51 protein-coding genes are annotated in these 84,773 nt (G+C 45.3%); 16 read left to right on the forward strand and 35 right to left on the reverse strand.

The window, feature by feature from the left end:
- Positions 1–160: 160 nt before the first annotated feature.
- The 3 genes from AAE02nite_RS20710 to AAE02nite_RS20720 all read left to right on the forward strand — a co-directional run bounded on the left by AAE02nite_RS20710 (position 161) and on the right by AAE02nite_RS20720 (position 1,354).
- On the forward strand, positions 161–433 hold the full coding sequence (locus tag AAE02nite_RS20710; RefSeq protein WP_146902501.1) for a hypothetical protein: 273 nt from the start codon (positions 161–163) through the stop codon (positions 431–433).
- Between the two features lie 71 nt (positions 434–504).
- A complete protein-coding gene (locus tag AAE02nite_RS20715) occupies positions 505–783 on the forward strand; it encodes a hypothetical protein (protein WP_170252657.1) in 279 nt (92 codons plus the stop codon).
- A 19-nt stretch (positions 784–802) separates the two neighbouring features.
- Entirely contained in the window at positions 803–1,354 is a 552-nt protein-coding gene (locus tag AAE02nite_RS20720) for a transposase (protein WP_146902507.1), read from the forward strand.
- Between the two features lie 172 nt (positions 1,355–1,526).
- On the opposite strand, the gene AAE02nite_RS20725 is transcribed toward AAE02nite_RS20720, so the two are convergent.
- From AAE02nite_RS20725 to agaR, 21 genes are all read right to left on the reverse strand, one after another.
- Complete coding sequence (locus AAE02nite_RS20725; protein ID WP_146902510.1) at positions 1,527–2,984, reverse strand: sulfatase family protein; 1,458 nt, start codon at positions 2,982–2,984, stop codon at positions 1,527–1,529.
- Positions 2,985–3,069: 85 nt separating this feature from the next.
- Entirely contained in the window at positions 3,070–4,938 is a 1,869-nt protein-coding gene (locus tag AAE02nite_RS20730; RefSeq protein ID WP_146902657.1) for a sulfatase-like hydrolase/transferase, read from the reverse strand.
- 11 nt (positions 4,939–4,949) lie between these two features.
- Positions 4,950–6,410: a sulfatase family protein gene (locus tag AAE02nite_RS20735; protein ID WP_146902513.1), complete on the reverse strand. Its 1,461-nt coding sequence runs from the start codon at positions 6,408–6,410 to the stop codon at positions 4,950–4,952.
- A gap of 139 nt (positions 6,411–6,549) precedes the next feature.
- Complete coding sequence (locus AAE02nite_RS20740) at positions 6,550–8,007, reverse strand: RagB/SusD family nutrient uptake outer membrane protein (RefSeq protein WP_146902516.1); 1,458 nt, start codon at positions 8,005–8,007, stop codon at positions 6,550–6,552.
- Positions 8,008–8,026: 19 nt separating this feature from the next.
- Positions 8,027–11,245 (reverse strand): SusC/RagA family TonB-linked outer membrane protein, encoded by a 3,219-nt coding sequence (locus AAE02nite_RS20745; RefSeq protein ID WP_146902519.1) that lies wholly within the window; start codon positions 11,243–11,245, stop codon positions 8,027–8,029.
- A 725-nt stretch (positions 11,246–11,970) separates the two neighbouring features.
- Entirely contained in the window at positions 11,971–13,455 is a 1,485-nt protein-coding gene (locus tag AAE02nite_RS20750) for an arylsulfatase (protein WP_146902522.1), read from the reverse strand.
- A 72-nt stretch (positions 13,456–13,527) separates the two neighbouring features.
- Positions 13,528–15,024: a sulfatase gene (locus tag AAE02nite_RS20755; protein WP_146902525.1), complete on the reverse strand. Its 1,497-nt coding sequence runs from the start codon at positions 15,022–15,024 to the stop codon at positions 13,528–13,530.
- 88 nt (positions 15,025–15,112) lie between these two features.
- On the reverse strand, positions 15,113–16,759 hold the full coding sequence (locus AAE02nite_RS20760; RefSeq protein WP_146902529.1) for a RagB/SusD family nutrient uptake outer membrane protein: 1,647 nt from the start codon (positions 16,757–16,759) through the stop codon (positions 15,113–15,115).
- 12 nt (positions 16,760–16,771) lie between these two features.
- Positions 16,772–19,912 (reverse strand): SusC/RagA family TonB-linked outer membrane protein, encoded by a 3,141-nt coding sequence (locus AAE02nite_RS20765; protein WP_146902532.1) that lies wholly within the window; start codon positions 19,910–19,912, stop codon positions 16,772–16,774.
- Positions 19,913–20,172: 260 nt separating this feature from the next.
- Entirely contained in the window at positions 20,173–21,777 is a 1,605-nt protein-coding gene (locus tag AAE02nite_RS20770; RefSeq protein ID WP_146902535.1) for a sulfatase family protein, read from the reverse strand.
- A gap of 306 nt (positions 21,778–22,083) precedes the next feature.
- The gene (locus AAE02nite_RS20775; RefSeq protein WP_246151207.1) at positions 22,084–23,547 is read right to left on the reverse strand and encodes a sulfatase; all 1,464 of its coding nucleotides are present in this window, start codon (positions 23,545–23,547) and stop codon (positions 22,084–22,086) included.
- A gap of 21 nt (positions 23,548–23,568) precedes the next feature.
- Positions 23,569–25,125 carry a sulfatase family protein gene (locus AAE02nite_RS20780; protein ID WP_146902538.1) on the reverse strand — a complete coding sequence of 519 codons (1,557 nt, stop codon included), beginning with the start codon at positions 25,123–25,125 and terminating at the stop codon, positions 23,569–23,571.
- Positions 25,126–25,289: 164 nt separating this feature from the next.
- The gene (locus tag AAE02nite_RS20785; protein WP_146902541.1) at positions 25,290–26,729 is read right to left on the reverse strand and encodes a RagB/SusD family nutrient uptake outer membrane protein; all 1,440 of its coding nucleotides are present in this window, start codon (positions 26,727–26,729) and stop codon (positions 25,290–25,292) included.
- A gap of 69 nt (positions 26,730–26,798) precedes the next feature.
- Positions 26,799–29,996, reverse strand: a complete 3,198-nt coding sequence (locus AAE02nite_RS20790; RefSeq protein WP_146902544.1) for a SusC/RagA family TonB-linked outer membrane protein — start codon at positions 29,994–29,996, stop codon at positions 26,799–26,801.
- Positions 29,997–30,186: 190 nt separating this feature from the next.
- The gene (locus AAE02nite_RS20795; protein ID WP_146902547.1) at positions 30,187–31,560 is read right to left on the reverse strand and encodes an arylsulfatase; all 1,374 of its coding nucleotides are present in this window, start codon (positions 31,558–31,560) and stop codon (positions 30,187–30,189) included.
- 217 nt (positions 31,561–31,777) lie between these two features.
- Positions 31,778–33,433, reverse strand: coding sequence for a RagB/SusD family nutrient uptake outer membrane protein (locus tag AAE02nite_RS20800; RefSeq protein ID WP_146902550.1), 1,656 nt, complete (start codon positions 33,431–33,433; stop codon positions 31,778–31,780).
- Between the two features lie 12 nt (positions 33,434–33,445).
- Positions 33,446–36,910 (reverse strand): SusC/RagA family TonB-linked outer membrane protein, encoded by a 3,465-nt coding sequence (locus tag AAE02nite_RS20805; protein ID WP_218033533.1) that lies wholly within the window; start codon positions 36,908–36,910, stop codon positions 33,446–33,448.
- 1,302 nt (positions 36,911–38,212) lie between these two features.
- Entirely contained in the window at positions 38,213–39,460 is a 1,248-nt protein-coding gene (locus tag AAE02nite_RS20810; RefSeq protein ID WP_307725561.1) for an acyltransferase family protein, read from the reverse strand.
- A 202-nt stretch (positions 39,461–39,662) separates the two neighbouring features.
- Positions 39,663–42,365: an alkaline phosphatase D family protein gene (locus AAE02nite_RS20815; RefSeq protein ID WP_146902554.1), complete on the reverse strand. Its 2,703-nt coding sequence runs from the start codon at positions 42,363–42,365 to the stop codon at positions 39,663–39,665.
- 186 nt (positions 42,366–42,551) lie between these two features.
- Complete coding sequence (locus tag AAE02nite_RS20820) at positions 42,552–43,412, reverse strand: EamA family transporter (protein ID WP_146902557.1); 861 nt, start codon at positions 43,410–43,412, stop codon at positions 42,552–42,554.
- Between the two features lie 30 nt (positions 43,413–43,442).
- Positions 43,443–44,222: a transcriptional repressor AgaR gene (gene agaR, locus AAE02nite_RS20825; protein WP_246151208.1), complete on the reverse strand. Its 780-nt coding sequence runs from the start codon at positions 44,220–44,222 to the stop codon at positions 43,443–43,445.
- 275 nt (positions 44,223–44,497) lie between these two features.
- Between agaR and AAE02nite_RS20830 the strand changes: the two genes are divergently transcribed.
- The 10 genes from AAE02nite_RS20830 (at position 44,498) to AAE02nite_RS20875 (ending at position 56,551) form a co-directional block, all read left to right on the forward strand.
- Entirely contained in the window at positions 44,498–45,760 is a 1,263-nt protein-coding gene (locus tag AAE02nite_RS20830; protein WP_146902560.1) for an SIS domain-containing protein, read from the forward strand.
- A 1-nt stretch (position 45,761) separates the two neighbouring features.
- A complete protein-coding gene (locus AAE02nite_RS20835) occupies positions 45,762–46,709 on the forward strand; it encodes a 1-phosphofructokinase family hexose kinase (RefSeq protein ID WP_146902563.1) in 948 nt (315 codons plus the stop codon).
- Between the two features lie 5 nt (positions 46,710–46,714).
- Complete coding sequence (locus AAE02nite_RS20840) at positions 46,715–47,659, forward strand: carbohydrate kinase family protein (protein WP_146902566.1); 945 nt, start codon at positions 46,715–46,717, stop codon at positions 47,657–47,659.
- A gap of 1 nt (position 47,660) precedes the next feature.
- Positions 47,661–48,494 carry a class II fructose-bisphosphate aldolase gene (locus AAE02nite_RS20845; protein WP_146902569.1) on the forward strand — a complete coding sequence of 278 codons (834 nt, stop codon included), beginning with the start codon at positions 47,661–47,663 and terminating at the stop codon, positions 48,492–48,494.
- Entirely contained in the window at positions 48,491–49,642 is a 1,152-nt protein-coding gene (locus AAE02nite_RS20850) for an amidohydrolase family protein (protein WP_146902572.1), read from the forward strand. Before AAE02nite_RS20845 ends, AAE02nite_RS20850 begins: the two co-directional genes overlap by 4 nt.
- Positions 49,643–49,717: 75 nt before the next feature.
- Positions 49,718–50,875 carry an amidohydrolase family protein gene (locus tag AAE02nite_RS20855; protein WP_146902575.1) on the forward strand — a complete coding sequence of 386 codons (1,158 nt, stop codon included), beginning with the start codon at positions 49,718–49,720 and terminating at the stop codon, positions 50,873–50,875.
- A 17-nt stretch (positions 50,876–50,892) separates the two neighbouring features.
- Positions 50,893–51,996 (forward strand): amidohydrolase family protein, encoded by a 1,104-nt coding sequence (locus AAE02nite_RS20860; RefSeq protein WP_146902578.1) that lies wholly within the window; start codon positions 50,893–50,895, stop codon positions 51,994–51,996.
- A 27-nt stretch (positions 51,997–52,023) separates the two neighbouring features.
- Complete coding sequence (locus AAE02nite_RS20865) at positions 52,024–53,355, forward strand: Gfo/Idh/MocA family protein (RefSeq protein ID WP_146902672.1); 1,332 nt, start codon at positions 52,024–52,026, stop codon at positions 53,353–53,355.
- Between the two features lie 57 nt (positions 53,356–53,412).
- The gene (locus AAE02nite_RS20870; protein WP_146902581.1) at positions 53,413–54,765 is read left to right on the forward strand and encodes a Gfo/Idh/MocA family protein; all 1,353 of its coding nucleotides are present in this window, start codon (positions 53,413–53,415) and stop codon (positions 54,763–54,765) included.
- A gap of 373 nt (positions 54,766–55,138) precedes the next feature.
- Complete coding sequence (locus tag AAE02nite_RS20875; RefSeq protein WP_146902584.1) at positions 55,139–56,551, forward strand: Gfo/Idh/MocA family protein; 1,413 nt, start codon at positions 55,139–55,141, stop codon at positions 56,549–56,551.
- Between the two features lie 232 nt (positions 56,552–56,783).
- On the opposite strand, the gene AAE02nite_RS20880 is transcribed toward AAE02nite_RS20875, so the two are convergent.
- From AAE02nite_RS20880 to AAE02nite_RS20900, 5 genes are all read right to left on the reverse strand, one after another.
- On the reverse strand, positions 56,784–58,862 hold the full coding sequence (locus AAE02nite_RS20880; RefSeq protein ID WP_146902587.1) for a CehA/McbA family metallohydrolase: 2,079 nt from the start codon (positions 58,860–58,862) through the stop codon (positions 56,784–56,786).
- A gap of 82 nt (positions 58,863–58,944) precedes the next feature.
- A complete protein-coding gene (locus tag AAE02nite_RS20885; RefSeq protein ID WP_146902591.1) occupies positions 58,945–60,276 on the reverse strand; it encodes a Gfo/Idh/MocA family protein in 1,332 nt (443 codons plus the stop codon).
- Between the two features lie 378 nt (positions 60,277–60,654).
- Positions 60,655–62,142, reverse strand: coding sequence for a RagB/SusD family nutrient uptake outer membrane protein (locus AAE02nite_RS20890; RefSeq protein WP_146902594.1), 1,488 nt, complete (start codon positions 62,140–62,142; stop codon positions 60,655–60,657).
- Between the two features lie 29 nt (positions 62,143–62,171).
- Positions 62,172–65,348 carry a SusC/RagA family TonB-linked outer membrane protein gene (locus AAE02nite_RS20895; RefSeq protein WP_146902597.1) on the reverse strand — a complete coding sequence of 1,059 codons (3,177 nt, stop codon included), beginning with the start codon at positions 65,346–65,348 and terminating at the stop codon, positions 62,172–62,174.
- 1,099 nt (positions 65,349–66,447) lie between these two features.
- Positions 66,448–68,904, reverse strand: coding sequence for a TonB-dependent receptor (locus AAE02nite_RS20900; RefSeq protein WP_146902600.1), 2,457 nt, complete (start codon positions 68,902–68,904; stop codon positions 66,448–66,450).
- A gap of 279 nt (positions 68,905–69,183) precedes the next feature.
- Here AAE02nite_RS20900 and AAE02nite_RS20905 point away from each other — a divergent pair, with 279 nt between their 5' ends.
- The gene (locus AAE02nite_RS20905) at positions 69,184–70,326 is read left to right on the forward strand and encodes an amidohydrolase family protein (protein WP_146902603.1); all 1,143 of its coding nucleotides are present in this window, start codon (positions 69,184–69,186) and stop codon (positions 70,324–70,326) included.
- A 262-nt stretch (positions 70,327–70,588) separates the two neighbouring features.
- Here the strand turns inward: AAE02nite_RS20905 and AAE02nite_RS20910 are convergent, their stop codons facing one another.
- From AAE02nite_RS20910 to AAE02nite_RS20945, 9 genes are all read right to left on the reverse strand, one after another.
- On the reverse strand, positions 70,589–71,491 hold the full coding sequence (locus AAE02nite_RS20910) for a metallophosphoesterase (protein ID WP_146902629.1): 903 nt from the start codon (positions 71,489–71,491) through the stop codon (positions 70,589–70,591).
- A 155-nt stretch (positions 71,492–71,646) separates the two neighbouring features.
- Positions 71,647–73,542, reverse strand: coding sequence for a sulfatase family protein (locus tag AAE02nite_RS20915; protein WP_146902632.1), 1,896 nt, complete (start codon positions 73,540–73,542; stop codon positions 71,647–71,649).
- A 53-nt stretch (positions 73,543–73,595) separates the two neighbouring features.
- Positions 73,596–74,474, reverse strand: coding sequence for an alkaline phosphatase D family protein (locus tag AAE02nite_RS20920; RefSeq protein WP_170252658.1), 879 nt, complete (start codon positions 74,472–74,474; stop codon positions 73,596–73,598).
- 215 nt (positions 74,475–74,689) lie between these two features.
- The gene (locus AAE02nite_RS26890) at positions 74,690–75,076 is read right to left on the reverse strand and encodes a metallophosphoesterase family protein (RefSeq protein WP_218033535.1); all 387 of its coding nucleotides are present in this window, start codon (positions 75,074–75,076) and stop codon (positions 74,690–74,692) included.
- Complete coding sequence (locus AAE02nite_RS20925) at positions 75,049–75,897, reverse strand: purple acid phosphatase family protein (RefSeq protein WP_218033534.1); 849 nt, start codon at positions 75,895–75,897, stop codon at positions 75,049–75,051. Before AAE02nite_RS20925 ends, AAE02nite_RS26890 begins: the two co-directional genes overlap by 28 nt.
- A gap of 248 nt (positions 75,898–76,145) precedes the next feature.
- The gene (locus AAE02nite_RS20930; RefSeq protein ID WP_146902639.1) at positions 76,146–77,771 is read right to left on the reverse strand and encodes a RagB/SusD family nutrient uptake outer membrane protein; all 1,626 of its coding nucleotides are present in this window, start codon (positions 77,769–77,771) and stop codon (positions 76,146–76,148) included.
- A 110-nt stretch (positions 77,772–77,881) separates the two neighbouring features.
- Positions 77,882–81,100 (reverse strand): SusC/RagA family TonB-linked outer membrane protein, encoded by a 3,219-nt coding sequence (locus AAE02nite_RS20935; RefSeq protein ID WP_146902642.1) that lies wholly within the window; start codon positions 81,098–81,100, stop codon positions 77,882–77,884.
- A gap of 296 nt (positions 81,101–81,396) precedes the next feature.
- Positions 81,397–82,878: a sulfatase family protein gene (locus tag AAE02nite_RS20940; protein ID WP_146902645.1), complete on the reverse strand. Its 1,482-nt coding sequence runs from the start codon at positions 82,876–82,878 to the stop codon at positions 81,397–81,399.
- A 504-nt stretch (positions 82,879–83,382) separates the two neighbouring features.
- Positions 83,383–83,658, reverse strand: a complete 276-nt coding sequence (locus AAE02nite_RS20945; RefSeq protein ID WP_146902648.1) for a hypothetical protein — start codon at positions 83,656–83,658, stop codon at positions 83,383–83,385.
- A 271-nt stretch (positions 83,659–83,929) separates the two neighbouring features.
- Here AAE02nite_RS20945 and AAE02nite_RS20950 point away from each other — a divergent pair, with 271 nt between their 5' ends.
- Both AAE02nite_RS20950 and AAE02nite_RS20955 read left to right on the forward strand, forming a co-directional pair.
- Positions 83,930–84,178: a hypothetical protein gene (locus AAE02nite_RS20950; protein ID WP_146902651.1), complete on the forward strand. Its 249-nt coding sequence runs from the start codon at positions 83,930–83,932 to the stop codon at positions 84,176–84,178.
- Between the two features lie 264 nt (positions 84,179–84,442).
- A complete protein-coding gene (locus tag AAE02nite_RS20955) occupies positions 84,443–84,664 on the forward strand; it encodes a hypothetical protein (protein ID WP_146902654.1) in 222 nt (73 codons plus the stop codon).
- Positions 84,665–84,773 lie beyond the last annotated feature (109 nt).

Here is an 84,773-nt window from a genome sequence, read left to right on the forward strand (position 1 = left end):
CCAGTTAGCTGATGTGTTTACCAGATAAAAGATTGACCAGCGTTTTAGATAAACTTACTGCCGCATCAGCCAGCGGCAACATTTAACCCTGCGTAAGTTATCTCAGGACCCTAAGGAGGAGATACAGTTTGGCCGTTTTATTAGGAATAAACGCGTAACCATGCTTGGTTTAGAATCATTAATTTATGAGCAGTTTCGTTTTGCTTGTCCTGCCAGCGGACATTTGCTGCTGATAGAGGACACTTCCCAACTGACTTTTAACCTGGAACGCAAAATCACCGGCCTTGGCAAGATAGATAAAGGGCAGGTGCAGGGCTTTTATTTGCATCCGGTCCTTGGCCTGAATGCTGGTGACGGTGCCTGTTGTGGCTTGGCTTCAGTAACCACTTATCAGCGGGAATATAACCAACCAGCACTACGCGGCAACAGGTAAAGCGCCTGAACTACCAAGTTTTTTTTGAGGATAAAGAGAGTTACCGCTGGTACCAGGCTATTGCAACAGCCTTGCAGAACTGTCCAGTCACCGTAGCCAAAACAGTGATAGCTGACCGGGATGCTGATATTTTCCCGCTGCTAACGAGTCTGCAGGATTTAGGGGTAGATTATATCCTCCGTTCTAGGCATAACCGTCCTGTGGCACCCGCAGGTAAACTTTACCAACTGGTAAACACGCTTTCCCAGCAGTACCGGTTTTCGGTGCCCTTACCAGCCACCGACAAAAGAAGTGCTCACACAGCTGTGCTGCAGGTAAGTTTTGGCCAGGTGGTGCTAGTCAGCTACTAAAAGCCGCCAGCCGCAACCAATGGCTCACCCCTGCTGGGTAGTAAAGGTACAAGAAGATGCTTGCAGTGTCGTCAAGCAGGAAGAACCCATAAGTTGGCTGCTGCTTACTTCTCATTTGGTTGAGAAGCCGCAACAGGCTTTGCAAATAATAGCATATTACCAACAGCGCTGGCACATTGAGCAGGTTTTCCGCACGCTGAAAACAAAGGGTTTACGCTTGGAGGGAAGTCAGGTGCACACGGAGGCAGCGCTTAAAAAGTTGCTGCTGCTGGCGCTCATCGCAGCTGTCAAGGTAGTACAACTGATACGAGCCCGCGATGGTACTACCACCCAAACGATGGCCGATGTCTTCACGCCAGCCGAGCAGCAAGTACTCGGCCAGCTTAATGTCACGCTGCAGGGTAAAACTGACAAGTTGAAGAACCCTTTCCAACCAGACTCGCTGGCTTTTGCCGCCTGGATTATTGCTAGACTAAGCGGGTGGAGCGGTTATCAAAGGCAAAGACCTCCTGGTCCCATTGATTTTCTCATCGGTTTGCAGCGCTTTCAGGAGAGGTGTCAAGGCTACTGACTCGCTCATTCCGCTTGATTTGTGTATATACTCTAGGTCAGGGGACAAACCGAAAAGGAGAATCATATGGCTTCTAAACTATTATTGTTAAAAAAGCCAACAGTGCATACATTCATTAAATTTCATTCAATGAGCATCTGCTAAGTGCAGTACTGATCCCTGTTCCTTCTTTCTATAACTTACCGGGTTCTCTCACATTTTCTCCTGTTATTTTCAGAATTTCATCGCCCAGATCCTTGCGGGCCACATCGGCGAGTGCTTTCAACTCTGTTACAATGTCGGGGTACATTTCTTTTACATCGTAGCGTTCGCCGGGATCTCGCCGGAGATCGTAAAGGGCAAAATCTGTTTTTTGCTCACCGGTTTTCCCGGGTACGCCATTATGGCCAGGCATAAAACCTTCATACGTCCGGTAGGTATGGGGCAGCATTAATTTCCACTGCTCCTGCCGCACCCCTTCCAAACCATTGCCATAATAATAGAAAGCTTTGCGGGGATTGGCCTGGGGCTGACCGGTCAGCAGGGAAACAATATTTACGCCATCAATCTTCTTTTGGGGCAAGGCAGCGCCCGAAATAGCAGCCAGGGTTGGCAGAATATCGATGGTAGCGGCCAATTCATTACAAACCGTGCCGGGCGGAATATGCCCCGGCCACTTCATAATGGCAGGCACCCGGTGTCCGCCTTCCCAGGTGGTGGCTTTTCCTTCGCGCAAGCCCCCCGTAGAACCGGCATGGTTACCAAAATTAAACCAAGGCCCATTATCTGAAGTAAAAATTACCAGCGTGTTTTTGGTTAAACCATTTTGCTCCAAAGCCTGCAACACCTGACCCACCGACCAATCTATTTCCATCAGGACATCGCCGTACAAGCCTTGCTTACTTTTGCCCTTAAATTTGCTTGAAACTGCCAGCGGCACGTGCGGCATAGAATGCGGCATATATAAAAAGAAAGGTTTGCTTTTATTCTTTTGAATAAACCCTACGGCCTGTTCGGTATAAATAGTCGTCAGTTCGGCCTGATCTTCCAAAGTATTAATTTCCCGGAACTTTTCATTACCTCTAATTAAAGGCAGCGGCGGAAAACTGGCTTTCCGGGCGTTAGTTTCCGGGGTAGCTTTCGTGCCATCATAGTTTAAATGCCACATATCGTTGGAGTAAGGCAAGCCCACGTACTCATCGAAACCCTGCTGCAGGGGCAGAAACTTTTGATGGTGACCCAAATGCCATTTACCAAAAATAGCCGTGGCATAACCCCGCTTTTTTAATATTTCGGCAATGGTTTCTTCTTCGGGGTTTAAACCTACGGTAGCCAACGGACTTAAAGCCCCCTCTATACTTACCCGGTTGGCATAACAGCCGGTTAATAAGGCCGCCCGGGATGCGCTGCAAATAGCATGCGCCACATTAAAATTAGTAAAACGGCGGCCCTCCGCAGCCAGCTTATCCAGATTCGGGGTGCTATACGCCAGGGTACCATAACTGCCCAAATCGCCATAGCCCATGTCATCGGCAAATATTAGCACTACGTTGGGCCGTTCTGCCTTATTATTTAAAGGCGCTTTTTGGGCAGACGCGTAACTAACCATTAAACTGCCGGTAAGGGCCAGCCAAATTAGTTTTACTTTCATGTTGAATCAGCTATTCGGGACTGGTACTTCTTAAAATTCTATTAAAGCAGGGGCTAGCAGAAAGAGCGGGTACCTTTCTGCCAATTTATTTTTGCGCCGTTGCTTCCAGTTTAGAGATTAGGGCTTGTGCTGCCCGGATATCATAGTCGAACCTTTTATCTAAGATGGAATTTTTATCATTTTTGGCAAGAGAAGCAAACTGGCGGATGGCCGGTAAGGCCGGGCGGGCCTTCGCTCCCATGTTTTCCAGAATATTTAAAGCCTGCACCCGGGCGTGCAGGTTATTACTGGCCAAGGCTTGCGACAGTACGGGCAACGCTTTCGTCTCATCTCCCAACCCACTTATTGCTTCGGCCGCTGCAATGCGCACCGCCGGTTCCGGGTCTTGTAACAAAGCATTAAGTTTGGCTTTTGCGGCGGCGGCTTTTGGCCCCAGAATAATACAGCCGGTAACGGCCCAATAACGCACCACCGGATTCTGGTGATTCAACCTTTCTGTTAGCTTATTTAAAACGCTTGCATCGCGGGTTGTAGCCATTTCAGCGGTTTCCAGGATGTTAGCTAAGGGGTATTTTTCGGTGCGGGCATATTCATAAATACTGCCGGTTTTCGCAATCTCGTATAGCATGGCTTCCGGAATAAACCCCGCATCTTTTGTTTGGAGCAAATAATTACGGTTATCAGTCCGCATTTTTTCCAGGACCTGCTTATATTCCGGCTTTCCGGCCAGGTTATTAATATTATGCGGGTCGGTGGTTACATCGTAGAGTTCTTCGGTTGGCTTGGGTTCCCAAAACCGGGATTGATCTTGGTTTAACTGTCCGGCCTGGTAGGCTTTTTGCCACGAAACCATAGACGGGGCCTGCCACAAATAAGAAATATATTGGCCGTATATTTTATGGGGCATATAATTGCGGACATACCGGTATTTTTTATCCCGGATAGAGCGTACCAAATCAATGCGTTCATCCATCCGGCCCCGAAAACCAAAGGCATATTCTTCGGGTGCTGCCTGTTGTTTTCCCAAAAAAGGCTTACCCTGCATATAAGCAGGAACCTTCACATTAACTAAACTTAAAACGGTCGGACCAAAATCCTTAAAAGAGACCAACCGGTCAATTCGGGAGCCAGGTTTTCCAGGAGCCAAAGCGCTATATTTTTCGGGTACCCGGATAATTAAAGGAACGTTTAAGCCCGATTCGTAGATAAAACGCTTGCTCCGTCCCAATACCCCGCCATTATCGCTATAATAAAAAACGATGGTGTTATCGGCCAGGCCAGCTTCCTCTAATTCCTGCAGCAATTGGCCTACTTGTTCATCCATGGTTTGCAGTTTGTCATAATATTGCGCCCAATCGTGTTTCATCTCGGCCGTGCGCGGATGATACGGCGGAATGGTCACTTTTTCAGGGTCGTGTTTTAAGGAAGGCAGCGGCTTGTGAATATTGCTTTCGTGAGATACCTGCAAGTTAAATACGGCAAAAAAAGGCTGTCCGGGCTTACGGTTTTTATAGGTAGCTTTTCCGCTCGATTCGTCCCATGCTTCCGGCTGATCGATGGTGTTATAGTCTTTTTTGGCATTATTGCTCGTGTAATAACCAGCTTCTCTTAAATAACGCGGAAAAAACTTAACAAAGCCTGGTACCGGATATTCGCTCCGCATGTTTTCGGTACCCAAAGAAGAGGCCAGCATGCCGGTAATAAGCGTAGAGCGCGATGGAGCACAAACCGGGGCCGCACAAAAAGCATTTTCGTATAAAACACCTTGCGTGGCCAATTTATCAATATTGGGGGTAGTCGCAAATTTATCGCCGTAGCAACCCAGCAAAGGACTGTTGTCTTCGCTTACAATCCAGAGAATGTTAGGTCGCTCTTGCGTTTGTTGCGCTTTAATCTTAATAGAGCCCAATAAGAGGAGCGTAATAGCAATAATGTATTTTGACATATTTTTCATACTGACTTTATTCATTTAGGCTTATTTTCGTTTGTTGCCCCGGCTTTTACTCCGGGCATTTCCCCGCGTATTTGTCTATCTTTTCCTAAGGTTTTGCCGGTTTCCCGGTCAAACCAATCTTTGGTCAGGTTTTCCGGCGTATTGTCTTTGGTTTCGTTTCGCCAGTTCGCCAAAGTGGTTCTGAGGGTTTTTAACTCCTGCTGGTATTCGGGCAGGGAGGCTACATTAAGGAGCTGCATCGGATCTTTTTGGCAATTATATAATTCCTCGTATGGGCGCGGCACCATAAAAACATCAGCCTGAGCTGGGGTAAGTTTACCTTGGTTGCGTAGTTCCTTTAAATCTGTAAAAGCAGGGCTGTTGTTAGAATCTGCCGGGCCGTGGTTACTTAAATTAGGGCGGGAATTCAGCACATACATAAAATTTTTGCTCTGCACCATCCGCTCGTGGGCTTCGTAGTCGTGCCAGTTGTGTTCCGAAAATACATACTGCCGAAATTCGAGTGCCGGATCTTTGAATAATTTGGTAAAGCTTTTTCCTTGAAATTCAGATGGAGATTTAAGTCCGCCAAGCTCCAGTAAGGTTGGGGCTATGTCAATTACACTTAGCAGGCTTTTACTAACACTACCCGGTTGCGGGATGCCCGCATCCCACTTAATAATGAAAGGCGTTTTCATGCCGCTATCGTACACCCGGCTTTTGCTGCGCGGAAAAGGCCGCCCGTTATCGGCCATAATCATAATTAAAGTATTTTTTTCAATTCCCTGCCTCTTTAACTCCTGCATTACTTCTCCTATATAAAAATCGAACCGGGCAATTTCGTTATAGTAAGAAGCTATATCTTTCCGGGTAGCTTCGGTATCGGCCAGGTAAGGTGGCACAATTACTTTAGCCGGGTCGTGCGGCGTACCAAAATTATCGGCTTGCCACGGCCGGTGCGCATCAATAGCAGCTAACCAGGCAAATATTGGTTTGTCTTTGGGCCTTTCCTGCAAGCATTTCACCCATCTCTCTTCTGCCCCGGTGCCGCCTTCCTGCATCTCGTACGCCTTATCAAAAGCCCGCAAGGCCGGTGCTCCAAAATGAGATTTGCCGGCCTGAACCGTATAATAACCAGCTTCTTTGAGCAGCAGCGGAAAGGGGATTTGCTCGGCCGGCAGCGGGGTATGTAATTCGGCCGCCCCGGTATTATGCGGATAGCGGCCGGAAATAATACTATTGCGGCTGGGGCTACAGGAACTCGTGGTTAAGTAAGCGTTATCGAATCGAATACCCTGTTTCGCAATTTTATCAATATTAGGTGTTCGTACGGCCGGATTTCCATAACACCCAATATCATCCCAGCTCACATCATCGGCAATTATAAATATTATATTGGGTCTTTTATCACTCTTTACCTGCCCCAGGATCAGATTTGGAAAACAAAAAAAGGATAGGCTCAGAAAGATAAAAAAAGGTATATTTTTATTCATACTGATCGAAACTAAAAGGGAATAGTTAAAATATCCAAAGGGAAACCTATTTATAGCACTTAACTTAAAAGCTACTTAGGTTCCGGTTAAGAAATATTCTCCTGCGGGCGGCTCTACCCTCAGGAGAATATTTTTTATGTTAGTTATAACCCGGATTTTGCGTTATTTTCGGATTTACATCGATGGTACTAAGGGGTATCGGGAATAATATATTATCCTGGTTAATATTATAACCTTTGGCTTTCATCACCTCAATTGCCCGCCCGGTGCGCACCAAATCGAAAAACCGGTGAAATTCGAAAGCCAGTTCTACCCGACGCTCGTGTTCTAAGGCTTTGGCCAGGGTATTATATTGGGCGGGATAACCCGGCTGCCCAAATCCGGGCAATACTACCCGGGCCCGCACCATATTTAAATAAGTTGGGTCTTCCGTAACTTCCGAAAGCATCAGCAGGATATCAGCATACCTTATAATCTCAAAATTCTGGCCGGGATTTCTCCAGGTAGGGTCAAAAAATTTAGGCGTCCAGGGGTAATCTACCGATTGGTTATTGGTTAAGTTAACAAAGCCCGGATTAACAGAGGCCACTTTTCTGGGATCTTTCGATTCAAATTCGTTCGTAATATCTTCCGTTGGCGTGTTAAAACCTTGGCCCAATAAGTTTTCGGTAGAACCAGGTAAATGAAAAGCGAAATGCCAGGGGGCATATAGTTCCTGGTGATTACTATTAGCCGCATTTACGCCGGCTAAATATTGCACCTCCAAAACCGATTCTTTGCTGTTTTTTGTATTGGGCTGAAAATTGAAATTGTAATCATCGGTGTTAATGGTTCCGTTCCCATTGGCATCCAGAGAATATAAGTTACTATTTACGATTTCCCGTAATTCTTTTTCTGCATTCGCTTTATCGCCAATAGTTAGGTAAATTTTGGCTAATACGGCGGTTGCCCCGAATTTAGTAGTTCTGCCAATATTGGTTCCCGTATATTTCTCGGGCAAGGTATTTTTACAATATATCAGGTCGCCGATAATTTGTTTGTAAACAGCATCTTTGCTCTCGCGGAGGTAGCTATAACTTTGTTCGGCCGTTACCACTGATAGTACCAAGGGAACCTCTCCCCAGGCTCGTACCATATTAAAATAAATTAAGGACCTGACAAAAATAGCTTCTGCCTTTAGCCGCTCTTTTAGTTCAGGTTGCTGAAAAACGACGGTTGTTTTATCTAATTGCTCAATGGCATTGTTGCAAATAAAGATGGCATTGTAACAGTTTGCCCAGGCGGTTGCTACCAACGGATTGTCGGTTCTTAGTTTAAACTCACTAATATCAATGGAATTGGTTCCTCCTCCGGCCGCAATTTTTATAAATGTATTATCGGACCTTAACTCGCCAAATAAATCGGCTATGCCCTGGGCATTATAAATAACCCGCATTTGCCGGTAAACATCATTCACGGCCTGTATAAACTGGCTTTCGGTCTTATAAAAATTGCCTTCGGTCAGGCTGATTTTCGGATAAAGGTCCAGCTGTTCTTCTTTACAAGCTAATAAAGATAACAGCAGTACTATTGGGGTTATATATTTTATACTTTTCATACGCTTAATTCTGATATTTTTAAAGTCCAATATTGATACCGAATGAATATGTTTTAGCGGTCGGGTACGGCGAATGGCTCACGCCTCGTTGTAAAGTCTGATCTGCCCCGCCGCTAAAGTTTTCCGGATCAAAAAGATTGGCATTCTTGGCGGTAAATAAATTTTGGCCATTTAAGTAGACCCGAAGGGAGGCTAATTTAATTTTACTTAAAAGTTGAGGAGAAATATTATAACCCAGGGTTAAACTTTTTAGTCTAAGATAGGAGCCTTCTACCACCCAGAAACTAGAGGGAATATGCTCAAAGCCATGCAAATCAACCGTCACTTTCGGATGATAACCATCGCCGGGCTCTGCTTCAGACCGCCATCTATTAACTACTGATTTAGCATAATTCCGGCCTTCGTGATAAAATAAAGAACGACGTAGGTTGTTGTCGAAAACTTCGCTTCCCTGAACGCCCTGGAACAGAATACTGAGGTCAAAATTTTTGAATTTAAAGTTGTTGGTTATGCCATAAGTAAAGTCAGGGGCCGGGTTTCCGATAATAGTACGATCCTCCGAATTTAGCTTACCATCTTTGTTCAGATCTTCATAGCGGCCATCGCCGGGTTTAAAGGTTGGCAAACGAGCGGGATCTGCATCCAGTTCGGCCTGATTTTTATAAACGCCCAAATATTTATAGCCATAGAAGTTAAAAATAGGCTGGCCTACTTCGTTCCGTACGGGTAAGCTATTATTGGCATTGAGGTTCATCGGTGCATCATTGGGGCCCAGGGCTAATAATTTATTCCGGTTTCGGGAAAAATTAATCTGGGTAGACCATTCAAATGGCCCCGTCAGGTTTTGCGTCGTTAAGGCTAACTCCACGCCTTTGTTTTCCAATTTTCCAATATTCTGAAAAACACTGCCAAACCCCGATACTACCGGAATAGGTACATCAAGTAATAAGCCGTCTGATTTAGAGATATAATAATCTCCTTCCAGGATTACCCGGTTATTAAACATCCCGTAATCCAAGCCAAAGTTAAGTTGTTGGGTGCGCTCCCATCCTAAATCCGGATTGGTAATGCTGGATGGGTAATAAGATATGGTGTTAGTAGTGCCAAATGCTACCCGCCCTTGCTGCATAGAACCAATCCAACGGTAATCGCCAATTCTGTCGTTGCCGGTAAAGCCGTAGCTGGCTCTTAATTTTAAATTATTAATCTTGGCAATATTGCGCATAAACGGCTCATCCGATACAATCCAACCTACAGAAACAGAAGGAAAATATCCCCATTTCTTGTTTGGCCCGAATCGGGAAGATCCATCCCGCCGGAAAGAGATAGAAGTAAGATATTTGCTTTTGAAGTTATAGGAAACCCTAGCGAAACTTGAAATTAAAACTGTTTCAGTGGCGTTATCAGCCGCTGCCGCCACTACCTGGCCGGCACTCAGGTAGTGAATCTGGTCGTTGTCGAATTTATTCCGGGCCTGACTGGCATTATAAAAATCGTTTTTAAGGTATTCATAACCCAATAAGCCGGAGAAGTTATGTTGCCCGATTGCTTTATCATAGGTTAACAGGTTTTGCAGATTGTAATTAATCGTTCTTTCCTGGTTTGCATTTAAAACGCCTTCGGTATAATAACTAGGTCCCATGTTATGGTCCACGGCGGCATAATTAGCATTATCCAACCGGTTAAAGAAAAAATTAAGGGCCGATTTAAAGCGTAAACCAGGAATAAAATCGAACTGGGTATAAACATTTCCCAGGCTATTAAAGCCCTGTGTTTTTCTATCGTCGTTAATCTGGTACAAGGGATGGCCGTTTCTGGCCCGGAAAAGAATATTATCGTAATTTCCCAAACCCGGTGTATTCGTGGCATCGCCCAAATAGCCATTACTGCCGTATACCGGATAAATAGCCGGATATTGGACTGCCCACTCTACAATCCGGTCGAAAGGATTATTGGTCTGGTCGTACACGGCACTTAGTTTTCCGCCGATTTCTACCCAATCCATTATTTTGGTAGATGCTTTTAAACTTAAGGCATATTTGTTATAGTCTGAGTTAATGACAATTCCTTCCTGGGAAATATAACCGCCCGAAATAAGGTAGTTTGATTTTTCGTTGCCACCCGACACACTCAAATCAACTTTGTGCATGGGAGCCAAACGAAAAACCACATCTTGAAAATCGGTATTCACCAGGCTTTCCGGATTATTAAAGGCTTCGGGCCAGGTATATTTATAAGCGCCTCTGGCGGCCAAAGTATTAGGTGCATTCGGGTCGCCCCCCTTATTAATCCAGGCATTTTGCGCTGCATCAATAGAAGCCTGGGCATACTCCCGGGCATTCATCATCTCCACCCGGTCAATCGGTGCCTGTAATGTGGCCGTATAACTTAAATCCAGTTTGGCTTTCCCCGATTTACCGCTTTTGGTAGTGATGAGAATAACGCCGTTACCACCGCGCGAGCCGTAAATAGCGGCAGAAGAAGCATCTTTCAAAATCTCAATGGATTCGATATCGGCACTGTTAATCAGGTTTAAATCATAGCTCGGGAGCGGGTTGCCATCTACCACAATCAACGGAGAACTGTTTGCCGAAATGGAAGCAATACCTCGGATTTGCACCGTAGAAGATGCGCCCGGCTTGCCGCTGGCACTTAGTACCTGTACTCCGGCTACTTTACCGGACAAAGCCTGCCCAAATTCTACCATAGGCCGGCTGCTTACTTCCTGGTCAAATTTTACCGAGCCAACGGCTCCGGTTACACTACTTTTTTTCTGGGTACCATAACCCACTACTACCACTTCCTCCAGGGCTTTGGCATCCGGAGCCATAGTTACATTAAGCGTAGTAGCGTTCCCAACAACTACCTCTTTGGCTATAAAACCAATATAAGAGAAAACTAAAGTGCCGCCATTGTCGGGTACTTCTATGGAATAATTGCCCCCTGCATCTGTACTGGTACCTGCTGTAGTACCTTTTACCACCACGGTTACCCCAATTAAAGGTTCGCCGGCTTCCGAAGTTACTTTACCCCTTACCGGTTTGGCTGCTATGTTGCCCTCTCCTAATAATCTCTTATCAGGCTCTAAATGAACTGCTACTCCCTTGTTAGAAAAGGATAAACCAGGATAGTTTGGTTTTACCCAGGTGAGGGCATGTGCCTGGCAAAATGGCTGGCTAACTAAGGTTAATACAAATGATAACCTCCAGGCATTTAGATGACGTAATTTTCTCTTCATTGTGTGGTGGATTAGATGAAAACAAGAATTGTTTTACCAAAACTTTACAGAAAACAAAACCAGCACTAGCAGTGGAAATAAAACCGCAACAAAAGGTAAGCTGAAGCGGCAATTGATTTACCCGAAAAAAGCTGGTTTCTTAATAAAAGGGGGAAAGCTTCATTATCTCATCTAAAAAAATGATATTTTTAGACTAAAATCAGTTGGCTGGCTTTGATGAAAGTCTTTTGTTTAAAAGCAAATCATTTATTGAACAAATCTTACCTACATTAATACAAAATGGCCAATACTAATTATTCAAATGCTAATTCAGCATTGAAATATTGAAAGATTCCTGTTCGCTAAAAAATTCCTGTTAAATTTTACCTAATCTTAAATATGATATTCCATAGCAGCCCAGCAATTGGCTTTCATTACCAGTCATTATATTAAGGATCTTCAGCATGAGTTGGTTAAACAGGTAATAAACAAAGTTTGGAATGTACCTGTAGGGCCTTCTATGCAGAAGAATCCTCCGGAATGACACGCATATATTGCATCTTCTAAGTTATCATTTATAGAAGCGCTTTTATACTACTTGGAATTAACTGTTAGCCTAAATTTTTTTAGTTAGTTTTTCTGGAATTTTGCCCTAAAGCCTATAATTAAATACCAGCATTCTTGGTTTGATTAAACTCTACTTTTTTTCCGATATAATCCGAAGTATAATTTGTTTGCAAATTTCTTTATTGTTTTGCCTGCACCAAGAAGGGCCAATTAGGATCTTCAGAATGGCTTTGCTGCATAATTTGTTGCATTTCCTTAACTACTTCCGGGTGCTGATCAGCCACGTTGCGCTCCTCTCCTATATCCTCTTTCAAATTATAGAGTTCCAGGGGAGAAACCGGATTTTTTGCTAAGCCCAGCCGTATACCTTTCCAATCGCCAAGGCGTACGGCCTGCTTTTTGCCTTGCTCGTGAAACTCCCAATATAGATAATTATGCTGCTGTTGCCCTGCCTGCCCCAGTAGCGTTGGCAGAAATGAAATACCATCTGTATTTTCCGGCTTTTTAATATTTACTACTTCGGCCAATGTAGGCATCACATCCCAAAAAGCCGAAATATGGTCAGAGGTGGAATTAGCCTGGATCTTTCCTGGCCAACAGGCAATCATGGGAACCCGGATTCCCCCTTCGTATAAGTCTCTTTTATAACCACGCAAAGGGCCGTTGCTGTTAAAAAAATCCGGGTCGGCGCCGCCTTCCTGGTGCGGGCCGTTATCAGAAGTAAAGATTATGATGGTATTTTTTTCCAGACCCAGCGTTTTTACTTTTTCCATAATTTGCCCAACCTGGTCATCCAGTACTTTCATCATAGCGGCAAAAGCCGCCCGCGGGTAAGGCTGGGAGCCATACCCCCCTACTTTAAACCGGGGAGCATTCAGATCATCCACTCCCTGGTAAGCCGTTTCCGGGGCAAATTTACTTTTAGCAGGCTGCCCAGGGGCAGCTTTTTCTAAAAACTGATCCATATAGGCAGACGGAGCGATAAGTTCGGCATGTGGAATAATGGAAGGCACATACAAAAAGAAAGAAGTGTCTTTATGTTGCTCTATAAAAGCCAGCGTTTTTTCCTGGATAAGCGCCGGTGCATACGTACCCTGTTTTACCCCGGCATTTTCGGGTAATGTTATTTTCTCTCGGTTGTGCCATAAATCCCAGGGATAGTAGTTGTGGGCGATGGTTTGGCTGTTGTAGCCAAAAAATTCGTCGAAACCCTGCTTTAAAGGTTCTCCTACGGAGCCTGGAAAACCAAGCCCCCATTTACCAAAGGCACCGGTAACGTAGCCTGCCTGTTTTAACAATTCTGGTAAGGTATAAGCCGAATCGGGTAAAGGATATTGTCCGTCATTGATTCCTTTATTGCCCCGCACAAAGGTATGCCCGGTATGCTGACCCGTCATCAAAGCCGAACGGGAAGGTGCGCAAACAGCCGTGCCGGCATAATGCTGCCTAAAGAGCATGCCCTCGGCGGCCAGCCGATCGATATTGGGGGTGCTAAATTTCTGCTGGCCGTAGCAACTTAAATCGCCGTAGCCCAGGTCGTCGGCCAGTATATAAATAATGTTGGGCTTTTGCTCTTTAGTAGCAGTTTCGTTCTGTTGTTTGGCCGGACTACAGGCAAAAAGAAAAAAAAGCAAGCCGATGAGTTTTGATGCTACTTTGGTCATGTAAAAAATAATGTCAGGATTCTTACTTCATTCAAGCCATTTACCCCGAAGGTTATTGGCGCTATTATAAATTTATTCTTTATTACCGGTGAATTTGAAAATACCAGTATCCCCTTTTTCCAGCAGCGGCATTAACCTTTGCACAACTTCCGGTTTATCCTGGGCAATATTCTTATTTTCGTGTGGGTCTTGCAGATGATCGTACAGTTCTATGGTTGGCTCCGCTGGCCGGTAATAGCGGGTTAACCGGTACTGTTGGGTGCGCAATGACACGCCGTTGTTATAATAACTATAGCTTTTATCTTCCCATTTTTTATTAGCCGGTTGTTTTAACAAGGCTACCAGACTTTTCCCGTCGGTTTGGTGCGGCATTTTTACACCACATAACTCCATGATGGTCGGATACAGATCAATGGTGCTGACGATATGATTGCTGGCGGCGCCCGGCTGTTTAACCTGGGGCGCTTTAATAATTAAAGGGCTCCGCAGCGCCGCTTCAAAAATGGTATGTTTACCCCAAACCCGGTGATCGCCTAAGTGCCAGCCATGATCGCCCCATACAACCACAATTGTATTTTCGGCTAAACCCAACCGCTCCAGTTCCGCCATGACTTTGCCAATCTGGGCATCGGCATAACTAACCGAGGCATAATACGCTTGCTTTAATGTGCGGGCATAAGCATCCGACACCGGATCGGTTAAGGATGGTTTCTCGTCGCCGGCCAGGTAAGAATTAAATTCACTGCTCTGGTGCAAGCTAGCCGGGTTTACCTTTTCCGGAATACCGGGTGACGGCGTAAGGGGAATCTGGGCGGCCGCGTACATATCCCAGTACTGCTTGGGGGCATTAAAAGGTAAATGGGGCTTGAAAAAACCAACACCTAAAAAGAATGGCTTTTCTTGGCCGGCTAATTCTTTTAATTTTTTTACGGCCAGATTTGCCGTCAGCCCGTCGGGGTAGCCTTCGTCGTTTACCGGCCTGTTTTCGTAGGGTTTAACCTTACCCTGCCTGCTTTGGCGGTTTGTACCGTCGGCGTACCCGAAAAAGGCGTTCCAGCCCGTACCCCATTTCCCCGGATCGAACAACATTTCGTCCCAGCTATAAGGCAGTTCTCTTTTTGCCCCATGCGGGTCTTCGGTATAACCATAAATTAATCCGTCCGGATAATGGCTTATCTTGCCGATGCCTACGGTATAATACCCATTGCGCTTTAACTGGTGAATAAATGTTTCGGGGCTCTCCCGCTCAGGCTCGCCGGAAATCTGTAAACGGATGACTTCGTTGCTTAAATGGGTTTTATTGCGTGGGAGCATGCCGGTAAGCAGGCTTCGGCGGGAGGCGCCACAGGTCGGAACCTGTACATAATGATTCCGAAAAGTAATTCCTTGGGCCGCTATTTTATCTATATTGGGCGTTTTAATGATTTTATTCCCATAAATGCCCAGTTCCGGCCGCAGGTCATCCACCGCGATAAATAGTACGTTAGGCCGAAGTTGCCGGTTCTGCGATACACCGGTAAAAACCTGTAAGAGCAGAATGGTTAACGCTGCTATTGATTTTATAATCATTTTTCTACGGTCTTATACATAAACACGCTATAACTCAAAACATAATTAAAAAATTAGCAAAGCATTAATCTTCATTTATGAAGATTATTTAATATCCTTGGTTCTGATAAAATTCACCCGGATTGGTAACGCGGTCTATTTGGGTTTGGGGAATTGGCCTTACCAGGTGCATTTCTTTTATGTTGGGGGCAGCATCCCGGTTATATTTTTTTACCAGTTCCAGCAGTTTTCCCGTCCGTTTCAGATCATACCACCGGTGCATTTCGCCGGCAAGTTCGCGGGCCCGTTCCTCCAGTATAAAGTCCAGGGTGATATCGGCGGCGCTTACCCGCATTTGCTGCTCTTTGCCCGGAATAGCCGCCCGGTTCCGGATAACATTAATGTAATTAGCTGCCACCTCATTTTTGCCTTGCTTCATGGCTGCTTCTGCCGCTACCAGGTACATTTCGGCCAAACGGATTACCGGAAAATCGCGCCGGCCAGCCGTTTCGTTTACGCTGGGCCGCAGCGGATCCAGGAACTTGAGCAAAGCCGGATGGTTGCGCCGGTTATTAGTCCCGACTTCCTGAAAAGCAGTAACACTGCCGATCCAGTTATCTTTAAAATCTATTAACCAGTAAGGCTTCGACCGTTTTACATTATCGGGTACGGGGTAACGCACAATTTTAATGGACGTGTCGCCGGGATTAACGGTAAACCCGTTGATGGTGGCGGTTCTGTTAGCCCGCCACACTGTTTTAAAAGAGCCGTTCCAACGGGAATCGATGGCCGGATCAAATAATTTAATTAAGTGATTGGTGGGTAAAAACCGCTGGTATGGCCGGCCGTCATCAATATTTCGGACCATAGCCGGATTAAAGGTATAATCAAATATAAAGTATAAATGCCCGGAATTGCCGGGGCCATTGGTAAGCGGATCGCCCGTAAACTGCACCGCCCAGATTATTTCGCTGTTAACGTCGTTGTTGATATTCCATAAAGCAGCATAAGGCGTTACCAGTTTAAAAGCAGGATTATCAATCACACTTTTGGCTAAAGTTTCGGCCTGGGCCCAGTTGCCAATGGTTAATTGCACCCGAGCTAAAAGGGCTTCGGCGGCCGGCTTGGTGGCCTGACCATATTTACCCGGGGTAAGAGGCAAATTGGCAACGGCATACGCTAAATCCGGCACAATTCCTTTGGCATAGATTTCGGCTAACGGGGTACGATTGGCGGTAGTTTGTACCCCAATGGTTTCTTCGAGGGTAAAATGCACATCGCCGAATTGCTGCACCAGATGAAAATAATATAAAGCCCGCAGAAAACGCGCCTCCCCTATTATCCGGGCTTTTTGTTGTTCATTCAGGCCGGTTACCGATGGTGCCCGGCCAATAATGGTATTGCTTTGGTTGATGCCTTTGTAAAAGCTATCCCACACTGTGGTAATCATAGCATTGGTACCCAGCAAATTGGGCGAGTAATTATTAATATCCGGCGAATTGGCAATACCGCCAAAGCCATTCGTAAAAATATCGGTGCCGGTTACAGTCAGAAAAAAGCCTTGCTCCTGGCCGTAAAAGCTTCTTAAATGGGAGTAAGCGGCACTTAAACCATCTTCAATACCCTTTGGTGTGGTATAATATCTATCGGCGGTAGCCAGGCTCTTGGGTTCTTCTTTTAAAATATCTTCGCAGGAAATGTTTAAAAAGAGTAGCGCAGCCAGGCCGATGGCATTTAATAATTTATTCGTTTTCATATTTTTTGCGCTTTAAAGCTGAAAATTTATTCCAAAAATGTACGTAGCCGTAGTTAGCGGCGTACCGCCCCCTACCACGCCGTTAGAGGTTTCCGGATCAGCCCAGTCGTATTTAGAAAAAGTAAATGCGTTATTTACCGTGGCGTATAACCTTAAAGAAGAAAAACCAACTTTGCTGACCAGTTTATTCTGGAAATTATAGCCCAGGGAAATATTCTTTATTTTTACAAAGGAGCCGTCAAAATAGGAAACGGCATCGGCATAGAGCGGCGCAGAGCCAGCTTTAGGTATGGGGAAAGCATTGGTTGGATTATTAAGTGTCCAGTAATCCAGGTTTAGGCCATTGTATCTGCCCTGCCAATTGTTTGCGCCTAAATTATGGTAAGTGCTCCGGAGCAACTGCCCCTGGCGGGCATATACCAGCACCGATAAATCAAAGCCTTTGTAGCTAAAGCGGTTAGTTAAACCCCCGCTCCAATCAGGAACTGTTGAACCCAATACCATCCGGTCGTCGGCGTTAATAGAACCGTCAGGCTGGTTGGTTAACTGCCCTTCGTCACCGCGGCCGTTTACGTCGGCAATTTTAATATCGCCTGGCTTCTGACCGGTTTTACCGGCTTCCACAGCCTCGCCGGTTTGCCAGATGCCCAAATACTTAAAACTATAAAACACATTAATGGGCTGACCGATAAACCAGTTGTTGCCTACATCGTCGTCCTGGCCGTTGAACAGCTCCACAATTTCTTCTTTGTTCGAAAAGATATTCAGATCTACATTCCAGTTAAACCCGGCACTGCTGGTAAGCACGTTGGAGGTAGCCGTAAACTCCCAGCCTTTGTTGCGGGTAGAGCCAATATTCTGAAGAACCGACGAGTAGCCGGAGGTACTCGGAATTAAGCGGTTCAATAACAGGTCATCGGTATTGGTTACATAATATTCTATTGAGCCGGAAATCCGGTCGTTAAACAAGCCAAAGTCCAGGCCCAAGTTAACCGTTTTGGATATTTCCCATTTTAAATCCGGGTTCGAAATCAGATTCTGGCCTAATCCAAATCCCTGGGTATTGCCATAGGCATAGGTGGTCCGGCTTAACCCACCCAGCGTTTGATAAGGACTAATGGAGGTATTGCCCACCTGGCCGTAGCCGCCCCGGACTTTTAAAAAAGTAAGAACCGGCAGTTTAAAAAATTCTTCTTCCGAAATGATCCAACCGGTAGATATCGCCGGGAAAAATGCCCATTTACTGCCTTCGGCCAAACGGGAGGATCCGTCGGCGCGGCCAGTTAATGTAAACAGGTACCGGTCTTTTAATCGATAATTCACCCGGCCCATATACGATAACAATCCCCAGTCGCCCAACGAACTGTTAATGCCGGTAACGGTAGCGGCACTGCCCAAATCATAAAATCCCGATTGCTCAATTGGAATATCCTGGCCACTTGCCCCGGAGGTTTCGAACCGGCTTTTCTGCGTGCTAAAAAGACCCACTACATTAAAAGCATGTTCGCCCACTTTTTTGTCATAAGTCAGGATATTTTCGAGGGTATAGGCAAAATCGATCTGATTATTAACGGTGGCAGTGTTGATACTGCCGGCCAAAGAACCGGTATAAATGCCTTGGCGGGCTGAGTTGTAATCGGGGCCAAAATTCAGGCGGTAAGTAAGGTTTGGCGTAAAGGCATACTGAGCAAAAATATTGGCAAATATGCGGGTGCCCCGGCTTTCGTTGGCGTATTGCAAGGGCTGGTAGTTTAGCAGCGGGTTCGGAATAAGCCCTTCGCGCGGATTGGGAAAGGCTACAAAAACGCCGTTTTCATCGTAAGGCGCTACCAAAGGCGAAAACTGGATGGCATTGTTATAGGGCGCATCGGTCATTTGGTTATTCAGGGTATTGGTGGTGGTAGCGCTAATGCCCACCAATAGTTTTTTGGTTAATTCGGCTTCTATATTGGCCCGGAAAGCATAGCGGCTGAAATCACTCTGGGGTATGATGCCTTTTTCTTTAAAATAAGAACCCGATAAATAATATTTCACGTTATCGGATCCGCCCCGCACCGAGAGGTGATGGTCTTGCTGGGCGCCTCGCTGTAAAGCCAAATCCAGCCAATCGGTGTAGCTGCCATTTTGCAGGTTCTCCACCTCTACCCCGCTCAAAAACTTTGCATCCTGACTGTTATCGTCCGGAGCCAGGCCCTGCGAAACCCTGACGTAGCGCGCAAATTCACTGCCATCCATCAGGTTCAGGTTTTCGATGGGTTGTTTTACCCCGTAGTAACCGTCGTAGCTAATAACGGCTTTGCCCTCTTTTCCTTTCTTGGTGGTAATCAGCACTACGCCATTGGCACCCCTGGAACCATAAATGGCTACCGCGCTGGCATCTTTCAGCACTTCCACCGATTCGATGTCGTTGGGATTAAAATTGTTTATATTGGCGGTGGTAGGGATGCCATCCACCACAAATAAGGGTTCGTTGCTGGCATTAATCGAGCGGTTACCGCGTATCCTGATTTGTACCGGTGAACCGGGCGCCCCATCCGATTTTACAATATCCACGCCGGCCAATCGGCCCTGCGACTGCTCCAGCACGTTAGCCGCCGGTATTTCCTGTAAGTCCTTACCCGATACAGAAGATATGGCGCCGGTTAAATCACTTTTCTTCTGCGTACCATAACCCACCACCACTACTTCCTCCAGGGCTTTGGCATCCAGTGCCAGGGTTACATTAAGGGTGGTTGCATTGCCGATAGGTACTTCTTTGGTTAAAAAACCAATATAGGAGAAGACCAAGGTGCCGCCATTATCCGGTACTTCTATGGTATAATTGCCCGCTGCATCCGTACTGGTACCGGTTGTGGTTCCTTTTACTACCACCGTTACGCCAATTAAAGGTTCGCCCGCTGCCGAAGTTACTTTACCGCTTACCAGTCTGGCTGCTAAAATATCTGCTTCTTTCAATTTACTTGGGGTAACTGAATTGGTCGCTTCTATTTTGTTCTGGGATTTGGTTGCGGGTACACGCCGATTTATCAAATAAATGCCATCCTGGTTCTGTTTACCCATGGCTACGGTTTGTGCCTGGCACAATGAATGGCCGGTTAACATTAATACAATTGCCAAATTCCAGGCATTTAAATGACGTATTCTTCTCTTCATGGTGTGATAGTTAAATAAACCATAGTGGTTAATTCAAAAGGATATTAACCAAACTATAAAGTCATACAAGGACACTACATAAATATAAGAATTTTTAAGCCCGGATGCCGAAGCTTTCTTTTATTTTATGGGCGTGATTCCTGTACTTTTCCGGCATTGGAGTTGCTAAATTTGATTTCGGTCCTTTCTGCCTGCACATCATAAAAACTCAAGTATCATCTTTGACCGGAACCAATTTCCGTTTCCCGTACCGTATTGCTTTACTGTCCTTCTTTCCCGGCTGGGGCCGGAAATTTGCGAATAGGCGAATAGCGCACATAACTTTCATAGATGTCACCTTTACCGGTAACCCGGGGGTCTTCGGTTTGCATCAGGTAACCACCTAACTGGGTGCGGTGTTGCAATAAAACTTTCCGATAGGAAGGGTCATTGGCTAAATTATGCAGGCAGTCCTGGTCTTTTTGAATATCAAATAATTCTTCAGCGGGTCTTTTATCTACTGCCAGATGTAAATATTTTCCGATTGCCGGCTTGTTCCAGTTCTGAACCAGTAAATCCAGGGTAGGGCAAGCGTCAATATCCAGGTAAGCATGGTGCATCGGGGCCAGTGTTCCGTCTTCTTTGTATTGCTGCGGGTCTCCGGCGGGCCAGCGCTCCGGCTTAAAGTTGCGGGTGTACAAATATTGATTGCTGCGCAGGCTCCGCTGCGGGTAGGTTAAATTATTCCACCGGGCGCTGGAGTGCCTCTCGCGGGCGGCATATACGGCAGTGCGCGTAGGATCTACTAATCCTTCTTTATGGCTCATTAAAATATTCATCAAGCTGCGGCCCTCCATCGGGTACTGCTTACTTCCGGCTGTTGCTAGGTTAATATTTAAAGCCTCCAGATAGGTGGGAGCCAAATCAATCAGGCTTACCACGTCTTTTACCACCCGGCCTCCTTTTACTTTATCTCCCCACCTAATGGCTAGCGGCACATGAAAGCCATACTCGTATAAGTTAGCTTTCGCCCTTGGGAAGGCCATGCCATTATCCGACGTTACGACTATGATGGTATTATCCAGTTCCCCGGCTTCTTCCAGCAACTTTAGCATTTGCCCCAGATGTTGGTCGAACCATTCTATTTCCAGCGCATAATCCAGTATATCACTGCGTACTTCTTCGGTGTCGGGTAAAAAGGAAGGGACTATCACCTCTTCCAGTTTCTTGCCCGCTTTTAAGCCGGAGCCTTTTTCGAATGTCCGGTGGGGCTCCTGGCCACCGTACCAGAAACAAAAAGGCTGGCCTTTAGACCGTTTCGCCAGGAATTCGGCAAAATTACCGGCATAATCAACTTTACTAATACCGGTGGTGGGTGGCGTTAGGGTTTTGGTGCTAAAGGCCGGTCCGGCGGGGTTCCGGGTTCTGCCACTTACTTTCCAATTACCGGGCCCCCAGCCTTTACCGGTAAACCCAACAAAATACCCAGCCTGCTCCAGCATATCCGGATAAACTACGAATTTAGTCGGGAAAGCACTCGCGTGGGTACCGGCGTCTTCGAGTTGCCAGCAATTTCTGCCCGTTAAAAGCGCAGCGCGGCTGGGGCTACAACCCGGCGAAGCACTAAAGGCATTGGTAAAAAGCACCCCTTCCCGGGCAATCCGGTCAAAGGCCGGGGTCCGGACTACTTTATCACCGTATATGGAGGCTGAAGGAAATGATTGGTCGTCGGAAATGGCGAAAAGAATATTCGGCCTTTTGAAATTGCTTTCGGTAGTTTTTGTTGCGACCGGCTTTTGGACACCGGCGTTTTTGCACCCGTAAAAAAGAAAAAGCAGGATTATAAGCTGAAATATTTTTAGACTATTATTATTTAAATATTTCATCCGATTATAATATTTGGAAGCTTAAAATATTAAAGAAATTTACCCTGTTTCAGGACCAATGATGCTATCATTTTGCCTAATCCAGGTTTATTCTTTTTACCAATAACCTGGGTTTTGCACCGGCACAGCTTCTATGTTTTTTTCAATTTTACTGAAGAAAAAAGAAAAACAGTTACTACCAGATGCTATGCCAACATCGTATTTTATAGCTATCAGGTATGCTGTACAAAACCTGGTAGTTCGGTAAATATTAATTTTTGATATTTAAAACTGTTTCTTCTATAAAGGCCTATTTAAATCGAAATCTTACTTTTTACTTTGCACAGTGCTCACCGCTGGTTTATTGCCGGCCCGCAGCAAACCAGATAATTCTTTTACCTGTTTGGCATACTGATTATTCTTGGCCAGATTGGTAAATTCTCCCGGATCAGCTTCGTGGTTGTATAATTCCGTGCCGGCCCTGCCTTCGTCCCATTCGGTGTAGCGCCATTTTTCCGTGCGGATGCTGCGACCCATTAGCTGGCCCCGTTTTACCTGGGTGTAGGCATGACGGTTCCAGGTAGCATTGGGTTTCTCTAACAGCGGCTTTAAACTGGCTCCCGATAAATGGCTTGGTACCGGTAACTTACACAAATCAACCAAGGTCGGATATATATCCAACAATTCTACCGTGCGCGGGCTTTTCTTTCCTTTCTCTTTTGAACCAGGTACCGAGATAATAAACGGCACCCGCGCCGAACGCTCGAATAAACTTTGTTTCATCCATTGCCCGTGGTTGGCCAGGTTATAACCGTGGTCGCTCCACAAGACTATGATTGTTTTTTCGGCTAAGTTCAACCGGTCTACTGCATCTATTAATTTACCTACCTGGGCATCCATAAAAGAGATAGTCGCATAATAGCCCCGGATACCTTCCCGCTGCTGCAACTCGTTTAAACCATAATTGGCAGGCTTGGTAGACAGGGCTGCTTCCGGAATATCCTGCATATCATCGGCTGGTTCCTGGGGTAAGGTAATTTTATCCAGCGGGTACATCTCAAAATATTTTTTGGGCGCCACGTACGGCGAATGGGGACGGAAAAACCCCACGGCTAAAAAGAAAGGTTTGTCTTTATGCTGCTCCATTAACTTAATAGCTTCCAGCGCAACCTTACCGTCGGTCTGTTCTTCGTCGGTTCCTTCGGCTTCCAGAACGGCTAACGTGGAGCCCAAAGGCCGTTTGGGCAGCAGGTTACGAATCATGGCTTCTTCGGTTTTATCGCGGCCAATGGGGTTTACTACTTGTTGCCACGAAGCCGGGTCATCCATGCCGTTGGTGCCTATTTGCCCCGGTACCCCGTAATGGAATATTTTACCTACCCGGGCGGTGTAATAGCCATTCTGCTTGAAATGTTGCGGTAAGGTAACTACCTCCGGATGAATGGTACGGAAATTGGTTACCAAATCATAGACCTGGGTTTCGTCGGGTTTCAGGCCGGTAAGCAAAGACGCCCGGCTGGGGCTGCACCAGGGCAACTGACAATAAGCTTTATCGAATTGCACCCCTCTTCTGGCTAACCTGTCAATATTCGGGCTTTTCACCAACGGATGTCCGTAGGTGCCCAAATCATTGTTCAGGTCGTCTACCGCAATAAAAAGCACGTTGTACTTCTCTGCAGCAGGTACCGGCGTTTTGGCCGGCACAAAAGAAATAAAGCCCCCTAAGATTATTCCTCCAGTCAGGAACAAGTATGCTTTTTTATTGAGCCAATTGAGCAGGTGCATATTCATGTTAAATATTTTATCTCTTTACTACCAGGTGCCTTTATACAAGTGGTCGTTCTTTTTGCCGTTAATGGGCTTGAGCGGTATTTGCAGGCCTTTGGTTTGCTCCAGCCAGTCCCACAGTTCTTTGTTTAGCTTCTGGGCAATGGGTTGGTGCTCGGTACTGCGGATTAAATTATTCACCTCGTAAGGGTCCTTCTGTAAATCGTATAACTCATCAATATCCCATACCCCTTGCGAGCGGGTAAACTTATACTGGTCAGTGCGGATGCTGAACATGGTTGGGGTTTGCGGAAATGCATTCTCCCAGTAGTACTCGTAGAATATTTTGTCACGCCAGTTACTAACCGGTTGGCCTTTCATGAGGGGGAGAAAGGAGACGCCCTGCATTTGGGTTGGTTTCTTCACTCCCGCCATTTCCAGAATAGTGGGCGCTATATCCAGGTTCAGGACCATCTGCTTAATCTTGGTATTAGGCTTAATCAAAGCCGGGCAACGCGCCAGCAACGGTACTTTCATAGATTCTTCGTAGGCGTGACGCTTATCGATTAAACCGTGCTCACCAAAGGAAAAGCCGTTATCGCCCATATAAAACACAATGGTTTCTTTATCTAAACCAGCTTCCTGTAAGTAAGCCAGCACCTGGCCTACGCTGCGATCGATGCCCAGCAACGTTTCTAAATAATCCTGGTAGAACCGGTCGAAATCGGTTTGCCCGTGGTACATGTAATCGACGCCGTGCCAACTGTGCCGCTGGGCTCTTACCCAATTGGGAATATCCTTGGTATTAAAAGTATACTGGCTGCCATCAGCCCGTTTGCCTTTGGTAAACTTCGGACTGGTAGCCGTCTCGGTCATAAACATGGAAGCGGGGTATTGTATCTGGATGTTCTTGTATCGGCCTTTATCCTGCCGGGCGGGCATAAATTCCGAGTGCACCGCTTTGTGCGACAGGTACACAAAGAAAGGTTTATCTTTCTTTTGACCTTTCAGCCAGTCGATCGCATGCTGCGTGAGTAGTTCGGTAACGTAGGTGCTGTCTTTGTAGGCTACGGTTTTACCATTTATGTTCAAGGTAGGATTGTAGTAAACACCTTGCCCGCGGAAACTCTCCCAGTGGTTAAAGCCGGGACGTGGATCAGGGTTATCGCCGCCCATGTGCCATTTGCCGAAGAACGCCGTTTGGTAGCCGGCTTTCTGTAAATATTGCGGAAAAAACAATAAACTGGCCGGGGCCGGCGCGGCATTGTCTACCACCGTGTGGGTATGGGCGTACTGGCCGGTTAAGATAGAAGCCCGGCTGGGCGAACACAAAGCCGTCGTTACAAAAGCATTCTCGAAATGAGCGCCTTCTTTGGCTAAGCGGTCGAGGTTAGGTGTTTGCAGACCCGGTACTTTGCCGGTAAAACCCATAAAATCGTAGCGATGGTCGTCGGATAGAATATAGATAACATTGCGTGGTTTTACTCCGGGTAAAGGGGCGTGCACGATAACCGGTTTGGCTCCCTGCGCCGCTAAAAACAAGGGTAAATAAAGAAAAACTACTAAGGCTAGTAAAATTCGTTTTAATTGTAAAACAGGCATAAGTAAATATTAAGTTGGTTAAGCTTGTTTGAAGTATAGGTTACTTTTGCAAAAAGGAGTGCTAGCTACTTTCTCATCTCTTTGCCCCTGAAATAATATTGACCAATTTTGCAAAAATGCTTTTAATTGTGATTATAGGTTTACTACAATATAACTTATATAAATTAATACCCATCGTTCTGGTCAAGCTTTGCGTTGATATCCCGTTCCCGTTGGGGTACCGGATAAAGTACATGGTGGGGTTTAATATTTATGGTGCCGTTCTCTTTATGATTTTGCATCACGGTTAATAAGCGGCCCGTCCGGACCAAATCAAACCAGCGTTGGCCTTCTTTGGCAAACTCCAATCTGCGTTCGGCATAAACGGCTTCTCTGAAACTAGTTTGATTCAGAGCGGCCAGATCATGTAAGTTATCTTTAAAAGCTCTCCGGCGCACCCGGTTGATAGCTGTGTAAGCCTCCGGCGTCGGGCCGCTTAGTTCGTTCAGTGCTTCAGCGTACATTATCAAAGCATCGGCATAGCGCAATATGGGCACATTCACATTAGACTGGGCCGTTTTGCTGAAAGCCCCCGCATCGTAATATTTGTAATAAAGCGGGAAAGGAAAGGTATATACCTTATTGTTTACGGTTAATGAAGTAAATAAAGTAGCGTCGCGCCGGGTATCTTCCGGTTTATAGGCATTATAAAGATCTAACGTTGGAATATCGGCTTCCTGGCCGGTAAGGCCGGGTACCCGGGTGCGCGGCGCATCCAAAATCATCATGCCATTGGGTTGGCCGGGGTTTTCCATAAACTGCACCGAAAAAACCATTTCTTTGCCATTCTCGGTAGCCGGCACAAAGTTATCCCGGTAATTGGCGTGCAAATCATACTTATAAGTAGCTTCGTTTTTAATTACCTCTTCCAGCTTTTGTACAGCATTGCTCCACTCCTTCCGGGTTAAGTAAACTTTGCCTAATAATATTTTAGCAGCGCCTTTAGTAGCTCTACCCAAATCGGCCCCGGTATAGGTAACCGGCAAATTATTTTCCGCAAACTTGAGATCTTCTACAATTAAGGCGTATACCTCATCTACGGAGGCGCGCTCCAGGTTTAGATTATTTAAATCACGGGTATCAGAAGTAACAATAGGGACTTTGCCGTAAAAGCGTACCAGGTTAAAATAGAAAAGCGCTCTTAGAAAATGGGCTTCTCCTAAAATGCGTTGCTTCAAGGTCTCATCCATGGTAACCGTCGGTACCCGGCTTAGGACCACGTTCGCCCGGTTAATGCCATCGTAATGTTCCATCCAGGTTTGGCCGGCAAAGGTGTTTTCCGAAGTAAAATTATAGTACTCCAAATCAATCAGAAAAGCGTTGTTCATGCCCTGCCCGTTTTTTAAATCATCGGTGGGTAAATCGGCCATTACATTAATTATGCGGTTATACATACCAGGAGCAAACCGTTGGTAAACCGCATTTATACTGGCCAGTGCTTCTTCGGGTGTTTTATAAAAATTTTCCGAAACCAGAATATGCTCCGGTTCTTCTTTCAATAATTCGCAACTGTTATTTAACAGGCCGAGGCTGATAATAAAGAGCAGTTTTTTATATATTTTCATTTGAATTTTATTCGTAAGCGTTATACAAAAAGGGCCATTAACCGAAACTTATGCTTAGCATGGACCAGGTTATCTTAAATTGAAACTAAGGCCTAAGATGTAAGCCTTGGCGGAAGGATAAACGCCATAATCTTGCCCCATATCGAGGTTAGAAGCACCAAACCGGCTCACTTCCGGATCGAAACCGCTGTATTTGGTTAGGGTTAACAAGTTTTGGGCAGTAGCGTACACCTTAAAGCCTTCTATCTTTTTAGCAATAATACCCGGCACGTTATAGGCCAGTGTTAAGGTTTTAATGCGCAGAAAAGAGCCGTCTTCTACCTGGCGGTCCGAGAACAGGAAAGTTCTGGTGCGGGTAGCCCGCGGGTATACATTGCTGGGGTTCGTGGGCGTCCAGCGGTTTATAAAATCGGCCGAGATGTTCTGGTCGCCGGTGGGCAGTTCTAACTCAAACCGGTTGTAATTGAGGATATCGTTACCCGACACCCACTGGGCGAAAATATTCAGTTCCAAACCTTTCCAACTAAAATTATTCGTAATGCCTCCGAAAAACTTCGGTAGAGCACTGCCAATAACAGTTCGGTCGCCATCGGGGGTTATTTTGCCATCGCCGTTTAAATCTTTGTATTTACGGTCTCCGGGTTTGGCGGCCGGCTGCGCACTACCGGCAATATCTTCGTTTAACTGAAAAATACCATCCGATACGTAGCCGTAAAAGTTACCAATGGGCTTGCCTACTTCTACCCGCGTTACCTGGGTTATTTTTAAGTGGCTGCTGGACCCTTCCGAATAGAAGAAATCTACATCGCCCAAATCCAGTACCTTGTTGGTGTTGGTGGCAATATTAAAATTAGTCGTCCATTTAAAAGCGCCAGTCAGGTTATCAGAGTTAATGCCTAGCTCCAGGCCTTTGTTTTCGATGCTGCCAATATTTTGTAAGGCCGTGGCGTAGCCGCTGGTCCAGGGGATAGCCGCGCTGTAAAGCAGGTCAGTCGTTTTTTTATGATAGGCATCGAGGGTAAAGCGCAAACGGTTATTTAAGATACCCAAATCCAAACCCACATCGAACTGACCGGTTTTTTCCCATCTTAAATCCGGATTGGGCACCCGGTTAGGCCGGAAGCCGGTTACCAGAGCGCCGCCAAAATTGTAGTTGTTCGAAACTAAAGTAGCTAACGCATTATATTGCCCTATCTCCTGGTTACCCGTAATGCCATAACTTACCCGCAGTTTTAAATCGTCGAAAAAATTCAGGTCTTTAATAAATTGTTCTTCGGCCAGGCGGTAACCCAGGGCAGCGGAAGGGAAAAAGCCGTATTTATTGCCCTCGCCAAAACGGGATGAACCATCTACCCGGCCGGTTAAGGTTAATAAATATTTTTCTTTGAAGTTATAATTGGCCCGGCCAATGTATGAAATCAAACCCCATTCGGGCGATGCGGTGGTGGGTTCGTTAAAAGTAGACCCGCTTTGCAGGCTATTCTCCTGGAGGGCATTCGTTACAAAACCCTGCGACGAAGCCGCAACGGTCTCGGACCGGTTGCCTTGGAATGTAACCCCCGCTAATAAACTAAGCGCATTATTATCATTTATTTTTTTATCGAAGGTCAGGATGTTTTCGTTCAGCCAGGTGGTGCTGGTGGTATTCGAAACCAGGCCGTAGCCTTTGGTGGCCTGGCCAAAAGCAAGGGTACTCGGAATAAAATAATTGCCTTTGTTGTTTAACAAATCGGTACCCAGCGAAACCCGTAGGCGCAGACCTTTTATAATTTCGTATTGGCCGTAAATATCACCTAATAAACGGAGCACCGTATTTTCATTGATGAGTTCCCGGGCCATGGCTACCGGGTTGGGCACTTCCCCGCCGCGGTCGCTGCGCACAGTGTAAAGGCCTAAAGCTTCGTCTTCGTAAACCGGCAGAATAGGGTTCATCAGCAGCGAAGCTAAAATGGCTCCCTGGTTCTGGCCGCCATCGTTGCCGGTTCGGGGGGTGTTGCCGGTGGTGCGGTTAAAAGTTAAGTGGGTACCAATATTAAATTTCTGGTTTACTTTCCGTTCCAGGTTAACCCGGGTATTTATACGGTCGAAATACGAGTTAATCAGGGTGCCATCCTGCTTAAAATATCCTCCCGAAAGCGCGTAAGTTGTTTTTTCATCGCCACCCGAAAAACTTAACTGGTAGTTCTGAATCGGGGCCGGGGTAAATATTTCTTCCTGCCAATCGGTACCTTCGCCGAAACCGGCAATTTGGGCCGGGGTATAAATGGGCGCCAACCCATCGTTGGTGTAAGCATCGTTTACCAGATTGGCAAATTCGGTGGCGTTTAATAAATCAATTTTTTTGCGGTTCTGCTGCATGCCATAATAGCTTTCGAAACTGACTACATCGCGCCCCCGTTTGCCGTTTTTGGTAGTTACCAGCACCACGCCATTAGCTCCGCGGGAGCCGTAAATAGCGGTAGCGGATGCATCCTTCAATATTTCGATCGATTCAATATCACCGGGATTTAAGGAAGCCATCGGGTTTAAATTGGGACCCGTGCCGGGCGTACTTAAGCCGCCGCCGCTATAAACCGGAAAGCCATCAATTACATAAAGCGGTTCATTGCCGCCTTGCAAAGAGTTTCCGCCTCTAATCCGGATAGACGCTACCGCGCCGGGCTGTCCCGACGATTGCGTCACCTGCACCCCGGAAGCCCTGCCTTGTAAACCCTGATCAATAGAAGTTAAAGGCTGGGTTTTCAGGTCTTCGGCCTTTACGGAAGTAATCGCGCCGGTTAAGTCGCTTTTCTTTTGCGTACCATAACCCACTACCACCACTTCTTCAAGAGCTTTGGCATCATCGGCTAATACCACGTTTAACTTACCCGAACCGGGCACCGCCACTTCCTGGGTGGTATAACCAATAAAAGAAATGACCAGAACGCCGCTGGCATCCGGCAACTTCAGGGAAAAGGTACCATCAGCGCCCGTAGTAGTACCAATGGCAGTTCCTTTCAGAAGAATGGTTACTCCGGGTAAACCTTCGTTATTTTTAGAAGTAACCCGCCCGGTTACAATTATTTCTGCCGCTTTATGTTCGTTTACAGATTTATTTGTTTTATCTGAAGCTGCTGAGGGCTTTAAAAGAAGCGCGGCAATGGAAGGGGTGCTTGCCCCATGGCTGTAATTATATGCCAAAAGCAATTGTGCATTTACAGCCGGGGCACTACAGGTAAATATTAGAGCAAATAAATGCCATTTAAGGGGAGGTAAACCTTTAAGCATAATTCTTAAATTTAAGAATAGATGATTTAAATAAAATTATTTCGGGATCGGGTTGAACCAGAAACTGGTTCCGTAGTCCGCTTATGGGTTAAGTAGCAGAGAAGGCGCGTTAAAAAAGGAGTCGCCTTCGCCGCTACTTAAAGCCATATAAGTGGTAGAAGATGAAAATCAGCAAGTAAAAATCCGGGTCTTACTTTTTGCTGAAGTACACACCATCCTGGCGCGTGGTGGCAATGTAATCCTGAATCTTTTTTAATATTTCCGGGTTTTGGGCAGCTACATTATTTTTCTCACCCACATCGGTTTTTAAGTTATAAAGCTCCAGCGGGGCATTCGGGTTCTTATTTATATCTACCCGCACAGCTTTCCAATCGCCCATGCGCACTGCTTGCTGCGTCATAAAAACCTGGTTCTTCTGATTAGGCACTACCTTGGTGTTAAAGAACTCCCAATAAAGAAAATCGTGTGCTTTTTGCGATTTACCCAATAGGGTTGGGAGAAAAGAAATACCGTCGACCTTAGCCGGATTAGAGGCGCCAATCAACTCACTCATGGTCGGCAGAAAATCGGAAAACATGGAAACGTGCGGGCTTACTTTACCCGGCGCAATTTTTCCCGGCCACCGCGCTATCAGCGGCACCCGGATACCGCCTTCGTACAAGTCGCCTTTAGAACTCCGGAAAGGGCCGGCACTGCCGAAAGTTTTTAACATTTGTTCTACCGGGCCATTATCGCTGGCGAAAAAAACGATGGTGTTCTCATCTAGTTTTAATTCTTTTAACAGCGCCATCATTTTACCGATGTCGCCGTCCATTTTGGTAATCATGGCCGCATAGTTCTTCTGGTTGTCGCCCCACTTTTGGTTGGCGTAAGCCGCGTTGGAAGGTACTTCGTATTTATTATGCGGAATGGTAAAGGGCAGGTAGAGAAAAAAAGGCTTGCTTTTATTATCCTTTATAAACTGCACCGCGTGCGAAAAGAATAAATCGTGGCTGTAAACATTTCGGCCGCCGTTCGCATTTTCCGGAATCATCAGTTTCTCTTCATTCTTCCACAAATAGGGCACGTAATAATCATGGGCCACGCGCTGATCTAAATAGCAAAGCGAATAATCAAAACCTTGCTTGGTGGGGCCACCCGTAGAACCCGGTCCACCCAAACCCCATTTTCCCATCATCCCGGTGGTGTAACCTTTGCTTTTAAATATTTCGGCTACCGTTACCGATTTATCCGGAATAGGCAAATTCCCTTCGGTTTCGAACGGATAATTACCCCGGATGGTAGAATGGCCGGTGTGCATGCCAGTCATGAGCACATCGCGCGAGGGAGCACATACGGCACTGCCGGCATAATGCTGGGTAAAGCGTATGCCCTCTTTGGCTAATCGGTCAATATTGGGCGTTTTGATTAACTTCTGTCCATACGCCCCCACATCAAAGGTGCCCATATCATCGGCCAGAATAAAGATAACATTTGGCTTTTTATCGTCGGCGTGCGCGGTAATAGTGAAAAGGCAGAGCAGACCAACCAATATTAATAGGGGAGCTTTCGGGTTTAGCTTCATCTTGATTATGAAATTAAGGCTGATAAAAAGAAGGTGCGGCTAGCTTGTACTATAAGCTAATTCCAATATTTCCTAAACAGCGTTTCCTTTCGATTCTCACCAATTTAAATAAAGAAACAAAAGGTTTTATAAAATTTAGAGCAGGAGAAAAAAGTGCAGCCGCTATTATTTAATTAATCGCGGCTGCGACTTATAATTTTTACCTGGTACTAGTTCTTTATTTCGCCAGTTCTGGATTAATATTGATTTCTGCTAACGGAATAGGCCATTGGTAATCCTGGGGCGCCCGGAAATTGCGGGTAGTCACAAACCATCTTTTCCGGCCCAGCGGGTCGGGGGTGCTGGCATTTTTTTGCCGGATAGCTTTTTTAGAAACCGGGAAAGGCGCACCGTAAAAATCGGCTTTCAGTACTGTTTCGGCTATGCGCCACCGCAGCAAATCCCAATAACGAATGCCTTCGAACGGGAACTCAATACGGCGCTCTTTGCGCAAAATATTTCTTAATTGAGCGGGGTCCGTAACGGTAATGGCCGGCATGGCCACCGAGGCCCGGCCTCTTACTTTATTAATGGTAGCGTCTAAATCAGCCTGGGTAATGGCTTGCCCCGCTTCTAATTTAGCTTCGAGGTAGCTTAATAGCACTTCGGCGTACCGGATAATGGGCAGGTTACCGCCGTAATTGGTTAAGTTACCCGAAAAACTCGGGTCCATAAACTTCCGGATGCCGTAACCGGTTTGGGTCGTTTGCTTGCCGGCCCCCAACTGGTCGGGTGCGGAAGCAGAATCCGGGTGGGTAACGTACCGGCCTTTAAATACATCGTGGTTAAACAGGATATTGTACCTTAACCGGGGATCCCGGTCCTGCCAAACCTTATCCCAATCATAACGCGGATCAGTATAAGTAAAAGGCGTACCGTCTTTGTAATCGTAGGCTTCTACCAAACTGCCCAACGGGCAGATAATGTGCCAGCCGGCGGCTACAGCCGGCCACGCGTGCTGCGACAAGCCCTGGGCCGATAGGTTCTCGATGTGCTGGACACTGAAAATATTCTCGGTGCTGTTTTCTTTGGCGGTAATAAATAACTCTAAATAATTAGGATCTATCTGATTATCGCCAAAATCCATAATGGATTTGTACGTGGTGGCGGCTTCTGCATATTTTTTTTCCGCTAACTGGGTTCTTCCCAGAAAAGCCAAGGCAGCTTGTTTACTCGCTCTACCAATTTCCGAAGTGGGCATATCTTTATAACGGGGTAAATCGGCGGCGGCTTCGGTAAATTCTTTTGTGATAAAGCTTATGATTTCGGCTTTGGGGGTGTTGGTTAAGGTATTGGCTTCTTGTATGGTTAATAATTTGGTAACCAAAGGCACCGAACCCCAATACTGTGACATATAAAAATACTGGCAGGCGCGGATAAACCGGACTTCGGCTATCATTCTTTTCTTTTTAGTCTCATCCATGGCCACCTGGCCAATATTTTCCAGAAAATCGTTGCAACGGGCAATGCGGGCATAACTCTGGCTCCAGTAATTCTGCAGAATACCAATGCTATTGGTTAAGGTGCCATTGCTTAATTTATGAAACGCCGAGTTATCGCCCCGGCGGTCGTAAGCATTGTCGGTGGCAAAATCCAGGAATACCAAACCCGCATAGGACCACCAGTCGGTCGGGTTGGCGTTGGTATTATTAACGGCAATATTTCCTTTATAAATAGCTATTAAGGCCAGTTGGGCGTGATTCTCCGTTTTCCAGAAAGAGGTGCTGCTAAACTGATCCAGGGGAGCTTTTTCCAGCTTGTCATCGCAGGAAATGGTAAAGGCAAATATTAGCGAAACAGCCAGCCAGCTTTTTATTTTATGTAAATTTTTCATGTTATTCATTCTTTAAAATCTGACATTAACGCCTAAAGTATAATTGCGCAGAATTGGGTAATAAGACCCATTAGAAATGATGGAATTGGCATCATTGCCGGCATCGCTATCGGTACCGTTTTCGGGATCCCAGCCTTGCCGGTAGTTGCTGATGGTAAACAGGTTTTCGCCGCTAAAATAAAGGCGAATGCTGCCTATCTTAACTTTTTCGGTAATGGTTTTGGGTATGGTGTAGCCTAACTGCACATTTTTCCCGCGCAGGTAAGAGCCATTCAGCACCCAGAAAGAAGACAATAGAGTATTGGGGGTACCGGAGTTTGATACTAACTCCAGGCGCGGATAACCGGCATCGGCTCTTGGATTCTCGGGGGTCCACCTTTCTTCCATTTGCCATCGTTGGATAGAACCAAAATTAAAGAAGGCAATACCGGCGTAGTTATTCATATAACCTTTTACTCCGGCTATACCCTGCAAAAGGGCACTAAAATCGAACCCTTTATAGCTGGCGCCAATATTCAGACCAAAGTTGTATTTTGGAATATTGCTACCCAACACTACCCGGTCGTAGGTTGCATCTACTTTGCCATCCGGAACACCGTCCGGCCCGCTAATATCTTTGTAGCGAACGTCGCCGGGACGGGCACCTGGATTGATGGCGGTTTGGTTCGTATAAGTTTTTACATCTTCTTCATTTACAAAAATACCATCGGCTATATAACCGTAATAGAGCTGCATGGGGTGGCCAATAAACAAGGTACTGCCGTTACCCACCATTCCATTCGGCTGGCTTATGTTACCTACGCCTAAATCCAAAACTTCATTCTTAATAATAGATAAATTACCATTAATATTATAAGAGAAATCCCCTACCTGATTGTTATGGCCCAGGATAAATTCGAAGCCGGAGTTGCTTAATTCGCCGGTATTTTGTTCTGACACCGCAAATCCTAAAGTTGATGATACGCTGCCGCCGGGGGCATAAAGAATATCGTAAGTATAGCGGTCGAAGTAAGTGGCAGAACCGGTTATTTTGTTATTAAAGAAGCCGAATTCCATTCCCACATCGGTGGTTTTAGTAGATTCCCAGTGCAAATTTGGGTCGGTTATGGTGGTGCGGGCTACACCGGCATTAATGGCGCCACCCAATGAATAATTATAAGCTGTACCAATGCGGTATAAGTTCTGGTAAGGATAATTACCAATATTCTGGTTACCCAGTACGCCGGTAGAAGCCTTTAATTTTAACTCACTAATCCAGGACGCATTGCTTTTAATAAATTCCTCCTGCCCTATTCGCCAGCCAATGGCCGCGGAAGGGAAATAAGCATATTTTCGGTTGCCCGGGAAACGGGAAGAACCGTCCCTTCTTAATACCCCTTCCACTAAATACCGGTTGGCGAAGCTATAATTTACCCGGCCAAACTGCGATTCCAGCGCCCATTGATTGGCCGTACCACTGGCCTGCTGGTTGCTCGGAGAACCGGCATTCAGTTCCGTTAAATCGTTGCCCGGAAAATCGTTTCGGTAAGCAGTGGTGGTTTCAAAATGATTCTCTTCGAAAGAATAGCCTAACAAAACCCCAATCTGATGTTCATTTATTCGCTTGGAATATTCGGCCAGCCCCTGCAGCGTGTAATAATTGGTAGAATTATTAATCTTGGTTAACTCATTTGGTCCTAAGGTTATTTCGGGATTAATAATTTGGGAGGCCAGGAAAACAACATTTTTGTTATTAATCTGATTATAGGCTGATATGAAAGAAAGCTTTAAATCGGTTAGAATTCGGTAGTCTAATCTTAAATTGGCATTCAGGTTTAAGCCATCCTGATCCCGGAAAGACTCATCTTCCAGAAACGAAATAGGTGTTCCTTTTTGCACCACCCCGGGGCCATAGTAGCCATTTGATAATTTACCGACGTAGGTTGCCGGATAACGAACGGCCGTGTTGATAATACCCAAAACCCCTTCCTGATCTAAAGTAGCCGGGCCATCCGGTTCGGTAGAGCTGGTTTTTATGCCGGATAAGCGGGTAGTTAAATCCATTTTGGAGCTGAGGGCAGTGGTTAAATTAAGCCGGATGTTATACCGATCGTAATTATTCCGAACTACCAATCCATCCTGGAATAAATAACCCAGCGAAAGATTGTATTTAGTTGCGGGGGTACCTCCGCTTAAGGTAAGGTTATGACCAGTTTGTAAACCATTTTTAGAAAATACAGCGCCTAAAAAATCAGTATTCGGGTGGGTATCCGGCGAAGAGCCATCTTTGTACTTCTGTATATCGGCATCGGTATAAGAATTAGAGGCCGACGCTTCATTAAACATCGCGGCATAATCCCAGGAATCCACGAAATCTGGGAAAGCGGTAGGTTTCTGAAAACCAGTATAGCCGTTGTAGTTAATCTTTAATTTGCCTTCTTTACCCGTTTTGGTGGTTACCAGAATTACCCCATTGGCGGCGCGCGAACCATAAATAGCTGCGGAAGAAGCATCTTTTAAAACCGAAACACTTTCTACATCGTTGGGGTCAATGTCGTTAAAATTGCCTGGTATGCCGTCAATAATTACCAGCGCGCCGGAACTGGCCCCAAAAGAACCCACGCCCCGCACGTTAATGGTACTGGCGCTTAAGCCGGGCTGGCCGGTTCGCTGAATGGCGGTTACACCCGCCATTTGCCCGGTTAAAGCGTTCGATAGTTGGGTTACCGGGCGACTTTCCAGTTGCTCCGACGATACCTGGGCAATGGAACCAATTACATTTTCCCGCTTCTGGGTGCCATAACCAATAACTACTACTTCTTCCAAGGCTTTGGCATCGGGTTTTAAAGAAATATTTATTTGCGTTTGGGTACCGATTGCTACCTCTTGTGACGTAAAACCAATAAACGAAAATACCAATATCCCTTTGGAATCCGGTACAGTAATCCGGTAGCTGCCATCAGCATTTGAGGTTGTACCAATTTGGGTTCCTTTCAGCACCACACTCACGCCCGGTAGTGGACCGCCCTCTGTATCAGAAACTTTTCCGGTAATAACCGATTCAATTATTGAGAAATTCCGTGATTTAGCTTCTGTTTTAAGTTCCTGTCCTTTTGCCTTTTCCGGATAAATCAGGTAAACGCGCTGCGAAATTTTCTCAAACTCCAGACCCGCTGGAACTAGTAATGCTTGCAGTGTTTTTTCTAAGTCGACAGCCTTGTTTCTAGTGGTATTTACAGCTAAATCTTTAACCAACTTACCGTCCAGAATATCGCTTTTATAATTAAAATTCACCCGAAACTGTGTTTCCAGTTTCGCTAAAACATTGGTTATTTTTTCTGACTCAACTGATGTTTTTAGCTTTTCACCAGCATTAAACTCTTTTTCCGGCTCCTTGTAAGCCAGGCTTTGTGCGACAGCCCCCGTCGTTTGACCTCCCATGAGCAGAAGAGCCAAAAAAAGTATTGGGCCTTTTTTTAAAGTAATTCTTTGCTTCATAATAATTGTTTTAAGGAATAGGTGTTTAGGTTAAGCGTATGCTGGAAAGCAGTTAATATTGGCTTTGCTATAGCCGGTATTTTATTGCTTAAAGCACTTTAAATTATTTTGGGCACCAAACCCGGTGGGTTTGTTCCAGAATAGTTTAACAGATTTAAATAGTTTAAAAGCAGGCAGAAAAGAGCTTCAAAAATCTCTTAACAGTTTCGGTATAAAAAATTAACTATTTACTAAATGCTGCTAATCCGATATAATAACGCCGGGATAAAGGAATAAGGAAGTAGGTATTAAGTATAACGCCAAACAAGAATTATGCGATAACCGATCAAAGTTAAAAAAGCACAATACTTATCTTTCTTTTCCTTTCAATAAGAAAAATTAAAGTAACTTTAATAAGCAATTATAATAATAAATATTTACAAATCCTTTTATATGGGCTATTAAATTTAGATGTAAAGTAACAGATTTTTTAGTCTCCTGAATTTAATCTGGTACAGTACTGTTGTTTTAAACATTATTAAAGCAACTTTCTCTACTATAATCTTAATCAGAATATTTATAAATCTAACTAGTGATATAATAGCTTCATCTATAAAATATTCTCTTATGCCCCTTTATTTCACCATTCGAGTCATTTTGCTGGTGTTGGGTACCGACCAAGAAAAATAAGGTAGACGAATTGCTTTAACCAGTTTTAGAAATGCGCTTCCGTTCCAGAGGGCTCTTATGGTTAACCTATTTCTATAGAATTACCGTCCGTGCCCTTGAGTGTTCTGCCTATTTAGCCTAACAATATTGCTGCACCGGAAACAACATATATATTCCTGTAAGAATAAATAATTTCCCTTTTAAAGATTAAATTAAACAAATACAGCCTTTACTAAAAACCTAAACTGCAACAACAGCAATGCTGCATGATGCGGGCGGGTTGATAAAGCGGACGAATGTTTAAACTAAGCTTTTTCATGAGAAAATTAAATGAGGATGATTAGTTTGAATAACTAATTACTTATTTCCTATAGAATAAGTAGACAAATAAAAATAGATTTTATGGAACCACCAAAGCTTTAGCGCATAAATTTTTAATTTAAATAAAAATTAATATATAAACAATTAAAAATCAGATGGTTTTAATTAATCACTTTCATGCTTTATAACTTCACTGAAAAGATGATGGTGAAATTGCAGAGAAAATAAACAGATAAGCACTCAATTTTCAATCAGTAGCTACGCTTACCGGCTTAAGAATTTCTGAATAACAGGCGGACCAGCATGTACGATGATTATGCTATTTAAACCTGTTTAGATTTTTATAAATATTTTTTTCCGGTACAACCAGTAAAGAATAAGCCACTCGGTTAACAACACCAAACCTCCTTTTACCAACGTAGCATAAGGCACGCCAAAGATTTGAGCGTAATTTTTACCCAGGTGAATGGAAAGAGAATCGGCAATAAAGGCATCGACACCGTGGGCTATCAGGTAGGCTGCAATAGAATTCATACCAATTACCATTAAGAAAAAGGCCCACTTTCGTTTATTCCCCACATCGATAAGGCCGTAGAAAAAAGATAAAAGTAAAAAACATAAACCACCGCTAAACAAAACCCAGGCCGGTGTCCAGATGCGCTTCACTATTGGGTTTATGCCGGCAACATGCAGCAGAAGGCCGGCAAGTACTAAAGCCAGACCAGATATAATAAACATCCTTATTTTTCCTTTGGGTGCGATTGGTGCGGAACGGAGTATGTTTCCGGCCAGTAAGCCTAAAATCATGGTGCCCAAAGTGGGAATAAAATTTAGTGTAGCGTAGCCGCCTTTGTTGAATTCAAAGACAGTTTCGCGCGGGAATAAATTAAGAAACCACCGGTCAAAAGCCCATGCGATGTTAACATTGTTGTTCCAATGCGCGGCAAAGCCTTGCAGATTATGTTCCCAATCGGGCGTTATACCAGTTATGGTGTAATCAAAGCCAGCACCAGGCAACGGGGAAAGCGCGAAAAGGGCCCAATACCCCAATAAAATTACAGAAAGGGCTATTATTTGGATACGAGGGGTATAAAACCCAAGCGTAAACAGAAAAGTATAGCCTAAGCCAATTTGGGCAAGCGTATCGGTGAAGATAAAATTTGTTCTGTCGGCGTGCATCGAGCGCAGGAATATGCCCAGGGCAATCAGTATAAGCGACCGGGTAAGGGCATGCCGGAACAAGGGTCCGAAGGTGGCCCCCCGGGCTAAGCGGCTGCCCAGGGAAAAAGGGAGCGCCACTCCTACTAAAAAGGAGAAAGAGGGCTGAATAAGATCGTGCAGCGAGCAGCCCACCCAAGGTACGTGACTCTGGTGAAAACTCAGAAACTGCCAGAACTTACTATCGGGCAAAGCTTCGGAAACCTTCCGGAAAGACAACACTTCAGCCATCATGAGCAGCATGACAAATCCCCGGTAAACATCTACAGAACCCAGCCGCTGATTTACCAGGGGCGGAATAACAGGCATAGCTTCTGCCGCGGCGCTATTTGCTTTTGTGGTGGGGCTGGCTACAAGTTGCATAAGGTTTACAAGCTAAATTTTAAAACTGGATCAGTTACACTGCTTCATTATTATAATTCCGGGTTTCTTAAAACAGATTTATGTCCTTGTTTAGCAAGGATTTAAACCAAGACAATCCAAATCGCTAACCTATACCGCAAGGCTTTTATTTAACTTGAATAGCAGCTTTGGTTAAATTTTTCCTGCCCGGAAGGCTATAAATTTAACTCAGGCGAATCGAACGTTTATTTTTAACCGCTGCTTTTACGCCTTTCCATTCTTTTACAAGAGCAGTTTCGGGTTCGCGCACCCGCACCGAATAAGTGCCTTTGGCAAATACTTTGGGTTTAAAGCGGTTGCCTTTGATACGCAGCGCATAAACCAGCTCGTTGGTGTTTTCATCTACTATTTCTACCACCGGATTTTTCAGGTTGCCTATTTTAATTTCGGGTAGCCACGCTACGGCCGGGCGGCTGTAATTATCTTCCTGGTTAATGGTAATAGGCCAGCCGGCGTATTGCCCATCGGGTTTCTGGCTGGGATTGATGAAACGGGGCCAACACTCAGTTTTAATGGTGCGCTGGGCTTTGTTAAAGGTTACAATGCCGTAGCCAGTAGCCCGGTCGTAAACGTTCGCGGGCTTTAAGTCCGTTTTTTGCGGGTTCGCCACGGCGTGTACCGTCACCCGGTTGCCAAAGCCATCGCGGAAATTACCGGTATACACCGGTTGCCCCGGCAACGGCTGGTTATTGGGGGCCGGCCACCATCGGCGCGCATGTAGGTTATTCAGGGCTGGTCCGGCAAAAACGAATCCCGAGTCGCCAAAAGCATCCACGCCGTAGTGTACCATGCTGGCCAGGTGCTGGTCGCCGGCAATATGAAAGGCAAAACATTTCCGAATCGCTTTCAAGGCTTCGTCCCGGCCTTTCTGCGGCCAGCCATTCGAATCCATATTGCCGGTGGGGGCATCGCCTTGCACGTATTCGCCGGGTTGCGGAATAGCCAGTTTACCGGTAATACTATCGGTGGTGCTGCCGGCCGGCAAAGTATCGATGGTACAGAAATTGGTCTGTGATAAAACCGCTTTCATTTGGGTGCCGTCCTGCCAATCAGTAGCCCAATGTTGCAGGAATGCCAATTGTCGCTCCCCTAACAAATCTGCTTGTATGTCGCGGTGTTGCTTAATGTCAAATTCGGTTGGGTTCTGGATAAAACCATTCACCACCTTTGCTGCCGGGGGCAATACATTTTTGGGAGCCGATTTAAACTTGCGGTCTTCCAGAATGGCAAAACTAATACCGCCGTAATTCCAGTTGGTATAGTATACCCGGATTCCTTGTTTTACCGGGGTGGGATCGTAGGCGTCGGGTAAATGGCCGGTTTGGGTACGGTGCACCATATTAACCCATTCTGCGGGCATTTTGTAGCCGCCCTGGTCCTGCGCCGGCGAACCCCAATCTTCTGCAGTGGAGGCGTGTTTGCCTGCCTCGCCCCATAAATTGCCGTGGTACACATCGTGGTCGTCGGGGATAATGGCACAGGGAATGTGGCGGAAAATATCGCGGTACGACCACCCAAACATATACCATTTGCGCAGGTAATCTAAACAGGCCTCCGGCAGCGGATGCGTCTGAATGCGAAAGCCTCCGCTCGATTCGTAAAACTGATCGCCTAAAAATACCGCCAAATCGGGTTGGTGTACAGCCACATGCGGCGCAATTTCGGCGTCCGGAAAACCAAAATCGGCGTTGCAGCTAAACACCGCTACTTTTAGCGCTTCCTGGTTAACCGGTTCGGCGGCAATGGTGCCTTCGTAAAAATATTCCCGGCGCTGTCCGCTCTTTAAAGGTAAATCTACTTTCAGGCGGTAAGGCACGGCTTCAGCAGCCGTCCAATTGTTTACCCGGAAAGGCACCGAACGCCCCATGGGATCGATGGTGCCCTTAATATTTTCCCAGGTATTATTCCGTTTTAACTGCAAGGCTACCGTATGCCCGGGAATGTTTTCGATGGGAGCTAGTTGGGCGGTAAGCTTTAATGTTTTCTGGTGTAAGGTATATTGGGCAAAACAAATGGGCCCAAATACCTGACCTGGATTATGCGAAATTTTAGGACCGCTTATTTGCCAATCGCTGAATAAGACTGTTGCTTTACTGCCGCTCTCCTCGGTTTCGCCGCCTGTAGAATTTAAAGGTTGGCCGGCAGCATTAATTCCCAGGTCGGTGTTCTCGGGCCGGTCATAATGCTGCACCAGCGCCATATTACCAATTAAACTTTTTGCTGCTACGGTGGCGGAAAGTTCGTCTATAGGTTTATTTGAACGGGGGTTAATGGCAATTAAAGTAAGCTGAAAATCATCCATTATCGGCTTAGCCCGGATAATCAGGCGTACTTCTTCTTTAGAGGCGATTTGTTTTTTACTGCGGTTTTCCCCGATAAATAAAGTACCAGCAGTGGTAAGACCGGCATCGAGTCCCTGGCCAAACACCGCAGCGCACCGGTAATCGTCGAATCGGTTCAAATCCCGGGCTCCTAACCGAAAACCGGCATAATTACTAGCGGCTTCATCGGCTTTATTATTTTGGCTGAATTGTAAGGTTACGCTGGTTTCAAAGGCTTCGGGTTTAGCGCTTAACTGGGTGGTTAAACAATGGAGCGTTCGGTTACTATTCCGCACCAGGCATGCCAGTTTGCCATCCTGAATGCGCCAGTCCTGCAAACGGTTTCCCCAGTATTCCGGTCCTACCCAAGGCATATCCGGCCATTCGTGCCACGCCGACGCAAACCCCGCGGCAACGGTGGCTTCCGCGGTGCGTTTACTTCCAGATTTTTTTTCGGCTGCGCTAGCGATGCCGTTTTGGTCTAGTAAAACGCCCGGCACTACCACACTCATGGCCAAAGCTTTCAACGACTTTCTTCTGTCCATTTCTAGTAAATTATTTTATTCTTCAGGCGTGCCTAAGTAAATGCAAAATGGCTACTCTATTATATAAAGGCGCTGTTTGACTACCCCATGTTGTACAGGGAAGCCATCAAAAGCAAATCGCTTATAAAACAGCATGCTTTATAAAATCTAACCGCTAGGCAGCCAATATTTTTACTTTATTATTGTTTATTCGGCCAGAATATAGATGGCAATAACGGCTAGTACCATTCCGGTTAAGACTACAAAATGCGGCATAACCATATACAATAGCAGCGAAATAATGATGGTAATTACCGGAGCTAGCGCCGTGATGGGTACCACAATAATGGCTTTGCCGTAGCGTAAGGCATAAACCAGCGTTAAAGCCCCGATTGAATTCAGCACCTGGATTAGGGCGGCCAGGTAAGGTCCTTTAAAGTCCCAATTAATATCTTGTGAAAAATCCGTCATCCATAAGGCAACCGGAATCAGTAATATGGCCGTTAGCATCATGTAGAAAAAAATGCTTTCGGCTTTCATGGAGTCGTTGGAGAACTTCATGGCAAACGCCTGAATGCCCCACATAAAAAACACCACTATCGACAGTAGCAGCCACAGGTAACCGCTTACATTTTTATCGTTTGGTTCCTGGTAAGAAAGGGAGAGAATAGCCACCAGCGCCAGTATAATACCCAGCCAATGCCGGCGCGTGGTGGTTTCTTTTAAAAATAAGGTGGACATAAAAATGGTTACCACCGGGAAAAGCGAAATAATGGGGAATACCACGTAGGCCGGGCCAGTCCGTAAGGCCTGGAATAGGATGAGCTGGCCCGCCGCTCCCAGTATTCCTACCAAACAACCCCAGAATATGGATTTGGCATCGTACTCCAGTTTAAAATTAATATTTATTAAGGCTACAATGGCACAGGGAATCATGGTTAGCGCCCACACCGTATAACCCAAAGTAGCCGGAAAGCCGGCTTTTTCCGGAATTTCTATAAAAGCGCCCCAAATACCCCAAAGCAGCGTCGTAATAAATGTGTAGAGTACCCAAGGTCTTTTTCCCATAGTTTATTTGCAGGTTGTTAATAATTATTCTTAAACAACAATTACCTGAATGCCCATATTTTCCAGTTTTTTCTGGTCTTCCAGGGGAATTCCGGCATCGGTTACTACCACATCTACTTCCGAGATGGGCGCAATAAAAGCAAAACTCCTTTTCAGGAATTTACTCGAATCGGTAACCACAATTACCTTTTTCGAAATGTCGATCATAATCCGGTTCAGGTGCGCCTCTTCTACATTCGGCGTCGAGAGGCCGTGCGTAGTACTAAAGCCATCTACCGCCAGAAATAACTTATCGCAGAAATAATTTCTAAAACTTTCTTCGGCGGTAGCACCTACCAGCGACAAGGAATTTTTGCGCAAGAACCCGCCCGGTACAATTACATTGGCATTCTGGTGTTCGGCTAACTGGTTAGCCACGTTCAGGGCATTGGTTATAACCGTTAATTCCGTTAAGTTAGTTAAGTTCTTTGCTATTTCGAGCGTAGTAGTACCGGAATCCAGAATAATGGTATCCCCTTCTTCTACCAACTGGGCCGCCGCAAAACCAATGTTCTTTTTTTCTTCTAAATGCTTCTTGTTTTTATCTGAAAGTGCAAAGTCAACGCCTACCCTATCGAGCTTAATGGCACCGCCCCGGGCCCGGATAAGCATATTTTTTTGCTCTAAGCGGCGCAGGTCGTTCCGGATAGTTACTTCGCTAACTTTTAATTCTTCACTTAAAGCACCAACATCTACTTGTCCATCAGCCTCCAGTTTATTTAATATAATTACCCGGCGTTCAACGGTCGATTTTTTATCTACTTCTATCATAAGGCAGTCTTGTTAATATCTTTCGAAATATAATATATATTTTCTATATTAATATTTAGAATTAAAAAATTTAAAGTACTTCCTTTCGATTAAAGTTTTCTCAAATTCTCTGCTGTAAGCTTAATAAAACCCCTGTAACGGCTAATATTGCTAATAAATTAATAATTTAAAAAATTTATTTAGCTTTATGAAAGCAAATAAAAATAATTATTTGCATATTGACAAGGAAAATAATAAGCTTTAAGTTTACATCGTAACGAAACGAAAACTTTAGTATGTTAAAAATCGATAAAAATAAGAAGGTAAATGGTTCAACTGATTATTTAGGCTATAATCAATCGGAACTGCAAGAGCGCGGGGCTATTCATACTGCCAAAGAAATATCTGGTCAGCCAAAACTTTGGTTAGATACCTGGAGCCTGGTGGCACAGGATCGTTTTCGTTTGGATTCGTTCCTGGAAGAAGCCTATGCCCATCCGGACCTGAATGTTTTATTGACCGGCGCCGGCACATCGGCCTTCATCGGCGATATTTTAGAGGGACCGTTTCAGCGGAATTCCGGAAAATCTACCCGCGCCGTGGCCACCACCAATTTAGTGTCGCACCCGGGGAATTACTTTCATGCGCAGGTACCTACTTTGTTAATCTCATTTGCCCGTTCCGGCAATAGTCCCGAAAGTGTGGCAGCCGTCAATCTGGCCGATAAGCTTTGCCAGAAAATATATCATTTAATTATTACCTGTAATCCGGCCGGAGAACTGGCAACGCTTAAATCCCAGAATACCTCGCTGGTGTTTCATTTACCACCCGAAGCCGACGACCAGAGCTTGGCCATGACCGGCAGTTTTTCTTCAATGCTGCTGGCCGGTCTGCTTATTTCCCGGCTGGCTATAATAGATGAGCTGGAAATCCAGGTAAAACAGTTGGCCGCTTACGGCGAAGGCATCTTAAGTAACTTTACCGCTAAACTAAAAGAAATAGCCGCCCTAAACTTTAACCGGGCTATTTTTCTGGGTTCCGGCCCGCTCCACGGCACCGCCCGCGAGTCGGATTTAAAATTACAGGAACTGACAGATGGAAAAATTATTTGCAAACATGATTCCTTTTTAGGTTTCCGGCACGGCCCTAAAGCAGTAATAGATGCCACTACCCTGCTGGTTTACCTGTTTTCGAACCAAGCCTATGTGCACCAATACGAATTGGATTTGGCACAGGCTATTAGCCAGGGCGATAAAGGTATATTCCGGTTAGGGGTAATTGAATCTACGCAAAAAGCAGAAGCGGTAGAAGTGGATTGGCTGCTGCAGCTTTCGGATGGTAACCCACCCATTGACGAAGAACTTTTAGCTGTTTGCAGTGTAATGCCCGCTCAGATTCTCGGATTCTTTAAATCTCTGGATTTAAAACTAAAACCTGATGCCCCTTCGGTTAATGATTCCATTACCCGGGTAGTACAAGGTGTTAATATTTATCCTTTTGAGGTGGCTTTGCCCACCAACGGCCAGCATAAACTTAAAAAGGTAAAGTTAAATTCCTGATATGATTCTTTGCTTATGCCCGAATCCGGCAATTGATATGTACATCTGGCTGAACACGTTTGCAGCCGGCCAGGTGAATATTCCTCAAAAAGAAGAACGGTTTCCGGGCGGCAAAGGTGTGCACGTAGCTTTGGCAGTAGCAGAACTGGGCGAACCGGTTATGCTGCTCGGCTTCTGGGGCGGACCAACTGGCCAGTGGGTCCGGGAAAAATGCGAGGCCCTGGGAATTGCCTGTTATGGTCCGGATGTAAGCGGCTGGACCCGGACTTGCCTGAGTTTTAAAGGCGAAAATAACCTGGATGATACAGAGCTGCTGGGCATTGGTCCCTCCATTTCGGAGGCAGATTTCGAAAATTTTTTAAAAATATTCGTGAGATTAGTAACATCTGCCGATTTAGTAACCATGAGCGGTTCCTGGCCCCAAGGTGCGCCACCCGATGCTTATGCCCAGATCCTGGCGCTCGCCCACACCGCCCGCAAGCATACTGTTCTGGATTGTGCCGGCGAGCAGTTGCAGCAGGCCTTAAAGCAAAAGCCCTTAGCGGTTCATGTAAACCGCCGCGAAGGGGAAAGCCTTTTCCGGGAAGCGGATCCGGTCCATCTAGCAGCGCTGCTGGCGGAAAGATGTACCTACGCCGCTGTAACCGCCGGAGCAGACGGTTTGTATCTGGCTGCTCCAAACGAATTTATCCAGGCCAGTTGCACCTTAGATAATATTTTTAGTGCGGTAGGTAGCGGCGATTGTTTGGTAGCTGGTTTGGCCGTGGCTTTTATAAGAGGCATGGCTTTAACCGAAGTAGCCCGGCTGGGAGTGGCTTGCGGCAGCGCTAATTGCCTACGGCCCGAGTTGGGTATGCTTCACCGCTCCGATGTAGAAAGGCTGCAACCGCAGGTAAAAATAAAACAACAGGAAAAAATAATGAAACCACTAAACTATTCGCAATCCTGATTACCATGAAAGCTATTGATGTAATTGTAGTGGGCGAACTAAACGTTGATTTAATTCTGAATCAAATTGGTACTTTCCCCGAAGTAGGCAAAGAAATATTGGCGCAGCAAATGACCTTAACGCTGGGTAGCTCCTCGGCCATTTTTGCCAGTAACCTCAGCAGTTTAGGCGCTAAGGTGGCTTTTATTGGTAAAATAGGCCAGGATCCTTTTGGTGAAGTGGTATTACAAAGCTTGCAAGCCAAGGGGGTAGATACCAGCCTGATTATTCAGAGTGCTGATTTACATACCGGGGCTACCGTAGTCCTCAATTTCGACGAGGACCGGGCCATGGTTACCCACCCGGGGGCCATGAATGCATTGTGCCTGGCCGATATATCGCCGGAACATTTATCGCGGGCCAAACACCTGCATTTTTCTTCTTATTTTTTACAGCCCGGTTTACAGAAGGAAATAACTGATCTGTTCCGGTTAGCCAAAGCGTTGGGCCTGACCACCTCTTTTGATACCCAATGGGACCCGCAGGAAAAATGGGACCTGGATTTAGCGCAGATTCTGCCTTATGTAGATGTTTTTCTGCCCAATGAAAAAGAACTTTTTAAACTTACCCGTACAAATTCGCTAACCGAAGCGATTGCGGTTCTACCGGAAAACACCCGTACGGTGCTGGTAAAAATGGGTAACAAAGGTTCGGTATCCTGGTGCGATGGCAAATTATTACCCATGGAACCCTTTTTGAATGAAGATGTAGTAGATGCCATCGGCGCCGGCGACAGCTTCAACGCTGGTTTTATTTATAAATATATTCAGGGAGCCTCCGTGGAAGAATGCCAGCGCTTCGGCAACCTGACGGGCGCCGTTTCTACCACCGCTGCGGGTGGTACCACCGCCTTTACCGACTACAATAAAGTAAAAAAAATTGCTCAGGAAAAATTTGGATACGCCTTATAACATGACCTTACAGGAAAAATTTAAAGAAATGCAAGCCAAAGGGGCGGCTTTACTAGCCACTAACTTTTACAATTACGAAACTTTGCGGGGCGTGCTGGAAGCAGCTTCTGCCCTGCAGCAACCCATTATTTTACAACTTACCCGCAGTTCTATTGATTACATGACCTTACCCGTGGCCGTTAAAATGGCCCGCGCTGCCTTACAGGAACACCGGGTAGAAGGCTGGCTGCACCTGGACCATGGAGATTCTTATGAACTAGCTGCGCAATGCTTAGATGCCGGATTCGATTCAGTAATGATTGATGCCAGCGAAAAACCCATCAACGAAAATATAGCGGTAACCCAACGGGTAGTAGCTTTAGCTAAACAATATAATGCCAATGTTGAAGCCGAACTCGGTTACGTAGCCAAACTGGGGCAATCGAAAGATAAATTAGGTTTTACCGAACCCGACGAAGCCCGCTACTTTGTGCAGGAAACCGGCATTGATGCCTTGGCGGTGGCCATTGGCTCGGCGCATGGCTTTTACACCGAAGAACCCAAATTAGATTTAGAAAGACTAAGCCAGATTCAGGCGGTTACCGATGTGGCCCTGGTCCTGCACGGCGGCTCGGGCATTGCCGGCACCATGTTACAGGAAGCCATTCAGCGCGGTATCTGCAAAATTAATCTGGCAACTGAAATCAAAAATATATTCATGTACCAGCTAAAGGCCGATCTTTTAAAAAGCGATGAAATTGACTTACGCAAAGTTTTCCCGCCGGCCATCAAAGCGGTTACCAACCTGGTTAAGGAGAAGTTAGAAATCGTTAAAAATGAATTAATCAGCAAATGACAGGCGCTTTAAACAATTTCCGTTCCCTCCTGCTAACTTCCTTGCTGGCACTTGCCCTGCAAAACTGCTCGCAGCCGCATTCCGAGAAAGCAACCGCCGGAAACAAAAACGCAACAACCGCTTCGGCTGAATATTACGGGCCCGACGATTTCCGAAAGGTGGAGAAGTTTGACACGCACGTGCATTTTAACAAGGTAGATTCTACTTTTATCAACAAAGCCCGGGAAGAAAACTTCCGGTTGATTACGGTTAATGTCAATCCGGCTTATTACCCCGCCATTGAAAAACAACGGGAAATAGCCATGCAATTAGTAAAAACTTACCCCGAACGCATAGCCTACGCCACTACTATTTCGATGGACGGCTTTAATGAGCCGGGCTGGCAGGAAAAGACCTTAGTCTACTTAAAAGACTCTTTCGATAAAGGCGCTATTGGCGTGAAAGTTTGGAAAAATATTGGCATGGAGTTTAAAGACAAGGATGGCAAATTCGTCATGATTGATAATCCTAAATTTGATCCCATTTTTGATTTTATCCAGCAGCAAAATAGAACTCTGATTGGCCATATTGGGGAACCGAAAAATTGCTGGCTGCCGGTAGAGCAAATGACCGTGGCCGGCGATAAGAAATATTTTAGCGAGCACCCGCAGTACCACATGTACCTGCACCCGGAATATCCATCTTACGAAGAAGTCATTCAATCACGGGATAATGCGCTGGCCAAGCACCCCAACCTGCGTTTTGTAGGTGCCCATTTAGGTAGTCTGGAGTGGAGTGTAGATGAGTTGGCCAAGCGCCTGGACAAATACCCCAACATGGCCGTGGACATGGCCGAACGTATTTCGCACTTCCAGTACCAGGCGGTAACCGATTGGCAGAAAGTACACGACTTCTTTATTAAATACCAGGACCGCCTCCTGTACGCCACCGACCAGGAAATAGATGATAATAAACAACCTGCCGAAAGGAATAAGAATGCTGAAGAGGTCTGGAAAAGACACTGGTTGTTCTTTACCTCGGGCGAAAAGATGAAGGTACCGAAAGTAGAGAAAGAATTTAACGGCTTAAAACTGCCGCGCGAAGTAGTAGATAAACTCTACTACAAAAATGCCCAGAAGTGGTTTCCAGGGGTGAATAAAGCCGCCTAAAACTGCGGCATTACACCACTTACCACGAACCCAAAAGCTATTTATTTAGATACAGAACTTCGAAAATAATCCACCATGATAAAAACCTGCCAACTTAATTACCTGCCACTTCTCTTCCTGGGGCTGTTTGGTCTTTTACAGAGCTGCTCGCAGCAGAAAAATGCCGAAAACAGTTCTGCGGGCGATAACAGTACCGCAACAGCCAAAACCGAATATTATGGTCCGGACGATTTTGAAAAGGTAAAAAAATTCAACTCCCATATCCACATCAAGGTGGAGGATACGGCCTTTGCGCAACAGAATATCCGGGATAATTTTGATTTTTTAGTCGTTAACGTCGCCTCGCCTTCTTCGCCGCCGCCGCCCAAACAACAGGAAATAGCCTTGCAAGTGGTAAAAGCTTACCCCGAACATGCCTCCTATGCCACCACCTTTTCCCTGGAGGGCTTTAACGAGCCGGGCTGGCAGGAAAAAACGCTGACCTACTTACAAGATTCTTTTGACAAAGGCGCCCTTGGCGTGAAAATCTGGAAAAATGTAGGCCTGGTGCTAAAAGACAAAGAAGGCAAGTTCGTCATGATTGACGATCCCAGATTTGATCCTATTCTGGATTTAATCGAGAAGAATAATAAAACTTTGATTGGGCATATTGGGGAGCCGAAAAATTGCTGGTTGCCGGTGGAGCAAATGACCGTGGCCGGCGATAAAAAATATTTTAGCGAGCACCCGGAATACCACATGTATCTGCATCCGGAGTACCCTTCTTATGAAACCATCATTAACGCCCGGGATCACATGCTGGAAAAGCATCCCAACCTGCGTTTTGTGGGTGCTCATTTGGGCAGCCTGGAGTGGAGCGTGGATGAGCTGGCCAAGCGCCTGGACAAATACCCCAACATGGCCGTGGACATGGCCGAACGTATTTCGCACTTCCAGTACCAGGCGGTAACCGATTGGCAGAAAGTACACGACTTCTTTATTAAATACCAGGACCGCCTCATCTATGCCACCGACGAAACGGTTAACGGCACAAAAACGCCGGCAGAAGTAAACCGGCTGGCCCACGAAAACTGGCTCCGGCACTGGCAATTTTTTACCTCGGGCGAAAAGATGAAGGTGCCAAAAGTAGAAAAAGAATTTAACGGCTTAAAACTGCCGCGCGAAGTAGTAGATAAACTCTACTACAAAAATGCCCAGAAGTGGTTTCCGGGTATCGCCAAAACGAAGGTGTAATAATTTATACAGGCAACATGCATAACCATCCGGGCAAAGCTTTTCTTCTACTCTTTTTGCTGAGCTGCCTCTGCCATCAGGCAGTTAACGGGCAAGGTGCTGATTTGAGGCTTTTAGACTGGCAGCCCCGGAGCCAAATGGTAGTTAAAGTAACGAATATTCAGAAGCCTAAATTTCCGGTTATAGATATTCATAATCATTTACGGGACTTAAAAAACGCCGAAAAATATCTGGCCGAAATGGAAAAAGCCGGCGTCTGGAAATGTGTAAGCCTGGATGGCCGCTCCGCCGATAACTTTTACAAAGAGCATTTAAAAGCTTCGCAGGCGGTTTCCCCAGATCGGTTCCTGGTTTTCTTTACGCCGGATTTTAGTAAAATAGATGCGCCCGACTTTGGCCGCCAGGAAGCCCGCAAACTGGAAGATGCCGTAAAACTGGGTGCCCGGGGCATGAAAATATTTAAAACACTGGGCTTAACCATAAAAGATAAAAGCGGCCGCCTTGTGCCGGTAGATGATCCCCGTATCGATCCTATCTGGGCGAAATGCGGCGAACTGGGTATTCCGGTTGTAATGCACGTTTCTGATCCCAAAGCATTTTTTACGCCGGTAGATAAACACAACGAGCGGTACGACGAACTGGCCGGCCACCCGAACTGGGCTTACGGCAAGGAGTACCCGGCCAAAGAAGAAATTCTGGCGCAACGTAACCGGGTGCTGGCGCGGCATCCCAAAACCATTTTCATCGGGGCCCACGTCGGCAATTTACCCGAAGAACTAAGCCGGGTTTCGGAATGGCTGGATACCTACCCCAATTTTTACGTGGAGATCTCGGCCCGCATCAGTGAACTGGGCCGCCAGCCTTATACGGCCCGGAAATTTATGATTAAAAACCAGGACCGGATTTTATTTGGTACCGATACGGCGCCTAATGCCGAAGCTTACCGGGTCTATTACCGCTTCCTGGAAACCGATGACGAATATATAGACCCGGCCGCCGGGCACCACCTGCAAGGCCGCTGGATGATATACGGCCTTTCCCTGCCCGACGAGGTGCTGGAGAAAATATATAATAAAAATGCCCAAAAGCTTTTAAGCCGGTATCAGGATGCTAAAAAATAATTATTAACCTATAAAAGATGAAAAGTTATGAGCAATTATGATCGCAGAGACTTTTTAAAGCTTTCTTCCGCGGCTTTGGGCGGCTTGGCCCTGAGCGGATTGGCTTTACCGCAGGGTACGCTGGCACAAACAGCTCCGGCTAACAAACCGGTACGCCTCGGCTTTATTGGCATTGGGGGGCGGGGCTCTTTTCATCTTGATTCGGCATTGGGCATTGAAGGCGTAGAAGTGCCCGCATTATGCGAAATTATTCCGGCCCGCCTGGAGCGCGCCGCGGCCTGGGTGAAAGAATCCGGCCGGCCGGCGGCCCGCCTCTACGGCAAAGGCCCCACCGATTATTTACGCCTGATTTCCGAAGAAAAACTGGATGCGGTTATCTGCTGTACGCCCTGGGACTCCCATGCGGCTATTTGTCTGGCCGCCATGCGCAATAATAAACACGCCGTTTCGGAAGTACCGATCGTGCTAACCGTAGATCAGGCCTGGGAAATAGTGGAAACGTACGAAAAAACCGGTAAATGGGCCACCATCGGGCTCGAAGGCTTCGGCGAAATGGCCGTTCTTAACATGATTCAGAAAGGTATGCTGGGCGATATTATTCACGCCGAAACCGGCTATATCCACGACCTGCGGCGGGTGAAATTCGACCCGGAAGAAGAGCCGTGGCGCTTACAACATGCCTTGGACCGGAACGGGAACCTCTACCCCGATCATCCCATGAACAAAATGATGCCGGCCCTGGATATTAACCACGGCGACCGCTTTGATTTTCTGGTTTCGATGAGTTCTAAATCCGTTATGATCAATGATTATGCGGCCAAACAATTTGGCAAAGATTCTAAATACGCCAAAGCTAAAGTTAAACTCGGCGATTACAATGCCACCCTTATCCGGACGGTGAACGGCAAAATGATCACCCTGAACCATGATACCCATACCCCGCACCCCCGCGAGAATTACCGGGTACAGGGCACCAAAGGCGTTTACATGGGCGATAAAGGCTCCAAAAGAATATACATAGAAGGGGTTAGTCCGAAAGAACACGAATGGGAACCGGCCGAGAAATATTTGGCTGAACACGAACACCCGCTTCTGAAAAATTACAACCCGCCCCCCCGGAAAGGAGGCGCCACCCGCGGACATGGCAGCCGCAGTACCCAAACGCCCATTGTCTGGCACAGGTTAGTCGCGGCGCTCCGCGAAAATAAAATGCCGGATTGGGATGTGTACGATTCCGTTACCAGCAGTGCCATTTCGCCCTTAACCGAAGCATCCGTTGCCAGCAAAAGCCGGCCGGTAGACTTTCCGGATTTTACCAAAGGCAAATGGAAGCAGCGGAAACCCATGACTTTTGTTTAATTACCCCATCCACCACTTACCGACTAAAAAATTACGCAGCTTAAAACAGCAATTTTTATGAACAGACGCATTTTTCTGAAAAAGAATATTTTGGCCACCACCGGCTTGGCTTTGGCGCCGGCGCTATCCTGGGGCAAGGCTGTTGCGCCCGATAAAAAAGTACGGATAGGCATGATTGGCGTAGGCAAGCGCGGTACCAGTCATTTACGCAACTTACTCTACCGCGACGATATAACCATTCCGGCTATTTGCGATATTGACCCGGAGCGGATAAAGATAGCGCAGGAATTAATAGCCAAAGCCGGCCATAAAAAAGCGGAAAATTACACCAGCGGCGAGCACGCTTACCTGGATTTACTCAAACGCAAAGACCTGGACGGGGTGATTATAGCCACGCCCTGGGAATGGCATACCCCCATGGCCGTGGCCGCTATGAAAGCCGGAAAACGGCCCGGGGTAGAAGTATCGGCCGCTAATACCATTGAAGAATGCTGGGATTTGGTAAACACTTCCGAAGAAACCGGGGTGCATTGCATGATTCTGGAAAACTCCTGTTACCGCCGCGATGTAATGGCCGTGCTGAACATGGTACGACAGGGCGTTTTTGGGGAACTGGTACATTTACAATGCGGCTACGAACACGACTTACGCAAAGTTAAATTTGAGCCGGGCGTGGAGTTTGGGGCCAAGGGCGTACACGAAGCCAGCTGGCGGACGAACCACTCGGTGCACCGCAACGGGGATTTATACCCTACCCACGGTATCGGACCTATGGCGCACTGCATCAACATTAACCGGGGCAACCGGTTCGTATCTTTAACTTCGATGGCTACCAAATCGCGCGGACTACACGATTATATTGTAAAGAACGGCGGCGCGGATCATCCCAACGCCAAAGTAGAATTTAAGCTGGGCGATATTGTAACCACGCTTATTTCTACCCAGAACGGCGAAACCATTGTGGTTACCCATGACACCAATTTGCCCCGTCCTTATTCGCTGGGCTACCGCGTGCAGGGCACCAACGGCATCTGGATGGTTGACGGAAATATGATTTATATCGAAGGGAAAAGCCCGGAAACAGGCCATGGCGAGAATCATAGAGGCGAAGCAGCCGATGCCATGCTGAAAGAATACGATCATCCGCTCTGGAAAAAATTGGCGCATAAAGCTACCGGCACCGGCCACGGGGGCATCGATTTCTTTGTCTTAAATTCTTATGTAGAATCGATTAAACGCAATGTACCTTTCCCGATAGATGTGTATGATGCGGCCGCCTGGAGTGTTATCAGTCCGCTTTCCGAGATGTCGATAGCGGCCGGTGGCGCGCCTCAGTTATTTCCGGATTTTACCCGGGGCAACTGGATAAACCGCAAACCGGTTTTTGCTTTATCAGATGACCATATTTAGCGGGATAGGACTTACCTAAACTATTGAAATTCACCCTTTGAAGCTATACTTACAAGGATATATAATTTTGACATTGCTGGTGCGAGCTTGTAGTTCGTACCGCCAATTTAACAGCATTGGTAAAGCTTATTTGGTAAAATAACCTTTGTTCGTCTCCTATTTAAAGCTGTCGGTAGTGAAAAGATACGAGCTACAAGCTCGCACCAGCCCTAAAAAATTAATAGCTTTTCCGCTACAAAATTGACTTTGGGCAATGGGGAGAATTTACCGGGTTAAAACTTAATTGCTAAAGTTCTGAAACTTATAGCCTGTCATCTTGGTGGCTCTAACTATTTTTGAACTAGTCTATTATAAGCACTTAAATATTAATAAAATGAAAAATAACCGAAGGGATTTTATAAAATATACCGGACTGGCCGGAGCGGGGCTTTTGGTTGGTTGTTCTCCAAAAGATATAAAGGTTGGTTCTGCCCGAAATATTGTTTCGGGCAAAGAGCGCAAGCAGGTATTTAACATGACCGGCTATGCCGCTCCCGCTATGGAAACAGTGCGCCTGGGATTTATTGGTTTAGGCAGCCGTGGCCCCGGCCATTTAAATAATGCCAGCTTATTAGGCGGCGTCGAAATAAAAGCCTTGTGCGACATCAGGCCCGAAAGTATCGCGGCCGCTAAAAGACGCATGAAGGGCCAGGGCCATAACCCGGATATTTATACCGCAGGTGAAAACGACTGGAAAAAGGTTTGTGAGCGGCCGGATATCGACGTGATTTATATTGCCACGCCGTGGCACTTGCACACCCCCATGGCGCTGTATGCCATGGAGCACGGCAAACACGTTTGCTGCGAAATTCCGGTGGCTACCACCTTAGAAGAATGCTGGCAGTTGGTAGAAACCTCCGAACGCACCCGCAAACACTGTGTCATGCTGGAAAACAACTGCTACGATTTCTTTGAATTAATGACCCTGAATATGGTACGCCAGGGCTTTTTTGGCGAGATTATCCACGGCGAGTGTGCGTACATCCACGATTTGCTGGAAATGAATTTTTCCAAAACCCAGTACCAGGACATGTGGCGTCTGAAACAAAATGCCAGCCGGAACGGCAATTTATACCCCACCCACGGCCTTGGCCCCATTTGCCAGATTATGAATATCAACCGCGGCGATAAAATGGATTACCTCGTATCAATGTCGAGTAATGATTTTATGATGGGCCCGATGGCGAAAGAACTGGCGGCGAAAGATGATTTTTATAAGCCTTTCGCCGACAAAAATTTCCGGGGTAACATGAACACGACTTCCATCCGCACGCTCAAAGGCCGGACGATTATGTTGCAGCACGATGTAACCTCGCCGCGGGTTTATTCCCGCATCCATTTGGTAAGCGGTACCAAAGCATCGGCCCTGAAGTTTCCGCTGCCGGGCCGCATTGCCACCGGCCACAAAGATTGGGTTACGCCCGAGGAGTTAAAGGCACTGGAAGAAAAATACCAACCCGCCATTGTCCGGAAAGTGGGCGAACTGGCTAAGCAGGTGGGCGGCCATGGCGGCAAGGACTTTTTGATGAACTGGCGCGTTATCGATTGCCTGCGCAACGGTTTGCCCATGGATATGGATGTGTACGATGGGGTGCTTTGGAGTTCGATGTTTCCGCTAAGCGAAATATCCGTCAGTAACCGGTCCAGCGCCGTAGATATTCCCGATTTTACAGCCGGTAAGTGGCAAACTAATCAGCCAGTGGATATTTCCATGGCCCAGGGAGGTAACACTCAAATAAAACTTTAAGCTTTTATATTAAATAGCTGGCTCAATAAATTAATAGTTTAAAGCCACTTCCATCTTAATGGTTGGTAATTAGATATTTCAACTGCAATTAGCGCGAGGCTCCGGCCTCGTGTCTTTTTGTATCTGCCATAACAGCCTCAAACAATATAAGACCTAATATTATCGGTTAGGAAACTTGTGATAATCAGAACCGCTGTGATATTGGCGCTAGTAATAGATAAACTTACCTCACTCACTTCTGAACCGCCGCAGCTTGTTGCGTTTCCTGCCAGGCTTTTCTAAATTGTTCAAATCCAGCTAGCGTTCTTGGTTTGGCTTTCTGCAGGGCTTTTGTAAATTTATTACCGGTAAGGTGAATGCCTTGAACCTGCAGTTGCGAGGCAACCGAAATGGCTACGGCTTCGTCATAAGGTGCCAGTTTCTTTATTATCTTACCGGGGTTATCTTTAGCCGAAAGTAGTATTTGGGTGGCGTATTCTTTAGCGCTGGTTCGCTTATTATCCTTATCAGCATCAATCCAAACGGCACCCGATGCGCCCATTACCAGCGGCTCCCAGTGCGGTCCGGTTGGCTGATAAGGTTTAACCAAAGGCCAGTAAGGCATACTGCCGGCGGGTCCGTCGGCAACAGCCACCAGGAATACATCCTGTTTGGATAAGGGTAGTTGCCAGGATCCGCTCCATTTTACGCCCGCCGCTGTTTGGTTACTAATATTCACTTTCTGAATTTTCCGGCCGTTAGCATAAAGCGTTACCCGTTTAGCCCGCACCCAACTCGGCCCCAGTACCCGGACCGTTACCTGAACCTCCCCTGCTGCCGGCACCAATTCTCCCGGACCGTATTTATTCTCCACCAACAGTTCGGTCAGTAAGCCCAGACTCACCATTACTTTACCCGCGGTAAAATTATTCACGGCTTCTGCCACGTTTATCTGGCCCGGATTGGTAGCCGAGCTGCGGATATAAGTCCGCCCTTGCCCTACTATATAGCGGCTTACATCGTGCGAATCGCTGGAACCTACCGGCGTGACCTGGTACCCGCCATTCAGCATACCAAACCAATCGTGTAGTAACTGGTGGTTATCGGTTTGTAACGCACCCGAATTTATAACTTCCATGGCATTAGCCGGGAAAGTCCAGCCGGTTAAGGTGCGGCCCGCCGGGGCCAGGTGATGCGCCGGGTCAAACGGCCGGAAACCCGCATGTTCATCGCGGGCATGATTCAGAATAATAGCATTGGAGGCAGCAGGCGGGCCTAAAGTAAGCGCCAAGGCATTCCAGTCTTTTGCCCAGTAGTTGGACATAGGCGCATCCGGCGCAACCGGAAAAATATTAAAATGTCCGACCGGCGTGGTTACTTCACTGCCCATAACGGGGGTAAAATATTTATTTAGCCCTAGCTGTTTTACCTCCTGGCTGATATCGATGTGTTTATTATGATCAGTGATAATGGGCAGCTCTATTCCTTCGCCGGCCAGAGTAACCGCCCTTTCGGCAACGGTAGCATCGCCGTGGCCCGAGTGGGTAAACGTGTGCACGTGCGTATCGCTGCTAATCCAGCCGGCCGTGGGCACTTCGGCCTGAATGGCTAATTTTATTACTTTCCGCTCACCGGTCTTAAGGTTCAGGTTTACCGAATCTACACTATATTCAAATCCGCGGCCGGCGTATAACCGGTAACTACCCGCTGGCAAATGGATACTGACCTTTCCATTACCGGTATAAACCACGCCGGTCCGGGTGGCCAGTAAGTCACTTTGGAGGGTACTAACGGGTTGCAGAATACCCGCCGCATTTACTATTGTAATCCTGGCAGGCAACGGCTGCTTAGTTTTGGCATCCAGCACTTCTACTTCCACCAAAGCCTCGTTTAATACCTGGTTTACGGGGCGGTTATCCAGCACCACTTCGCCAACCCGGATGTCGTCGCTAAAAGGGCTGGCTGTTGCCACCCGCATAATATTCTCGCCGGTTTTTAAGCGGCCCGCCGGAACCGGCAGATACGTGCGCATATCTTTTTCGTCGGTAACTAATGGACCCAAAATTGAGTCATTCAGCAGCACCCGCCACGCTTGCTTCACATCTTGTTGCCTTAATTGCAGCGTGTACGCGCTTTTATTTACCTGAGCAGTAAACCGGATTTCCAAATATTTGGCCTCGGGCAGGGCCGGAAAAGATGCCCACTCCGGTTGGTCGCCGCTCCGTACATGATGTAGTTTCGCATCCAGTACCCGGTCCTGCCCGAACAGCGGCTTACCCGGAATTAACCACATCAGGAATAGGAAGGCTATTGCAACAGGTTTTAAGTTCATTCGCATGAAATCATGTTCTTGCTAAGAGTTGGCAGTAAAACAAAAAAGGATACCTTTTCTGGGTATCCTTTTAAATTAGCTTTTAAAATACTTCATTCAGGCCGAAAGTTGGTTTGCGGTTTATCCAGTTGCCCCGGGTAAAATCGGGGAAAGGCTGCGGAGCCCCGCCGGCCGCTACCGACATTTCCGACAAGGGGGTAATAACGCTCCAGGCGGCCGCATCATATACATCCAAAGGCGGCGGCGTTTGCCTTTTTACCGATTCCACAAAACCATTTAAGACAAAATAATCATTACCCGTGTGACCCGATCCTTTGGCTTTATCTTCGGATTTCTGCCAAAGCACATGGTCGAATTCTTTCATGTATTTGTCAGCTACTTCGCCCTGGTGCTCCGGGCTCTTTCCTTCTACATAAATCATGTTGCCATTATACATCCACAGGCCATTGGTGCCCTGTACCAGGTAATTATTTGTTTTGGGCCGCGGCAAATTAGTATCGTGGGTAATTACAATGGTTTCGCCGTTTTGGGTAGTAATAACGGTGGTTACAATATCGCCGAGTTTAAAGTTTACTTTTGCGTTCTGGTGGTTCTCCCCGCCTTTTTTAACAATATATTCGTGTAAGCCCCGGGCTTTGGTAGCTACCGAGGTTAATGAAAGGAATTTATTGCCCCGGTTAATATTTAACAGATTGGCTACAGGACCTATGCCATGAGTCGGATATAAATCGCCGTTGCGGTGCACCGAGTGATTGGTTCGCCATTTGGCTTCGTGTTGGCCATTTGCGCCAAATTCGGCACCGGGTGCAACTTTAATAGCCCGCAGGTCGTGCAAGTAGCCACATTCGCAATGCAAGAGCTCGCCGAAAAGTCCGCTCCGCACCATGTTCAGCACGGCCATTACATCGCGGCGGTAGCAGGAGTTTTCCAGAATCATGCAGGGCACGCCGGTTTCCTCGGAAGTGTTTACCAAATCCCAGCATTCTTCAATGGTATTGGCGGCCGATACTTCTACCCCGGGCCGTTTACCGGCTTTCATGGCGGCTACGGCCATGGGCGTATGCCATTCCCAAGGGGTGGCAATAATCACCCCGTCCAGGTCTTTGCGCTTGAGCATTTCCAAGTAGGCATGGTCGCCGCTGGTGTACGTTTCCGGTTTTTTATGACCGGCTTTGGCTATTAATTCCTGCGCTATCTTTATCCGCTCCGGGTCAATATCGCAAATAGCCGGAATCAGCACATCATCCCGTTTTAACAGGTTGCGTAAATGGTTGGTGCCGCGCAATCCAACGCCCAGAAAACCAATCCGGGCTTTTTTTTCCGGAGCGACGGCGGTACCCCAGGAAAGCGCCGGCGCTAAGGCCAGTCCGGTAGTTGCCACTAAGTTCTTTTTAAGAAAAATACGTCTGTTCATATCAGGTTAATAAAAAAGATTATCCGCTTGGAGCCTGTTATTCCTGTATTATAGATGAAGCTGTAAAGTATTTTAAAGTTGGTTGCCATTAGTGGTGTTATTACCACTAAAGAAGCCTTCACCCGACTATTTGCCGGTAAAAACACACGGCACCGGCTAGGGCCTAAACAACTATTAAAATGCTAATTATCTTTAATATGTAAAAGGCTGAAGAGGGTAAATGAATATTTTTAAATTGAGTGAAATGATAAAGTTTATCGGCTAATTCCTGAGAAACTTAAGATAAACCATTATACCTGCAGATTAAGCAAAGAACCGCTTCCTTTCCCTTTTGAGCGAAAGGAAGCATTGGTTCTTTGCTATCCACAACCACCCAAATTATGGATTCTGCGTTAAGTTAGGATTCGTTAACAATTCATTTTGCGGAACAAAGTAAACTACCCGCGGACTGTTTGGCTCGACTATCTGCACATTTTGCCCGCTTAGTAAGTGGTAGCCCGGATAATTTCGCACCAGGGGCATATTATTCCGGAATAAATCATACTTGCGCCAGCCTTCAAAGGCGAGTTCTAATCTTCTTTCTTCCAGTACTACCGATAATACCGAAGGATGACCTTTTAAATCTCCTAAGGTATACAGCGCATCGCCCGATAAACCGGCTCTTTTCCGGATTAAGTTCACATCATCCAGCGCCAACTGGTTTTTGCCTAATTTGGCATTGGCTTCGGCCCGCATCAGGTAAATATCGGCTAACCGCAAATAAACCGGCGAACTCAGGGTTTGCAATCCTTCCTGCCACGAGTATTTGTTAATGTAATATTTCTCCAGACCGTTTCTTTTCTCCAGAACTGGTTTCCCCTGGGCATCATAGGTAATATTTCCCTGCGCATTGCGGATATACACGGGTTCTACAAAACTTTGGCGGGCATCATTCGGGTTTTTATTTAATAAATTCCGGTAAGTTTCAGAAGCGTACATTTCGCCCCAGCCTGCGCCATTCTGGCTGTAGTACAACGAGCCAATCGCCGCTTTGGCCATGTCGTCGGTAGCAATATGCTTAATGGCAAAAATGGTTTCGGGGTTACTTTCGTTGGCGACCGTAAAATATTTCTTAAACGGCTCCGTATCCATTAATTTGTAGCGCTTGGAGTTAATAACCTTCTCCGCATATTCAATGGCTTTGGCGTTATCTTCCTTGTATAAATACACCCGGGATAACAGCGCGTAGGTTACTTCTTTAGAAGCAAAACTGCTGTTTTTCGCTACCGTCATTAACTCGGCAGCTTTGAGCAAATCGGCTATTACAAAATCATAAACTTCTTTAACAGTACTCCGGGGTGGTAGCGCCGTTACATCGGTATCTTTCCGAATCATTACCCCCGCCGAGGCGCCCTTATCCTGTGAATAGGGCCGTCCGAAAAGATTTACCAAATCGAAGTGCGCCATGGCCCGCAGAAAATAATTTTCGCCGAGCAGTTGGTCGGTTACCGGCGACTTTCCTTCCGGAATTGATTCTATTGCTGCATTGGTACCATATATTACTTTATAAGCGGCGAGCCAGAATTCCCGGGTCCGGTCCATGTTTACCACGTGCTGGTAATTATAGGCGAAAAACAGGTGGTTGGTAGTGGTACCGCTCAAAGTAACATTATCGCTGGCGTACTCGGTTAATACGTGCAGGTTTTTGGCGTAATTATTTCCTTTCAGGTTGGCATAATTACCCAATGTAGCGGCTTCTATCCCATCCTGCGTGGTAAAGATAGTATCGGCCGACTTGCCGTTGTAAGGTTCCAGGGTCAGCTCGCAGGACGTTGAAGTTAATAAAAGTCCTGCTGTCAGCAATTGGTACAATATATTCTTTTTCATTTCAAATCAGTTTTAAAGAATCTAAAAAATTACAGCCCCAGATTAATGCCAAAGAGTACTTTCTTGCTTAAAGGATAAGGCGTATCCAGAATGCCGTTATCAAAATTAACCTCCGGATCCAGACCGGAATATTTTGTCCAGGTATGCAGGTTATCGGCCGACACGAACACGTTCAGGTTGCTGAAACTTAATTTCTGGATCCAGGTGGCCGGGATTTCATAATTCAAGCGGATATTCCGCAAGCGGATATAGCTGCCATCCTCTAAAAACCGGGAAGAAGGTTTGTTGGAGTTGGTACCACCACCTCCCAGAATCGGGAAAGGGTGGGTTGCAACATCGCCTGGTTTTTCCCATCTGGTCCAGCCGTTTTTCAACTTCACCTGGCCGTTGGTTGGATAAGCGCCATCGGCATCCATCGATTCCCGGTCGGAATTATAAAGCAGGTTGCCGCTCACGAAGTTAAAGAACACGTTCAGGCTTAAACCTTTGTAGGCAAAATTATTTGTAAAACCACCGGTAAAATCCGGACTGGCTTTACCCACTACCTGTAAAGTAGCCAGGTTGTAGTTAGAAGTTTTTTCTACCTGGGTAACTTTGCCATCGGCATCATAGGTGAGCTTTTCCCATAACGGGCCACCGGTCTGCGGGTCTACGCCGGCCCATTTTTGCATGTACCAGGTACGCAGGGGTTGCCCCACCATTACCCTTCTTAATCCGTTTACAATCGGTTGATCGTTATACAAAGAAGTTACTTCGTTGCGGTTAAACCCAACATTAAAGTTCGTTTCCCAGGTAAAATCGGAAGTAGCAATATTAGTTGTGTTTAATTCAATATCTACCCCATTGTTCCGGATGGTACCAATATTTTGAATCTGGGAGGTGAAACCGGAAGCCGAAGATAAAGGCACATCAAATAACAAACCTTTGTTGTCGCGCTGGTAAGCATCAACCGCAATGTCAATCCGTTTGAACAAACCAATATTTAAACCAACGTTGGTCGTATAAGCTTTCTCCCAGGTTAAATTGGGGTTAGCCAATCGGGAAGGAATAGCGGCGGAAATACCGGCATATTGCGTAGAATAACTGTACAAAGCGCGGGTTATAAAATCGGCAATGTTGGCATTACCGGTAGTGCCGTAACTGGCCCGGAACTTTAATAAAGACAAAGGACCGGATTTAGGCATGAAATCCTCGTTCGATACTATCCAGGAACCGCCGAAGGCATAAAAATTACCATATTGGTTATTAGAGCCAAATTTAGAAGAACCGTCGCGGCGGAAAGACGCTACCCCGAAATATTTATTATTATAACTGTAATCTACCTGGGAAAAATAAGAGTTGAAAGCGCTCTTATATTTAGAACCGGTTATCCCCACCGGAACCGCCGCTACATCCATAATTTCCAGGCCCGATGGCACGCCGCCGCCCTGGCTGTTCAGGTTATCGCCGTAGTTGGTTTGGAATTCTGCTCCTAAAATACCGCTCAGGCTGTGGTTCCCGAAATTTTTAGCGGCTTTTAACAAATTAGAATTCAATAATGATTGCGCGTATCTGATATTATTCGTTAACAAGCCTTTCCGCAGGGAGCCGGTAGGAGTTTTGGGGTCCGCATAAAGTTCAGCACGGGCACTGCTGATATCGGCCCGGTTCGTAGTCGAGAAACTTAACCAATCATTAATATCATAATTCAGCATTAAATCGCCTTGTATATTATTACCTCTTTCATTGGAGTAATTTAAAGGCAGATAAAACAGGAAGTTAGTCCGCTCCCGTCCCCGCCAGTCTGCTTCCTGGCCGGTACGGACGGTTCCATCCGGGTTATAAGGCGCATCCCAGGGCAGGTTCCGGAAGGCCTGGTGCAGGGCCGGGCGTTCCTGCGGCGAATCGAATGTGGTATAATCCATCCGGCCATTGAGCCGGGTAGCAACGGTTACTTTCTCGTTTATTTTGTGTTCGAGGTTCATGCGAACATTAAACCGTTCGTAATCGGTAACCGTAACGGTACCCTGCTCCTTATAATAGTTGCCGCTGATGTAAAACCGGGTTTTCTCGTTGCCGCCGCTGGCCGACAGTTCGTAATTTTGAGTAAGTCCGTTCCGGAAAGCTAAGTCCTTCCAGTTGGTATCGGTTTGAGTTAGGCTGGCGGGTAAATTCGCGTCCAGGTAGCTTTCAACCGTAGTCGGAAAATTCTTGCCGGCCAGGTAAGCATTAATTTGCGCTTCTGTCGGATTCGGATTCGTTTTCTTTAGCTCGTTGATGTGGGTACTTCTTTTGCCGGTATAATCATTTACCCACATGGGGCGCTGAAAATCATAAAACTCCTGCGAGTTCATGGTTTCGAAATTGCCGCTTGAGACCCAACTGTTACCCAAGGAGGAGTTGAAGTTAATTTTGGTTTTGCCGGCTTTACCGCTTTTAGTGGTTATAACAATTACCCCGTTGGCAGCCCTGGAACCATATAAACCGGTGGCGGCCGCATCTTTCAATACCGTTACCGACTCAATATCGTTGGGATTAGCGGTGCCGCCAATTACCCCGTCTACTACGTACAGCGGATCGGCGCCCGCCGTATAAGAACCGGTTCCCCTAATCCGGACAGTTGGTGCATTACCCGGCTGGCCGGAACCACCTGAAACCATAATACCGGAGGCTTTACCTTGTAATAAGTTGCCCAGGTTGGGAGCTGTTACGCCTTTCAATTTTTCTTCGCTTACTACCGCCACCGAACTGGATAATTGGGTTTGGTTTTTAGAAGTATAACCCACCACAACCACCTCTTCCAGGGCTTTATTATCTTCATTCAGGGTAACATTTATGGTAGACTGCCCATTTACCGAAACCTCTTTGGTGATAAAGCCAATAAAGGAGAAGATCAGGGTTCCGTTAGACTCCGGGAGGGCCAGGCTATACCGCCCATCGCTGCCGGTGGTAGTACCAACGGTATTCCCTTTAAGCAACACCGTTACGCCGGGCAAAGGCTCTCCTGCCACAGAAGAAACCCGGCCGGTAACCGTAATGGGCGCTACTTTATTAAAAATTTTCTTCTTTATGGCCGGTTTAAATGCTGGGGAAATAAATTCTCTGGAACTGTTTAGCCCAATGGCACCCGCTGCCTCATACCCTTGCAGCGTTACAAAAGAAATGATAAGTCCGGTAAGCGTTTTTTTGGCTAACTGCGGAAAGACCTGGTATAAATCATTTTTCATATACAAATGGATTTAATTAAATTGAAACTGAGCAATTATTGAAGATTGGGGTAATAGGAAGCGGCGGTATGTTCGGTAAAGCTTGCTTATAGAAGCAATTCCTTATAATTAATCTTGCTAAATTCATAGGCAGGTCTAATCGAATCGACGGAACAAATACATCTTATCTATGGAAAATACTTATTAAATAAACTTCGGGCAGGCAACCCCAAAACACAAAGCGCTAAGGTTTAATCAGGTTGTGCTATTATTATAATAAGACCTGCTTAACAGCTGCCGAATATTACTCAGAATCAAAGAGGCGGAATATTAAGAGAATTAATCTTACTTAAAACATCTTTCAAAACTCAAAAGCCGACAACGCGCTTGCATTTCGTTTCGATATGGGTAATTCTTTTAACCTTTCCTTTCCAAGTATAATAATTTTTTTCCTAAATACTTTCAAAAGAAAAAAAAATTTTTGTTAGATTATTAACTGTAAAAATAACATTTAATAATATGCCAAAGGGATGGGGTTGTTAATCTGGTTTATAATTAACCAGCAGAAATGAAGCGGCACTTTAAATATACAGTAGTAGTCAGACTAAATGGAAAGCCTACGAAAGAGTATTTATAGGATTAGTGAATAATATAACTTGCTTTAAAGTAGGAATATTTTTCTCCATTTAAAATACGGGTTCAGGAAACTTTAGGTAAAATCAAATAAAAATGTGCCGGCCGGCTAACACAAAAGTACTTCCGTCTATTACCCTAGCCGGAGCCTCACAGGCTGAAACAGAAACCACAGTAATCACCAAAAGCCAGAACCCACATCATCTTAAACAAGACAATATGGGTTCTGGCTGAGGGGGTACAGAAAAATTAAGTAAGCGAAATAAAACGCTGTCTTTATTAAAAGAGTTAACGAAATGCCACTTATACTAAACTGAATAAATAAATCCGTGATAATCCATTCATAAAACCCGGTAACTTTTCAAAACTCAACCAGGTTTATCTGACTGCAACTATAAGGCCAGCTGGCATTATTACTTATTACTTATTACTTATTACTTATTACTTATTACTTATTACTTATGACATATAGCTTACAAGGTACACCTTAAAACTCTTTTTCGCCGAATTCACTTTCGGTAAACTTGGTTTTTTTGCTAAGCTGGTTCAGGTTAAAAGAAAGGTTAACTAAAAATACATCCACTTCATAAATATAATTGGTAGTGGTGTAGAAATCGCGGCCGCGGGTGGTAATGCGCTGCTCATTAGACTTCAGCAAACCTAAATCCATATTCTGCCATTGCAGCGTAGCATTTAATTTCCCATTCATGAACGATTTCTTTAAAGATAAATTGGGCGAAAAGAACCTTGAATCCTCGCCTTGAGCGGTTGCCCGTTCCGACAGATAGTTAAGACTCCATTGTAAATTCAAGGTAGGCGACAAACTAAAGGTGCTGTTGGTATTGAGGGAATACACCAAACTGGAATTATTAACGGCCACCGCATTATTAAACAAACTACCTTTTATCGAATAATTATAAACGTTACCGCCAAAATAAAGCTTCCACCAGGCCGTCGGTTTAATATCTAAGCCGGTTTCCAGGCCTACCTGGCGGGCGCGGCCGGCATTGGTAAATATTCGACTGATGATGGTATCGGCATAAACCCGGTTTACCCGGTTGATGGTATTGTTAATGCTCTGGTGGTAGAAAGTAAAAAATACCGAACCGGCTTTAAAATTCTTGATTACCCCCATTTCAGCCAGATCAATGAATTCGGGCAACAGGTTGGGATCGCCTTGCTCCAGGGTTTCGGAGTGTTCGCGCTCGGGTAACGGGTTCAGGGCAAAATTGCTGGTGCGCTGCACCCGACGGCTATAACCGGCTTTGGCTTTCCAGTTATCGTTAAAGGTATACAGCGCATTGGCCGATGGGAATAAATTGCTCAAATTAAGCTCCAGCGTAGGTTCCTCCCGGATAGTTAAATCGCGGGCAGCGTATTCGTAGCGAAGGCCCCCGCTATAAGCCAGCTTGGCCAGTTTACCGGAATATTGGGTGTAAAAGGAATGAATCTGATTATTGAGGCTTACCAAACCGCTGTTTTCCGGGTAAAGGGTAAAGTGGGTACTACCTAAGTTTTTCTCGCGGTACAGGAAATTACCGTCATCCTCATGGTACCGGAACTGATAGCCTGCCTCTAACTTGCCCAAACCCACTGTAGCGGCATAATCCAGCTTAAACCGGTACCCGCGCAAGGGCCGGTCGGTAGTGGTTTCGGTATATTGCAGGGTGTCGGCGGTTTCGGCATTTTTAAGGTTGCGGTTGCGGGTAAAGCCCGATAAATTATCATTTTCGAAAAGCCCGGAAGCAGTAAGCGTAGATTTATTCGCAAAAGTATGATTGAAATCGAGGTTGGCGATGGTAAAAGTGCCATGCCGGCTGACGAGGTTGGAGTTAAAATAATTGCTGCGCCCGATTATTTGCCCGGTGGTCTGGTTGGTGGTGGTATTGGTATAAAAAATATCGGCCAACCGGTATTCGGTGCGGGTACCATTATAAATACCGGCGTTGATACTGTTATTTTTATTTATAGCATAGGTTATTACCCCCCTAACCGAATGATTGTATTTATCGGTGCTCCGCTCCCCTACCGACGGAAACGAAGTAAACCGGTTACCAATGGTGGTATTAACATCTCCTACCCGACGGCCGGCCAAATCGCTGCGTAAGTAGCTGCCGCCCAGCGAAATGTCCCATTTATTTTGCCGGAAGTTAACGGTAGCGTCAGCGCCATACCGTTTGGGACTTTCTGCATTATTATAATCTTGTACGCTCGGCAAACCTACCTGCACATTAGCCAAAATCCCGAAACCATTATTGGTACCGGTTTTAGTGGTAATATTAATAATGCCTGCCTTGCCGTCCGGGTCGTATTTGGCGGAAGGGGACGTAATAATTTCGATGTTATCAATAGCATTGGCGGGAATCTGGCTTAAAATCTGCGCGGCATCTGACTGCACCGGCTTGCCATTTAAATAAACGGTAAAACCCGTTGAGCCACGTAAACTAATCTCGCCCTGGGCATTTACCGCTACCGAGGGCATGTTCTTAAGCACATCAATCCCGGTACCACCGGTTGCGGCCTGAAACTGCCCGGCGCTATACACCTGTTTATCTATCTGGTGGTAAACAGTAGCTTTTTGTCCGGTAACCTGTATTTCCTGTAATAAGCGGGCCGAGGCACCGAGTAATATATTGCCGATATTTAACTGCTGATCTTTTGTTAAAGCGATATTCTCTAACCTGGCTGTTTCATAACCCATAAAATGTACTTGCAGCAGGTAACTGCCACCGGCTAACTTTTCCAGCAGGAATTTTCCTTTTTCGTCGGCAATGGCGCCGCTCAAAATTTTGTTACTGCCGGGCTCCAGTAGGGTAACGGTAGCAAACCCAATGGGCTGGTTTTCCCCTTTATCTAATACAGTTCCGGTAATGGAGGCCGATTGGGCCCAGGCCGTTTGTACGAATAAAAATAATAAGAAAAATAAGGTAGTATTTTTGATCATGAAAGTAACAATTAGTTAAAGCAGTATAATTGGTTTGCCGAAAATATTAGAAATAACAGGCCCACCAATTATGTTTACAAACAGGAAAAAACAATGAATCTAATCAGTTATAATATTTTTTTAAGACAAAGGTTTCGAAAGAAAACCGCATTTTAGGAAAGAAAATAAAACAATAATATTTTTTAATACCAAAGTACTTGAAAGTTGCTGTAAAAATACAGATATTTTGGTTGATCCAAGTTACCGATAACCGGTTTTAAGCATTTATAACGCATTCCGATGACTTCTTTGAAATTTATTACCTATGCGGCTCTGGCTTGTTTTGGCTGCTTGTGGCTATTTGCAGGCTGCTCTACCAGAATAAACCAAAACCAGGCTACCGGCTTTTACACTGTAGAAGATTTTAATACCGTACCGAAGTTTGATACGCACGTGCATATCAATACCACTGACCCTAGCTTAATCGAACAGGCGCAAGCAGATAATTTCCGGCTCCTGACCATTAATGTAAGCGCCCCGGGTTACCCAACCATTTCCGAACAGCAAGATTTGGCCCTGCAACATATTAAAAACTATCCGGATAAACTGGCTTATGCCACCACCTTTTCGGTGCAAAACTGGGCAGATGCCAACTGGGCGGAAGCAAGTTTGCAATACATCAAAAATTCTATGGCTCAGGGCGCCATTGGGGTTAAAATCTGGAAGAATATAGGCATGGAACTGAAAGACGCCGAGAATGCATACGTGATGATTGATAATCCACGGTTTAAACCGGTACTGACCTATTTGGAGCAACAAAGAATTCCGGTAATCGGGCACTTGGGAGAACCCAAGAACTGCTGGCTGCCCTTAGCCGAAATGACCGTTAATAATAACCGGAGTTATTATGCTAAAAACCCGCAGTACCACATGTACCTGCACCCGGAAGCACCATCTTACGAGGACCATATCCGGGCCCGCGATCAGGTGTTGGCGCAATATCCGCAATTGCCATTTACCGGCGCCCACCTGGGTAGTATGGAATGGAGCGTAGATGAATTAGCCAAGCGCCTGGATAAATACCCTAACCTGGCCGTAGATATGAGTGCCCGCATGGGCCACCTGCAATACCAGGCTCAAACAGATTGGCAAAAGGTGCGGGAGTTTATGATAAAGTACAATGGCCGGCTGGTTTACGCCACCGACATTGCCATTGATACAAAAGAATCGCCGGCCGATGTAAAAAAACGGGCGCACGAAACCTGGCTGCGCGATTGGCGCTTTTTGGTTACCGCCGATACCATGACCACCCCGAATGTGAACGGCGTTTTTAAAGGGCTGCAGTTACCAAAAGAAACCATCGATAAAATTTACCACCACAATGCGCTGAAGATGTTTCCGGGATTAGCTAAGCTTGAAAAAGCTGCCCTTAAAGAAAAATAAAACTTCCCTAAGGACAGTTTTTCATCCGGCTTTTAATAATGGACCGGGATTATATTTCATTATGGTTATTACCATTTTCTGATAATAAAAATTTAGAGGGGTTATTTGTATCAAATTGCTAAACAGCTATAATTGATTTAAATCTTAAGTTTTAAAGATCTCGAAGATTTGTTCAGCATTATAACTTCAGTGCTTTAACAATAGTGTGTTTAGAGGATTTGGAATTATGAACCTGACTTTTTACGCTTGGTCCATATATCTTTCATTTTTTTAACACCCTGCTAACTTCTTTACCATAGCCTTGTATTTCCAAATGATCTTCAAAAACCGAAACAATAGCAAAAGCATTTTCCTCTTTTTCTACCATTCCTTTAAATGTAACATAGTTAACACCATTTTTAGAAAAGTACTGGCTTTTATGTACGTGACCGTTCAGATAGGCTTTTACATTTGCATACCTTTCTATCAAATTTCTAACTTCCGAAGCGTTCCAGAGATTATAAGGTAATTCCTCTGGGTACAAAGGAAAATGGCAAAACACTATTACCCGCTGGTTTTTCTTTTGCGCGGACGCTAACTCGTCTTTTAACCAGTTTAACTGTTCCTGACCCAAACCACCGTTCCAGGGTTGGGCATTGGGCGCTTTAGCTGCTTTCAATTTATCCAGCATAACCTGGGCTTCCTTATAATTGGCTGTACCTTCGGTATTGGCAATCAGGCTAATATCGTTGCCATTTAAAAGAATAAATTTCCAGTTCTTTTTATTAAAGGAATAATATTCATTTTTTAACTTCAGCGCCGGCAGCACTTTGCTTTTCTGGTTTGCTGCCACCTCAAAATCGTGGTTGCCAATTACATGGAATAAAGTAGGTTTAAGCCTGTTCGTAATAGAATTAAGGGTGTCGTAGCTTTTAAAATCATCGTTTATAAAATCGCCGAGGCTGATGACAAAAGCTGGCTTCTGCTGGTTAAAAACCTCCACTGCTTCGGTAAGCTTTTTAATAGAAGACCGGTAATGCCGGGTGCCTTGGTTTTCCCGATTAGCATACTGCACGTCGGCTATTACGCCGAATATAAATAGAGGCTTTTTCGGAGCTTGCGAGAAAGCTGTACTGGCAGCGGTGAAACAGAAACAAAAAAGTGAAAATTGAAACAGTCTTATCATCGTTATTATTGTATTTCTCGATCATATTCCGGCCAGAGAATTTCTCTTTTTTCGCAAATACTATAGTTCGCCAGTCGTTTGCCATACCGCCTGGTGCTTTTTTAGGAAAGAAGATACCTGGTTAAGAGATTACTTGGTTACGCCTGTTTTACCGCTTATAACTTTATTTGCCTGATGCCAAGCCGTTGCAGCAGCACATCATAAGCCGATTGCAATTCAATGGTAGCTTTCCTGTTCTTATTTGCATCTGCCTGCACAATTACCGATTCATAGGGTTTGATATCTTTCAAATAAGTAATATTCTGAAATGCAAAGAGCGCCAATTCGTCGTTCGGGTCGAAACAATATTTTTTAAGCAGTTGCTCGGCTTCCTGATCGCCGAACGCATCTACGTTGATAGCCGCCGCTATAATTTGTACCGGCGCATAGCCATTCTTCATAGCCTTGGTTAGAGCGATTTTGTGTTGCTTCTGAATTTCTAACGGTTGCGATTTAAAGCCCATAATCGCCCAGTACCGTACAATATTATTCGGGTGGGTTAATAATCCGGCTTGCTTCAGGGCAATGCTTTTACCTCTTTTACCCGCAAAAGCCGCCGCCGCATAAATGTCTCCTAATGGGTACTTACTCTTATCTAATCTGAATTCGTATGGCGTGGTGGTTTTAGAAAGTTCGGCCAGCTCGTATTCCGGTAAAAAGAGAATATCGCGGGAGTTCATAATATTCTCCTGCACGGCCTGCCGCATCTTGTTGGCTACATGCTGCATTTCCGGTTTATCAATCAGGTTCTGCAGCTCCCACGGGTCGCTATCGATATCAAACAGAAACTCGGTTGGGCGCTCCAGGAACAAGTTTTTCTGTACTGCATTTAACTTATTGCCGATAAAATCCTGGTACATTTGCTTTTTTATATCGCTTACTTCCTGGTATTGGATCCAGCGGTTTTCCGGCATAAAGGGCATAAAATTACGCGAATAAACATACCGGCCATCGGTAGCAGAACGCACCAAATCGGCCCCTTCGTCGGAGCGGTCGTTAGAAGCAAAAATTAAATCCCTGGCTGGAGAGCGGTACGTCCCTAAAATCGCCCGCCCTTTCATATAATCCGGGGCCTTTATCCCAGCCAGGCTTAAAATGGTCGGGGCCAGGTCTTCAAAATTTATTAGCTCATCGGTAACTACTCCGTTGCTGCCCCAGGGCGATAAATGGCGGTACATGGGCGGAAACCAGATAATAGAAGGTACATGATAGCCCAGGCCGATGCCATTGGTTTTAGCCCGGGGTATTCCTTCGCCGTGATCGCCAAAAAAGAAAATAATGGTGCTATCGGTTAACTTATCTTCCTTTAAACGATCCAATAATTTGCCTATTTTTATATCGGTAAGTTTAAGGGAGTTATAAACGCGGGCCACCTGCTTGCGCATTTCCGGGGTGTCGCGGTAAAAAGGCGGCATATCAAAGTCGTTTTCCCCTATCCTGTCTTTTTCCGGAATAGCGTTTAAAACGGCTTTTACATAGTTATCGTAAGTGTTGGTCATGGTACGCGACTGGTGCGAATCCATGAAGTTAAACACGGCGAAAAAGGGTTGTTTGGGTTGCCTTTTCCACCAACCCGCATTTACCGAGCTCTCATTCCAGGCTTCGGTAATCACGCGTTTCTCCGCCGACGTGTTGTAATCTGTTTTTGCATTATTGGTGGTGTAATAACCACTATTTCTTAAATAAGCCGGAAACCCTTTTATTAAATCGGGAATGGGATAGGCACTGCGGTGGTTACCGGTACCGGCTTCGTAGGTCCGGACGCCCGTAATTAAGGTAAAACGGCTAGGTGAACAAACAGTGCCCGTGGAAAAAGCATTGGTAAAACGTACCCCGTCTTTCGCCAAACCGTCTATTACCGGTGTGCGGGCCTGGGTATTACCGTACGCTCCTACAAAATGGGGAGAAGTATCTTCTATGGTTATCCATAAAATATTAGGGTTTTGGGCGTATAATTCCCCCTGAAAAATCAAGCTGGCCAGGAAAACCAAACCATAGTATAAATACCTCATTCCTCGGTAATTATAGAATAATATCTTTATTAATTTGATAAAGGCTGTTAATCCTAAAATTCAAACTTCTCGGTGTGGAAAGCTTCGCCCTTTTCCCCTTTTATGCTAACCTCCGCTACCAGTTTTTTACCTGCATCGCGGAAACGGAAAAGGCCATAATTCTTAAGGGTAACCAAAGGCCCAACCCGGTAAGCACTGGGATATTTGGCCTCGGAGTTAGTGGTGGTGGTATGGGTTAAACCGCTGGAGGTAATTTCGAAAACTGGTTGCTCCAGGCCTGGAATATTAACGCGGGAGAATTCACCAATGTGCCGGTCGCCAGCAATGAGCATCACCCCTTTGGGCTTGGTAGCAGCAAGCAAATCATAGAACCGTTTCTTGGCATTCGGGAAATTGGCCCATTTCTCACTCGGAAAATTATCCGGCACAATCTGAATGCCGGTCCCAATGATGTGCGCATCGGCTTTACTGTTTTGCAATTGATTTTGTAGCCATTGCCACTGCACTTCGCCTAAAATATCGCCCTCACTTGGTAAATATTTACCGTTTTCCCGTTGCAGCTGGTCTTGGTGATACCGTACATCCAGCAAAATAACTTTAACTGTTTTCTTCCCTACTTTATAATCATAAGCGGCATAGATGCCCTCCTGCTTTCGCCGGGGACTATTGGCCGGCTCTCCAAAAAAATCTAAGGCTAATTGCTGGCTTTCTTTCTTCTTGGGATAGGTTTTATTGCCATCGTTTTTGCCGAAATCGTGGTCGTCCCAGGTACCAATTACGGGTACCTGGCTAATTAACTGTTTGTAGCCTTCCTGATTCAATTGGGCATCGTACTTTGCCTTCAGAACAGCCATATCTTCCGAATCGCCATAGATGTTATCGCCCAGCCAAACCCATACATTTGGTTTATCCTGGATTATTGCCGGCCACAAAGGTTGCGGTAAATCATGCCGGCTACAAGAGCCATAGGCTATAACAAATTCATTATTCTCTGGAAATTTTGAGGTTGTGCAACCATTAAATAAGAATAGGAATGAACTGAATAGATAAATAAGGTAATGTTTCATATTTGCTGAGTTTACTTTCCTATGGCTGAATTATTTAGAGTGATTATCTATTATAGAATCCGGTTCAATATATTAACAGATTAGATTTTTAGGGCCCCCACCTGCTTACCACTGTCATCGAACATTTGCAGGTTTAAAGCTTTTTGGTCGGCCGTTACATTTATGATAGTGCGTTTGGTATCGGCCGGCCCTCCCCCGATTATAATGGGATAGTTATGTTGCCCCTCTACCGGCAGGTGCACCCCATATTTATGGGTATGGCCGGAAATCAGCACATCTATTTTAGCTTTATTTAACATTGGCCCCCATACTTCGCGACAATGAAGCGTGCCGTGCCCTTCACCGGAATAATATAAAGGAATATGGCTGAACACTATTTTATATTTAGCTTTCCGGAATTCCTTTTTCTGTAGTTCCCGCTCTAGCCATTCGGCTTGTTCTAAACGGTAAGCATCAAAATCAACGATTCCCCATACACCATCACGCCATCGGCTTTGTCTTCCCCGGAATCCAAAACAATTATATAAGCCGGACCGTGTTGAAAAGAATAATAATACCGGTTTTCGCCGCCGTCAAAATAGTTATTGAGGTGCCGGGAAAATTTGCCCCGGGTTTCGTGGTTTCCGCGAGATAATATAAAGGGAGTATTGGTAGCAAAGAGGGTACTCAGGGGCTGTAATATTAAATTTACCACCTGATTTTCATCGGTCGCAAAATTAATCATGTCGCCGTTCAGGAAAATAAAATCTTTTTTAGTATCGCCCTGGTACTTCATTAAATGACCAAAGGATTCCGGCCGGTTGTGGATATCATTAAAAATACTAAAGGCTAATGTTTCCGCTTTTGGCGCAGGTGTTTTAAATGCGTAAACCGGACTGGTATAGGTATCGCCGTAAACAATTTTATTCGGGATAAAATCTAGAATAACCCGGGAAACAATGCGATAGAAATATTCTTTAGCCGGCTGCAGATTTTTTAAAGTAATCGCATTATTGTTATTAAAGGCTTCTATCAAACCAGACTGAACGGTATGGGCTTTTCGATCGAGCTTATCGGAGGTTTCCCCAAATTCTACGTAACTGTAACAAGGTAAATTAGTAAGCCACCTAACGGTAATTTTATTAGGATAAGCCGCCTGTAAATAAGGGCCAGCTTTTAATATAGGCTCCTCATCAGGCTTAAGGACTTTAGCGGTAGCAAATCCGGATAAAGGAGTAACTCCGGCCAAGCCCAGCAAACCTATAGCCGAAATAAACTTTCTGCGTTTTACTTTTTTATTTATTTCCATTAGCTAAATAGTATGGGAATTAAAGTAATTATGAAGCTACAGACTAAAATAAAGCCTTTTAAAATTATAAAAAGCCTATGTTGCAATCCGTATGTTTGGACTGAATGATTTGATTACAATTACTTTTTAATAATCAGGTAATGTTTTATAAGCTTCTTAAGAGATAATAGTATGTCCTCATTCCTGATAGTGCAGGTAACTTTAATCTAAAGCTGCCTCCACCATCAGGAATGAAGAATAATTAATCTTTACCAACCTGCATTTTGAGGTAACAGGTTCGGGTTCATATTATACTCATCCCACGGTACCGGATAGGTATGATCGGGATTTTTCTTCTGATAATTCCAGTTTACCCCCGCCCAGGTGGCCGTTACTAAATTATTGTTGGTAATATGACGATATTTCATACCGGGGGCCGGTTTTAAATCTTTCAGAATATCCTGGGCAATATCCCATCTTCTGATATCATAAAAGTGCCATCCTTCTAAAGCCAGTTCCACGGTGCGTTCATGCCTAACTGCTTTGCGCATGGCGGCCTGATCGCTTACATTTACCCCCACCGCTTGCAAAGTTGGCTGGTTGGCCCGGGCTCTTACATCGTTAATGGCCTTAACCGCAGAAGCATCAATCTGGCCCAGTTCAATTTTAGCTTCGGCATACATTAATAATACATCGGCATACCGTATAATCATGTAATTCAGGGCATTATTCGTAAGCTTGGTAACATCTTCGGGGTTCGTATACTTTTTCATTAAGAACCCGGTTTGGTTTCCCCGGATTAGGGCGGCTACCTCGTCTTTTGTTTTGGAACCTACTCGTACATCGTGCGGCTTGGTTTGTCCCCATAAAACATCGGCATAGGCACCGGTTTTAAATAAGGGCAACCAAATAGTAGCTTGTAATCTTTGGTCCCGGTTGCGGTAAGGATCTTCCGGATTGAAAGTAGGATCAGCCGAAATAGGCAGGCCGTTAATAGTTTCATATTCATCTACCAGCAAGGAAGTTGGGTTCATGTTTAGATTGGCCGTTTGGTTGGTAATACCATAGGGTGCTACTACGTTCATAAAATTATGCCCGGTAGTTTCGGTATAGATGTACTCCAGAATAACTTCCGGATTATTATACTCACTGCTGTATTTAAACAAATCGGCATAATTGCCCATTAAGGAATACTGATTTAAGTCCATTACGGCTTTGGCGGCATCTGCCGCTTTTTGGTACTGTTTCGACCAAAGCATAGCCCGCGCTTTCCAGGCCAGGGCGGCACCTTTGGTTATCCGGCCTTTATCTTTACCGGTATACACCTTCGGTAAAATATTAGCAGCTTCAGTCAGTTCGGTTTCAATAAAATCCAGTACTACCTGCTTGCTTGTCCGGGAAATAGTAGAGGCCTCGGCAACACTTAATTCTTCGGTAAAGAAAGGTACATCGCCAAAATAGTTTACCAGAAACGTATAATTTACCGCCCGTATAAATCTGGCTTCCGCAGTTAACCTCGCCATCATTTCGGGCGATATTTTATCGGCCGGAACGGTATTTACATCTTTCAGAAAACGGTTAGCGGCTGAAACTGCCCGGAAATGGTTGTTCCACCAGTTATTAATGATGGCCGAAGTAACCTGTACCTGACCATTGGTGATTACATTGCCGCCAACATACGGTTCTACCGAGTGTTCCGTATTGTTGTCCATAAACACCTGGTTTATCTTCGGTAAGAAGGTATAAAGGGCATTAACGGCAATTTCTGCTTCCGCTCCATCCTGCCAGAAAATTCCCGGGTTTAGGGTTGTTACTGGTTTTTTATCTAATAAATCATCTTCACAGCCAACCAGCGTAGAACAGAGGGTTAATAGAAGTATATATATCTTTTTCATTATATCTTTTTCAATTTATCTTTTTTAATATCCAGCAAACTTAGAATGAATCGGTTCAGGCTTCGGGAGAAACCATTTACTTATTTATTCTGATAGCTTAAACAGGAGTTTTATAATTGAATATTAACACCAAAATTGAAGGTTTTCAGCTGGGCGGGGTAAATGTGGCGGGTAGCATTAGAATCGCCACTAATTAATCCTTGCCAGGCACCAGAAACAGGAGCATCTTCCGGATCTACACCCCAATTTTTCATCAGGCTGGAAATGGTTAGCAAGTTGGTGCCACTGAAATAAACCCGAACTTTATTTAAAGCAATGCGCTGGGTTAAGGTAGTGGGCAGCGTATAACCAAAAACCAAAGATTTTAACCGGAAATAATCGGCGTTGTGCACATCTTTGGAGTTTGGCTCCAGGTTATTATTGGCCTGCCAAAGCGGCCGGGAAAAATAGACATCGGTATCGCCTTCCTTGGTCCAGTAGTTGTTCCGGAAGTAAGTAATAATTGGGCTGTTGTTATATTGACCAACCTCACCAATGGTGCCGGTAATTACGGTTTGTACCTTGGCAGCCCCATTCCAGAGCATATTTAAATCGAAACCTTTCCAATCGGCGCCTAAATTTAAATTAAAGGTGTATTTGGGCGTGCGGTCGCCTAAATATTGGAAGTCATTATTGGGGTCGATTTTACCATCCTGGTTAACGTCCTCAAATTTATAATCGCCGGCCCCGATTTGTTTTGCCCAGGCTTCTACGTTAGCCGAACTCTTGGCTTCATCATCAGTCTGGTAAATGCCTACCGTTTTATAACCTCTTATGGCGTATAAAGGAGTGCCTTCGGCCCGGTAATACATACCATTCAGAACGGTTATGCCTAAGCCAGCATAATCAACTAATTTATCTTCTACGCTGGCCACCCCGGCGCCAAGGTTATAATTCAAACCGTTCACAGAAGACCGCCAGCTGGTACTGAACTCCCAGCCTTTGTTGTTAATTACCCCGGCATTGGTTTTAGCTGCATTTAAGCCAATTACCCCCGGAATAGGAAGGTCGAGCAGAATGCCATTGGTAGTCTTATCAAAAACATCAAAAGTTACATTAAGCTTATTTTGCAGGAAAGCTAAATCTACGCCGGCATCATGCTGGGTAACTTTTTCCCAGGATAAGTTTTCCGAAGCCATGTTGTTCTGGATAACGGTATTTACCACATATTCTCCTCCCGGACCAGTTGTGAAACCATAGCCCTGGCTTAAAGCTAATTGGGGTATATAGGCATAGTTCCCGATGCCATCGTGGCTACCGGTTTGGCCATACGAATACCGGATTTTGAAATCGTTGACCACAGTGGCAAATTTCTCCCAGAAACTTTCGCCGGATACGCGCCACGCAAGTGCTGCCCCCGGAAACTGGCTGTATTTTCTTCCGGTCGGGAAACGGGATGAACCATCAGAACGTAAGCTTACTTCCGCAAAATACCGGTCGTCGAAATTATACCCTACTCTGCCAAAATAAGAGCGCAGCCCCCATTCATTTAATCCATTCCGGATAGTATAATTCTCCTGCGTACCCGTGCCAATATTAATAATTTCGTTATTAAAGAAATTCTGGCCTAACATGTCCTGCCATTCATCTTTAAATTCTTCCACGGCATACCCGGCTAAAGCCGATATATTATGCCGTTTAAAAGATTTCTGGTAGTTGGCGAGCAAGTTTAAAGTAGTGCGGGTAACATCGCCGTTATTAAAATAAAGCGAGTTGTTATTATAGGCTGCAAAACCTAAATTCCACTTGGGTATATTATAACTTTCTCTTTCCGAAGTATTCTGAACGCCATACTTCCCTGTAAATGTTAATCCCTCCACCGGTTCCCAATCCAGGCCGGCATCAATGGTATAAAAACGAGGGGTATTTTTCCGAAGCCCCATATAATCGGTATCTGCCTCTAACCTTGGATTGGTCTTGCGGGCGCCTTTGGGGATATAATTGCCATCGGCATCGTAAATAAGCCCGCCGCCTAATCCGTATTTTTGGGTTTGGTTGTGCAGACCCTGAATGGCTTCATATTCAGCAAATCCGGTAGCCTGGGTTTTTCTTTCTGCGTTTTGATAATAGAGATTTAAGTGCGCATTTAAGGTTTTATGCAGCTTAAAATTATTATTCAAACGCAGGTTTATTCTTTCGTACGTTCTTTCCCAAATCAGGCCTTCCTGGTAAAAATAAGATACGTTAGCCATTGACTGAACAAAATCTCCGCCTCCGGTTAGGGTAAGGGAATGGCGCGTTTGGGGTGCCGTCCGGTAAATATCCCGCATATTATAAGAAGCCGCCGGAAATTTAATCGGGTCGGTTTCCATTCCTGCCAGGTAATCCTGAATTTCCTGTTCGGTGTAGGTTGGTAAGCTAGAGTTGGGATTTCGCTTCTTCTGATTGGCCGCTAATACATTTCGGTATCTCAGGTATTCTTCTGTATTCATAAAGTCGGGTAATACGGTCGGGTCCTGTAAGCCGTAAACCCCTTCGTAATTAATTTTCAAGGGTCCCTTTTTACCTTTTTTGGTGGTAATCAGAATAATGCCGTTCGCCCCGCGAGAACCATAAATAGCCGTGGACGCTGCATCTTTCAGAATAGAAACGCTCTCTACCGAATTTGGATCAATATCATTGAGCGATTGTACCTGGCCGTCAACCAGCACCAAGGGTTCGCTGCCGTTCACCGAAGATATTCCCCGGATCTGCATCTGTATTTTATTATTACCGGGCTGACCGCCGTTATCCAGAACGGTTAAACCAGGGGCTACGCCTTGCAGCACTTTTCTTAAATCGCCGGAAGGAGCTTGTTCTGTTAACTCCTTGCCGCTAACCGAAGCTACCGCCGTTGTTAAAGACGTCTTTTTCTGGGTGCCATACCCCACCACTACCACTTCTTCCAGGGCTTTGGCATCTGGTAATAACTTTACGGAGAAGATAGTTTGTCCGTTAAGAGGTATTTCCTGGGTTACAAATCCGATAAAAGAGAAAATAAGGGTACCATTTTGGTCGGGAACGGAAAGGGAAAAAGTACCATCAAAATTAGTTGTAGTTCCTAAATTAGTGCCTTTAACCAAAACGCTAACCCCCGGCAAACCAGCACCGGTATTATCGGTAACTTTACCTTTAACTAAAAAATCTGCCTGTTGCATTATTGCACCTCCAAAAAGAGTTGCTACTGGCGAATAAGCCAGCGTATTTTTACTTTTGGCATATAACAATGCTGTTCCGGGGCTAAAAATATTACCCTGCGAAATGCATACCGTTATACCTAGCGCTAAAAATCGTTTGTAGTTATTTTTCATAAGCGTGATGGGTATAGTTTTATTAATTAATTTTAAGGGCTTCGCTTAACAGAACTCGATTTATGTTCTATTATTTGTTTTAAATACATTTCAGGCTTTTCTGGTTTAACCGATATAAATTGCTTTCGAATTTAAGCAGTTATCATGTTTTCTTTTATCAGTTTAAGAGAAGCTAATCATTATCAAAACTTAACTTTTTAAGCTGCTCCGTCAGATTCCAGATAAGTATTATTAAAACTTAAATTTTTGCACCTGCCAGCGCCAAAATGCTTTTATATAAGGAAGAACCGAGGGTATTAGTTTTTCTTCTTTCCTCCGTAATAAGGATAGGTATCAAAAATATCCTGTTTGGTGCCTAACAAGGGATCTTGGGTGTCCCGGCGCCATTGGTCCAGCTCCCCTTTCAAACTTTGAATAATTTTTACGTTTGCGGGCGCTTCCGCTACATTGTGCAGTTGGTCTTTATCGTTCTGCAGTATATATAATTCCCGGGCAGGTCGTTTTTCCAGGCTTGCGGCTACCCATTTGGCTGCGGCTGCATTGTTCCGGTTTTCTATCAGAAATTTCTTGCTCCCACCGTTATCAATGTCGCCAAACGGCGACGGGGGCACCGTTAAGTTTGGGTTGCCGGCCGGCCATCTGTCGGGCCGAAGATTTTCGATGTAGAGATAGTCTTTTGTTCTGATTGCCCTAACCGGATAACTTAAATTATTATCCCGTACAGAGGCATGCCGTTCCCGTTCCAGAAAAACCTGACCGTACCTTTTGTCTTGCTGGTTCTTTTGCAAAAGCGGGAGCAACGATTTTCCAGTCATCGGATCGGTAGTTTTTAGGCCGGCAACCTCCAGTATGGTAGGAGCAATGTCGGCAAGTGTTACAAATTCGTTGTAATATTTCCCTTTCCCGAAGTGATTTCCCCAGCTCATGACCAAAGGAATATTACTACCCGAATCATAAACATTCGCTTTTGCCCGCGGAAAAGGCATACCATTATCGGAGGTTACGATAATTAAGGTATTATTATAAAGTCCTTTTTGTTTTAATAATTTTACAGCTTCTTCTATGGTCTGGTCGAACCGTTTAACCTCGGCCAGGTAGTCCATCAAATCTTCCCGTACGGCGGCATTATCCGGCAACCAGCCCGGTACTTTTATTTCAGCTTTATTTATTTCGGTCTTATTTTTTAATTCTGCTTCGTAAGGCCGGTGCGGATCGCTGGGACCCAGCCAAAAGCAAAATGGTTTACCGGCCGGCAATTTTGCTATAAATTCAGCAAAGTTTTTAAATGCCGGTCCGGCTGGGTTTTCCTGGTATCCGCCCGGAAGTGCTTGCCCGGGACCCCAGCCCTTTCCGGTCAAACCTACTGTGTAACCGGCTCGGGCTAAGGTGCGGGTATAGTTCGGGAATTTGGCTGGCAGGGTTCCCCAAAGGTTGCCACCTTCTTCCAGTTGGTGCGGGTATTTTCCGGTCAGGATGCTGGCCCGGGAAGGGGAACAGGAGGAAGCAGTACAAAAAGCGTTATTAAAAACAACCCCGCTGGCCGCAACGGCATCAATACCCGGCGTTCTAATAGCTTTTTCGCCATAAACCCCGGCATGTTTCGACATATCATCGGCAATGATAAGCAGTATGTTTTCCTGCTCTTTCTGTTTCTGGGCAATGCCATTCTTTCCGTTTGGGCTTGAAAATAGCAGATAAACAATGGGTAAAAACAGCAGTACACTCGCTGAAAAAAGCTTATTTTTAAAAGCGTTTAAGTCTGCAAATAAATTTTTCATTTTGTGCTGGAAAATATTGGTAAATGAGCCAGCATCGAAATAATTTATTCCACTCGTATAATCCGGTATATTATTTCTGACGCAATCGTAAAATGGTCAAAAATATTAAACCTCATCAATTCAGGTTATATTTATGTTATTTAAGTTTTGTTTGCAGTAGGTATGCATAAAACCGCTAGTAATTCTTCTTAATCAACAGCATCCAGTAAGTATTCCGGAAAAAGGATCTGGGTAAGAATAAGAATACAATCATCCGCAAACCTTGGCCTTCATTAATCTGGCTGTAACCTGCAATTATAATTTTACTTGATTCTTTAAAGCGGCTGTTTAAAATGACCAGATATTGTATAAAGTCTTAAACCTTAAAATCACGCTCGAATTTGTTACAGTACTTTTTCGAGGCTGTTCAAGACATTTATAATATCCGCAAGTGGCAGTTTGAAGAGAGTGAATGGCTAGGCACCTACTCCGGAATTACAGTTAGAATGGGAATAGGTTTCACCACTAAATAATACCATCCGGGTACCAATTCTCTAAATACTCAACCATTTCTTTTTCGGCTGGTATCAGGTGCTGGTTGGCATCGGTTACGGGGTAAGCGTATTTTTCGGCATTATATTTTTTGATGGGTGTTGCGTAGGTAGAATAAGTTTTTTCAACGGCCTGGTAAACTCCTCCCCCTTCGCCTAAGGTATATGTTTTGGGATAACCTAAAGCAGTATCAACCATAGTACAAAAAGCTTCTGCTTCTTCTCTCAAGTTAAAAACGATGTATTTCATAACAAACCAAGTAAATAGAATAGCCTTCTACGGTGTAAATAGCATTAGGTATTAATAATATAAACAAAAATTAAATATTTACCAATATTTATTAAAAAAATTTTAAAAAAGCCATCCTTTCTAACCCTTTTTCTATGCGGTAATGGACAAATTAAAAATTCCGCTTAAGTCTACTGCTTATTCTTATTGCTACTCTTGCAGATTTTGTGCCATAAGTTTATTTAACCGGCTTTAGAACAGATTAAAGTAAAATCAAGTATATACTAAAATTATGAAAAAGTATAAAGTTTTAACAACCGATTCGGCCGAATCTTTTGAGATAGATTTGAACCAGTTAGCTAAACAAGGCTGGAAGGTGGTTTCGGCAAACTTAACGAATAATGGGGCGGATAACCTGCCGCTTTTTTTTGCCCTGCTCGTAACCAACGGAACTGATTTAGTACTAAAAGAATTGCTGGAAGAAAATATTGATGAACTAAACAATCCGGAAAATATTGGTTTAAGTCCTTCGGATAATTAAAGCCGAGTCTAGAACGCCTTAAATTTATCCTTTATCCATCTATCACAATCACGCTCGTTCATGGTCTTTCCGTAACAGTTGCTGGCTGGTTATAGCATCATGTTATGGGTTTAAGCTATACGGGCCATCGTTAAACAAACCTTTTATTCTCATTCTGTACAAGTAAATACATAAATTCATAAAAAAGTATTATTCAACAAGAAACAAAACCTGAATATTTACGTGAAACTTAACTTGTCATTATTATACTTAATATGAAGTTTTATGTATGATATCGAAAAAGACTTCGTGTTCTTTCTGGAGAATGAGAATCAGTTGAAGAACACTTATAAAGACCAGTATATTCTGATAAGGGAACAAAGAGTAGTAGAAGGTTTTAACTCTTTTTTTGCCGCTTACAAGAGAGGGCTGGAATTATTTGCCCAGGATAAACTCTGTATTCAGCATTGCGACCCGCACAAAAAATTAAGCTGGATAAACCGGTAACCCCCTTATTTATAAAGCCAGCTACTCTCTTTCAAAATAAAACCTTTTTCCAACTTATCTTTTCAAGAAATTTTTCTGAGTACGTTTCCCTGATTAAATCTTCTCATGT

Origin of the sequence: Adhaeribacter aerolatus, assembly GCF_007991635.1 — a bacterium.
GTDB classification, from domain to species: domain Bacteria; phylum Bacteroidota; class Bacteroidia; order Cytophagales; family Hymenobacteraceae; genus Adhaeribacter; species Adhaeribacter aerolatus.

Coding starts and splice junctions, on each gene's coding strand:
- AAE02nite_RS20730 (WP_146902657.1), bottom strand. CDS start 4,938: ATGAAAAATATGTCAAAATACATTATTGCTATTACGCTCCTCTTATTG.
- AAE02nite_RS20955 (WP_146902654.1), top strand. CDS start 84,443: ATGTATGATATCGAAAAAGACTTCGTGTTCTTTCTGGAGAATGAGAAT.
- AAE02nite_RS20735 (WP_146902513.1), bottom strand. CDS start 6,410: ATGAATAAAAATATACCTTTTTTTATCTTTCTGAGCCTATCCTTTTTT.
- AAE02nite_RS20805 (WP_218033533.1), bottom strand. CDS start 36,910: ATGAAGCAAAGAATTACTTTAAAAAAAGGCCCAATACTTTTTTTGGCT.
- AAE02nite_RS20775 (WP_246151207.1), bottom strand. CDS start 23,547: ATGAATATGCACCTGCTCAATTGGCTCAATAAAAAAGCATACTTGTTC.
- AAE02nite_RS20830 (WP_146902560.1), top strand. CDS start 44,498: ATGTTAAAAATCGATAAAAATAAGAAGGTAAATGGTTCAACTGATTAT.
- AAE02nite_RS20745 (WP_146902519.1), bottom strand. CDS start 11,245: ATGAAGAGAAAATTACGTCATCTAAATGCCTGGAGGTTATCATTTGTA.
- AAE02nite_RS20870 (WP_146902581.1), top strand. CDS start 53,413: ATGAACAGACGCATTTTTCTGAAAAAGAATATTTTGGCCACCACCGGC.
- AAE02nite_RS20710 (WP_146902501.1), top strand. CDS start 161: ATGCTTGGTTTAGAATCATTAATTTATGAGCAGTTTCGTTTTGCTTGT.
- AAE02nite_RS20935 (WP_146902642.1), bottom strand. CDS start 81,100: ATGAAAAATAACTACAAACGATTTTTAGCGCTAGGTATAACGGTATGC.
- AAE02nite_RS20950 (WP_146902651.1), top strand. CDS start 83,930: ATGAAAAAGTATAAAGTTTTAACAACCGATTCGGCCGAATCTTTTGAG.
- AAE02nite_RS20895 (WP_146902597.1), bottom strand. CDS start 65,348: ATGAAAAATGATTTATACCAGGTCTTTCCGCAGTTAGCCAAAAAAACG.
- AAE02nite_RS20925 (WP_218033534.1), bottom strand. CDS start 75,897: ATGGAAATAAATAAAAAAGTAAAACGCAGAAAGTTTATTTCGGCTATA.
- AAE02nite_RS20940 (WP_146902645.1), bottom strand. CDS start 82,878: ATGAAAAATTTATTTGCAGACTTAAACGCTTTTAAAAATAAGCTTTTT.
- AAE02nite_RS20815 (WP_146902554.1), bottom strand. CDS start 42,365: ATGGACAGAAGAAAGTCGTTGAAAGCTTTGGCCATGAGTGTGGTAGTG.
- AAE02nite_RS20865 (WP_146902672.1), top strand. CDS start 52,024: ATGAGCAATTATGATCGCAGAGACTTTTTAAAGCTTTCTTCCGCGGCT.
- AAE02nite_RS20785 (WP_146902541.1), bottom strand. CDS start 26,729: ATGAAAATATATAAAAAACTGCTCTTTATTATCAGCCTCGGCCTGTTA.
- AAE02nite_RS20780 (WP_146902538.1), bottom strand. CDS start 25,125: ATGCCTGTTTTACAATTAAAACGAATTTTACTAGCCTTAGTAGTTTTT.
- agaR (WP_246151208.1), bottom strand. CDS start 44,222: ATGATAGAAGTAGATAAAAAATCGACCGTTGAACGCCGGGTAATTATA.
- AAE02nite_RS20755 (WP_146902525.1), bottom strand. CDS start 15,024: ATGATTATAAAATCAATAGCAGCGTTAACCATTCTGCTCTTACAGGTT.
- AAE02nite_RS20845 (WP_146902569.1), top strand. CDS start 47,661: ATGACCTTACAGGAAAAATTTAAAGAAATGCAAGCCAAAGGGGCGGCT.
- AAE02nite_RS20900 (WP_146902600.1), bottom strand. CDS start 68,904: ATGATCAAAAATACTACCTTATTTTTCTTATTATTTTTATTCGTACAA.
- AAE02nite_RS20810 (WP_307725561.1), bottom strand. CDS start 39,460: ATGCAACTTGTAGCCAGCCCCACCACAAAAGCAAATAGCGCCGCGGCA.
- AAE02nite_RS20760 (WP_146902529.1), bottom strand. CDS start 16,759: ATGAAAACGAATAAATTATTAAATGCCATCGGCCTGGCTGCGCTACTC.
- AAE02nite_RS20765 (WP_146902532.1), bottom strand. CDS start 19,912: ATGAAGAGAAGAATACGTCATTTAAATGCCTGGAATTTGGCAATTGTA.
- AAE02nite_RS20750 (WP_146902522.1), bottom strand. CDS start 13,455: ATGACCAAAGTAGCATCAAAACTCATCGGCTTGCTTTTTTTTCTTTTT.
- AAE02nite_RS20910 (WP_146902629.1), bottom strand. CDS start 71,491: ATGATAAGACTGTTTCAATTTTCACTTTTTTGTTTCTGTTTCACCGCT.
- AAE02nite_RS20860 (WP_146902578.1), top strand. CDS start 50,893: ATGCATAACCATCCGGGCAAAGCTTTTCTTCTACTCTTTTTGCTGAGC.
- AAE02nite_RS20835 (WP_146902563.1), top strand. CDS start 45,762: ATGATTCTTTGCTTATGCCCGAATCCGGCAATTGATATGTACATCTGG.
- AAE02nite_RS20930 (WP_146902639.1), bottom strand. CDS start 77,771: ATGAAAAAGATATATATACTTCTATTAACCCTCTGTTCTACGCTGGTT.
- AAE02nite_RS20885 (WP_146902591.1), bottom strand. CDS start 60,276: ATGAACAGACGTATTTTTCTTAAAAAGAACTTAGTGGCAACTACCGGA.
- AAE02nite_RS20800 (WP_146902550.1), bottom strand. CDS start 33,433: ATGAAAAATTTACATAAAATAAAAAGCTGGCTGGCTGTTTCGCTAATA.
- AAE02nite_RS20915 (WP_146902632.1), bottom strand. CDS start 73,542: ATGAGGTATTTATACTATGGTTTGGTTTTCCTGGCCAGCTTGATTTTT.
- AAE02nite_RS20770 (WP_146902535.1), bottom strand. CDS start 21,777: ATGAAATATTTAAATAATAATAGTCTAAAAATATTTCAGCTTATAATC.
- AAE02nite_RS20875 (WP_146902584.1), top strand. CDS start 55,139: ATGAAAAATAACCGAAGGGATTTTATAAAATATACCGGACTGGCCGGA.
- AAE02nite_RS20725 (WP_146902510.1), bottom strand. CDS start 2,984: ATGAAAGTAAAACTAATTTGGCTGGCCCTTACCGGCAGTTTAATGGTT.
- AAE02nite_RS20820 (WP_146902557.1), bottom strand. CDS start 43,412: ATGGGAAAAAGACCTTGGGTACTCTACACATTTATTACGACGCTGCTT.
- AAE02nite_RS20880 (WP_146902587.1), bottom strand. CDS start 58,862: ATGAACTTAAAACCTGTTGCAATAGCCTTCCTATTCCTGATGTGGTTA.
- AAE02nite_RS20905 (WP_146902603.1), top strand. CDS start 69,184: ATGACTTCTTTGAAATTTATTACCTATGCGGCTCTGGCTTGTTTTGGC.
- AAE02nite_RS20795 (WP_146902547.1), bottom strand. CDS start 31,560: ATGAAGCTAAACCCGAAAGCTCCCCTATTAATATTGGTTGGTCTGCTC.
- AAE02nite_RS20855 (WP_146902575.1), top strand. CDS start 49,718: ATGATAAAAACCTGCCAACTTAATTACCTGCCACTTCTCTTCCTGGGG.
- AAE02nite_RS20840 (WP_146902566.1), top strand. CDS start 46,715: ATGAAAGCTATTGATGTAATTGTAGTGGGCGAACTAAACGTTGATTTA.
- AAE02nite_RS20945 (WP_146902648.1), bottom strand. CDS start 83,658: ATGAAATACATCGTTTTTAACTTGAGAGAAGAAGCAGAAGCTTTTTGT.
- AAE02nite_RS20890 (WP_146902594.1), bottom strand. CDS start 62,142: ATGAAAAAGAATATATTGTACCAATTGCTGACAGCAGGACTTTTATTA.
- AAE02nite_RS20790 (WP_146902544.1), bottom strand. CDS start 29,996: ATGCTTAAAGGTTTACCTCCCCTTAAATGGCATTTATTTGCTCTAATA.
- AAE02nite_RS20740 (WP_146902516.1), bottom strand. CDS start 8,007: ATGAAAAGTATAAAATATATAACCCCAATAGTACTGCTGTTATCTTTA.
- AAE02nite_RS20850 (WP_146902572.1), top strand. CDS start 48,491: ATGACAGGCGCTTTAAACAATTTCCGTTCCCTCCTGCTAACTTCCTTG.
- AAE02nite_RS20720 (WP_146902507.1), top strand. CDS start 803: ATGGCTCACCCCTGCTGGGTAGTAAAGGTACAAGAAGATGCTTGCAGT.